This is a genomic window from Rhizobium sp. CCGE531 (genome assembly GCF_003627795.1).
Classification (GTDB): Bacteria; Pseudomonadota; Alphaproteobacteria; order Rhizobiales; family Rhizobiaceae; genus Rhizobium.
Window position 1 is genome coordinate 2,193,356 of the sequence record NZ_CP032684.1, and the last position, 115,343, is coordinate 2,308,698.

The window sequence follows — 115,343 nt, forward strand, 5'->3', positions numbered from 1 at the left end:
CTGCCGATGTTCTACACGCATCTCCGCCGCTTGCGATAGGATATCGCTGCGGCGCGCTGCAGGCACCAGAACCTCCACCCTTACAAGGTCGGATGCTCCACCACTTTCCCGATATCGCTGGATCCTGTCACGCGCGGCCATGAATTCATCTCCTGCAGAGACAAAATATAAGCGTATCCCGGATACGGATCAAGAGCGCCGCATAAGCAGCTATTCCGCCGCCGCCTGCTCGCCGCTATTCAGATCGGGCGCATTGGCGTCACCCGGCGCGGTCTGCGACCCCATATCCGGAAAGGCGACAATACGCTTGCCCGAAAAATCCGTGTGAACGACGACGCTGCCCTGCTCCTCGAAATAGCTGAGGAGACGGCGCGCGCGGCGCGCCGAATGGGTGCCGTAGGCACGGGCGATGCGGGCATCGGATGGGCACGGCTCGCCACCGATGGCGGCTTTCGCCAGCATCAGGAAGACGCCCTGCAGGTCGTCGGTGACGCTGGAGGAAAGCGAGAGTGCCGTTGCCCACTGGTCGGTCGCCATGACCTCCTCATCCGCGCCGGAGCGCGCGATCGCCACGCGGCGGCGGAATTCCGACAGGCTCATGGGCGCACCGGGCACGCGGCGCATGCGCAAGCGAACGAGAAACTCCTGATAGAGCACTGAATCCGTTCGGAATCCCGAGGCCGGGTCGTCGAGGATTTCCGACAGCACGGCGCTTACCCTCGCCTCGCGGTCTTCGCTCGATATTTCAGGCTGGCTGACCTTCGGCTCAGCCGGAGCTGGGCCTGCCGCCGGCACGGAACGGGAAAGCTCGGCCAAAATGTCGGTCGTCGGCCGCGGCGCCGGCGTCGCGCGGCGGACAACGGGCCGCGTGAACTCTTCCGGATCCGGCGTGAAGATCAGGTCTTCCACATCCTGCGGCGCATCCGGCAGCGGCATCAGCTTCGGGCTGGAAGAACGCGCCGATGTTTCCACCGTGCCGATGGCGATCGGTAACGGCCGGCGTGACAGAGCCGGACCGAGGGCCACGAAATTGCCGCGCTTCAGATCGCGGAACATTTCCGCCTGCCTGCGATCCATGCCGAGAAGGTCGGCGGCGCGGGCCATGTCGATATCGAGGAAGGTACGGCCCATCAGGAAATTCGAGGCTTCCGCCGCAACGTTCTTGGCGAGCTTCGCCAGGCGCTGCGTCGCGATGACGCCGGCAAGGCCGCGCTTTCGTCCGCGGCACATCAAATTGGTCATGGCCCCGAGCGACATCTTACGCGCATCTTCCGAGACATCGCCGCCGACCGAGGGCGCAAACATCTGCGCCTCGTCGACCACGACAAGCACCGGATACCAGAATTCGCGATCGGCATCGAACATGCCGTTCAGGAAAGCGGCGGCGGCGCGCATCTGCTGCTCGATATCGAGCCCTTCGAGCGTCAGCACGCAGGAGACGCGATGCTGGCGGATGCGATTGGCGATACCGGCGAGTTCGGCTTCCGTGCGCTCGCCATCCACGACCACATGCCCGAACTTATCGGCCAGCGTGACGAAATCGCCTTCGGGATCGATGATGACCTGCTGCACCCATTGCGCCGATTGCTCCAGCAGTCGTCGCAGCAGATGCGATTTTCCGGAACCGGAGTTGCCCTGTACCAGAAGACGCGTCGCCAGCAGCTCCTCGATATCGAGCTGGGCGCTGGTCCCGCCGGACGCCGTTCCCATGTCGATGCCGACCTGCAATGCACTTCCCCTATGAGCAAGAATCAAACGCGGATGCGTCCCATCTTTCTGAAAGGACGCGCCCTCGTCTAGCAAAGATTTCCAAGCTTCGCGCCCGTGGATTGAAAAAACCCACAGGCGATTGCGAGACCTATCTGAACCGCAGATTGGCCCGTGATAGCTGGCTGACCGAGGTGCAGCCCATCAGCTTCATGTCGCGCTCGACCTCGATGCGCAGATGCCTGAGCGCGCGCTCGACGCCAGCCTGCCCGGCAGCGGCCAGCGGATAGAGATAGAAGCGCCCGAGACCCACGGCCTTGGCGCCGAGCGACAGGGCCTTCAGCACATGCGTACCGCGCTGGACGCCGCCATCCATCATGACATCGATGCGGTGACCGACGGCATCGACGATCTCCGCCAGCTGATCGAATGCGGAGCGCGAGCCGTCCAGCTGCCGGCCGCCATGGTTCGACAGCACGATGCCGGTACATCCGATATCGACCGCCCGCTTGGCATCCTCGACCGACATGATGCCCTTCAGGCAGAACTGTCCGTTCCAGTGCTTCACCATTTCGGCGACATCGTTCCAGTTCATCGACGGATCGAGCATCTCGGTAAAATACTTGCCGATCGACATGGCGCCGCCGCTCATATCCACATGTTCATCGAGCTGCGGCAGGCGGAATTTCTCGTGGGTGACATAGTTCAGCGCCCAGGCCGGCTTGATGGCAAACTGGGTCAGACCCGCCAGATTGAGCTTGAACGGAATGGAGAACCCGGTGCGAAGGTCGCGCTCGCGGTTGCCGCCGGTGATACTGTCGACCGTCAGCATCATCACGTTGACGCCGGCTTCCTTCGCCCGCTCCATCATCGTCCGGTTCAGCCCGCGATCCTTATGGAAATAGAACTGGTAGACCTGCGGCCCCGGGTACTTCCTGCGGATTTCCTCGAGGCTGACGGTGCCGAGTGAGGAGACGCCGAACATGGTGCCAAGCGAGGAAGCTGCGGCAGCGACCGCGTTCTCGCCCTGGTGGTGAAACAGCCGCTGCAGGGCCGTCGGCGAGCAATAGAAGGGCGTAGCGAGCCTTTGTCCCATGACGGTGACAGACATGTCGATCTCGCTGACCCCACGCAGGACATTGGGAACGAGATCGCAGCTTTCGAAGCTCGACGTGTTTCGCCGCAGCGTCACCTCGTCGTCGGCCGCGCCGTCGATATAGTTGAAGATCGGGCCGGGAAGACGCTTTTTCGCGAGGAGGCGAAAATCATGGAAATTGTGGCACTCACGCAGACGCATGGCTTGCCTCGACAACACTGCAATCATTCTCAAAAGACATCAAATATCGACCTCCCAATATCCCGCCGCTCAGTCCGATCTTGAACTACAGCCGGTGCAAGCGCGCTTCCCACTTGTAAAGCACATCCGGCTCCTTTTCCTCATTGCCTGCTCCATCAGACTCGTCAACCACGAAGAAGCCGTGTTTCTCGTAAAAGCGGCGCGCAGGCTCATTTCTCTGGAATGTCCAGAGCGAGAGCACCGGATAGGCCGACTTGGCGATATCGAGCAGGCGGCTGCCGATGCCGTGCCCTTGCGCCTCGGGCAAAACATAGAGCTGGTCGATCCAATCCTCGAGAAAGGCGATGACGCCGACCAGGCGACCGCCCTCTTCCGCGCCCCAGATCTGGCAGTCTTTGAAAACAACGGCGCTCCAGAAGCCAACATCCTCTTCCGGCATATGAAGGCCGGCAAGCGTCGGCAGGCGCTCGTTGAAGGAAGCGCGATGGACGGCCGCAGCAGCCGGCATGTCCGTGAGATCGAGTTTACGCAACGAAACCTTGTCAGTCATCATCAAACCTTGAGCCCAAAACCTTGCATCAGCCGTCGTGTTGGAAAATCCGGCGTCCCCGAAGTGAAGACAGCAAAGTCGAAATTGTCGGGATGGACGGCATCGGCTACCTGCGGTATCAGGCTGCGGGCACGCCTTGCGATCGCCTCGGCCGGATCGAGCCAGTCGACCGGCCATGGCGCGAGCCTGCGGAAGATATTGGCCATGAAAGGATAATGCGTGCAGGCCAGCACGACGATATCGGTCTTGCGGCCATCAATCTCGACAAAGCACTGCTCGATCTCCGTCATGATGGCTTCGTCGGCAATCACATCGCCGCGAATATAGGCTTCCGCCAGGCGAGCCAGGTTCTGCGACCCGACAAGCCGGACATGGCATTGGGTGGCGAAGGACTGGATGAGGTCGCGCGTATAGGCGCGCTTGACCGTGCCCGGCGTCGCCAGCACCGAGACGAGACCGGAGCGGGTCCGCTCGGCCGCCGGCTTGATCGCCGGTACGGTGCCGACAAACGTCATCCGTGGGAAGGTCGCGCGCAGGTCGGCGCCGGCAAGCGTGAAAGCCGTGTTGCACGCGATGACGCAGACTTCCGGATCATATTGGGCAAGCAGCTTCGCAAAGAGATCGACGATGCGCTCCTTCAGTGCCTGTTCCTCCCAGCTGCCATAGGGAAAACCGGCATCGTCGGCGATATAGATGAAACCGCGCTCCGGCATCAGCACGCGCGCTTCGCGCAGCACGGTCAAACCACCGATCCCTGAATCGAACACCAGGACCGGCTTCAGCTCATTCGCCGCTGCTGTCATCGTTTGTGGCTTTCTTCGATGGACTGGACGATCTGGGATGCGAGCCGCTGCCGCGAGGAGATTTCCGCGTGAAGCGGTCGAGAGACGAGATGACGCCGCGCAAAACGCTGATTTCCTGTTCGGTAAACGCCCGGCGCGACAGGACGGCGCGGAGATTGTCGACCATTGTTCGCTTTTTTGCGGCAGGATGGAAATAATTGCGGGCATCCAACGCCTCTTCGAGCTGGTCGAAGAGCCCAAAGAGCTGATCCTTCGTCGAAGGCCGCTGCTCGATCGCCTGGAAAGGCACGGCGCCGAGATCTTCCATGCCCGACTTCATCCATTCATAGGACATCAGCAGCACGGCCTGGGCGATGTTCAGGGAAGCGAAAGCGGGATTGACGGGGAAGGTCACGATCTCGTCGGCGAGTGCCACCTCCTCATTCGTCAGGCCCCAACGCTCGCGCCCAAAGAGGATGCCGGTACCCTCGCCGGCCTTGAACCGCGCACGAAGCGTCTCTGCCGCAACGACAGGCGAACGCACCGGCTTGTAGCCGTCCCGTTCCCGAGCTGTCGTCGCATAGATGAAATTGAGATCAGCAATTGCCTGCTCCAGCGTCTCGTAGACCTTGGTCGCCTCGATGATGTGATCCGCCTTCGAGGCGGTGGCCTGCGCCCTCTCGTTCGGCCAGCCATCGCGCGGATTGACGAGACGCAGCTCGACAAGCCCGAAATTCGCCATCGCGCGCGCCACCATGCCGATATTCTCGCCCATCTGCGGCTCGACCAGAATGATGGCCGGCCCTTCGGCCAGAAGTGTACGCTCGCTGTTCGTGCCTGCCATGATGTCTTGCTCTCCGCGCGCGAACCTTCTCGCGCAAATCATGGGTCGCAATAACGAGACACCAGCCGATCGGCAAGGTTTTTGCGCATCACTGGCTCAGCGAACCGCACCCGGCTATTGCGGATTGGCCGGCTTCTGCTGGTCCGTGGACTGTTGTTGCGGATCGGACGGCTGTTGCTGCTGTTGCTTGACGAGATCCTGCATCACGCTCTTGAGCGAGCTCGGATTGCCATTGTCGTCGTTGGTGACAATATCGTCCACGACGGGCCTGCCGCCCTCCTCGACGACCTCGAAGCGCACGGTCGTCACCTTCTGGTAGTCGGCATCGGACCCCATGCAGGTGGATTTCTTGAAGGTCGCCAGCACTTCGGTCGCATTGTTCTTGGGCGGCTGGGCGGCGATCTTCATGTCCTCCAACGGACAGGCATCCTGCGCATTGACGATGACGTCATAGTCGAAAGGCGAAATGCCATCCTCGTCGGCGGCGGGAAACTGCGCGGCCGCCTTATATTTCACTGCAAAATCCTTGCTGTAGAGATCCTTGAGCTTGTCGTCGTCGAAGATATCCTGCCAGTCGCTGTCGCCGCCCGCCCAGTTCGAAACGGTCGCGTCCATGATGGCCTTGACCGGCGTCGTGGCATCGGCGGCGAGCGCCATATGCGCGCCCAGGGAGAACTGAAAGAGGGTGAAGGCAAGCGCGGATGCGGCAAATTTCTGCATGACATGATTCCGTAATAACAGGCAAAACATGCGCGACATTAGTCCCATCGACCGCTTTGGCAATGGCCGGATCGCAAAAAGCCGGTGGTGTCACGAATGATCAAAAACGCCATGCCTGAGGCTCTATCGGCTTTGCGTTCCGCACTTGCGGTGCTATAGCCCTCGGGACTTCACATTACCCACAGGACCATCCGGTCCCATCAGCTTAAACGAGGCAGAAGCATGAAGAAGATCAAGGTCGCTAACCCCGTTGCCGATCTCGATGGCGACGAAATGACTCGCATCATCTGGCAGCTCATCAAAGAAAAACTGATCTTCCCCTACCTCGACATCGATATCGATTACTACGACCTCTCGGTCGAAAACCGCGACGCCACCAACGACCAGGTGACCGTCGATGCCGCCAATGCCATCAAGAAGTACGGCGTCGGCATCAAGTGCGCGACGATCACGCCGGATGAAGCCCGCGTGAAGGAATTCAACCTCAAGGAAATGTGGAAGAGCCCGAACGGCACGATCCGCAACATCCTCGGCGGCGTCATCTTCCGCGAGCCGATCATCTGCAAGAACGTTCCGCGCCTGGTTCCGGGCTGGACCCAGCCGATCGTCGTCGGCCGCCACGCTTTCGGCGACCAGTACCGCGCCACTGACTTCAAGTTCCCCGGCAAGGGCAAGCTGACCATCAAGTTCGTCGGCGAAGACGGCACGGTCATCGAGAAGGAAGTCTTCAACGCTCCTGGCGCCGGCGTTGCCATGGCCATGTACAACCTCGACGAGTCGATCCGCGAATTCGCCCGCGCCTCGATGATGTACGGCCTGATGCGCAAGTGGCCGGTCTACCTCTCGACCAAGAACACCATCCTCAAGGCCTATGACGGCCGCTTCAAGGACATCTTCGAAGAAGTCTACCAGGCCGAATTCAAGGCTCAGTTCGACGAAGCCGGCATCACCTACGAACACCGCCTGATCGACGACATGGTCGCCTCCGCCCTGAAGTGGTCCGGCGGCTATGTCTGGGCCTGCAAGAACTACGACGGCGACGTCCAGTCCGACACGGTCGCCCAGGGCTTCGGCTCGCTCGGCCTGATGACCTCGGTTCTCTTGACGCCGGATGGCAAGACGGTCGAAGCCGAAGCCGCGCACGGCACGGTGACCCGTCACTACCGCCAGCACCAGAAGGGCCAGGAAACGTCCACGAACTCGATCGCCTCGATCTTCGCCTGGACCCGTGGTCTCGCCCACCGCGCCAAGCTCGACGATAATGCCGAACTTGCGAAGTTCGCCGTAACGCTTGAGAAGGTCTGCGTCGATACCGTCGAAGCCGGCTTCATGACCAAGGATCTGGCACTGCTCATCGGCCCGGATCAGCCGTGGCTGTCGACCACCGCCTTCCTCGACAAGATCGACGAGAACCTCCAGAAGGCGATGGCTGCCTAAGCCTCGCCGACATCGGAACCAGAGAGAACCCGGCCTCAACGCCGGGTTTTCTTTTGCCCGGAATCTTGCCGCCGCGGCCAACCGATGGCAAGAATGCGCGCAACAAAAGGGAGAGAGAGATGGCTGAAGAACTCGTTTTCTATACCAACCCGATGTCGCGCGGACGCATTGCCCGCTGGATGCTCGAGGAGACCGGCCAGCCCTACCGCACCGAATATCTCGACTACGGCACGACGATGAAGGCGCCGGAATATCTTGCGGTCAACCCCATGGGCAAGGTGCCGGCCATCAAGCATGGCGATACCGTCGTTACCGAAGGTGCCGCCATCTGCGCCTATCTGGCGGAAACATTCCCGCAAGCCGGCCTTGCGCCGACCGCATCCGAACGCGGCAACTACTTCCGCTGGATGTTCTTCGCGGCCGGCCCGATGGAGATGGCGGTGACCAACCGCGCCCTCGGCTTCGAAATTCCCGCCGAACGCCTGCGCATGGCGGGCTGCGGCAGCCTCGACCACGTTTTCGACGCGCTGGAACTGGCCGTTACCGCCTCACCCTTCATCGCCGGCGACCGCTTCACGGCCGCCGACGTCTATGTCGGTTCTCATGTCGGCTGGGGCCTCAACTTCGGCACCATCGAAAAGCGCCAGGCTTTCATCGACTATTGGGGCCGGGTCAGCGACCGCGACGCCTATCGCCGTGGCAACGAGATTGACAATGCCGCCATGCCAAAGCCGGCTAATCTCTGAAAATACAAGGTATTAAGAGGAAACTTTCAATCGAGGTCATATGCCGCTATTGCAGCGGCATATAAATATCGGTCAATAGCTCCGTCGGCGGGACGTCGCGCGGGTTGTTGATATATTCCTCGAACATGACGGCATCGCGGAGCTGCCGTCCCGAGGCCGGCAGCCATTGCGCGTACAGCCATTGATAGGCCTTGTGCATGTCGGCATAGGGACCCTTGTGGCGCAACACGGCGTACTCGCCGCCATCGAGAGAGCGACGCTCCAACGGCATATCTAGGGTCATTCCTTGGCCAGCGGTGACGCAGGCAAAGGAACGCAGCTTGTCCGTCTCCACGACATCGGGATCGTCGAGATAGACGCCGATCATGCGCATATCCGGCCCAGCGAGGCGGCGAGCAAAGATGGTGCCGAACAAGGTTTCGAAAGCCTGGCCGATCTGCATATAGGAGCCGCGATGAGCGACACCGACGAGTGACATCGGGGAGATGGTGCGAAGCGTAACGTCGAACATGACCGTAATCCTTCCTTAGGTACTGGGTTCGAAGATCGTATGGCTTCCCTCATTCCGATATCGCGCCGGCGGCATGCCGTAGACGGATCTGAAGATGCGGTTGAATGACTGGAGGTTGGGATAGCCCGACCGCTTTGCAATGTCGCTGACGGATAGACGGGTGTTGACGAGATCGCCGGCGGCACGGTGCAGCCGCAGCCGCTTGACGGTTGCCGCCGCCGTCTCGCCATAGATCGCCCGATAGATCCTGTGCCAGTGATAGCTGGACATGCAGGCGATCTCCGCCAGCTTTTCCATGTCGAGCTCGTCATCCAGATGCTCGTGGATATAGGCAGAAACCCGCCGCAGCCGGGTCTCGTAAAGCGTCCACGCCGTTCCGCCTGTCATGTCAAACCCCTTGCAAATCGATCGGCCCGACAAGAGCATAACCCGATTTGACAAATCCTGCGGAGTTGGATGCACAAAGAAAAATGGCGAATGCCGCAGCATCCGCCATTTTCGCTATCGTAAGAAAATAGAGCCGTTAGCCGGCGAGTGCAGCGGCAATCGCCTCGATCGCCTCATCAGCCTTGGCGCCATCCGGGCCGCCGGCCTGCGCCATGTCGGGACGGCCGCCGCCGCCCTTGCCGCCGAGGGCGGCTGACGCGACGCGGACGAGATCGACGGCGCTGATGCGGCCGATCAGGTCTTCGGTGACGGCGACAACGGCGCTAGCCTTGCCATCTTCGGAAACGCCGATCAGCGCGACCACGCCCGAGCCAAGGCCTGCCTTGGCCTCATCCGCCAGACCCTTTAGGTCCTTGGGATCGACGCCGGAAATGGCCTTGCCGAGGAACTTGACGCCGTTGACTTCGCGAACGGCGTCAGCGGAACTACCCTGGCCGCCGCCCATGGCAAGCTTGCGCTTGGCATCGGCCAATTCGCGCTCCAGCTTGCGGCGCTCGTCCATCAGAGTTTCGACGCGCGAAACGACCTCACCAGGCTGAACCTTCAGCGTCGAGGCGAGGTTTTTCACGCGCTCGTCCTGCTCCGCGAGATAGGCAAGCGCGGATTCGCCAGTGACAGCTTCGATACGGCGCACACCGGCCCCGACGGCGCTATCGCCGAGGATGCGCACGAGACCGATCTGGCCCGTGGCCGACACATGCGTACCGCCGCAAAGCTCGATGGAATAGGGCTTGCCGGTCTTGGCGCCACGCACGCCCTGCCCCATCGATACGACGCGGACTTCATCGCCGTACTTCTCGCCGAACAGCGCCATCGCGCCTTCCGCGATCGCATCGTCGACGCTCATCAGGCGGGTCGTCACCGGCGAATTCTGCAGGATGATCTCGTTCGCCATCTCCTCGACGACCTTCAGCTCCTCAGCCGACATCGGCTTCGGATGCGACACGTCGAAGCGCAGGCGCTCGGGCGCAACCAGCGAGCCCTTCTGGGCGACATGCGTGCCCAGCACTTCGCGCAGTGCCTCATGCAGCAGGTGGGTGGCGGAATGGTTGGCGCGCAGGCGCGAGCGTCTGGCGTGATCGACCGTCAGCACGACGGCATCGCCCACCTTGATCGTTCCTTCCGAAACCTCGGCTAGGTGAACGAAAAGGCCTTCGCCCTTTTTCTGAGTGTCGCCCACCGTCAGCTTGCCGTTGTCGCCGGAGATGGCGCCCGTATCGCCCATCTGGCCGCCGGATTCGCCATAGAACGGCGTCTGGTTGACGATGATCTGTACCTTTTCGCCGGCAGAGGCGCTGTCGACGGCAACGCCATCCCTGACGATTGCCTGGATCACGCCTTCGGCAGATTCCGTGTCATAGCCGAGGAATTCAGTCGCACCATTCTTTTCCTTGAGCTCGAACCAGATGGTTTCGGTTGCCTTGTCGCCGGATCCGGTCCAATGCGAACGCGCCTCGGCCTTCTGCCGCTCCATGGCATCGGCGAAGCTGGAAATATCGACGCCGATGCCGCGGGCGCGCAGTGCGTCCTGCGTCAGATCCAGCGGGAAGCCATAGGTGTCGTAGAGCTTGAAAGCCGTTTCGCCGTCCAGGCTGTCGCCCTTGTGCAGGTCCGAGGTGGCATCGTTCAGCAACGACAGGCCGCGTTCCAGCGTCTTGCGGAAACGGGTTTCCTCGAGCTTCAGTGTCTCGGAGGTCAGCGCCTCGGCGCGCACCAGCTCGGGATAGGCGCGACCCATCTGCTGGATCAACGCCGGCAGCAGCCGCCACATCAAGGGTTCCTTGGCACCGAGCAGCTGCGCATGGCGCATGGCGCGGCGCATGATGCGGCGAAGCACATAGCCTCGGCCTTCATTCGACGGCAGCACGCCATCGGCAATCAGGAAAGCGGAGGAACGCAGGTGGTCGGCGATGACGCGATGACTGGCGCGATGCTCGCCCTCGGCCTTCACGCCGGTTGCCTCTTCGGAAGCTTCGATCAGCGCGCGAAAGAGATCGATATCGTAATTGTCATGTTTGCCTTGCAGCAAGGCGGCAACGCGCTCGAGACCCATGCCGGTGTCGATTGACGGACGCGGCAGGTCGACGCGCTCCTGCTTGCTAATCTGCTCGAACTGCATGAACACGAGATTCCAGATCTCGATGAACCGGTCGCCGTCCTCTTCCGGAGAACCCGGAGGGCCGCCCCAGATATGATCGCCATGATCGTAGAAGATTTCTGAACAGGGACCACAGGGGCCGGTATCGCCCATCGCCCAGAAATTGTCGCTGGTGGGGATGCGGATAATCTTGTCGTCCGAAAGCCCAGCGATCTTCTTCCAGAGATTAAAGGCGTCGTCATCGGTGTGATAGACCGTCACCAGCAGACGCTTGGCGTCGATCCCGAATTCCTTGGTGATCAGGTTCCAGGCAAGCTCGATGGCCTGCTCCTTGAAATAGTCGCCAAAGGAGAAATTGCCGAGCATCTCGAAGAAGGTGTGGTGGCGCGCGGTGTAGCCGACATTGTCGAGGTCGTTGTGCTTGCCGCCGGCACGCACGCATTTCTGCGCCGTCGAAGCCGTCTTGTACGAGCGCTGCTCCAGACCGGTGAAAACGTTCTTGAACTGCACCATGCCGGCATTGGTGAACATCAATGTCGGATCGTTGCGCGGTACGAGTGGGCTCGACGGCACGATCTCGTGGCCGTTTTTCTTAAAATAGTCGAGGAAGGTCGACCGGATTTCATTCACACCGCTCATATTGGGCCCTTCAGTACTGCGCTCAGCAACTTGCGTCAAAGTCAGTGGCTTTTATCGTTCGCTCCGGGCGCTGTCCAGCCGCACGAACAAAACCGGCCGCACATCCCTTGGACAATGCGGCCGGTCTCAAATTTTAGTGTCATATCAAGCCAGGAATTGCTCCCGGAAATCATTATTCCCCGGAAGCGTCGCCATCATCGGCATCCGGACCGCCATTTTGCAAGAAGCGATCGGCGATCAAGCCGGCATTCTGGCGCAGCGACAATTCGATTTCGCGCGAGAGATCCGGATTGTCGCGCAGGAAGATTTTCGCATTCTCGCGGCCCTGGCCAAGGCGCTGGCTGTTATAGGAGAACCAGGCACCCGACTTCTCGACGATGCCGGCCTTGACCCCGAGATCGACCAGCTCGCCAGTCTTGGAAACGCCCTCGCCATACATGATGTCGAACTCGACCTGCTTGAAGGGAGGCGCCATCTTGTTCTTGACGACCTTCACGCGGGTCTGGTTGCCGATCACCTCTTCACGCTCCTTGACGGCGCCGATGCGGCGGATATCGAGGCGAACCGAGGCATAGAACTTCAGCGCGTTACCGCCCGTCGTCGTTTCCGGCGAGCCGAACATGACGCCGATCTTCATGCGGATCTGGTTGATGAAGATCACCATGGTCTTGGACTTCGAGATCGAAGCCGTGAGCTTGCGCAGCGCCTGGCTCATCAAACGAGCCTGCAGACCGGGAAGACTGTCGCCCATCTCGCCCTCGATTTCGGCGCGCGGCGTCAATGCCGCAACGGAGTCGACGACGAGGACGTCGATCGCGCCGGAGCGAACCAGCGTATCGGTGATTTCAAGCGCCTGTTCGCCGGTATCGGGCTGCGAGATCAGAAGGTTCTGCAGGTCGACGCCGAGCTTGCGGGCATAGACCGGATCGAGCGCATGTTCCGCGTCCACGAAAGCGCAGATGCCGCCCTTCTTCTGGGCCTCTGCAATGGTCTGCAGAGCCAGCGTCGTCTTACCCGAGCTTTCCGGCCCATAGATTTCGACAATGCGGCCCTTCGGCAAACCGCCGATTCCGAGGGCAATATCGAGGCTCAGCGAGCCGGTGGAAACCGTTTCGATTTCGACCACGTTCTCGTTAGAGCCGAGCTTCATGATCGAGCCCTTGCCGAACGACCGCTCAATTTGAGAGAGCGCCGCTTCAAGTGCCTTGCTTTTATCCACCGATTTGTCCTCTACAAGCCGCAAAGAATTCTGAGACATCCGATCCACCTTTAGGTTATTGAAGCCGCTCTAGCAATGTCGCCGCCGATGAGAATTCTGTACTCTATTTGTTCTCTTATCGCAAGAGCACAACAAGCAATTGAAAGAAAAAGGTAAAATGAATTCCGTTCTATTTTTGTTTTCTTCTTTCTTCCCAGGCACTTGCATGGCCGGGACGGTGAATTGCGAGATGTTATCGACCCGTCCGATTCGTCTTTTCGATTGCTGAGGAAAACCATATGGCGAAGAAGATTCTCGTTCTCGGCGGCGCCCATATCGACCGGCGCGGCCGCATATTCGGCGAGACCGCACCCGGCGCCAGCAATCCCGGCGCATGGTTCGAAGAGCCCGGCGGCGGCGGCTTCAATGCGGCCAGAAATCTAGCCCGCCTGGGCTTCGACGTGCGGTTGATCTCGCCCCGCGGCGGCGATCCCTCCGGCGAGATCGTGGCGGAAGCGGCCAGCCACGCCGGCATCGACGACCGGCCCTTCGTTTTCCTCGATCGCAAGACGCCGAGCTATACGGCGATCCTCGAACGCGACGGCAATCTGGTCATCGCGCTTGCCGACATGGAACTCTACAAGCTGTTCGTCCCGAGACGTCTGGCGATTCGCGCCGTTCGCGATGCCTTTGAAGAGACCGATCTCGTTCTCTGCGACGCCAATCTGCCGGCCGAAACATTAGCCGCGATCGCGGCAAGAGCGGCCGCATGCGGCAAGCCCGTCGCGGCAATCGCGATCTCGCCGGCGAAAGTCGTGCGGCTCAAGCCAAGCCTTGCCGGCATCGACCACCTGTTCCTCAACGAAGCCGAGGCCGCCGCGCTGACCGAAAATCGCCCGGAAGACCCGCTCGAATGGGTGAACGGATTGCGCGCCCTCGGCCTGCGCAATGGCGTCATCACCCGCGGCGGGCGCCCGCTGATCGCATTTTCCCGCGATCTCGTCGTCAGCCTGCAGCCGCCCGTCGTCGACGATGTCGCCGATGTCACCGGGGCGGGAGATTCTCTTGCCGCAGGCGTTCTCTCAGCCTTGCTTGCCGGCCACGACCTCGCGGAAGCTGTCCGCCACGGTGCGGCAGCCGCAGCGATCACCGTGCAATCATCCTTGGCCACCGCCGAAAATCTGTCTCCGGAGCTTTTGAAGACGATGTTGGCCCTTGTTCCCAAGGCCGAAATTCTGTCATGAAGCCTGCTCAAAACGCATATATTGTTTCAGCGAATTGGAAACGACAATGACCCAGCCCATCTCGCCACTGCTTCCGATCTCCTATTCGAAGGAAGTCGCCGCCGCCAAGCTGCGCGGCGCACCGCTCGTGGCACTGGAATCGACCATCATCACCCACGGCATGCCCTATCCCGGCAATATCGAGATGGCCCGCAGCGTCGAGGCGATCATCCGGCAGGAAGGCGCGGTCCCGGCGACCATCGCCGTCATCCATGGCACACTGCATATCGGTCTTGAGCCGGAAGAGCTGGAAACCCTCGCCAAGACGGAAGGCGCGATGAAGGTCTCGCGCGCCGACATCGCTTTTGCGATCGCCGAGCGCCGCACCGGCGCGACCACCGTCGCCGCCACGATGATTGCCGCCGCCCGCGCCGGCATCAAGGTTTTCGCCACTGGCGGCATCGGCGGCGTGCATCGCGGCGCGGAGGAAAGCTTCGACATCTCGGCCGATCTTGAAGAGCTTTCCCGCACCGGCGTCATCGTCGTCTGCGCCGGCGCCAAGGCGATCCTCGATATTCCGAAGACGCTCGAAGTGCTGGAAACGCGCGGCGTCCCGGTCGTCACCTACGACAGCGCCGAATTCCCGGCCTTCTGGTCGCGCTCTTCCGGCTTGGCGAGTCCGCTGACGCTGAACAGCCCAGCGGCCATCGCCAACTTCCAGTCCACGCGCGAACAGCTCGGCATCGATGGCGGCATGCTGATCGCCAACCCGGTCCCGGAAGCGGACGAAATTCCGCGCGAGGAAATGGAAATCTATATCGAGCGCGCCCTCGACAGCGCCGACCGCGACGAGATCACCGGCAAGGCCGTCACGCCTTATCTGCTCAGCACCATCTTCGACATCACCGAAGGCCGCAGCCTCAAGACCAATATCGCGCTTGTCGAAAACAATGCGCGCCTGGCCGCTGAAATCGCGGTCGCTCTGGCGGAATAGTTAGAGCTGTAATGAATAAAGGAACGGTCGGGCGCTTCAAAAGATCGTCCGGCCTTTCTTGTTTCAGGTCAATGAGAACAGGCCTAGCGCGGCCCGCAATTCGGCAAGCGTCGCCTCCGTCCGCTCCCTTGCCTTTCTCGTCCCCTCCCGCACTATCTCAAGGACATGGTCCGGCTCTGCGGCAAAGCGTGCACGGCGCTCGCGGATCGGTGCAAGCAGCGCCTGAAGAATGTCCTCGAGATGTCCCTTCAGGGTGACATCACCGAGACCGCCACGGCGATAATGCGCCTTCATGTCGTCGACCAAGTGCCGATCCTCGCAGAACGCATCCAGATAGGTGAAGACGACGTTTCCCTCGACCCTGCCGGGATCGCCGATGCGCAGATGATCCGGATCGGTATACATCCGCCGGACCGCATCACTGATAGCATCCGGTGATGCCGAGAGCGGGATGGCGTTGCCCTGGGATTTGCTCATCTTCGCCTTGCCGTCGACACCTGGCAGACGCCCCACGCTCGGCACCATCGCCGTGGCTTCCACGAGAACGTCATACCCGATCTGCCGGTTGAGGCGGCGAACGATCTCATTGGTTTGTTCGATCAAAGGCGCCTGATCCTCGCCGACGGGAACGACCGTCGCCTTGAAGGCGGTGATGTCGGCGGCCTGCGCCACCGGGTAGCAGAGAAAGCCGGCCGGCACGTCGCGTTCGAAGCCGCGCAGCTGGATCTCGGTCTTGATCGTCGGATTACGCTCCAGACGGCGGACCGTGACGAAATTCAGATAGAGCAGCGTCAGCTCCGCCAGCGCCGGCAGGGCTGATTGAACGCAGATCGTCGTCAGCGCCGGATCGATGCCGACGGCGAGGTAATCGATGGCAACTTCGAGAACGTTGCGACGGACCTTGCCGGGATCATGGGCATTGTCGGTCAGCGCCTGCGTATCCGCCAGCAGCAGGAATTGCCGATGGCTGTGCTGACGCGTGACGCGGCTCTTCAACGATCCGGCATAATGGCCGAGATGGAGTGGACCCGTGGTCCGGTCGCCTGTCAGGATGACGGGGCGGGTGTCGGTAGGGGAATGCATTCGTTGCTCCGCAAAAGGAGCCGCCGCAATCGGGAAGGGAAAACGGAAATTGACCATGCCTGCCGGATCACGGCGGCAGGGTCGATTTCAAGACATGACGACTGCCGCTCCTAGAAGGAGCGCCACCACAAACGGTAGATGGGCTTGGCAAGATCGATCATGCGCGGGGTGATAGCATCTTTATGCCGCTATCGGCAACATGGCGAGGCGAAAATCGCCTCTGACCTAGGGCTTATCGAGCGTCTCGCGCACGACGACGGCAAGCTGCTTCAGCGAGAAAGGCTTCGGCAGGAAGCCGAACTGCGCATCGGCCGGCAGATTGCGGGCAAAGGCATCCTCGGCGTAACCGGAGACGAAGATGAACTTCATGTCCGGATATTTCTTGCGCAGTTCCCGCAGCAGCGACGGTCCGTCCATCTCGGGCATGACGACGTCCGACACAACAACATCGACCTGGCCGTCGAGCTCGTCCATGATGTCGAGCGCCTCGACGCCGGAGCCGGCCTCGTAGACGGTATAGCCGCGCGTCTCGAGCATGCGCTTGCCGCCGCGCCGCACAGCCTCCTCGTCCTCGACCAGCAGCACGACTGCGGATTTTCCGGTAAGATCCGCCGGCTCTTCCGGTGGAGACACGATGCCGACGCTCTGATCCATGGCCGCGACATCGCGGCTCTCCGGCGCCTTGGCGTCCGTTACCGCCGGCATTTCGACGACATGGCGCGGCAGGAAGATGCGGAAGGTCGTTCCCTTGCCCACTTCCGATTCCGGCTGGATGTAGCCGCCGGACTGCTTGATGATGCCGTAGACCATCGCAAGACCAAGGCCGGTGCCCTTGCCCACTTCCTTCGTCGTGAAGAAGGGCTCGAAAATCTTGTCCATGATCTCGGGCGCGATACCCGTTCCGGTATCGCTGACCTCGATGAGCACCATGTCCTCATGCGGCAGATAAGGATAATTGAAAGCGCTGACATCGGCCGCAAGCAGATTTCGGGTGCGCAGCGTCAGCGCGCCGCCGCCGGGCATGGCATCGCGGGCGTTGACGCAAAGATTGATAACCACCTGTTCGAACTGCGAGAGATCGGTTTTGACAGGCCAGAGATCGCGGCCGTAATCGACATCAAGCTTGACGTTCGTGCCGGACAGAAGCCGATCCACCAGCATGCGCAAGTCGCCGATCACGTCGGTCAGGTTCAGCACCGTCGGCCGCATGGTCTGCTTGCGCGAGAAGGCAAGCAATTGCCGCACCAGCACGGCGGCGCGATTGGCGTTGCGCTTGATTTCCATCAGATCCGCAAAGCTCGCATCCGAAGGCCGTGCCTGCAGCAGCAGATGGTCGGAGGACAGGAGGATCGCGGTCAGCACGTTGTTGAAATCGTGGGCGATGCCGCCCGCGAGCGTGCCGACGGCATTGAGCTTCTGCGTCTGCGCCATCTGCGTCTCGAGCGCCCTCTGCTCGGTCACCTCAACGGCATAGACGATGGCGGCCTCTTCCGGCGCCTCGTCGGTCTGGTCGATCACCGCATTGATATAGAAGCGGAAATGCCGTGTCTCATCCTTCGGATTGCGGGAGTCGATCGGCGGAATATCGCCCTGCCGATCCTTGGCGGCTGCCAGCGCCTGCTGCAGCTGCTGCCGGTCGCTTTCATTGACGACGCTCTCCAATGCGGCGCCGCGCTCGATATCGTCGCGCGAGACGAGATCCGAGAAGAGCTTCAGGAACGGCGCATTCGTCCGCAGAATACGCCCGTTGCCATCGACGGAAACGATCGCCATCGGTGTGTTGTTGAAGAAGCGGCTGAAACGCATCGCGGCTGCGGAAGCAGACTGCTCGGTGTCCGCGCCGTTCTGCCGGGTGAGGACGATGGTGCGGCTCTCGCCGGGAGCACCGTCGCGCATCGAGGTGACGCTGTGGACGATCTGCACCGGCAGGCTCTGGCCATTGGCGCGACGCAGATCGAGATCGAGCGTCACCGTCTTCTTCAAGCCCGGCTCCGCCTGAACGGACTGGATCAGCGCCAGCCCCTCGCCGGCCACCAGATCGCCGATCGTCATCGAACCCGGCACGAACTTCGTCAGGTCGAAGCCCAGCCATTCGGCCAGCGTCGCGTTGAGATAGAAGATCTCGCCCTTGCGGCCGGCGGAAAAGAAGCCGGCCGGCGCATGGTCGAGATAGTCGATCGCGTTCTGCAATTCCTTGAAGAAGCGCTCCTGGTCGTCGCGTTCGGAGGTGATGTCGGTGATCTGCCAAATATGCAGCGCTTTGTTGCTATCCTGTTCCGGCGGCAGCACCCGTGCTTTCAGGCGATACCAATGGGCTCCCTGGCCGATCCCGTTGAAGGGACCGAGCGGCTTCAGCAGGCGGAACTCCTCCGATCCCTCCTTGCCGTCACGCAGACCATTGGCGAGACGGTACAAAGCCTCGTTGGATTCGCGGTTTCGCGACAGCAGCATCTCCAGCGACTGTACCTCCGTCGCCTTGCTGGCGCCGGTCAGCCGGCCATAGGCGGCATTGGCATAGACGATGCGCCCCTTCTCGTCGGTAATCAGCGTCCCGTCCGGATGGCTGTTGAGAAACGAACGCGCCAGGCTGTCGGACTGCGGCTGCGGCATCACCTCGACGAAGCCGATGATCGAGGAAACGAGGAAGAAGATGCCGACCATGGCAAGAATGCCGAGACCGCCGAGAACCGCTTCATTGTCGAGCTGGCTCTTGAAGACGACGAAGGCCGCGGCGGCGGCCACGAGGACGAGCGCCAGCAGGATGATGCGTAGCACGGTTCCAGAACGAACCCCGCGATCCACCAGCGGCACGCTATACTCGTCGGACGGACGCTGCTTCGTCATAAACCCCTCGTCTCCGCCGTTCTCCCCGCGACATGTCATACACGTTAAGGATCGCCGGAGTCGGACCTTTCGAATCTTCTTTACCAATTTGCGTCATCGGCAAAAAGCTTTGCCGAGCCAGAAAGGCTTGAATTCACAGGCAATAGAGCACAAGACGTATCAATCGCATCTTGTCTCGGCCGCGATCCTGCTCATATGATCGCCGCATAGGAAGGCCAAGTTCAAGGCATCTACCCTGCCGTAGCTGCATAATAGGCCGCGACGTCGGGGAAAATACGGGAGTATCTCGACATGTTGGACGACATCGCCGGAGCCTATGGCAGCCGTTTCTTCCTCGCAGCCGGCGGGGTTGGCGTTGCCCTGATCGTACTGATCGGCATTCTGTGGATCTTGCGCAATCGAGCGCCTTCTCCCTTCGTGCGTGGCGGCAAGAACCGCCAGCCGCGCCTGCAGGTGCTGGATGCCGCTGCCGTCGATGCCCGCCGCCGTCTGGTGCTCGTCAGGCGCGACGGCATCGAACATCTGATCATGATCGGCGGTCCGACTGATATCGTCATCGAGTCGGGCATTTCCGATCCCGCGCGCGCCGGCGTGGCAGCGACACCGGTCGAAATCCCCCCGGCATATGAAAGCCGGCAGCAACAGCCGGAAAAGGCTGCCGAGCTCGATACCCCTCCCGCGGCGCTTCCTCAGCGTCTGCAATCCACCGGGGACAGGATCGAAGCCTATCTGCGCTCCGAAACGCCCGCTGCCCCGGCTCTGGAACTGGCGCCGACGCCGCACGTGGCTGCCGAACGTCCCCAACCGGCTCCTGTCAGGCCGCCGCAACCGGCTCCTCAAACCGCTTCGGCCATCAGCGAAGCCGAGGCCGCCGACATACTGGACGCCGCCCGCCATGTCGTCCTGCCGCAGCAACAGTCAGCTCCCATTCGCCCAGCGCCCGTGGAGCCCGTCGTCGCGCCTCCGCGCGCCACCGAGCCCGGCAACGATTTCCAGCGCATACTCGAAGCCGAAATGTCGAAGAATCTGACTGACGAACGGATCATTCCCCATGCACCGACGCCGCGCCAGGTGCAACAGCAGCCCACTCCATCGCCAGCACCAAGCCCGGCACAGAGGATCGAACCCGAGCTCGTGCCGCTGACCGGGGCCGACAATGCTCTCCAGCAGGAAGTGGCGCGCATCTTCGGTGAAATGAGCGTCAGCCGCGACAAATAATACGCGGCCTGAAATGTCGGAAACGAAAAAGCACGAGGAACGTATCCCTCGTGCTTCCATTTGATAGCCAGTCGAGCCGATAGCTCGATTATTCGTCGCGATAAACCTTTTCGCGGCGCTCGTGGCGTTCCTGCGCCTCGATCGACAGGGTCGCGATCGGACGAGCGTCCAGGCGCTTCAGGCCGATCGGCTCGCCGGTCTCCTCGCAATAGCCGTAAGTACCGTCTTCAATACGCTGCAATGCGGCATCGATCTTGGAGATGAGTTTACGCTGACGGTCGCGGGCCCGAAGCTCGATGGCTCTATCCGTTTCCGAGGAAGCCCGATCGGCCAGGTCAGGATGATTTGCGCTTTCTTCCGCCAGATGATCCAGGGTCTCGCGCGCTTCTCTAAGGATATCGTTTTTCCATGCTACCAGCTTCGCTCGAAAATAGGCTCGCTGATTCAGATTCATGAACTCCTCGTCTTCCGAGGGCACATAATTCCTAAGATCGATCTTCTCACTCAACGCGATTCTCCTGAAGAACATCTCATATGGCTGGGCTGTATATCCCAACCAATAGTGCCGGTTCAAGCCAAATAGATGCTGTCAACTGATTTTTAAATTTGTCATAAAATTCAGCTAAGGGTCTATTTTTTCATCGTTTCTTCTCAGTAACCCGGATTCACGTCGCTCGTAACCTTCGCGTGAAGGTAGGACATTTCGGCTTCCGGCGGATCGCGCCGCAGTTGACGGCGGATGCAAACAGACGTTACCTCATCAAAGAAATCGAGCTCCGGAATTTCGTAATGACCAGCATTTCGCCGCCGCCCTCCAGGATCTATCTCCTGCGTCACGCCCAGGCCCAGCAGGCGGCCCCCGGCCAGAAGGATTTCGACCGTCCTTTGAGCGACAACGGCTATGCCGCGGCCGAGATCGTCGCGGACGAAGCCGCCGACAAGGGCTATAGGCCGGATCTCATCATTTCATCCACGGCCCTGCGCTGCCGCCAGACCGCCGAGGCGATGCGCCGCGTCGTCACGCCCTCGACGGAGTTCCGCTTCGTCGAGGCGATCTATAACGGCACGCTGGAAATCTACCTGTCGCTCATCGCGGCGCAAACCGATCAGGATTCGGTCATGCTGGTCGCGCACAATCCGATCATCGAGCAGACGCTCGCCTCGCTGATCGGGCGCGAAGCCGTGGCCGGCGCGCTCCCACGCGGCTTTCCGACGGCGGGTCTTGCCGTCGTCGATTCGACGGCGTCAGGCTGGAGCCTGACCGACTTCGTCACCGAATAGGGATATTCGCCGAGACGCCTGTCTCGAACAATGGTCCGAAAACGTCCCCTGCCCCTGATTGCAGACCTTTACGCATTCATCTTTTCGGGGCAAGTTTCGATCCCTATATTCACGGTCACGCTGTCATCAGGGATCCCGCCTTGCCCCCAAGCCTGACCTCTTTTACCGACGACGCCCTCATTGCCTTTGACAATCTTGCCGATCGCGCGGCCGGCCTCGTCAATCCCACAATTCGTCTGGGGGTCACGGGCCTCTCCCGTTCGGGCAAGACCGTCTTCATCTCCTCCCTGGTGCACAACCTCCTGAATGGCGGCCGCCTGCCGCTGTTCGAGCCGGTGCAGTCCGGCCGCGTTTCCGCCGTTCGCCTCGAGCCGCAGCCGGATGATGCAGTGCCGCGCTTTCAATATGAGGATCATATTCGCGCGCTCGTCAAAGACCGCATCTGGCCGGATTCAACGCGCGCCATCTCCGAGCTGCGCATCACGCTGGATTATCAAAGCGCCAGCGGCTGGAACCGCCTGTTCTCGCCAGGCCGTCTCTCCATCGATATCGTCGATTATCCGGGCGAATGGCTGCTGGACCTGCCGCTGCTCGCCAAGGATTTCCGTACCTTTAGCGAGGAAACCCTGGCTCTGGCGAAAACCGGCATTCGCGCCGAACTGTCACGTCATTGGCTGGAGACGACCGAGAAGGCCGATATCGCTGAAACCGCGGACGAAATGAAGGCGCGCGACCTTGCAACCGCTTTCGCCGATTATCTGAAGGCCTGCAAATCCGACGAACGCTCGCTCTCCACGCTGCCGCCCGGCCGTTTCCTTCTGCCTGGCGATCTCGACGGCTCGCCCGCGCTCACCTTCGCGCCACTGAAGCTGCCCACCGAAGGGACTGCTCCGAAGGGGTCGCTATGGGCGATGATGGAGCGCCGCTACGAGGCCTACAAGGCCGTTGTCGTCAAACCCTTCTTTCGCGAGCATTTCGCCCGTCTCGATCGGCAGATCGTCCTTGTCGATGCCCTGCAGGCCATCAATCGCGGCCCGGAAGCGGTGCAGGATCTGGAGCGCGCGCTGACCGACGTGCTGGCATGCTTCCGTCCCGGCACGAACTCCCTTCTTTCCTCGCTGCTCGGCCGCCGCATCGATCGCGTGCTGGTCGCCGCCACCAAGGCCGACCACCTCCATCATGAAAGCCATGACCGGCTGGAGGCCTTGACGCGCCGTCTCGTCGAACGAGCAGTAGAGCGCATCGGCATGGCGGGTGCCGGCATCGAGGTCATGGCCATCGCCTCGATACGTGCGACGCGAGAGGCGACCGTGACCCGCGACGGACAGGCGCTCCCGGTCATCGTCGGCACGCCGATGGACAAGGAAACCATCGCCGGCGAACTGTTCGACGGCAATCGCAAGACCGCGATCTTTCCCGGCGACCTGCCGGAAAATCCGCGCTGGCTGTTCGAAGCTCTTGAATCGGATGGAGCAAAGGTCCATCTGCCCGAGGTGAACGTGGTGCGGTTCCGCCCGCCTGAGCTGGACGAAACCGGCGGCGGCATCAAGCTTTCGGTGCCGCACATCCGCCTCGACCGCGCCATGCAGTTCCTGTTCGGAGACCGTCTCGCATGACGAAGCCGACCGAAAACGAGCCCAACGGCAACCGCCGCCCCGCCGCCTTTACGCTGGAACCGGACATCTCCAGAAAAGATGCGGATATCAGGTCCATCCCGCCGGCGGTACGCATGCCGCAAAGCTTCGATACCGATGTCATCCTAACTCCGGACGACGAAGATCCCTTCATCAATCCGGCCCTCAATGCCGGTTCGGGCGGAACCGCCATTGCCACGCCGCGCCGCGAGCGGTTTTCCTTCGGCAAGGTAGCGCTGGGCGCGCTCGGAATTCTGGCGTCGCTCGCCTTCGGCCTGTGGACCGACCAACTGATTCGCGACCTGTTCAGCCGCGCCGACTGGTTGGGCTATACCGCGCTAGCGGTCGTCGCCATCGGCATTCTGGCCGTGCTCGCCATCATTATCCGCGAAACGGCCGGCATGATGCGGCTGGCCGCTGTGCAGACCATCAAGGCCGAAGCGGAAGCCGCGATTGTCGAGACCCGGCCGGCCCGCGCCAAAGCGCTAGTGAACCGTCTCTGCACGCTGCTGGAAGCCAACCCGGATACGGCCAGAGGCCGCGCGACGCTAAAGGCGGCGGAGGATGACATCATCGATGCGCCGCAGCTGATCGACCTCGCGGAGCGCGAGCTCCTCGGCCCGCTCGACCGCCGGGCGCGAGCGCTGATCCTTGGCGCTTCGAAACGGGTATCTGTCGTAACAGCCGTCAGTCCGCGCGCCCTCGTCGATATCCTCTACGTTCTTTACGAGGCAGCGAAACTGGTCCGCGCCATGGCCGAACTCTATGGCGGCAGGCCGGGCACGCTTGGCATGATCAGGCTGATGCGCGATGTGCTCGCCCATCTCGCCGTCACGGGCTCCATCGCGGTCGGCGACAGCATCGTCCAGCAACTGATCGGCCACGGGCTGGCGTCGAAGCTTTCCGCACGACTTGGCGAAGGCGTCGTCAATGGCATGATGACGGCGAGGATTGGAATAGCGGCGATGGATCTTTGCCGCCCGCTTGCCTTCAAGGCACTCAAGCGACCCGGCATCGCCGATTTCGTCGGCGACCTCACGCCGAACATTACCGGCCGAAGCACGACCTGATGACCTGAAAATCAGGCGTTTTAGCATCACGGAAACCAAGCATTAACCATTCTGCGGCAAAAGTGAGAACCAGTTTTACGGTTCCGCCTCGCTAGGAAATATCCATGTTTTCGCGTCGATTTCTTCTTGTAAGCAGCTTTGCCGCCGCAGCCCTCTCCACCGGCGCTGGGGTGCAATCAGCCAACGCGGCGCCCCGCGACAAGGCCTTCTTCCAGTCGATCTCCGGCACCTGGAGCGGCCCTGGCGAAATCGTTGCCGGCAAGTACAAGGGCACGAAATTCACCTGCAACCTCACGGGCAAGCCGTCCGATGGCGGCAATGCCGGCGTCAAGCTCGACGGCACCTGCCGCGTCGGGGTCTTCCAGCAGCCGATGTCGGCCGAGATCACGCAAAGCGGCGGCTCCTACAGCGGAAAATTTCTCGATGGCGCCGCCGGCAAAGGCCTCGACGTCACCTCGGGTACGGTCAATGACAATACCGTCGTCCTCGGACTGATACGTCAGAAACTGAACGGTGCCATGATCGCTCGCGTTTCGGACAGCAAGTCGATGAATGTCACCATCTCGGTGAAGGTCGGCGAACAGATGGTGCCCGTCATCGGTGTCACCCTGAAGCGGGCCGACGTCGACCAGATGGCGGTCGGATCGATCCAGTAAGTTTCGGATATCAATGCCCAAACAGCAAAAGGCCGGCAAACTCGCCGGCCTTTTGCTGTTTTCATATTGCGATTCAGGCTGTTCGCCACCAGTCGCGGTTTTCATCCGCGACTTCGATGCCCTCGACGTCGACCTCCCGCAACCAGTCGCCGATCTTGCGGCCGTTGACGACAAGATCGGCTGCAAAATCGGCAAGCGGCATCAGCACGAAACCACGCTCGACCATCCGCGGATGGGGAATGGTCAGCAGCGGCTCCGCCTGCCGCAGATCGCCATAAGTCAGCACATCGATATCGATCGTCCGCGGCCCCCAACGTTCGATCCTCACCCGCTTCATCTGTCGCTCTATATCGAGGCACACGTCGAGCAAGGCTTCCGGCGCCAGGGTAGTATCGATGGCGGCGCAGGAATTGTAGAAGAAGGACTGGTCCGTCTTGCCCCACGGCGGCGTGCGGTAAAGCCGCGACACCGAAACCACCTGGCAATCGGCGCGCTGATCCAGTGTGCGAAGGGCGAGCGCCATGGCACGGACGGGATTGTCCAGATTGCCGCCCAAACCGAGCGTCGTCCGAATCGCCAGGTTTTCAGGCAAAATGCTCAATGCTCACCTGCACGTAATCGAGGACGCCCGGAACCGGGGCATTGGGCTTGCGCACCGTGATCTTGGCCCGGCGAATGCTGGGAAAGCGCCGGCACAGCTCCTTCGCCACATCGAGTGCCAGCGCTTCGATCAGATAGCGACGGCGTCCGGTCACGATCTCCTCGATGACGGTGAATGCGACGCCATAGTTGACGGTATCGTCAATCGAATCGCGCTCCAGCGCATCGCCCGCTTCGACATCGAGCTCGGCATCGACGAAGAAGCGCTGGCCAAGGAATTCCTCCTCGTCATGCACGCCGTGGCGGGCAAAGAAAGCGCAATTCTGCAGAGTAATGGTATATGTCACGGCGCTCATGGCGTCCCTCCGTTTCGAACAGGCACGACGGCGTCCGAAAAACGCTCCCTACCTTCAAGGATCATGTTTAAGTCTCGCGCGCGTTCTGAGAATAGCATCCGCAACCGCCAGCGCGTCCCTGTTGATTGCGACATTGTGTACGCGAAATAGCGCAGCGCCCTGCAAGCGCAGGATCGCGCTGGTCGCGGCCGTTCCGACATCGCGATCGGGCGCATCGCGGCCCGTGATGGTACCCACAAACCGCTTGCGCGAGGTACCGACCAACAGCGGCAGCTCGAAGCGAAGCAGCGCATTGAACCGCGCCATCAGTTCCAGATTCTCGTCCGCGCTCCCCTTGGCAAAACCAAAACCGGGATCGAGCACGATATTCCGCCTGTCGACGCCTGCCGCCGCAGCAATATCGAGCGCTCGGCTGAGGAACAGCATCTGGTCATCGATCACGTCAGGCAGCTTCTGCCTGTCACGACCGGTATGCATGATGCAAAGCCCGGCGCCCGTTTGCGCCGCCACGACGGCGATATCCGGTTCGCGCTGCAGGCCGAAGACGTCGTTGACGATATGCGCGCCGGCCCCGACCGCCAGCCGCGCCGTATCGGCACGATAGGTATCGACCGAGATCAAGGCGTCGGTCTTACCGCGCAGGGCTTCGATGACGGGCAGCACCCGCCCCTGCTCCTCGCTGGCGCTGACGGCGGCGGCACCAGGCTTCGTCGATTCGCCGCCGATGTCGATGATACCGGCCCCCTCCTGGACGCAAGCCAATGCGTGCGCAACAGCGGCATCGACGGCCTCGTAATGCCCACCGTCGGAAAAGGAATCCGGCGTCACATTGACGATCGCCATGATGGCACTCTCTTTGCCAAGCTCGAGGCTGCGGCCATGCGCGACATGCCAGGTTTGGCTGCGAAGCTCCGTCACGAACCGTCCCATCCCATTGAAAATGAAAAAACCTTGCGCTTGATATTGCGCTCACAGTGCCTATGCCGCAAGGTTCGTCGAAGTTCAACATGGTAGCGACACGAATGCCGCTTGCGTTCCATAAGATAAGTATTTCGTGTGCTCTGTTGCTCGCGTTCTGCATGCCCGATGTGGCCGATGCCGAAGTCATCGCCCGCAAATCCATTTCCTATTTCGATATCAAGGGCAGCACTGCCGACGAGCTCGATGCGGCTCTCAATCAGCGCGGGCCGCTTGCGATGGGTTCCAGCAGCCATCATCCCGGCGCGACGAGAATCCGCTTCGGCGGCAGCGCGACCTACAGCGAGGCGAATGGGCGCTGCCATATCTCCAGCGTCAAGGTCACGGTCGATACCGAAATCATCCTGCCGCGCTGGCGCGACCGGCGGCACGCCAGCAAGCAGCTTTCGACGATATGGGACACATTGGCCGCCGACATCCGGCGCCACGAGGACCGGCACGTCGATATCGCCCGCCAGCATGCACGACAGATGGAGAGGCAAATCCTGTCCCTGCCATCGGCGAGCAATTGCGATGCGCTCCAGGAAAAGGCAAACGACGTCACGACGCGGGAAACCGAGCGGCACGACGCCGACCAGGGACGCTTCGACCGGATCGAGGCGATCAATTTCCAGAACCGGATACAGCGGTTATTGTATTACCGCAGCCGTCACGGCGACCGGAAATAGATCGTGTCCCCCATCATTTCAGGGAAATAGCCCAGGGACGAACGCCATTTGTGGGAAAATCGCCACTATATCTGTGAATCGTCCGGCTGCGTCGTTCTTTTGAACTTTACGAGAATCTGAAATGGGTTTTCCCTATCGATTACAGAGATAACCGCCCCAGATGATTCGAAGAATACTGGGTGGGATCTCGAAAAAGATCGATTGAGAGTGCCTGCGTCGGCGGGTCTGTTCGCTCTTCGGCGCAGTCGGGGTTTGTTTTTCAAAGCATGCGCTAAGTGTTCTCCTGGCGCGTCCTGAAGCCGCAGGTGTTTCCTCCCTTGCCTGTCGGTGATGCGCCCGCCTCGCCTCGCTCGCTGATTAGCTGAGCGGGGCTTTTTTTGGGCTCGGAACAGATTGTCTGGCTGATATCAAGCCTTCTGCGGAGGAAACGCCCGGGAGACGCCGTCAGGCCTGGCGTTCCGGCACATGCACGACGAGCCCATCGAGGGCGCTCTTCATCTTGATCTGGCAGGAAAGACGAGAGGTCGGCCGGACGTCGAAAGCGAAATCCAGCATATCCTCTTCCATGGCCTCGGGACCGCCGACCTTCGCGGTCCAATCCTCATCGACATAGACATGACAGGTGGCGCAGGCACATGCGCCCCCGCATTCTGCTTCGATGCCGGGAACGGAGTTTCGCACGGCATTTTCCATCACGGTGGATCCCTCGTCGACATTGAGGTCAAAGCGCGTGCCGTCGAAGGCGACGATGGTCAATTTGGTCATGTGGGTGAATTCCGATATTCGTGAATGAAGGACGATCGGAATTTTACTTCCAACAAAACGCTGGGGCAGTCAACATTTGCGCCGCCGAAACGGTTTTACCTATCTGGCGGCGCAGGCGTCGTATTCAATCGATCTTCAGGCGGATCGGTTCAGCGCGACAGCTTCAGAATGAAATTCTCGGCCTCGACGACACAGGTCGCGACCGCCGCCATGCGTGCGGCATCGCCGACATCGCTCTCGAGCGCTCCGGCTGCGTCGGCGACACGGAAAGCGCCGACGGCGCCGGCCGCACCTTTCAGCTTGTGCGATGCCGCCTCGATGCGCTTGGGGTCGCCGCTGCCGATCTCCTGCAGGCAGGAACGAGCCTGACTGGCGAACATCTGCAACACCTCGACCTCAAGCGCCTTGTCGCCCATCGTCTGCCTGCCGAGATGGACGAGATCGATCGCCCGCTCCCGCGATGGGGCCGCGCCCCGCGAATTATCCGGAGATTCAAATGCGATATTCAAAGCTGCCATGTGCCAATGCTCCCGTCATTTATCTATGACTGTTTTACGGACATGCCGCATAGTTGCGGCTCGGACATGGCCATCCAGTTAAATTTTGGCACATTCAGGGCCGAAAACTCCAGACATGGTTAACGTCCGTTAAACATGCTCAAAATCTTGAGTTTTCATGGTGTTGAACAGGCAAACAGGGTTAATGGCACCTTAACGATCCACTGCCTTTAAGGTGGAATTAATTGTCATGACTGGGGGAATGTGTCACTACGATACTGGTAAATTGGGCTCATGGCACATGTCTTTGCCCAGGAAGTGGATGATGGTAATGTTTTCATAACATCCGTTTGAAAAACCAGTTATCCACTCTGAAATGTAACGGGAAATCCAACCTCGATATAGATCGAAAGCGGAGGACCCAACGGGAGGCAGGGTTCGTCTTTTCCGGACGCGGCGGAATTACCGGAAAAGACACGGCAAGCCCGAGTGAGTTGTAACGAGGCGTAACCGCATGGCGAACAAAAAGTACATCGAGTCGGTCGAGGACAAGGCCTTCCAGGCATTGGACGAAGCTCTGCAGATCGATTTCAGTGACGAGAGCTTGGAGTCTCGCAGTGCCCCTACGCCCGATATCCCGGAGCGAAAAGTGTCTGAGCCGCCGAAACAGCCGATAAAGCAGAGCAGGGATGATGCAGCCCGCAATACCAGCGGCACGCGCAGCACTGCGGCCCCTGCCGCCACGCCTCGCTCCGCCGAGGCACCGAGAAACCCGAACCTTGCGGCGGCCAATGATGGCAACAGGGCAAGCTCCGCCAGCATCCTGAAGGCGCTGGGCAGCGGCTCTCAGAGCCATGCGGTACGCAATGCCACGATCTTCTCGCTGTTCTGGATCATCGGCGGCGCCGGCCTCGCCTTCCTTCTTTACGGCACCCAGATCCGAAACATCCATTCTTTCGCCGATCTGGCCGCCCTGCCCGGCGTTATCGCCTGCATCGTCGGCATCATCGTTCCGGTCCTTCTTTTCTATGCTTTCGGCATGATGATCTCGCGTGCGCATGATATGCGCAACGCGGCCCGCTCCATGGCGGAAGTCGCCTTGCGTCTCGTCGAGCCGGAAACGGTCGCTTCCGAACGCATCATGACGGTCGGCCAGGCGGTACGGCGTGAAGTCTCGGCAATGAACGAGGGCATCGAGCGCACCATTGCGCGCGCCACCGAGCTGGAAACCCTCGTCCATTCCGAAGTCAACGCCCTGGAGCGCAGCTACGCCGACAACGAACTGCGCGTGCGCGGCCTCGTCCATGAGCTGGGCGCCGAACGCGACGCGATCATCAATCACGCCGAGCGGATCCGCTCGTCGATCGTCGGTGTGCACGATCAGATCAAGGAAGACCTGTCGCTCGCGACCGAAGAGATCACCGTGCGCCTCTCCACGTCGGGCGAAGCCTTCGCCTCGATGATCGATATGCGCGCGGCCGTGTTGATGGAAAAGTCGGATTCCGCGGTCGAGGCGCTCGGCACGCTGCTTGCCGCCAAGACCGACAGTCTGCTGCAAAATCTGAACGCCTCCGGCCTGGCGCTGAGCCACGAATTCGACACCCGCCTGGAATCGCTGTCGTCGACCCTTTCCGAACGGGGCAAGGAACTGCTCGGCCACTTCGAAACGCGCGCATCGACGCTTGACGCGAATACCGAAAAGCTGAACTCCGCGCTCAATGAACGTGCCCGCCAGCTCAACGAAACGCTGGTTGCTCGCACGAAGGAAATCAGCGAAAGCCTTACCGGCGGCGAGCGGTCCATTACGGGTACGCTCGACAATGTGCTGTCCCGCCTCAACACCGCCCTCGACGAAAAGGGCGCGAGCTTCCGCCAAAGCCTGCAGTCGACGGCGGATGACGCCATCATGGACATCGACCTGCGCTCCGGCTTTTTCGACGAGCGCTTCCAGTCGACGATCGCGCAGCTTTCGACCACCTTCGACGACCGCGTATCGGAATTCACCTCCGCCTTCGACAAGCGCGCCGGGACGCTGGACAGCAAGCTGTCGGAAAGCCTTGCCCGCATCAATCAGAGCCTGGGCAGCAACTCGGACGCGCTGGAAGGCATTCTGACCTCCAGCATCGAACGTCTGGGCTTGCACCTCACCGATCAGTCTTTCGCGCTGGCAACCACTCTTGCGACCGGTCAGGAAGTGCTGGAAAGCGCTATCGGCTCAAGGGCCGGCGAGATCACCTCGGCGCTTCAGAACGCCACCAGCGGAATTTCCTCCGCCCTGGCATCGGGCACGAACGAACTGAACACCACGCTCGCCTCGCATGCCGGCGCCTTCACCTCGGCTGTGCAGGGCGTCACGCGGGATGTCTCGACCGCGCTGCAGAGCGGCACGGAAGAACTCACGACGGCCTTTGCCGGCGGCGCCAACGAGATCAACAACACGCTCTCTTCCCGGACGAGCGAGATCACCCAGGCGCTTGGCTCCGCGCATGAACGCATCGATGCCGTCATGGCCGCGCGCAGCGGCGCGCTTTTCGGCGCGCTGACCGACAACCAGTCGCGGTTTGAACAGACGCTTGCCGAGCGTTCGCAGGCAATCACCGATGCCGTCAGCGGCTCTCACGAGCACCTGACCGCCGCCCTCGACGAACGCACCTCGATGCTGGCGATTTCGCTGGCGGAAAATCAGCTCCGCCTCGAAAACACGCTGGCAAGCCGCGCCGACGCCATCACCAGCGCCGTTGCCGATACGCATGGCAAGCTTGCCGACACGCTCGACGACAAGACGATGGCGCTTGCCATCGCGCTTTCCGAGAGCCAGTCCCGGCTGGAAGACACTGTGTCCGGCCACGCCGATTATGTCGCCGGCACCCTGGACGCAAAGACCAAGGAACTCGCCCGCGCGCTTGCCGAAGGTCAGGCGCGTCTGGAAAACACCGTTTCCGGTCACGCCGAAAGCGTCACGAACGCCCTCGACGACAGGACGCTGGCACTTGCCATTGCTCTTTCCGAAAGCCAGGCAAGGTTGGAAGAAACCGTCTCCGGCCATGCCGAACGTGTCGCCGACACGCTGGATGGCAAGACCGGCGCACTTGCCGCCGCGTTGACCAGCGGGCAAAGCCGCCTGGAGGCAACGCTTGCCAATCGCGCCGAGGAAATCATCAAGGCGTTTGCCGGCAATCATGCTTCTCTGGTCGATGCTCTCGACGACAGGACGATGGCGCTTGCCATTGCGCTTTCGGAAAACCAGGCTCGCCTCGAGGGCGCAATCTCGGGTCATGCCGACCAGGTCACCACCACGCTCGACGACAAGACGATGGCTCTGGCCATCGCCCTTTCGGAAGGTCAGGCACGGTTGGAGGATACCGTCGCCGGCCACGCCGAGCGGGTCGCCAATACGATGGACGGCAGGACGAAGGCACTTTCCGACGCGCTGACGTCGGGCCAGTCCCGCCTGGAGGCGACGCTTGCCAACCGCGCCGAAGCGATCACCAACGCCTTCACCGGCAATCACGCCGCTCTTGCCGATGCTTTGGATGAAAAGGCGATGGCTCTGGCCATTTCGCTCTCCGATACGCAGTCTCGGCTCGAGGATGCCGTATCGAGCCGGCTGGACGCCCTTTCCGAAACCGTCGCCGGAACGCACGACCGGATCGTCAACAGCCTTGACGACAGGACGATGTCCCTGGCAATCGCCCTTTCGGAAAACCACGCGAAGCTCGAGGAAACCCTGGAGAACAGCGCCAAGGCCATTGCCCACACCGTCACCAGCGGCCACGAAGCATTGACCAATACGCTCGATGACAAGAGCATGGCCTTCGCAATCTCGCTCGCCGAAAACCAGAACCGTTTCGAAAGCACGCTGGAAGAACGCGCCAATGCCCTGCTCGATAGCGTCTCCGGCGCTGAAGCGCGGGTTGCCGGCGCCTTCGGCGACAAGGCGGACGCGATCCGTGCCGCCTACAGCGAGAATCAGGATCGCCTCGATCGCTCGCTTGCGGTCCATACAGAAGCTCTGTCCGGCTTGCTCGGCAGCAGCAGCGATCGTGTCGAAACCGTTCTCGGCTCGACGACGCGCCAGCTCGAAAACACGCTCGGCGCCGGTCTGTCGCAGATGGACGAGAGCTTGGCTTCCGCCTACGAGCGCATGCGCTCGACGCTGGAGGATCGCAGCAGCGCGATCAATCTTGCTCTGCGCGACGCCCATGAGCAGATCGACAACACGCTGATGGAGCAGACGACAGCCATCGGCACCTCCATCGCCACCAGCGCCAGCATGCTCGAAATGTCGCTCGAGGATCGCGAGGCATCGCTGCGTCAGACCATCGATGCCAGCGCAAGGACATTGGAAGAGCGCCTGAACAGCGGCGCGGGCGACGTTGCCGGCCGCATCCAGCAGGCCGCGGGCGATATCGCCCGTTCGGCCGAAACCTTCTCGTCCAACCTCAATCAGACGATCGAAGGCATGACCGGCCGCTTCGCCGAGACCGGCTCCCGCGTCGAGGCCAGCCTGTCGGCTCTTGAAAACCGCATCCACGAAGGCGTCACCGGCGTCACCGCCCAGGTCGACGCGGCCGGCAACCGTCTCTCCGATACGCTGGCGAGCGGCGCCGCCCAGATCGACAACAGCGGCAGCCAGGCCTCGGCCCGCATCGAAGAACGCCTGTCGACCATGGATCGCGCGCTCAATATCGGCCTCGAAGCCGTCAACCGCACGATCGAGGGCAAGGCCGCCAATCTCGCGACGACGCTACGCACGGCCGTTGCCGATGCCGCACAGGGCATGGACACGGAGGCGACACGCACGGCCGATCTGCTTGCCAATACCGGCCAGCAGTTCGCGGAGAACCTCGGCAATCACAGCGATGCGTTCGCAAGCGCCATGACCGAGCGCTCCAACGATCTCGTCAATCGCGTCTCGGAAACACAGAACCGGTTGGCAAGCCAGGCTGCGGCCGTCGCCCAGACCTTCTCGGAAGCGGGCAACGCGATCGTCAACAAGGTTTCCGAAGCCGAAGGCCTCGTCAGCAACCAGGTCAACACGATCTCGCAGGCTCTGTCTTCGGCGGAACAGTCGCTGGAAGCCCGGGGTGCCGCCATTCGCAATACGCTGACCGGCGGCAGCGAGCAGATCGCCTCCACCATGGCGCAGGTCGAGCGTGCGCTCGACGAGCGCGGCACGGCCATCCGCACCTCCCTGGAACAGCGCGCCCGCGAAATCGACGCAACGCTTACCGGTGTCGACAACGCGCTGGAAGCGCGCGGCGCATCCATCCGCACGTCGCTCGACGAGCGCACCCGCGAGCTCAATTCGATGCTGGCCGGACGCTCCACCGAGCTCTCCCGCCTCATCGACGAAAAGGCCCGCCCGATCGTCGATCGCTATGCGGCAACGGGTCAGGAAGCGGCAGCCCTCATCTCCGCCGCGGCCCATGAAAGCACGGAACGTCTGCGCGCCGAAAACGCCACCCTGATCAACGCCATCGCGTCGCGCACGGAGCATGCGGTCAATACGGTCAGCGCGCTCGAGAACAACCTGCTGGCAAGCGTCAACGGCATCATCGCCCGCCTCGCCGAGAACAACTCCGCGATCACTGGCCTGCTGACCAATGCCGCCACGGAGTTCGCAACCGTCGACGATCGTCTCAGCGCAACCTCGACGCGCTTCGCCGAATCCGCGGCGAAGGCTGGCGAGATGGTTTCAGCTTCCAGCCGCCTCTTGGAAGGCAAGGTCGACAAGCTGTCCGAAATCACCGGCCAGACCCTGTCGCAGGTCGGCAGCATCGTCGGTCGCTTCGACGATCACTCCAAGGTTCTCACGCAGGCTTCCCAGCTTCTCGGCGCGGCACAGTCGAACCTCGTGTCGACGCTGGAAGAACGCGAGACCGCACTGCAGAACCTCGCCGTCGGCCTCGTCCAGCGTTCGGAAGAGATCGAGAACACCATGCGTTCCCTCGGTACGATGGTGGAAACCGCCTTCGACCGTGCCGAGCAGCGCTCCAACCAGGTCACTGGCAATCTGCGCCAGAGCGTCCAGTCGTCATTCGCGGACATCGGTCGCGTCCTCTCCGAAACGGAGAAGCGCGCCGAGGATGCTGCGGAAAACATGCGCGGCGCACTGCACAAGGCTGGCGAGGAAGCGAGCCAGGCTGTCGAAAACACCTTCGCCAGCGCCGAGCGCCGCTCCAACGACTTGACAAACCGCCTGCGCGGCGGCCTCACAGCTTCGCTGTCCGAGGTCGAGCAGATGCTTGCCGACGCCGGTAAAACCTCCGATACGGCCGCGCAGCAGCTGCGCGAGACGCTGCGTGTCGCCGTCGATGACGCCATCGGCCGCTTCGCCGGGGCAACGGACGAGATCCGCCGCTCGGCCGGCGATATCCGCCGCGAACTCGACCTCACCCGCAGCGAACTGAAGCGCGGTGCCTTCGACCTTCCGGAAGAGGCAAAGGAAAGCGCCGCGGCCATGCGCCGCGCCGTTGCCGAGCAGATCAAGGCGCTGCAAGACATCTCGCAGATCGTCGGCCGCTCGACGCAGCAGCTGGAGATTTCCGAACCTGCGGCACGCGCGCTGGCGGATGCACAGCCGGCCCAGCGCCCACGGCCTACGGCTCCAGCGCCGACCCCGGCACCTGTTGCCGCCGCTCCGCGGCCGCAGCAGCCCGCTCCGCAGCAGCCTGCACCCCAGCAGACCATGCAGCAGCCTGCACCCCAGCAGACCATGCAGCAGCCGGCGCCGCAGCCGCAGCAGCCATCGATCGAGTCCCTGGGCCTGCGCGGCTCCATCCCCGCGGAACGTCCGGTGGCTCAGCCGCAGCGTCCGGTCGAAACGTCGGCCCCTGCCCGCCAGGAAGCGGCAGGCGGCGGCTGGATCAGCGATCTGCTTCGCGGCGCCTCGCGTGACGAAAACGCCGGCCTGCAGCCGGCCCGCCAGCCGGCATCGAAAGCGCCGGCGGAACCGGCAGCTGCACCCGCCGCACGCAACCCGCGCCATGTCGTGGAATCGCTGAACTCGCTCTCGGTCGATATCGCCCGCGCGATCGATCACGACGCGTCCGTCGACCTATGGCGCCGTTACCAGCGCGGCGAACGCGATGTGTTCACCCGTCGCCTCTACACGCTGAAGGGCCAGCAGACCTTTGACGAAATCAAGCGCAAGTACGACCGCGAACCGGAATTCCGCACCGCCGTCGACCGCTACATCGCCGATTTCGAAAAGCTACTCGCCGATGTCCAGCGTACGGACCACGATCGCACCGTCACGCAATCCTACCTCACCTCCGACACCGGCAAGGTCTACACGATGCTGGCCCACGCAGCCGGCCGCCTGAGCTGAGATAGATAAGAGACGAATGCCCAATCCCCGGCCCAAGTGCCGGGGATTTTGATTCAAGATACGCCTTATATTGACGGCATGGAAAAGGGCGACCCAGAGGGCCGCCCTTACGTCACTTGGCGAAGATTGTGCCCGATCTATCGGGCGTCATGCACCTTCGAGATCAGGCCGCTCGTAATGCCGACGAGCAGGAAATTGCTTTTGATGCGAACCCAGTGATAGCCGCGCGGCGGCGCGGACAACTGATAGGCGCGATAATCGATGTCCGTCGCACGGTGCCGATCCGATGCGGACAGGCGGCGCCCCTTGACCCAGCCGCCCTTGCGGACGACGACCTTCTTCTTCACCACCTCTTTCTGCATGACGGCCTGCTTGCCGGCCGGAGCCGGCTTGACCTGCGCTGTCGCAGCCAGCGGCATCGCCAGAACGGACGCCGCAAGAAGGACGGTGAAGATTTTTCTCATTGGTTGTTTCCTCATTTCAGAATCTGCGCGCGAACTTATCGTGACAGACATGAAACGAATCTGACAGTCGAATTACAATTCGGTAATGGGCGGGATCGGCTGATGCAGCCTCGCGTCACATCACAGCAAGCCATCGCCGAACTTACAATTCATCATAGTTGAACCAGTCGAAATCCGCCGTTTTCGCCCGACCCGACGTGTCGAAGGCAAACACGCCCGCAAAAGCGCCGGTGAAGGAGCCATGCTCGCCGCGCCCGCCCTCATCCGAGATGACGCCGGCGTCGAGCATCGGCCCGATGGCCTGCCATGCTCCCATACCCTCCGCCTGCCAGAAGAACTGCAGGTCGTTGTCGCGCACTTCCATGGCAAGCTGGATCCTCCCATCGGGCACGGCGACCCCGCCCTCGATCGGAAAACTCAGGCGACCGTTCGGATAGTCGCCCGGACAGGTCATGATGGTGACGCAGCGGCCGAGCTTCTCGTGCAAGGTCACAGCAATGGCGTGCAGCTTGAAGCGATTGTAGTAATGCGTCAGGCCGGCAACCTGCTGGTAAGTGTCGGGCTCGAAGTCGACGACCGTTTCGGCGCGGAAGCTGTGGTGCTCCTGGCGGCGGGCGACAAGCGATTGCTCGAACCAGGAGCCGATGCTCTCGCGAGCGATAAGCCGCAAATGGCCAGGACGTTCCGTCAGGTTGAAGATGCGTTCCGGCTGCGGCGTGCGCAGCCATTGAAAATCCATCGGCAATTCGCGCTCATCGAAATTATAGCCGCTGCGCCGTGGCTTTTCGATGCGCTGGGCACCGTTCAAGCCAGCCACCTCGACATCGGGAACGCTGGTGCCGTTTTCGAGATAGAGCCAGCCATCCTCTTTCCACACGCATTTCTGCAGAGCGGTCTCGCGGCCGAGCGTGCAGCGACGATGAGGCGGCAAAGGCCGCCCACAAAGATGCGTATGATAGAACTGACCGTCATGGGTCTCGACATATTGGCCGTGGCCGGCACGTTGCAACGCCGCCTCCGGATGATCCCTGGAGGTGATCAGATACTTTTCCGGATGCAATTCGTAGGGTCCGGCAATGTCACGGGATCTGGCCATGGTCACGGCATGATCATAGCCGGTGCCGCCTTCCGCCGTGGTCAGATAGTACCAGCCGTTGCGCTTGAAGAGATGCGGCCCCTCGACCAGCCCCAGTTCCGTGCCGGCAAAGATGTTTCTGATCGGCCCCTTCAAGGATTTCTCCACCGGGTCCCATTCCTGCAGCAGGATGCCGTCAAAGGCCGGCGTCTTCGGCGAGCCGCCATAGCTTTCGGTACGATGGTTCCATTGCATGTTGACGAACCACTTGCGCCCGTCATCGTCATGGAACAGCGAGGGGTCGAAACCGGATGAATTGACATAAGCGGGCTCGGACCATTCGCCCTCGATGGTCGGTGACGTCACGATGTAATTATGGGCATCCTTGAAGTTGCCGTCATAGCGCTTGACGTCGGTATAGACGAGCCAGAACAGGCCATCCGCGTAGGAGAGGCAAGGCGCCCAGATGCCGCAGCTGTCGGCCTCGCCGCGCATGTCGAGCTGCGAGGCACGCTCCAGCGGCCGCCTGACGAGCGTCCAGTTCACGAGATCACGCGAATGATGGATCTGCACGCCCGGATACCATTCGAATGTCGAGGTGGCGATATAATAGTCCTCGCCGACACGGCAGATGGATGGGTCGGGGTTGAAGCCCGGCAGGATCGGATTGCGGATCATGAAACTCTCTCCTCCAGAGACTACGACAAGCGGCGATGTAAAATAGAACGCCCGGAACCAGGTTCCGGGCGTTTTATGATAGTCAGTCCCGTTCGGCCGACCTGGCCCAGAGATTGATATCCGCCTCCTTGGCATAGACATCGATCTGTTTCAGCTCTTCCGCCGTGAAGTCGAGATTGTCGAGCGCCTTGACGCAGTCGACGATCTGCGACGAGCGGCTGGCGCCGATCAGGGCCGATGTGATGCGACCGCCGCGCAGAACCCAGGCGATCGCCATCTGCGCCAGCGTCTGGCCGCGCTTCTCGGCGATTTCATTGAGCTTTCTTATATTGTCGATGATCGACGGACGAATGAAGTCGCGCTTCAGGAAGTGGTTCTGTGCCGCGCGGCTGTCGTCCGGAATGCCGCCCAGATACTTGGTCGACAGCATGCCCTGCGCGAGCGGCGAGAAGACGATGGAACCGATGCCGAGATCTTCCAGTGTGTCCACCAGGCCGTCATCTTCGACCCAGCGATTGAGCATGGAATAGCTCGGCTGATGGATCAGGCATGGCGTGCCGAGTTCCTTCAGGATTGCGGCCGCCTCGCGCGTGCGCTGCGAATTGTAGGAGGAAATCCCGACATAAAGCGCCCTGCCCGAACGGACGATATGATCGAGCGCGCCGCAGGTTTCTTCGAGCGGCGTGTCCGGATCGAAGCGATGGGAATAGAAGATATCGACATAGTCGAGGCCCATGCGCTTCAGGCTCTGGTCGCAGGAGGCGATCAGATATTTGCGGCTGCCCCATTCGCCATAGGGACCCGGCCACATATCGTAGCCTGCCTTGGAGGAGACGATCAGCTCGTCGCGCAGGCCGGCGAATTCGGTGCGCAGGATCTCGCCGAAAGCGGTCTCGGCGCTGCCGGAAGGCGGGCCGTAATTATTGGCGAGATCGAAATGGGTGATGCCGAGATCGAAGGCGGTGCGGCACATGTCGATCTTGCGGTCATGCGGCGTGTCGCCGCCGAAATTGTGCCAGAGCCCCAGCGAGACCGCCGGCAGCTTCAGACCGGAACGGCCTGTCCTGTTGTATTTCATTTTTGAATAACGATCGGATGCCGGTTGCCAGGCCATGATGGATTCCTTCGAGATGAAAAAGCGCGCGGATTGCCCACCCGCGCGCAAAACTAGCTCTTCCAGCGCTTACTTCAAGAGCGCCTGCGCCTCTTCGATGCCGAGTGCCGCCGGCTGCGTGCAGGTCGTGCTCAGGTCGATGAAACGCCCTTCCTCGCCGGACTTCAGGATCGAAGTCATGACGTCGACGCCATGCAGCGTCCGGTCCAGCGAGCAACGCGCATCCCGTCCGTCGATCAGCGACGCGGCAAGGTCGGCAAGGCCGGCCGTGCGATAATTGGCGCGGGAACCGCTCGGGCTTTCCTGGTTAGGGATGCCGAAAGGATGCGCCCAGTTTTCCAGCGGCTTGATGTCCTTGTCGCGACCGCTCGCCTCGACGGTGCCGCCGAAGAAGTTCGGATCGGGCACGTAGAGCGAGCCCTCGGTGCCGTAGAGCTCCATATTGGCATGGCGGTGCGACCAGACATCCCAGCTCGCCGTCAGCGTGATCCTTGCGCCGCTGACGAATTCCAGCAGAGCCTGGATCGTCGTCGGCGTCTTCACGGGGATGCTCTCACCATTGCGCGGCTGGCTGGTGATGGTGCGGGTCGGCGACGCCATCGAGGTCATCGCGCCGACGCGCTTCACCGGACCGATCAGGTTGATCAGGTTAGCCACGTAATAGGGACCGAGATCGAGGATCGGGCCGCCACCGGGAAGGAAGAAGAAGTCCGGGTTCGGATGCCACATTTCCATGCCCGGGCTCATGACGTAGCATGCGCCCGAGGTAACACGGCCGATGCCGCCGTCATCGATGAATTTGCGCGCGAGCTGATGCGCGCCACCAAGAAAGGTATCCGGAGCGCAGCCGACGGCGAGCCCCTTTTCCTTGGCGATACGGCGCAGCTCTTCACCCTGCTCCAGCGTCAGCACCAGCGGCTTTTCGGAGTAGACGTGCTTGCCCGCTTCGAGGATGCGCTTGGAAACCGGGAAATGCGCATCCGGAATGGTCAGGTTGACGATAACGTCGAGCTCGTCATTGGCGAGCAGCTCGTCGATGGTCTGGGCCTTGACCTTGTATTCCTCGGCGCGCAGGCGCGCCGCATCCATGTTGATATCCGCGCATGCCAGCACCTTCAGGCCCCTGAAGAGCGGCGAGAGCGAGAAATAGGTCGTTGAGATATTGCCGCATCCGATGATGCCGACGCCAAGTTCCTTAGCCATGTGGAAGTGCCTCAAAAGCTCTTGAAAGATGCGATGGAGCGGGTGATCAGGCGATCGACGTCGCTCGGATTGTCATGTTCGACGATAAAGTGCTTGGCCTTGGTGCCGGCCAGCGCCTTGAGCAGCTTCGCCCACGGGACAGTACCGTGACCGACATCTGCCCAACCGTCCTCGTTCTTGTTCTCACCAGCCGGCGCGATGTCCTTGACGTGAACGGAGGTAATGCGCGGACCCAGCTTTTCGATCCAGGCAAAGGGATCGCCGCCGCCACGGATCACCCAGGCAATGTCGGCTTCCCAGGAAATATCCGGAGCGGCCTCGAAGATCTGCTCGATCGGCATCGAACCGTCGGCCTGCTTGACGAATTCGAAGTCGTGATTGTGCCAGCCGAACTCGAAGCCGGCATCCTTGTAAGGCTTGCTCATTTCATGCAGGCGCTTGCCGAATGCGCGCCAGCCGGCGGCATCGCTCGGACGCTGGTCAGCGCCGATATGCGGCGCATAGATCGAATCCATGCCCAGCGTCTTGGCGATTGTAAGCGACTTCTGCACTTCGCCATCGAGGAAATCCGGGCTGAAATGGCCGCTCGCCATCGTCAGGCCATTCGCGTCGAGTTCGGCGCGCAGGTTCTTCAGGCCCGTCTCGTCCAGATCGGCATAGATGCCGCCAAAGCCCTCGACCTCGGCGTAGCCGGCCTTGCCGAGCTTTACGAAAATCTCCGAATAGGGCTGGAAATTGCGGGCGCTATAAAGCTGAAATCCAAGTTTCGTCATCGATAGTCCTCCATTGGCCTTCCGGCCGTCTGTCTTGGGCTTGTGGCCCCGAAAGCGCCGCCTTAACGGCGCGATAGATCAATCCCACCTACTGGCCGTCCACCGACTGGCTGGATTGCAGATCGTAGATACGGAAGTCCGGCACGCCGCCCGCCAGCGGCTTTGTCGGCGTGAAGATGATGCGGCGGCTTTCGCCGGCGGCAAGATCGAAGGCATTGTCGGAATAACGCCCCTCCACCTCGCTCTCGATCATCACGAATAGCGCAAGTCCCTTGGCGGTGACGGTGAGTTCCACCGTGCCGTTTTCCGCCTTCTCTTCCCTCAGCACCGTCAGGCCAGCGGGCTGAAGCTCCAGGGCCTTGTAGGTGCCGTGGACATAATGCCCCTCGCCGCCCATGCCGTTCGAGGCGCTGAAACGCCACGCCAGCAGGCAATCGGCCGGCACCTGATCGGCATCGATCGACAGTGCCGTCACCGCCGCATCCGGCGTGCAGACGGCATGCGCCGTGGTCAGCGGCACGCGCTCACCATCAAGCCTGAGCAGCGATACCGAAATATCGGCCGTGACGTCGGCATTGGTGTCATTGACCAGGGAGAAGCGGATCGTCTTGTTGTCTTCGGAGGGAATTGCCGCAACCGATACCGGCTGGAAGAAGCGTCGCACCAGATAATGCATCACCTTCCACCGACCGCCGTAGTCGAGACTGGACCACGAGGCCACAGGCCAGGTGTCGTTGAGCTGCCAGTAGATGGTGCCCATGCAATGCGGCTTCAGAGAGCGCCAATATTCCACCGCCGTCTTGATGGCGAGACCCTGCTGGACCTGGCTCAAATAGACGAAATTCAGGAAATCCTTCGGGAAGCGGAAATAGCGGAACATCGTGCCGGCAATGCGCTCGTTGCCGCCGGCATTCTTCTGGTGCAGCTCCATGACCGGAGAGGCGATGTTCATATCCTTCGCCTCGGCATAGGTCTTGATGACGGGCAGCGAGGTATAGGACTGGAAGCCGAATTCCGAGCAGAAGCGCGGGCGCACGGAACGATAATTGTCGAAGGACTTGTTCTCGTGCCAGACCGACCAGTAATGCATGTCGCCGGAGCCATCGGCATGCCAGGCGTCGCCGAAGTCCAGATAGCCCGACGCCGGGCTCGACGGCCACCAGATCGCGTCCGGCAGCGCCTTCTTCATCGCCCGCTCGATCGTCCTGTTCAGGCGGTCGTAGGAGACGAGGTAGCGATCACGATCCTTACGGGATTCCTCGAACCAGGTGAGCGCGCCCACCAGCTCATTGTCGCCACACCAGAGAACGATCGAGGGATGCGTTGCCAACCGGCGAACCTGATAGTCCACCTCTGCTTCGACATTCTCCAGGAAATCGCCCGTCGAGGGATAGAGATTGCAGGCGAACATGAAGTCCTGCCACACCATCAACCCAAGGCGGTCGCAGGTGTCGTAGAACCAGTCGTGCTCGTAGAAGCCGCCACCCCAGACACGGATGACATTCATATTGGCCGCCGCCGCCGATTGCAGGAGGTCCTCGGTCGCGGCCGGATTGGAGCGCGAAAACAGCGCGTCGGCCGGAATCCAGTTCGCCCCGCGCGCAAAAATCTCGCGGCCATTCACCTTCAGCGCAAAGCGGCTTCCGGCCTCATCCTCGTCGGTGATCAGCTCGACGGTGCGCAGGCCGATCTGCCGCGTGACGGTTTCGAAATTGGTTTCCACGGAGAGCGCATAGAGCGCCTGCTCGCCATTGCCAGCCGGCCACCAGAGCTTGGGCTTGTCGACATGGAAGACATGGGTGATCGAGGTTTCGCCAGCATTGACGCCGACATCGAGGCGCACCCGCTCGTCGTCGAGCGAGAAATAGAGCTGCGCGATCCCAGTTCCCTTGGCAAACAGCGCCACCGTCACCTTGAGATCGACGGAGCCGTCGTCGTTGTGAAGCTGCTGGGTGACGATCGTCTCGATGCGCGCGATCTCGAGCCTCTTCAGCGCGATCGTGCCGTAGAGGCCGAGCGGTGCGATCGCAATGTTCCAGTCCCAGCCGAAATGGCATTGCGGCTTGCGCAGCATGTTGCCGTTCGGGATCGGCGAATTGCCCGTGCTGTAGGGAATGTAGAAAGGTTGCTTCGCCTGCAGGGCGGCGCCTGCCGCGATGCTCGAATGCAGGACGATGCGAATGGTGTTCTCACCGGTCTTCAGCGCCTTGGACACATCGGGACGATAGCGCTGGAAGCAATTGTTGGCCGCCAGCACGAGCGTATCGTTGACATAGACGCTTGCGACGGTGTCGAGATAATCGATATCGAGATACCAGTCGCCGCTGATATCATCGAGCGTGAAGCTGCGCGTCAGCTCCCAATCCTGCTTGGCGACCCACTGCACCACCTCTTCATTGCGGCCGAAATAGGGATCGGGAATAAGCCCTTCCGCATGCAGCGCCGAGTGGACATCGCCGGGCAGCGACATGGCAACCGAATCGTCGCTGTCGGGAGAGGTCAGCCTCCACGACCCGGCCAGATCGACGGTGAAATTATCATTGATCGAAGACGACATCGGACCTCCTCGGACCGCTGCAAAGAAGGAGGCGGTCAGACCGCCTCCGGGCATGTGATCATATTCTGAGTTCTGTCTGCGCATCAAAGAGCGATGCGAGAGACATGTCAAAGCCAAGCTTTACGGCCGAACCGGGGCCAAAGCGCCTCGCGCCGTTGACGCGAACCGACATCGTATGGCCGGCATGATTCAGCCACAGCAGATTATCGGCGCCCATCGGCTCCTCAATATCGACGGTGGCATTGTGGACCTCGGCGCCGGACGCAGCCGCCTCATTGACCTTGATGTGCTCGGGACGGACGCCCAGCACGACCTTACGGCCTGCCTGCAGCGCCTCGCCGGCCTTGTAGCCATCGAGAGAAAACAGCACGTCGCTGGTCGCGAATACGACCTTGCCTTCGCGGTTCACCAACTCGCCCTTGAGGAAGTTCATGGACGGAGAGCCGATGAAGCCTGCGACGAAGAGATTGCGCGGCTCGTTATAGATCGTCGTGGGATCGTCGAGCTGCATGATGACGCCGTTCTTCATGATCGCGATGCGGTCGGCAAGCGTGAGCGCCTCGATCTGGTCATGGGTGACGTAGATCATCGTGTTCTTCAGCGACTGGTGCAGCCGCTTGATTTCCACGCGCAGCTCCGAGCGCAGCTTGGCGTCGAGGTTCGACAGCGGCTCGTCGAAGAGGAAGACGTCGACATCGCGCACCAGGGCACGGCCGATCGCGACGCGCTGGCGCTGGCCGCCCGAAAGCTCGGCCGGCTTGCGCTTCAGGAGCGGCTGGATCTGCAGAATCTCGGCCGCCCGCGCGATGCGCTTGTCGATCTCCGCTTGCGGCACCTTGGCGACGCGCAGGCCGAAGGACAGGTTCTTCTCGACCGTCATCTGCGGATAAAGGGCGTAGGACTGGAACACCATGCCGATGCCGCGATCCTTGGGCTCTTCCCAGGTGACGTTCTTGCTCTTGATGAAGATCTGCCCCTCGGTGATATCGAGCAGGCCGGCGATGCAGTTGAGCAAGGTCGACTTGCCGCAGCCCGACGAACCGAGCAGCACCAGGAATTCGCCGTCATTGATCTCAAGATTGAGGTTCTTCAGAACGGTGACCGCGCCGAAATCGAGCGACAGGTCTTTGATGGAAACGCTGCTGTTCATGGATCACCCCTTCACTGCGCCGGCGGCGATGCCCCGAACGAAAAGCCGTCCGGAGACGAAATAGACGATAAGTGGAACAAGGCCGGTAAGGATCGTTGCCGCCATGTTGACGTTGTATTCCTTCACGCCCTGGACAGAATTGACGATGTTATTGAGCTGGACGGTCATCGGATAGTACTCAGGCCTGGTGAAGACGACGCCGAACAGGAAGTCGTTCCAGATACCCGTGATCTGCAGGATCATGGCGACGACGAAGATCGGCAGCGACATGGGCAGCATGATGCGCAGGAAAATCTGCCAGAAGCCGGCGCCGTCGATGCGCGCGGCCTTGAAAAGCTCCGCAGGCAGCGACGCGAAATAATTGCGGAACAGCAAGGTCAGGATCGGCATGCCGAAGATGCTGTGCACCAGGATAAGCCCGCTGAGCGTACCGTAGATACCGATTTCGCGCAGGACGATGACGATCGGATAGATCATCACCTGATAGGGGATGAACGCGCCGACGATGAGGATCGAGAAGAAGAAATCCGCGCCCTTGAACCGCCAGTTGGCGAGCGCATAGCCGTTGACCGAAGCAATCGCGATCGAGAGGATCGTGGACGGCACGGTAATGCGGACGGAATTCCAGAAGCCGCGGGAAAGACCGTCGCAATTGAGGCCGGTGCAAGCCGTTGCCCAGGCTTTCACCCATGGTTCGAATGTGATCTCGAGCGGCGGCGAGAAGATGTTGCCGAGCCGGATTTCCGGCATTCCCTTCAGCGAGGTGACGATCATCACATAAAGCGGCAACAGATAGTAGATCGCGGCAACGAAGAGCGTGCCGTAGAGCATGATGTTGCGGCCGGAAATCACCCGGCGCGGCTTGCGGCCACTCGGTCCCGAGAGCGTCTTGTCCTTCGAGGCAACATCGCCGTTCGCATTCTTGAGAGTAATAGTATCAGCCACGTTTGCGCCCTCCGCCGAATTCCAGGTAAGCCCAGGGGATGACGACGATCGCGACGGTCAACAGCATCATGGTGGAAGCTGCAAATCCCTGGCCGAGATTCTGTGCCTGGAACATGTAGTCGTAGACGTATTTCGCCGGGACTTCCGAAGCGATGCCGGGTCCGCCGCTCGTTTGCGCGACGACGAGGTCGTAGACCTTGACGATACCGCTGGCGATGATGACCAGGGTCGTGATGAAGACCGGGCGCATCATCGGAATGATAACGAACAGATAGGTCTTCCACATGGGTATCCCATCCACGCGCGCCGCTTTCCAGATATCTTCGTCGATGCCGCGCAGGCCGGCGAGCATCAGGCACATCACGAGGCCTGTTCCCTGCCAGAGTGCTGCGATCAGCACGCCATAGATGACGATGCTCGGCGTGTAGAGCGGATCGAAAGCGAAGGTCGTCCAACCGAGCGAACGCACCACCGACTGGATGCCGAATTCGGGATTGAGCAGCCATTGCCAGACGAGGCCGGTGACGATGAAAGAGAGGGCGAAAGGATAGAGGAAAATCGTGCGGAACGTGTTTTCGAACCGGATCTTCTGGTCCATCAGCGCAGCTAGCATAAAGCCAATGACGAGACTGAAGATCATGGAAAGAATGCCGTAAACAGCGAGATTCTCGATGGACATGACCCAACGCGGCGCTGCCCACAAACGGTAGTATTGGTCCAGTCCGACAAAGCTGAGACGTGGCAGCAGCTTTGAATTGGTGAAGGAATAAACCACCGTCCAGATTGTGCCGCCAAGGAAGATGACGACGGCCGTCAGGATCATTGGAATGGATGCAATCTTCGAGTTCAGATTGCGCAGAAATTGATTTGGCCGGCCGGCTTTCGCGTGACCCGTCATTGTAGCTCCTTCTGAAGCGCGACTGCTTCGATGATCAGGAACTGGGCTACACCGCGGTTCCTGTCGCTCCCTCCTCATCCACGGCCGAACGTCACATCCCTGTGGGTCCGCCGCCCAAGAGGCGCTGTAGCCAGCCGGATCACAGGGCATGTCCCGGCCGTGATACCGACCCGCAACGCGAGGCCGGTATCACTACAGCGAGAAGATAGAGATCAGTCGGCAGCAGCGATGATCTCGGCGAAGCGCTTCTGAGCCGCTTCCGGCGTCATCGAAGGATTGGCGAAGAACTCGGAGAACAGGTCTTCCTTCTGCTTCTGCGTGTCGGCAGAAAGAAGCTGGTCCGTACCCTTGATCACGTTACCCTTCTTCAGAATCTCCAGGCCCTTCTTCATGCAATCATTGGCGGCCGTGAGATCCACGTCGCCACGCACGGGCAGCGAGCCCTTCTTCAGGTTGAAGGCAACCTGCGTCTTCGGATCGAGAAGCGTCTTGGCGAGAGCATCCTGAGCCTTCGACTTGGCCTCGTCCTTCAGCAGCGGGAAGTAGAACGCATCACCGCCCGTCGAGATGATTTCGTTGACGCCGAGACCCGGAAGGCAGGTATAGTCCGTGCCGGCCTTCTGACCCGCGAGGGCAAATTCGCCCTGCGCCCAATCGCCCATGATCTGGCCGCCGGCCTTGCCGGTGATGACCATGTTCGTGGCCTGGTTCCAATCCTGAACGTTGGAGCCCTTGGACATCTTGCGGGCATCGTCGGCGGCCTTGAAGACCTTGGCGATTTCCGGCCCAGCCGCTACTTTCGCATCCCTGTCGCCAAATACTTTCTGGAAGGTGTCCTTGCCGGCGATGGCGACCATCAGCACGTCGAAGGCGCCGGTCGCCTGCCAGGGCTGACCGCCTATGGCAAGCGGAACGATCCCGGCCTTCTCCAGCGCGGGAGCTGCGGCGACAAACTCATCCCAGTTCTTTGGAACCTCGACGCCGGCCTTCTTGAAGGCTGCGTTCGAAAGCCAGAGCCACTGCCAGGAATGGATATTGACCGGCGCACAATAGATCTTGCCGTTGATCGTGCAGGAATCGAGCAGGCTGGATGGGCGAATGATGTCCTTCCAGTGCTCTTTCGTAGCGACATCGGTCAGGTCGCGCATGAGGCCCGCCTGCACCAGTTCCTCGGCCTGGCGGCCGTGGTTGAATTGGGTGGCGCCCATCGGATCGCCGCCGGTAATGCGGCTGATCATGATCGGACGCGCAGTCCCACCCGAGCCGGCGATCGCGCCATCGACCCAGTGATTGCCGGTGGCGTCGAAAGCCTTTGCCAACTCGGCCACAGCGGCTGCTTCGCCGCCCGAGGTCCACCAATGCGTAACCTCAAGATCGGCCGCATTTGCCGAAAAAGCCGGAGCCGCGACAGATGCGAGCAAAGCGGCAGCCATTAAACGAATATTCATGAGTTCTCCTCCCTCACTGAAACGTTGCCGGAAAAACGTAGTCGAATCATTTTCGCCGCGCAACCGCCAACTCTGGATTTTTTTCGACAATGGGTGATTATACAACCTATGAGTAAATTATCGCCTGCAAAATCAAGTCGACGACACCCGCTTTTCAACAGGTTGGCATCATGGCATGATTTTGTATATCGTTGATTATAAATAATATAATTATGAAAATGCATCGACGGCATCTTTGATGCCATACCATGGATGGAAAGCGATTTGCCGGCAGGCGTGGATACAACTCTTAGAAATACCGCCGAAATACCCGTCTAAAATAGTACTCGACATTCGTACTGTATCGTTACAGTTTCTATCTTGAGCGGAGGAGACGTGGCGTTTCGCCTGTGCTTGCGATGCAGGCGTGGGCAATATAAGCGGATTGGCCGCGGGAGGCGGCCGGGAGGCAAGCTTGAACGGAATGGACAATAAGAAAACTTCAGGCGGCGGCACGCAGTCTGGGCCCGAGCGGCCAACACTGAAGACGATCGCCTTCATGACGGGGCTTGGAATCACCACCGTTTCGCGCGCGCTGAAAGATGCGCCCGACATCGGCGCCGAAACCAAGGAGCGCGTGCGCATGGTCGCCCGCCAACTGGGTTATCAGCCGAACCGCGCCGGCGTGCGCCTCAGAACCGGCAAGACCAACGTCATCGCCCTGGTGCTGAGCATCGACGAAGAAATCATGGGCTTTACCAGCCACATCGTCTTCGGCATCTCCGAGGTCCTGGCCGGCACGCAATATCACCTGGTCATCACGCCGCATTCGCACAGCAAGGATCCGCTGGTGCCGGTGCGCTATATTCTCGACACCGGGTCCGCCGACGGCGTCATCATATCGCGTACGGAGCCGGACGATCCGCGCGTCGAGCTCATGCATGATCGCAACATGCCTTTCGCCACGCATGGACGCACGGATATGGGCATCACCCACCCCTTCCATGATTTCGACAACGAAGCCTTCGCGCACGACGCCGTCCGTGCGCTGGTTGCGAGAGGGCGGCGTCGCCTGGCGCTGCTGCAGCCCTCCAGCAAGCTTACCTACTATTCCCATACCCGCATCGGCTTCCAGACCGGCCTACATCAATATGGTGCGGAGGAGGTCCCGCTCAGGATAACCACCGACAACGCGCTTGCCGATATCAAGGACACGACCGAAGCGCTGATGCGCTCTCCGCATGCGCCTGACGGGATCATCTGCTCCAGCAGCGGCGGCGCCATCGCCGTCAATGCCGGCATCGAGGCGGCGGGCTTCCGCCTCGGCCGCGACATCGACATGGTCGCCAAGCAATCGGCCGATGTCTTGAGCTGGATCAGGCCCGAGATCATCACGGTGTCGGAAGATTTCCGCCATGCCGGCCGGGAACTCGCCAAGGCAGTCATCGCCCGTATCGACGGGGTGGAGCCGAAACTGCTGCAAAGCATCAGCCCGCCCGTCTGGCCGAACAGCTGACAACGAAAGGCCCGCCGGATTTCTCCGGCGAGCCTTTTCATTTCAGATTCTGCAGTTTCTTTTAACCGTTCGCGCCGCTGCCCCATGGGCCGTGATGGATATCCTTGCCGTCGACACGGTCGAAACCGTGCGCACCAAAGAAGTCGCGCTGCGCCTGGATCAGGTTGGCGGTGCCGCGAGCCTGGCGATAGGCGTCGAAATAGGTCAGCGCCGAAGCAAGAGCGGGAACCGGCAGGCCGGCAGCGGTCGCAGCCGAAACGATGCGACGCAGCGACGGGATCGATTCCTTGACCATATCGGCAAAGGCCGGCGTGACGATCAGGTTCGCCGCATCCGGGGTCTTGGTGAAGGCGCTGGTGATTTCGTCGAGGAACTGCGACCGGATGATGCAGCCGGCACGCCAGATCTTGGCGATAACAGGCATCGGCAGCGACCAGTTGAACTCCTTCGAGGCCTCCGCCATGACTGCAAAGCCCTGCGCATAGGCGCCGATCTTGGCGGCGAATAGCGCAAGCTCGAGATCCTTCAGCAAGTCGGGACCGAAGCCGATCGGGAACTTGTAGTCCGGCGTGCCGAAGATCTTCTCGGCTGCTTCGCGCTGGCTCTTGATGGCCGACAGGCTGCGGGCGGCAACGGCCGCCTCGATCGCGGTTGCCGGAATGCCCATGTTCTGCGCTTCGATGGCAGACCACTTACCGGTGCCCTTCTGGCCGGCCTTGTCGAGAATGACATCAGGCATGGCGCTACCGGTCGCCGGGTCCTTGGCGGCCAGAACCTTCTCGGTGATCTCAATCAGGTAGGAATTCAGGCGGCCCTTGTTCCAGTCGCCGAAGATCGAGCTGATTTCAGCCGCGTTCTTGCCGAGACCGTCGCGCAGAATGCCGTAGATCTCGGCGATCATCTGCATGTCGGCATATTCGATGCCGTTGTGGATGGTCTTGACGAAATGACCGGCGCCGTCATTGCCGAGCCAGGCAACGCAAGGGTCATCCTTGTATTTGGCGGCAATCGAGGTCAGGACCTTCTCGACGCGCTTGTAGGAGTCTTCCGTGCCGCCGACCATGATGGACGGGCCGTGACGGGCTCCTTCCTCGCCGCCGGATACACCCATGCCGATGAAGGTCAGGCCGGTATCCTTCAGACGATCGAAACGGGCGATCGTGTCGCGGAAATTGGCATTGCCGGCGTCGATCATGATGTCGCCCTTGTCGAGATGCGGCTGCAGCGCCGCCATCTGCTGGTCGACCGGCTCGCCGGCCTTGATCATGATGATGATCGGCCGCGGCGGACGGATCGCATCGACGAACTCCTCGATCGTCTTGCAGGGAATAATCTTGTCCTTGAGCGCGCCAGCATTCGCGTAGAATTCATCCGTTACTTGCGGCGTACGGTTGAAGACCGCGATCTTGTTGCCTTTTTCGGCAATGTTGAGCGCCAGATTCGATCCCATTACCGCGAGACCGATCAGCCCGATTTCTGCCTTTTCCACGACAATCCTCCAATGAGTCTTTGACTGCGCCCGGCCCTACCCTGAAGACCCGGAAGACGCATCAACATCCGATATGACGCAATGCCCTCGACGCGACCTGCGACGGCCCTACGTTCGGCGTTGTTGTTGCACTCCGGACGGAAAACGGCAAGCCTTCGCGAGCCGTGAATCGTCCCCTTTGCAGGACTGTGCAAGAATGTTGCTGGATTCGTGATTTATCCATTTCCCGAAGCCGCATTGCCTGACCGATCGTCAGCCCATGAGGGATATAGAGGAGGAAAACACCATGTCGACCATGAATACGAAGATCGTGCATATCTCCGTCGATCGTAACTGGAAGGAAGTCTATGGCTACGCCAGCCGTCCGGAAAACATGCCTTTCTGGGCTTCGGGCCTGGCATCGGGACTGACGCAGGACGGAGACGAATGGGTCGCGGAAGGTCCCCTCGGCACCGCTCGCGTGCGCTTCTCGCCCCGCAACGACTTCGGCGTCATCGATCATCGGGTGACGCTCGAATCCGGCCTGCAGGTTCACAATGCGTTGCGCGTCGTACCGAATGGCGATGGTTGCGAGGTCATGTTCACCCTGCTCCAGCTACCCGGCATGACCGAAGAACAGTTTGCCGCCGATGCCGCGCACATAATGAAGGATCTGAAGACACTGAAAGAGCTTATGGAGCGCTGAAGCAATTCCAATGAGATAGAGCAGCACCGAGATCCCGCGAAGAACTGAACAGCTCCAGGCGCCCTTACAGCGAGCGCAACGTCCAATCGATGAGCTCGCCGGCCACGCCCGCAAACGCCGCGTCGAGCGCGCGGACGAAATCCGGGTTGCCGCCGCCGGTCACCGGCACGACCTTGCGGAAGACATTCTGTGCCTTCACCGTACCGGTGCGGTCGTTCAGGATCTTTTCCGAGATTTCGACCGTCGCCGTCTTCTGGCCGCCGGAGGTATTGATCTCGAAGGAGCGGATGTCGGTAACGATCTGATAGTCGATCGCAAGGCCCTGCCCCGGCACGCCGACGCCGCCGAGTTTACCGGTATTCTCGAAGGCTTCCACCAGCTTCGACTGCACCATCCTGCTCAGCTTGTCGCTCCATTGCGACTTGCCGAGATACTGGATTTCCGAAGGCGAGACGCGGATGACGATCTGGTTGCTGTCCAGTGCCTGCAGTGCCGTCGGTGGCGGGATGAGGATCTGGCGGTTCTTGATCGAGGGCCCGTTCGCCTTCACCGAAGCGGAAAGATCGTAGGTGTCATTGTTGGAGGCGGTTCCACAGCCTCCGAGCAAGGCTGCGAGCACCGGCAATGCGATCACAGCTTTCCACACCTGATGACGCTCACTCGACACGCAACCGACCATGTTCCGCTTATCCCCTGGAAATCAGATATCGCTATTCATCAATGCCGCGCGCGGCCATCATATGTCTTGACCGTATCGCCGCCGAAAATCAGGCGCTGCGGATTGCGGTCGAAATTTGTGATTGTACTATTCAGATTGTCAACCGTGCCCCGCATGTCATTGATCAGGGTCTGCGCATCGCGCAGGCCACCGCTTGAGAACTTCTGCAGATTGTCGGCGATCGGGCCGATGCGCGAATTGAGATTGTCAGCCGTCTTCTTGAAGGATTCGAGCGTTTCCTTGGCCTGGGCAAACAGCGACTGCGTGCTGTCACTACCGAGCAGGGAATCGACCTTCGTCAGTATGCCGTCGACCTTGCCGGACGCCGCATTGAGCTTGGTGGAGATATCGCGGGCATTGGCGATCGTCTGATCGATATCCCGCTGATGGGAGGCGACGGAGTTGGCGACATCGCGGATCGACGCGACGGCTGCGCGCGCCTGCTTCGTCGCCTCGGCAACGTCATCGACCGATCCCCTGACCTTGGCCGGATCAATCGATGCGATGATCTGGTCGACCTGCTCGAGCGTCTTTTGCGCCTTCTGGCCGAAAGCATTGTAAGTATCGGCCGTCTGCTTGAAGCTCGCAACGGTCGCCTTCAGGTCGGTCGTGGCGTCCGCCACGTTCGCCGTAATCTTGTCGGCATTGGCAATGACGTCGTTGACCTTCTGGGCATCGACCGCGCGCACCAGCTTCTCGATCGCATCCAGCGTCGAGTCGACGCGGACCGAGACCGTCTTGAAGGTATCGGACAGCTGTCCGACGCTTGCCAGGAACCTGTCGATATTGTCGGAGTTGTCGGCGACGGCCTTGGAGAATTTCTGCGCGTTGCGCACCGTGTCGGTCAAAGGCCCGCGCGAATCCGAAACAAATCCCTGGATGTCGCCGATCGTGTCGTTGGCGCGGTTGAGAATCTTGTCGGCCGTCGCCAGCAGGTTGGTCACGCTCGATTGATCGGCAAGCAGCACCGCGCGCTTGCCGGTATCGACCGAACGCTTCAGGATGTTCTCGTCGGCGTTGCGGCCGCCGGAAAGCTCGATGTAGGCGGCACCCGTCAGGCCCTGAATTTCCAGGATGGCCTTGGTCGAGGTATAGACCGGCGCGTCAGCGCGCACCTGGGTGAAAGCCAGAGAATAATTGGGATCGTCGGCATCGATCGACAGACCCTGCACCGAGCCGACCTGGATGCCGTTGAAGCGAACAGGCGAACCGACGCTCAAGCCGTTTGCCGAACCGGGAATGCGCACCACGAGCTCGACCATCGGACCGCCGCGGCCGTACTCGGCCATCCAGTAGACGAAACCGAAGGCCGCCGCGATAACCAGCAGCGTGAAGAACCCGACGATCGTATAATTCGCTTTGGTTTCCATTGTCTCCAGTCACTTCTCGCGGCCGTTGGCGCTTGCGCCTTTGTCGTCGTTGTGCCCCCTGATGTCTTCCCGCGGCACGATCGAACGTGCGCGCTTTCCCCTGAAGTAGGATTGCACCCAGGGGTCATCGCAGGCGAGCATGTCCTCGACCGTACCTTCCACCAATACCCGCTTCTGTCCGAGGACAGCAATACGGTCGCAGACGGAAAACAGGCTGTCGAGGTCGTGAGTCACCATATAAACGGTCAGGCCGAGCGTGTCGCGCAGCCTGGCGATCAGCTCGTCAAATTCGCTGGCACCGATCGGATCGAGGCCGGACGTCGGCTCGTCGAGGAAAACGAGGTCCGGATCGAGCGCCAGGGCTCTCGCCAGCGCTGCGCGCTTGATCATGCCGCCGGAAAGCTCGGAAGGATATTTGTCGGCGGCATCCGCGGCGAGACCTACCATGCGGATCTTCATCAGCGCCAGTTCGTCCATCATCTCCTGCGGCAGATCGAGATATTCCCGCATCGGTACCTGGATGTTTTCCTTCACCGTCAGGGACGAAAACAGCGCGCCCTGCTGGAAGAGGACGCCTAGCCGCATGTCGAGCTGGTTTCGCTCCGGCTCGGAGAGCGTGTCATAGTCCTCACCGAGGATCTCGATCTTGCCCGAGCGCCGTGGCAGCAGCCGCAGCACCGTGCGCAGCAGCACCGATTTGCCCGCGCCGGAAGCCCCGACGAAACCCAGGATTTCGCCGCGATAAATATTCAGGTTCAATTTATCCAGAACGACTTTCGATCCGAAAGCGACGGTGACATCCTGTGCCGACAGCACGATATCGCGGCCATGCTCATCTTTCTGCAGCGGAATTTCCGAGTGAAGCGCGCTCATCCCTGCCATTCCTCAGAAGTCGATTGCTGCGTAGAACATGGCAAAGAGCCCGTCCATCAGAATGACGACGAAGATCGACTTCACCACCGCCGAGGTCACGTGCTGGCCAAGGGATTCGGCACTGCCTCCGACCTTCAGTCCCTCCACCGCCGCGACGATGCCGATAACCAGCGCCATGAACGGCGCCTTGATCATGCCCGAAATGACCGTCGACAGGCTGATCGCCTCATGCAGGCGGGAGATGAAGGTCGCAAAAGTGATGCCGGAATAGCCCCAGGCGACCATCGCGGCGCCGAAAAGCGAAGCGAAGTTGGCAAGGACCGTCAGCAAGGGCAAAGCCACCGTCAATGCCACCAGCCGCGGGAAAATCAACACACCGATAGGGTTCAGGCCCATAACCTTCAGCGCGTCGACTTCCTCGCGCATCTTCATCGAGCCGATTTCCGCGGTGATTGCGCTGCCGGAGCGGCCGGCGATCATGATCGCGGTCAAAAGCACGCCGATTTCGCGCAATTGCAGGATGCCGACCAGATCGACGACGAAGACTTCAGCGCCGAAATAGCGCAGCTGGAAAGCGCCCTGCTGCGCGATGATGGCGCCGATCAGCGATGACATCAGCAGGATGATCGGAACCGCGCGCACCGCCATGTGGTCGATCTGGTTGACGATCGACGCCGGCGAAACGCCGCTGCCGCGCCCGAATTTGAGCTGCGCACCGCGCACGGCCGAACCCAATATATACATGGCGGCGACAAGATTGCCCCAGATCTCGTAGACGCTCTTGCCGATCGGCGCGAGAATCCGCTCCGCCAACGATGTCTTCGGTTTTGGCTCTCCGGCCTCAGCATCGGGATCTTCATCGAATGCCGTTAGCAATTCGTCGATATGCGGATTGGAGCCTTCGATCGCGACGTGGGCCTTATGTGCTTCCTGGCTTTCCTTGAGCCGGCGGATCAGCAGCGCACCCGCCGTGTCGACATCCGAAAGCCCGGAAAGATCGATCACGACTTCGCCGCCGGAGCTGCGCTTCGACAGCTGCTCGATCTGCCGCAGCACGCCGTGCACATTGGCGCTACGCCAATTGCCCTCCAGCCGATAGCGATGACCCGCGCCCTCGGGCGCATCGTCGATCCTCGGTGCATCGGACTTTTGTTCGGCCGCTTTCAAATTCACGCGTCTTTCAAATCTGGCACAACATGCGCCGACTCGGAGAGCCCGCATGGTCAATGCTTCATACACCGACTAGGCAGGGAATCTCCATCTCGCGCCGGCGCCAACATATGTCACGGCTTTTTGATATCCAAATGAATTTGTTGCACCGCGTTACGACACGCCGTGAGCGCCCCCGCCCATCGCCGGCTTCCCCGCCCGCAGCCCATAGGCAAAAATGACCATGCCCAGGCCTAAAGCGGCAATGCCGGCCATGACGTAATAGCTTTCGAGATCCAGCCAGGCATAGAGATAGCCGGATGCCAGCGTCATCAGGCCGAGGAACATGCCATTATAGAAGTAATAGGCGCCCTGAGCCGACGATTCCTGCGTTTCATGGACCGAGGCGACGATGCGGCGCTGGATGCCGGTATGGACGCAGGCATAGGTGCAGGAATGAAAACACTGCAAGGCGAAATAGCCCATGAAACCGAAATTGATCGGAAACAGAACCCAGCGCAGGATGCACATGGTCGAACCGAAAAAGATCAGCGTCCACGCGCTGAACCGTCGGCTCAGCTTTTTCGAGAGGAAGAAGACCATCACCTCGGCCGCAACGCCGATGCTCCAGAGGATGGCGATCTCGGCGCCGGAAAAGCCCAGCTTGCGCCAATAGATCGACGCGAACGTATAGAGCATCGCATGGCTCGACTGCTGTATCGATACCCCGATCATGGTGACGAGCAGCTGCGGGGACCGCAAGTTTCCGGTCGGCGGCTGCAAATTGATCGGCTGGTTGCGGCGGCGCGTCGGCCCGATGCGCGGAGCAAACAGGCCCATCAGCGTCGTCAGAATGAAACCGGCCACCATGACAGGCAGTACCGTCGCGCCGCCCCACATGCCGATCAATTGACCGCCAAGAAGGGTCGACAGGATGAATGTGATCGATCCCCACACCCGCATCGAGCCGTAGTCGAAGCCCCAGCGGCGCACACCCGACATGGCGATGGACTCCACCACCGGCACATATGGCGCATAGGTTGCACCCTGAATGCCGTAGACCAGAAGCACCGGCCAGAAGTCGCTGGCCCAGTAGAGCGCGATCGCCGTCAGAAGCGACAAAGCGCCGGACCACAGCAACACATCGGCACGCTCCGTCATATGATCCGCAAGCACGGCGATGACGGGCGTCACCAGGACGCGTACGACCATGGGGATCGCGATCACGAGACCGATCTCGTGGTCGTTGAAATTCAGCCCGGCCAGCCAGACGGGAAAGAACGGCAGGGCAATTCCGTTCACGAATAACGGTGCGCAATAGGACAAGGCGGTGCGCAAGCGGAAATAGGGAGGCGCACCCTCGCCCTGGAAGGACTTGATCGCGGGAATCATGACAGACCTGAAGGGGAACTGATTTGTCCCTATCATGCTATCGAGAATACGACTATGGCGAGAAATGGCCAAAACCGTAACGTTTCGGAAAATCCGAAGCTACAGACGCTCCGCGACGATCAATAATTATGACAGGCCAGTATCAAGCCCGTGAAAAGAGGCGGCTCAGGCCGCCTGAGCACCGAGCGGCCGCGGCATTTCCTCGGCAGGCGAGCCGGCCGGCTGCGTCTCGAGAATGCTCCGCCAAGTGATCAGTTCGAACGTGCCGTCTTCATGTTCGGCGATCGCAGTGCAGCTTTCCACCCAGTCGCCGGTATTGATATAGCGCACGCCGCCGAGATCCTCGATGACGGCATGGTGGATATGACCGCAGATAACGCCATCGGCATCGTTGCGTCTGGCCTCATCGGCAACGACACGCTGAAATTCGCCGATGAAGTTAACGGCATGCTTGACCTGCAGCTTTGCCCAGGCCGAGAACGACCAGTAGGGCATGTTCAAGCGACGACGCACCGCGGCAAGGCCGATGTTGATCAGGATGGCCATGTCATAGGCCCAGTCGCCGAGATAGGCGAGCAGGCGCGCGTTGCGGACGACGACGTCGAATTCGTCACCATGCAGGACGAGATACTTCTTCCCGTCGGCAGTCTCGTGCATGGCGCGCTGCGCCACCTCGATGCCGCCAAAATGCGTGCCGGGGAAATCGCGCAGGAATTCGTCATGATTGCCGGGGATATAGATGATGCGCGTGCCTTTGCGCGCCTTGCGCAGAAGCTTCTGCACCACGTCATTGCAATCCTGCGGCCAATACCAGTTTCGCTTCAGGCGCCACCCATCGATGATATCGCCGACAAGGAAGATGGTGTCGGCTTCGTGATGGCGCAGAAAGTCGAGCAGAAAGTCCACCTTGGCGGCCTTCGAGCCGAGGTGCACGTCAGAGATGAACAGTGTTCGGAATCGCCGGGTGTCCATGTTTTCATTCACGAACTTTTTGTCCGTGCCCTATCCTACCTTGACTAATCCAAGACCAGACTCGTGTTTCAGGAAGATGACAAACCCTGTGTTTGGCGGCATATCGGGCCAGATCAGCCACGTTTTGCTGCTATGGCGAGATCCGGTCGGTCGGTCGTAAAACTGGCAATACTAAGGCGAAACATCGAATGCGCCGCTTCGCTCGTATGTGCCGCCCAGCCATGCACCGTCACATCGCGGCTCCGAAAAAACTCCACGAGCCCTGCGTCCAAAGCATCGGCACGCACAGCTATCTCACGCACGCCGCCGATGCGCAGAGCGGCGATGATCCCCTGCCATCCAAGCTGCGCCGCCGTCTGAGGCGAGCAAAGAAAGATGAAACCGAGCAGCTCTCCGGCATTCAAGCCTCGTTCATTGAGCGCCGCAACGAACGCCTCAAGACGCGGCAGAGCGAAACTGGTCACCATCGTCCGCGTCAGCATCCCGGTTGCGATCAGCTCGTCGACGATGCGGCCCTCCATCCCCTCATAGGGCTTACCGTCCGCCTTCGTCTTGATCTCCAACCGGAGATCGACAACGGATGGTCCGAAGATATCGATTGTTTCCAAGAGGGTAGGAATGGTCTCGCCGCCACTTCCTATCACCACATAACGGGTCAATTCCTCGTAAGTGAGATCGGCGATGGCACCCTTGCCGTCCGTCATCCTGTCGATCAGCGCGTCATGATGGACGACCAGTCTGCCATCTCGTGTCTGGTGGACATCGAATTCGACAAGATCGACTTCGAGCTGGGCTGTTTTCGAAAAGGCAAGCCTGGTGTTTTCAGGCCACAGATGCGCGCCGCCGCGATGAGAAGCAATAAAAGTCATTGGAGATCCTCTGCCTGCGGTCCTCATAAGCCCGCGCGGTGACCCCCTTGTGACGTCGCGGGCGGCCAATCCTGCTTGCGACAACGCGACGCTGCGGCGGCCAATCAAAGACTTTGTCGCTGCAAAACGCTCCAGGACGTCAATTGCATACTGTGAACGCCAAACGATTGTTGTATGGAGGGACTCAAGCGCAGGCAGGAATGGAGACCGCGAGATGGATAATACGCACGACACTTCGAAGGCAGCCAAGAACATGGCAAGTGGCGATTTCGACGAACAGGCGCTTTATTTTCATCGCTATCCCCGCCCCGGCAAGCTCGAAATCCAGGCCACCAAGCCGCTTGGCAACCAGCGCGATCTGGCACTTGCCTATTCGCCGGGCGTTGCCGCACCCTGCCTCGCCATTCGCGACAATCCCGAGACGGCAGCCTATTACACGTCGCGTGCCAATCTCGTTGCCGTGATTTCCAACGGTTCGGCGGTCCTTGGCCTCGGCAATATCGGTCCGCTCGCCTCCAAGCCCGTGATGGAAGGCAAGGCCGTTCTGTTCAAGAAGTTTGCAGGCATCGATGTCTTCGACATCGAAGTCGCCGCTCCCACCGTCGACGAGATGGTCAACACGATTTCGGCACTCGAGCCGACCTTTGGCGGCATCAACCTTGAGGATATCAAGGCGCCGGAATGCTTCGATGTCGAACGTCGCTTGCGCGAAAAGATGGAAATCCCGGTTTTCCACGACGATCAGCACGGCACCGCCATCATCGTCGCCGCCGCCATCCTCAACGGGCTGGAACTGGCCGGCAAGAAGATCGAAGAGGTCAAGATCGTCGCCTCGGGCGCCGGTGCTGCCGCGCTCGCCTGCCTGAACCTGCTCGTCATACTCGGCGCCAAGCGCGAGAACATCTGGGTCCACGACATCGAGGGCCTGGTCTACAAGGATCGCAACGTTCTGATGGACGAATGGAAGTCCGTCTACGCTCAGGATAGCGACAAGCGTGAGCTTGCCGAGTCCATTCCCGGCGCCGACGTCTTCCTCGGCCTTTCGGCCGCGGGCGTGCTGAAGCCCGAACTGCTGGAACAGATGGCGGAAAAGCCGCTGATCATGGCGCTCGCCAACCCGACACCGGAAATCATGCCCGACCTCGCCCGCGCTGCTCGTCCCGACGCGATGATCTGCACCGGCCGTTCGGATTTCCCCAACCAGGTGAACAACGTACTCTGCTTCCCCTACATCTTCCGTGGCGCGCTCGATTGCGGCGCCAAGACGATCAACGAGGAAATGAAGATGGCCGCCGTTCGCGCCATCGCCTCGCTCGCTCGCGAGGAACCCTCGGACGTGGCCGCCCGCGCCTATACCGGCGAAACGCTGGTCTTCGGGCCGAACTACCTGATCCCCTCGCCCTTCGATCCACGCCTGATCCTGCGCATCGCTCCGGCTGTGGCGAAAGCCGCCGCCGAAAGCGGCGTGGCGCTGCGCCCAATCACCGATTTCGACGCCTATATGGACGAGCTCAACCGCTTCGTCTTCCGCTCCGGTTTTATCATGAAGCCGATCTTCGCCGCCGCGAAGATTTCTGAGCGCAAGCGCGTGGTCTTCTCCGAAGGCGAAGACGAGCGCGTGCTGCGCGCCGCCCAGGTTCTGCTCGAAGAAGGCACTGCGGTGCCGATCCTGATCGGCCGGCCCTCCGTCATCGAGACCCGCCTGAAGCGCTACGGCCTCAAGATCCGTCCGCATACCGACTTCGCCGTTATCAACCCGGAAGACGATCCGCGCTTCCGTGAATATGTCGAGCTTTATTTCTCGCTCGTCGGCCGCAGCGGCGTCATTCCCGAGGCTGCAAGAACGATCGTTCGTACCAACACGACGGTTATCGGCGCGCTGGCCCTGAAGCGCGGCGAAGCCGATGCGCTGATCTGTGGCCTCGAAGGCCGCTATGAGCGCCATCTGCGCATCGTCCGCCAGATTATCGGCAAGCGGCCGGATGTCCGGGACTTTTCCGCGCTCAGCCTGCTCATCTCGCAGCGCGGCGCAACCTTCTATGCCGATACCTACGTGACGTTCAATCCGAGCGCCGAGGAAATCGCCGAGTCGACGGTGCTTGCGGCGGAGGAGATCAAGCGCTTCGGCATCACGCCGCGCGCCGCCCTCGTCTCGCACTCAAACTTCGGCTCGCGGGAATCGGAAAGCGCCACCAAAATGCGCAATGCTCTTGCTCTCGTTCGCCAGGCAGCGCCGGAGCTGGAAGTCGATGGTGAAATGCATGGCGACAGCGCCATCTCCGAAAGCCTGCGCCGCCATGTCATGCCGGACAGCGCGCTCTCGGGCGAGGCGAACCTGCTCGTCTTCCCGAACCTCGATGCGGCCAACATCACGCTCGGCGTGGTCAAAACCATAACCGACGGCCTGCATGTCGGCCCCATCCTGCTCGGTACGGCGCTTCCGGCCCACATTCTCTCGCCCTCGGTCACCTCCCGCGGCGTGGTCAACATGGCGGCTCTCGCCGTGGTCGAGGCATCGCAGCTCGTCTAGCGCCGGATGCTCCAGGCAAAATTCTCGCAGCCGTCATCGGGCGGCTGCGAGCTGCAATTTGGTAAAAATCCTCTCGAAATCCATGCGTTTTCATGGATACGTTGTTAAGCTACAGCGTGTAATCTTGAGCGACGTCCAACCGCTTTCGAGAGCCGAACCGTGAACCGCGGCACCAACCTTTTTTCCATTGCCCTGTTGTCCCTGCTGACGGCCACGCCGAGCGTCGCGCAGGTGAATTTCTGCGACGAATTGCGCGGCCGCTATGTAGACATCGATGAAGTGATCGGCGCGAGCCAGGAAACACGCCAGCTCTCGCGGGCGATCGTGCAGCAGAACCTGTTGATCCGCCGGACGATGAGCGATCTGCGCAACCAGGGCTGCGCGGAGGATGATGATACGACGTTCGGCGGGCAGGACAATCAGGGCGCCTGCGACGACAAGCGAATGTCTTTGGAACAGATGCGGGATGATCTCGCCACGCTGATGGATCAACGCGAGGAAAGCGTCGGCCGCGTCGATGACGTCGCCATGCAGCGCCGGCAGCTGCTGGACGCGATGCAGCGGAACGGCTGCAGCCTGCCGGCTTCGGCAACGCCGGATATCGTTATTGATACCCGCACGAAGCTGGATGCCTATGCGCCGGATCAGCAATCCCTGGCGCGGCCGGAAAGCTCCATTACCGTCATCGAAACGCCGAGGCTCCAGAAGAACTCCAGCCTGGAGCAGAAGCAGGCGCCGGCAGCGAAAGCGCCGGCGGTGACACAAGCCGCACCGCAGCAGTTTCCGCCGGACCGGCCCTACGATCCGTCCGCAAACAAGGTCCGCCAGGTCGGGCCGCAATTTCTCGCGACCGATCAGGGCAGCATGGACCTAAAGCATCCGAAGGCAGCCGGCCCGCAGCCGACCGAATAGGCCGGGCGTCTCGCTTGGCCGCTCTACCTTATCGCCTTCAGGCCATTCCGGGCTGGCGCAGCAGAGAGACGATGGCCTCGTCTCCCTCTTCCTCTGCGAGATCACGATAGGACCGTCCGGAGGCATCTCTGACCGAGCGATCCGCGCCATGCTCCAATAGGAGGCGCACCGTGTCGACACGCCCGTTGGCGATGGCAAAGCCGAGGGGCGTCATCCAATCGCGATCAGAGACCTGCCCGCGCGGACGGAAATCGCCAAAGCGGATATTCAGCTGTTCCGGGTGCTCGTCAAGAAATTCGGCCAACTGGTCGAGTTGACCGTAGGCAGCAGCGGCGAACATATCGAGCGGATATGCCTTCAGAAACTCGACCATCGCGGGCTCGCCATTATATTCGGCCCAGCCGATCGCGCCGGAATAAAAATAGGGATCGCGAATGGTGGTATCGGCCCCATGTTCGATCAGCAGCCTGGCCATGTCGATATGACCGTGAAGCGCTGCCTCATGCAGCGGCGTGCGGCTGGTCATCGCATCGACGTCGAGACCCAAAGCCAGCATGAGGCGAACGGCCCGCAGGTTATTTTCACCGGCCGCCTCATGCAACATGGCGGGATGAGATCGGCGCATCGCTTCGGGAATGTCGAGATCATGCGCCATTCTCTTTATGTGCTCGACAATTGTCGCCGGATCGGCCGTTGCATCGCGCGCTTCCTGCCGAATTTGAATATAGACCCAGTCCTCGCGTTTCAGGCGAACCGCCACCGCCCCCTTCCGCACGAGATGCAGCATCAACTCCTTATCACCGCCCAGGCGAGCCCATTCGAACGGCGTTCGGCCGTTGACGGCCTTCAGGACATCGGCGCCATGGTCCACCAGCAGGCGCACCCGCGCGCCCATGCGATGTTCCAGCGCCCATGCGAGCTGATAATCGAAAACGGTCTGCGAGTTGGCGACAAACCTGCCGTCCTCGCGCACCAGCCAATTGTTGGTATCCTTCGCCGACAAGCCGTATTCCAGCAGCAATTCCAGGCAGGTATTGTCCGGCTCGAACATCCGGTTATAGAGCGCCTGGCTGTCATTGGCTTCGGCACCCGCTTCCAGCAGCAGCCGCGCGAACGCCTCGCACTCCGGATGCTGTGGCTGGCGGAGTTTCCCCGCCTCGCCCTCGCCGAAGACGCCGGTCAACACGGTGAACCGGTACTGTCCTCCATCGAGGAAAAACGCGTTGACGTCGGCCCCGCGCCTGACAAGCTCGCGGGCGGCCGGCAGGCTGGAACGACCCGGCACGCGAGCGTAGGCGGCGTACATCAGCGGCGTCAGATCATGCGGCCCGCCCTTGCGGTCAAGAAGTTGCGGCTGGCGATCAAGCCAGCGACCGATGCCGTCCGCATCGCCGAGCGCGGCGGCGACATGGATGCTTTCTCCGGCGATCTCCGGGTTTGCCTCCAGCAGTTGTAGCGCCTCATCGAACCGCGCGGGATCGGCCGGAATATTGGCAAAGTAGGAAACCGTCGCAAGCGACAGGAAGCGGTTGGCGAGCTGATCTGGCGAAACCTGCTTGCGATCGCCGCTCTCCAGATGCGCCTTGAGTTTGGTCCAGCTCGAAAAGCCGAATTCGCGGGCAAGAACGAGCTGAATGTCCTGGAGCCCGACGCTGGCGATGTCGGCAAAATACGGCGCAACGCGGCTGCGTGCCGAAGCATCTCCGGCCTGTACGGCCTTGAGGAAAGACTTGGCCTGCTTTTTCAGGGAATCGAGAGTGGCGTCAACGGCCAAAGAGCGCGTAGTCACGGTAGACCTCCTTCCATTTACGTCCGGTATCCGCGCCCACAGACTGAAAAGAGGTGTGGCAGTCTCATTCTACATGCATCAGGTGGGCCTTGCCCTTCCCGCGGATCGGATGCGCCCTGTGAACGCATCCAGATCTATAGCGCCGGTTGCAATCTGTCCAGAGATCAGCCCGGCTCATACCGTACATAGGCAAAGGCATCACCATCCGGTGACCAGTTCGGCACATTGATCGATCCCTGCCCGCCGAAGAGCTCGAACAGCGTCGTGAGGTTGCCGCCATCCATGTCCATCAATCGCATCCGCACATTCAGATCGCGCGGGTGATCGAAGACATCGGGGTCATAGGAGATCAGCACGACCTTGTTGTTGTCAGGCGACGGATGCGCAAACCAGTTGCCGTAATTGTCATGGGTCACCTGCTGCAGCCCGGTGCCGTCGGGATGGATGCGCCAGATCTGCATCAGGCCGGTGCGGCTCGAATTGAAATAGATCCATTGCCCATCAGCGGAGAAATCCGGCCCATCATTGCGGCCCTCGCCATGCGTCAGGCGCGTCTCCTCGCCGCCGTCGATCGAGATCGTATAGATATCGAAAACATCATCGCGAATGCCGCAGTAAGAGAAGCGCCGCCCGTCGGGCGACCAGCCATGCCAATAGGACGGCAGATTGGTCGTAACTTGCCGAGGCGTGCCACCCTCGGCCGGGAGCACATAGATGCAGGCCTTGCCATGCTCGGTCTTGTCGGAAATGGCAATCAGCGAGCCATCGGGCGAAATCCCGTGGTCGTTGTTGCATCGCGTCGCAAAGCCGGTGTCGACGCGCGCAACATCGCCGCTGCCGTCCAGAGGCAGCCGATACAGCAATCCTTCTCCATTCAGCAGCAGATAGCGTCCGTCAGGCGAATAGTTCGGCGCCTCGACCAGCTCGTCCGTTTGCCAGACCACCCGGTTCTCACCGGTGCGGATATTGTAGATCTCGACCGAGCTGCGCATTCGTCCTCTTCCTGCGTCGGAGGCGCGATCAGCGATCGCGGAACCGGTTGGTGATCGGATAGCGGCGGTCGCGGCCGAAATTCTTCTTGGTGATCTTCACGCCCGGCGCCGACTGGCGGCGCTTATACTCCGCGAGATAGAGCAGGTGTTCGACACGATGCACGGTCGCGACATCATGGCCGCGCGCCACGATCTCCTCGACCGACATTTCCTTTTCCACCAGGCATTCGAGGATATCGTCAAGCGCCGGATAGGGCGGAAGCGAATCTTGGTCCGTCTGGTTCGGCCTCAGCTCGGCGGAAGGCGCCTTGTCGATGATGTTGTAAGGGATCACCTCGCCTGACGGACCGAGCGCGCCGGGCGGCACATGCAGGTTGCGCCAGCGCGACAGCGCATAGACCTGCATCTTGTAGAGATCCTTGATCGGGTTGAAGCCGCCATTCATGTCGCCATAGAGCGTGGCGTATCCAACCGACATTTCGGACTTGTTGCCCGTCGTCACCACCATCGAGCCGAACTTGTTGGAGATCGCCATCAGGATGGTACCGCGCGCACGGCTCTGCAGGTTTTCCTCGGTGATGCCGCTTTCTGTGCCCTCGAACAGATCGGACAAAGCCGTGGCAAAGCCGGTGACAGGATCCTCGATCGGCACGATATCGTAGCGGCAGCCGAGCGCCTTGGCGCAATCGGCCGCATCCTTCAACGAATCCTGCGACGTATAGCGATAGGGCAGCATGACGGTGCGGACACGCTCCTCACCGAGCGCATCGACGGCGATCGCGGCGCAGATCGCCGAGTCGATGCCACCGGAGAGGCCGAGCACGACCGACTTGAAGCCGTTCTTGTTCACATAGTCGCGGAAGCCCAGCAGGCAGGCGCGATAATCGGCTTCCTCGCCTTCCGGAATATGCGCCTTCGGACCCTCGGCGCAATGCCAGCCGCCGCCATTCTTCTTCCAAGTCGTCACCGTCAGCGCGGTTTCGAACTGGCTCATCTGGAAGGCCAGAGTCCTGTCGGCATTGAAGCCGAAGCTCGCGCCATCGAAAACCAGTTCGTCCTGGCCGCCAAGCTGCGCGGCATAGATCATCGGCAGGCCGGTCTCGATGACCTGCTTCAGCACCACCTGATGGCGCACATCGACCTTGCCGCGATAATAGGGCGAGCCGTTCGGCGACAGCAGGATTTCCGCGCCGCTTTCGGCCAGCGTCTCGCAGACGCCGAGCTCGCCCCAGATGTCCTCGCAAATCGGGATACCCAGCCGCACGCCACGGAAATTGACCGGACCCGGCATAGAGCCTTGATCGAAGACGCGTTTTTCGTCGAATTCGCCGTAATTCGGCAGGTCCACTTTGTCGCGGACCGCAATCACCTTGCCGCCATCGAGCACGGCAATCGAATTATAGCGGCCGGTCTCGTCCTGCCGAGGAAAACCGATGATGACGCCGGGGCCGCCATCGGCGGTATCGGCCGCCAGGCTTTCCACCGCTTTCCAGCAACCGCGAATGAAGGCCGGCTTCAACACGAGATCTTCCGGCGGATAGCCGGAAATGAACAACTCCGTCAGCAAGACGATCTGCGCGCCTTCACGCGCCGCCTCGGCGCGCGCTTCACGCGCCTTGCTGAGATTGCCTGAGATGTCACCGACCGTCGGATTGAGCTGCGCGACGGCGATACGGATGGTGTTGGTGATCGGGCTTTGCTCTGTCATGCCATACATTTAGCGATGGCATCTTCCTTCCGCAACCGACTTCCGCCGCCCGCAGGCATCAAAGATCGCGCAACGCGCATAGGCCGTATTTCTACACGGAAAAATACTAAGCCTGCCTTGCGGTCCATTCGCTGTTCACGACAGAAGCATGACAATTATATGAATACTTTATAGCATTTGGAGAAAGCTTTGATCGCACTGGTCATCGAGTCCGCCCTATCGGGTAGGCTTGCCCTCTTCCAGAAGATCGGCGCAGCGAGACAGAAGTCCGCTGCTCTAGGGTCAGAACCCATAAACTGAGCGAAAGACCCGGATGACGGCTTGGAGCCGGATCTGGACCTATCAAAACCTGAAAACGGCCTCGATATTATTGCCGTCCGGATCGAACACAAAGGCGGCGTAGTAGCCCGGTGGTTTTGTGCCTACGGGTGCCTCGCGTAGGCCCGGGACTCCGTTATCCGCGCCTCCAGCCCTTAATGCGGCGGCATGGAATGCGTCCACTTGTTCGCGGCTCCGCGCGACGAAGGCCGTATGTTGCTTGATACTGTGTGGGTGAAAGCGGTCGATCCAGAAGATCGGAAAGTCGTTGCCGTAGCCCACCGCGTCCGCGCCCGTTTCGGGTGGGAGCTGCATGAACCGGCGGATTCCGAGTGCCTTGAATACGGCATCATAGAACACGGCCGAGCGAGCGACATCCGCGACGCCAATGCCGGTGTGGTCGATCATGGCAGGCAGCCCTTCACTTCGGTCCGGCGACACCGACCAGATTGCCTTCTGGATCCGTGAAGCGCCCGATGACAAGCTGCCCGCCCGGTGTTGGCGCAGGCCCGAGAAGGCGTGATCCTCCCAGCTCTTCAACCCGGTTCAGGGCGACGCCCACATCCGGGACCGCAACATAGAACAGAATATTCGGAGCGAAGTTCGGCCCGCCGCCAATGCCACCGGCGGGGCCTGGCGCATCGGGAACCGGAAGGGGATCGATGAAGGTGTATTGGCCAACATCGGATACCAGATCGGAGGTTGGTGAAATTTCGCCATCCCAGCCAAAAAGCGCGTTGTAGAAACGGCGCAGTCGAACAGGATCCTTGCCGATTATCTCGAAGTGAACAACAGGCGCGGGCATGACCCAACTGTCTCCATGAAGTGGATCGGACGGACCAGAAAATTCAACATATACTAACCATGAACCACGGACACCGAAAATCGGCTTTGCCCGCGGACCAAACCGAAGGCAATTCGCGTCGCCGGCCGGTTCTCATCGCTCCGTGATACGACGATGTCACAGGCTAGCTAGCCGTGGAAACTCATCCGTTATTGCATTTTTGCGTTTTGGTCGAATAGTTGCGCCCAATGCCACCAGGACCTCGGAGCCCGCCATGTATAACCTTCCCAACTTCGTTCATCTGCATTTCGACAAGACGGCGGATGAACTGGGTGACATCGAGAAGCGCGTTCTCAAGAAGGCGCATGAACGAAAAATCATATCCACCGACATCAACGCGGCCCTCTCGGCGGAAGCTTCCACGGGGCAGCGTCTGGCGGACGGTATCGCCCGCGTCGGCGGCTCCTGGTCCTTTATCATCACCTTTCTGGTGTTCCTGGTGTTCTGGTGCATCGTCAACACCATTCTTCTCGCCACGCGCGCCTTCGACCCCTACCCCTTTATCTTCCTGAACCTTGTCCTCTCGATGCTCGCCGCCATCCAGGCACCGATCATCATGATGTCGCAGAACCGTCAGGCCGAACGCGACCGATTCGAGGCCGCCAAGGATTATGAGGTCAATCTCAAGGCGGAACTGGAAGTGCTGTCCCTGCACCAGAAGATCGACATGCAGGTGCTGACGGAGCTTGCGGTCGTGCGCGAAGACATCGCCAAGCTGAGCAAGCTTGTTGCCGAGAAAAGCGGCATCTGAGTGTCAGTCGGAGGGGCCGGCCGTCAGCAATCCGGGTCGCCCCTGCCGATACTGCGGCAGTCCATCGCTGATCTCATAGTAGTCACCCTTGTCGGCGCAATAGATATGATAGGCGATCTCAAGATCGCTCGGCTGATCGAACAGCCCTGCCATGATCGATATTTCGTCCACACCGTCGGCTGCCCAAAATAGGGCCGAGCCGCAGATCCTGCAGAAGCCACGGCGGGCGAACGCGCTGGCGCGATACCATGTGATCGCGTCTTCCCCTTCGATCGCAAGGCTGGCGATCGGCACGTTGGTCGCGGCGTAATAGAGCCCGGTCTGCTTGCGGCACTGCGAGCAATGGCAGGCCACCACCTCGCGCAATTTGCCGCGTGTCCGGAAACGCACGCCGCCGCAAAGGCAGGCTCCGCCGTGTTCGTCTGTCATGATCGCTCCCCTTTTTCCGAGGAGCCTTCCCGAGAATGATCTCCGGGTCAATCTCAAAGAAATGAAACGTCTTTCAGCCGGATTGATCCGCCACAAACGCAGACGGGCCGGCGGTAGGCCAGCCCGTCTGATGAATGTCGGCTCCGCGTTCGCTCAGCCGTGAGCTCGCATACGCTTTTCGTCGCGGCCGCCCTTCATCCGCTCGGCAAGCAGGAAGGCCAGCTCAAGCGCCTGGTCGGCGTTTAGGCGCGGGTCGCAATGCGTGTGGTAGCGATCCTGCAGATCCTCGGCGCCGACGGCGCGGGCGCCGCCCGTACATTCGGTTACGTCCTTGCCGGTCATCTCGATATGGATGCCGCCCGGATGCGTGCCCTCGGCGCGGTGGATCTGGAAGAAGCTTTCCACTTCCGACAGGATACGCTCGAACGGACGCGTCTTGTAGTTGTTGAGCGTGATCGTGTTGCCGTGCATCGGATCGCAGGACCAGACGACCTTGCGGCCTTCCTTCTCGACCGCGCGGATGAGACGCGGCAAGTTGTCGGCAACCTTGTCATGGCCGAAACGGCAGATCAGCGTCAGGCGGCCGGCTTCGTTCTCAGGGTTCAGAATATCGATCAGGTTGATGAGATCGTCCGCCTGTAGCGAGGGACCGCACTTCAATCCGATCGGGTTCTTGATGCCCCGGAAATATTCGACATGGGCGTGATCGGCCTGGCGCGTGCGGTCGCCGATCCAGAGCATGTGGCCCGAAGTCGCATACCAGTCGCCGGTCGTGGAATCGACGCGGGTGAACGCTTCTTCATAGCCAAGCAGCAGCGCCTCATGGCTGGTGAAAAAATCGGTCTCGCGCAGGCTCGCATTGCTCTCGGCGGTGATGCCGATCGCCCTCATGAAATCCATGGTCTCGCCGATACGATCGGCAAGCTTGCGGTAGCGCTCGCCCTGCGGGCTGTCCTTGACGAAGCCGAGCATCCACTTCTGCACGTTTTCGAGATTGGCGTAGCCGCCCATGGCGAAAGCGCGCAGCAGGTTCAACGTCGCGGCAGACTGGCGGTAAGCCATCAACTGACGTTCCGGATTGGGAATGCGCGCTTCTTCGGTGAAGTCGATGCCGTTGATGATGTCGCCGCGATAGCTCGGCAGAGACACACCGTTCTGCGTTTCGATGTTCGAGGACCGTGGCTTGGCGAACTGACCGGCAATACGGCCGACCTTGACGACCGGCAACTGCGCGCCAAAGGTCAACACGACGGCCATCTGCAGGAAGGCGCGGAAGAAGTCGCGGATGTTGTCCGCGCCGTGCTCGGCGAAGCTTTCAGCGCAATCGCCGCCCTGCAGCAGGAAACCGTTGCCTTCTGCGACGTTGGCAAGATGTGCCTTCAGGCGGCGAGCTTCACCGGCAAAAACGAGCGGCGGATAGCTTGCAAGCTGCGCTTCGGTTTCCGCAAGCGCTGCCTTATCCGGAAAATCCGGCACCTGCTGGACCGGTTTCTGCCGCCAACTGTTCGGTGTCCAATTCTGTGCCATCTCACTCACCTGCTTGTGCGCCCGGTCACGGCCGGGCGTCCCGTCATCGTAAATAACGCGCGCTTATAAACCTTTGCCGCCCGCTTGCAAAGGCGCACGAACTACTGTGCTGATCTTTTGTGACGCAGCCGATAACCTGCGGAAAGCCGGGCGCTTTACACGCGCTCGCCGTTGCGAATGCGATAGCTCGGCGAATACATCGTCACCAATTCTTCGGAGGCCGTCGGGTGCACGGCCATGGTGCGATCGAAATCGTCCTTGGTGCAGCCGGCCTTCACGGGAATGCCGAGAAGCTGCGCCATCTCGCCGGCATCGTGGCCCAGAATATGCGCGCCGATCACCTTGCGGTCGGCGGCATTGACGATGAGCTTCATGATCATCTTATCGCCGCGGCCCGAAAGCGTCGCCTTCATCGGCCGGAACTGGGCGCGATAGACTTCCAGTTCCGGATAGCGCTTGGCCGCCTCTTCTTCCGTCAACCCGACCGTGCCGATCTCCGGCTGCGAAAAGACGGCCGTCGGGATCAGCTCATGATCCGGCCGGGTCGGATTGTTCTTGTAGACGGTCTCGATGAAGCACATGGCCTCGTGGATTGCGACCGGCGTCAGCTGTACCCGGTCGGTGACATCACCAAGCGCATAGATGTTCGCAACGGAAGTGCGCGAATATTCGTCGACGACGACGGCACCCTGTTCGTTGATTGCAATGCCGGCTGCCTCAAGCCCGAGATTTTCGGTATTCGGCGTGCGGCCAAGCGCCAGCATGACGGTATCGACCGTCAGGGACTTGTCGTTCTTGGTGCGGACGCTGAGCCCATTGTCCACCTTCTCCACGCTCGTAATGATGTCGTGGCAAAGAATGCGGATGCCCTTCTCCTCCATCGCCTCATGCAGGCCCTTACGCAGGTCCTGGTCGAAGCGCGACAGGATCTCGGCACCGCGATAGATCAATGTCGTCTCGACGCCGAGGCCATGGAAGATATTGGCGAACTCGACGGCGATATAGCCGCCGCCGGCGATCAGGATCGACTTCGGCAGTTCCTTCAAGTGGAAGGCTTCATTCGAGGAGATGCAAAGCTCATGTCCCGGCAGCGCCGTATGCAGGTTCGGCCGGCCGCCGGTGGCGATCACGATGGTTTCCGCCGTGACGGTCTGGCCGGTCTTCAAAAGCTTGATCGTGTGGGCGTCCACCAGCTCGGCGCGGGTGTCGAAGATCTCGGCCTTGGCATTGTCGAGCCCCTTGCGATAAAGGCCCTCCAGCCGGGCAATCTCCTTGTCCTTCGCCTCGATCAGCTTCTTCCAGTCGAAACTGCTTTCGCCGACTGTCCAGCCGAAACCGGCCGCATCCTCGAAATGCTCGCTGTACTGCGACGCATAGACGAACAGCTTCTTCGGCACGCAGCCGCGAATGACGCAGGTGCCGCCGTAGCGGTATTCCTCGGCGATACCAACCTTCTTGCCCAGTGAAGCCGCGACGCGCGCGCCACGCACGCCCCCGGAGCCGCCGCCAATCACGAAAAGGTCGAAATCAAACGAAGGCATCGGTGGCTCCTGTCGAAATGAACATGCGCAAAAGCATCATTGGGGGTTCGCACTCATATAGGGAGCCGCGATACAAAAAGAAAAGCCCGGATCTCTGTCCGGGCTTCGAATTTGCTACGATAAAACCGCTGCTTACTGCTTCGGTGCGGGCTTCTGTGCGGGCTGCGCTGCGGCGGCACCAGCGTCCGGCGCTGCGACGGGCTGCTTGACGACCTTCTGCAGAGCGTCGTTGCTCTGCTTCGCGAGATCGCGCGAAATACCCTGGCTCCAGATGTCGGCCGCCTTGTAAAGCTCGCGGGTGGCGAGCGGGCCATCCTTGAGGAGCTTCTTGCCAGCCGGCGAATTGTAGAAATCGGCAATCGCCTTGAGTTCGTCGGCCGAGAAGGCCTTGGCGTAAGTGATCGCAGCTTCGCGCTCGAGATCGGCACGACGCGGAGCAAGCGCCAGAGCGGTGGCATCGACGGTCGAGTTGATCGCATCACCGAAATTCGGGTTTGCCTGGATCATCGTGCTCTTCAGCTGCTCGGCGAGATTCGGCAGGATATTGTCGAACTGGTTGGTGATGCCCAGAGAATTGATCGCAGCGCGCGCAGCCTTGATCTGATCCTCGGAAACTTCCTGAGCGTTCACGGAACCGAAGGCAATGCCCGAAAGAAGGATGGTTGCAGCGGCAAGACGGCCAAGACCCGCAAATTTGATCATGAGATGAGTGCTCCTATGTATTGTTCGCCTGCAACGTACGCGCACCGGCGGGGCCGGCAATGATCGCTAATGTCGCCATATGGATAAAGAGCCCGTGTTCGACAACGCCGGGAATCGAATAGAGCTCGCTCGACAGCGCCTCTGCATCAGGAATACGGCCGAAAGATGCGTCGACGATGTAATGACCGCCATCGGTAACGAAGGCCTTGTCGTGAGAGAGGCGCAGATTGAGCGCGCCGGAAAGGCCAAGACGCAAGGCCGCTTTCTCGATCTGGATCCGCGTGGAAACGAGGCCGAAGGGATTGACCTCGATCGACAGCGGAAACGCTCCGAGCGTCTCTACGACCTTGCTTTCGTCGGCAATCACGATCATCCGCGCTGAGGAGGATGCGACGATCTTTTCGCGCAGCAGCGCACCGCCGGCGCCCTTGATGAGCCGCAGGGCGCCGTCCACTTCGTCGGCGCCATCGATGACAAGGTCAAGCTCGGGGAGTTCATCGAGCGTTTTCAGCGGCACGCCGAGCTCCACGCAAAGCTTGGCCGTCCGTTCGGAGGTCGGAACGCCCTCTATCACGAGGCCCGCAGCAACCTTCTCGGCGAGCAGTCGAACGAACTCCTCCGCCGTGCTACCGGTGCCGATCCCAAGCCGCATGCCGCTTTCGACATAGGTCAGAGCCGCCCTCGCAGCCTCAATCTTCATCTGGCGGGCGTCCATGCGCCACCTGCTCCCGTTGTTACGTTGGTCTGCTGTTTACACGGCTCTCCAGCCAAACGAAAGCCAAAATAACGGCATGATATAGAAATCCCCGCCCCCTCTTCACCGGGACTTCCGGGGTGCTTCGGTTGCAATTGCCCGCGCGATCTTTTAACTCCGGAAGACGTACTCTTTTCTCTGCAAAGGCCGATTCCTCGTGAAATCTCCCCTTGTCGTATTCGATCTCGACGGCACGCTGCTGGACACGCATGCGGACCTCATCGTCAGCCTCAACCATACGATTGCCGCGCTCGAGCTTCCGCCGGTCAGCTACGACGACGTGACGCATCTCGTCGGCAACGGTGCGCAGGTGATGATCGAACGGGCCTGCAAGCTGCACGGCTATGCGCTGACGTCGGAAGAATTGCCGGCTCTCCTGCAGCGCTTCATAACCCATTATTCCGAGACGATGCCGGGCGTCACACAGCCTTATCCCGGGCTCCTGGCCGCCCTCACGACGCTAAGGAACAAAGGCTACAAACTGGCCGTCTGCACCAACAAGATGGAATCGCTTGCGCGCACGCTTCTCGACCGGCTCGAGCTGACCCAATATTTCGAGGCCATCACCGGCGGTGACACCTTCACCGTGCGCAAGCCGCATGCCGAACATCTGATCGGCACCGTCGAGCGCGCCGGCGGCGATATCGCCCGCACCGTCATGATCGGCGACAGCATCAACGACATCCTCGTCGCCCGCAACGCCGGCGTGCCTTCGGTCGCCGTCCCATTCGGCTATTCCGACGTCGGCGTGGAAACGCTCGGCCCGAACCGCATCATCTATCACTACGACGAGCTCACGCCGGAGCTGGTCGAGGGGCTGCTTGCCGCCTGAGATATTCGATCTCTCCAACAAAAAAGAGCGGCGTTTCGGCCGCTCTTTTTGTTTTCCGCCGCATGAAGCTCAGATCTGAGCCGTGCGCGCCTTTGTCGTGGCGTCGAGCGCCTTCAGCGTTGCCGCGTCACGATCGTAGACGTCGTTGAAATACTGGACGACGCCGTCCTTGTTCGGCCAGGCCGTGAAGTAGGCGATGTAGATCGGGAACTTCTGCGGCACCGGAACGCCCTTGTTCTCACCGGTTGCGATCTGCTTGGCAACGTCATCGACGGTGGTGTTCAGCACGGCCGCCGCCATCGCGCGCGGATCGGCAAGGCGGACGCAACCATGGCTGAGTGCGCGCATGTCCTTCTTGAAGAAGCTCTTCTGCGGCGTGTCGTGCATGTAGATCGCATGCGAATTCGGGAAGAGGATCTTCAGCTCGCCCAGCGCGTTGTCGCTGCTCGGCGGCTGGCGAACCGAGATGCTCTTCGTCGAGCCGTACCAGTCGACGCTCGACGATGCGACCGCGCGACCGCCGACTTCCACCTGATAGCCCATGCGATCGAGATAGTTCGGATCGGCGCGCAGCTTCGGCAGCATCTCGTTGATGATGATCGACTGCGGAACGCCCCAGAAAGGATTGAACTCGACCGTCTGCACCTGATTTTCGAAGAAGAAGGTCTGGTGCAGCTTGCCGCCGACGACGACACGCATCGACAGCTGTTCCTGGTTATTGTTGTGGTAATAGACCATGAACGCCGGCTGGTTGATGAAGACGTAGCGCGGTCCGAGCTCCGCCGGGAGCCAGCGCAGCTGCTCCATGGCAACGACCAGCTTCTGGATCTTCATATCGTTGTTTTCGCCGACCATGGCCCGAACGGAGGACGGGCCGATCACGCCATCGGCGGTCAGCCCCTTCTCCCTCTGGAAGTCTTCGACCAGCGACACGAGCTCGGGCGTGTAGTCAGGCGTGCCCAGATAGGCGCCGAAAAGATCGGCATGGGCAGTCTTCAGCGCATCCGATCCGCGATGCTCGATCGCCTTGACGATACTGGTCATTTCCGGCGAGCTGCCGCCTGGCTTCAGAATACCGGTGAGGGAAATGGAGATGTGGCTGCCATCCGCTCCGGATTCGGCGCGCAGCTTCGCCAGCTCCGCCTTCAACACCACGAATTGCTGATTGGATGGGCTGCGGCTGTTGAGATAGGCGGCGACATCCGGGCTGGAGCGCAACACGTCGAGCATTGCCGTCAGGTTGACGTCCTTGCGCTTGAAGTCGTGATAGCCGGAGATCCTGTTCGGGTCGAGACGACCGCGGATCGTATCCTGGACAAACATCAGCACCTTGCTGGAGAGTGCCAGCTCGAACTGCATGAAAGCCCGATCACGCATCACCGGGTCGGCATTTGCAACATCGGCGCTTGGCGGCGTTATAGCATAGTCGGACGGATCGAGGCCGACGGAACCGGCATCGGCAAGAAGCGCCATGGCGGCCTTCGCCTTGTCGCTGACGGCGTGATCGGCAACCCAGAGAAGCGGTTTGCTCTGATCGGCGTAGTAGGATTCGATCGCCTTGGCGATATCATTGGTTGCCATGACGCGCGCATCGGAAAGATAGCGACGCTGCGAAACCTCGGTATCGACCGCCACCGGCGTCGAAGAGGCGTCGGCGACCGCGCCGGTCACCATCGGGTCGGCAAAATGCGCAGTCGAAACCAGACGCATCGCGTCGGCCTTGTAAGTATAGTATTTCGGCGCATCGACCGTCGGCAGCGGCTGTTTTACCCGCGGAGGCTCATCGGAATTCAGCGTCTGAGCCGGATTGACGGGAACCGGGGCCGAAACCTGCGTGCTCTCCTGACGCCCCTGACCGCCGCGGATGAAATCCATGAGGGTCATCGCGTTTGCCGAGGTTGCACCGACGGAAGAAAGGCAACAGGAAAGAGCCAGGACGGATGCTGTGGCTTTGATGGCAAGTTTCATTCTCTAATCGGTCCCTGTATCTTGCGGTAACTTCGAGCCTGGCGGGGCTGTTTTCAACTCGGTCGCGATGTCTTGAGACATCGTATACCCACTAGAATGAAAACGGCGAAACCCGCCTTTCGTTCAATGCCTCAACTTCACGCTACGAAGCAGCGGCGTTTTCCGCGGCTCAGTTCACACAAAATTATGAAATTATTGGTTAATCTTTTATTGAAATTTCCCGGGCTTTTTAAGCATGGGGAAATGCGCTCCAGCGAATATATGGAGAGCGTGTCAAAAAGGGCACGCCGGAGTACGAAAAACATGACTATTTTCATCATGAAATAATGCTTTGATGTTTTCATAGGCGCCGTTCGGGCCTATATGGCTGCTATCCGTCTCAATGGAAAGCAGGACCAGCAACATGACGTCCACCCGCATCGAAACCGATACCTTTGGCCCGATCGAAGTTGCCAGCGACCGTTATTGGGGCGCGCAGGCGCAGCGCTCGCTCGGCAATTTCAAGATCGGCTGGGAAAAGCAGCCACTGTCGGTCGTTCGCGCCCTCGGCATCGTCAAGCAGGCAGCCGCCCGCGCCAACATGGAACTCGGCCAGCTCGACCAGACGCTCGGCAAGACCATCGTCGCCGCGGCGCAGGAAGTCATCGACGGCAAGCTCAACGAGCATTTCCCGCTCGCCGTCTGGCAGACCGGCTCCGGCACGCAGTCGAACATGAATGCCAATGAGGTGATCTCCAACCGCGCGATCGAAATGCTCGGCGGCGTCATGGGCTCGAAGAAGCCGGTGCATCCGAACGACCACGTCAACATGAGCCAGTCGTCGAACGACACCTATCCGACAGCCATGCACATCGCCTGCGCCGAGCAGATCGTCCATCACCTGCTGCCGGCCTTGCGGCATCTGCATGCGGCACTGGAAAAGAAGGTCGCCGACTTCGCCCATATCATCAAGATCGGCCGCACCCATACGCAGGATGCAACGCCGCTGACGCTCGGCCAGGAGTTTTCCGGCTATGCCGCCCAGGTCGCGTCCTCGATCAAGCGGATCGAGCTGACGCTGCCGGGCCTTTGCGAACTCGCCCAGGGCGGCACCGCGGTCGGAACCGGCCTCAATGCGCCGATCGGCTTTGCCGAGAAGGTCGCCGACGAGATCGCCGGAATTACCGGCCTGCCCTTCGTAACCGCTCCGAACAAATTCGAAGCGCTTGCCGCCCATGACTCGATGGTCTTCAGCCACGGCGCCATCAACACGGCAGCGGCAGCGCTCTTCAAGATTGCCAACGATATCCGCCTGCTCGGCTCCGGCCCGCGCTCCGGTCTCGGCGAACTCTCCCTGCCGGAAAACGAACCGGGCTCGTCGATCATGCCGGGCAAGGTCAATCCGACCCAATGCGAAGCGCTGACGCAGGTCTGCATTCACATTTTCGGCAACAATGCCGCCCTCACCTTCGCCGGCAGCCAGGGTCATTTCGAGCTCAACGTCTACAATCCGATGATGGCCTACAACTTTCTGCAGTCGGTGCAGTTGCTCGGCGACGCCGCCGTCTCCTTCACGGACAATTGCGTCGTCGGCATCGAGGCCCGCGAGGACAACATCAAGGCCGGCCTTGAGCGCTCGCTGATGCTGGTGACGGCGCTTGCCCCGAAGATCGGCTACGACAATGCCGCCAAGATCGCCAAAACGGCCCACAAGAATGGCACGACCCTCAAGGAAGAAGCACTGGCGAGCGGACTGGTTTCCTCGGAAGAGTATGATGCCATCGTCCGGCCGGAAACGATGATCGGGCCGAAGTAAGTTCCTCGTTCGATGATCGTCAGGCACGTCCGCCGGTAACGCGACGATCTGCCTGGCCCCTTACCCCAACCCTCTCCCCCGCTTATGTGGGGCGAGGGAGCTTATCTCTTTAAACGATGAACTTCCCCAGATGGAACGGCCATTGCCTCACCCTAGCCCTCTCCCCGCATGCGGGGAGAGGGCTAGGGTGAGGGGCCGGGTACAAAATTCCAGCATCGGAAGACCCGCCCGACCCGCGCATACCCTGTCAACAAACTTCCATTTTGAGATTTCGAGATAGCAGCCAAACAATTGCATTTGGTTTCAGCCGGATCTAGATCGTTTCCAAACATCTTCCTCCGCCACCCGGCTTGAAAGGTTTCCCAAATGGCTGACGATCTCTTTCCTCTCGGCGATGACGCCACTCCCTATCGCAAGCTTTCCGGTGATTACGTCTCCGTCGACACCTTCAAGGGCCAGGAAATCCTGACCGTCGATCCCGAGGGTATCCGCCTGCTCGCCGAGACGGCTTTCACCGATATCAACCACCTGCTGCGCCCCGGCCACCTGAAGCAGCTCGCCTCGATCCTCGAAGATCCCGAAGCCACCGACAACGACCGCTTCGTCGCCTATGATCTGCTGAAGAATGCCAATATTGCCGCCGGCGGCGTACTTCCGATGTGCCAGGACACCGGCACCGCCATCATCATGGGCAAGAAGGGCCGCCGCGTCTGGACCGAAGGCGGCGACAGCGCAGCGCTCGCCAAGGGCGTGCTCGATGCCTACGAGAAGAAGAACCTGCGCTATTCGCAGCTAGCCCCTATCAAGATGTTCGAGGAAAAGAACACCAAGAACAACCTTCCGGCGCAGATCGACATCTACGAGGAAGGCACCGACGCCTACGAATTCCTCTTCGTCGCAAAGGGTGGCGGCTCTGCCAACAAGACCTTCCTTTATCAGGGCACGCCGTCGCTTCTGACCCACGACCGCATGCTGGATTTCCTGAAAGAGAAGATCCTGACGCTCGGCACGGCCGCCTGTCCTCCCTATCATCTCGCTATCGTCATCGGCGGCACCTCGGCCGAGATGAACCTCAAGACGGTCAAACTCGCCTCGACGCGGTATCTGGACTGTCTTCCCACGGAGGGCTCCGAAAGCGGGCACGCCTTCCGGGATATTGAAATGGAAAAGGAAATCCACAAGCTGACGCAGAGCCTCGGCGTCGGCGCCCAGTTCGGCGGCAAGTATTTCTGTCACGACGTGCGCGTCATCCGCCTGCCCCGCCACGGCGCCTCGCTGCCGATCGGCCTCGGCGTTTCCTGTTCCGCCGACCGCCAGGCCAAGGGCAAAATCACGCGCGACGGCATCTTCATCGAACAGCTCGAAACCGATCCGTCCAAGTACATGCCTGAGATCGACGAGGCAAAGCTCTCCGAATCGATGGTGCGCATCGATCTCAACCGGCCGATGGCCGACATTCTGGCCGAATTGTCACAGCATCCGGTCAAGACACGCCTGTCGCTCACCGGCACGATCATCGTGGCGCGCGACCTGGCGCATGCAAAAATCCGCGAGCGTCTGGAAAAGGGCGAAGGCATGCCCGAATATCTGAAGAACCATCCGGTCTACTACGCCGGGCCTGCGAAGACGCCCGCCGGCTATGCCTCCGGTTCCTTCGGTCCGACGACGGCCGGCCGCATGGACAGCTATGTCGACCAGTTCCAGTCCTTCGGCGGCTCCATGGTGATGCTCGCCAAGGGCAACCGCTCGCGAGCCGTGCGCGAGGCCTGCAAGGCGCATGGCGGTTTCTATCTCGGCTCGATCGGCGGTCCGGCCGCCCGCCTCGCTCAGGATTGCATCAAAAAAGTCGATGTTTTGGAATATCCCGAACTTGGCATGGAAGCGGTCTGGAAGATCGAGGTGAAGGATTTCCCAGCCTTCATCGTCATCGACGACAAGGGCAACGACTTCTTCCAAGAACTCAACCTGGGGTAATATTCCGGCCTATTCTTGCCTGGCTCGAACGAAGGCGCCGGCAGCGCCTTCGCATGTAAAAACATGCTTTAATTGTAATACTTTTGAATAAAACTTTACGGATCAACAATTTCTCACTATCAAGTGCTTAATATTTTTTCAAAGATTCTTCGTATAAATAAAAAAGGGATTTAACCAATACATGTTACGGAGCTCACGATGAGTACGGCGATTGCGCCAAGGGCGCAAAATCCCGACGTGGTAGGGCAAATTACCTATGCCATGCGATCCATGGGGATCGCATCTATTCCGCGCAATTACGAGCTTTTCTATGAAGCCTATATCGGCTCCAATCCCGCTCTCACGCGTGAATTGGCGGCACTCGGCGGCAGCGCTACCCAGGAGGAACTGGATGCGATCGGAGCCAAGTATTTTTCGCATCACGCCGGCCGTGTTTTCGATGACGCACACGCCCGCCTGACCACCGAGCTCGATGCCGTCCTGCGCGCATTGCGGCAGGAGCAGGCCACGCTCCAGACCTATAACCGGCTGCTCGACGAGACCTGTGAACGCATAAGCTCCAGAAGCCACAACAGCGCCGAGTTGCTGCGTGGGGCCATCGACATATTGACCGCGGCAACCGGCGATACCATGGCGCAGGGCGAAAAAACGGTGGAGAACGTCGTCCAGCGCAGCCAGGAGATGGATCAGGTCCGCAAGGAGCTGGATGAATACAAGCGCATTGCCAATACCGATGCCCTGACGCGGCTTGCCAATCGGCGCGCTTTCGAAGATCGCCTGGCTTCCATCTTCGACAATCAGCTGACCCGGCCGACAACGGCACTGGTGCTGGCCGACATCGATCATTTCAAGCGGATCAACGATACGTTCGGCCATCCGGTCGGCGACAAGATTCTGGCAACCGTCGCCTCCATCATCCGCGCCAACGTCCGACGCGACGTTTTCGTGGCCCGCGTCGGCGGGGAGGAATTCGCTCTGATTCTGGAAGCCACCAATGTCGAGGAAGTCATGATGGTCTGCGAGCGGATCCGTCGTACGCTCGAAATGACGCCGTTCAAAAACTCCCGAACACGCGTCGACTACGGTCCGATCACGCTGTCGCTCGGCGCCTGCATGGCCTCGGAAGCCGTCAATTCCGGCGAGCTATACAACAAGGCGGATCTGGCACTCTATTGCGCCAAGAATGCCGGCCGCAACTGCTATAGCGTCTACCAGAAGGGCATGCAGAAGGACTTCACCAAAAGTTGGCTGATCTACAAGAACTAGAAGCCCAGCCAACCAACCGCCGGCCCTGCCTTCCCACGCAGGCCGGCGGCTTTGCTTAACAGAGCGTCTTGGGCTTACCAGAGCGTCTTGGCAGCCCTCATCGGCGCTTCGCGATCATAGGTTTCCTGATCGAAATCGTCTTTCGCCGCCTTGAGCATCATGCCAGGGCTTGGCAGGCTGGACGGATCGGCGAACCGCTCCGCATTCCACAGCTCGGCCCTGATCACCGCTCGCGCGCACTGGAAATACACCTCCTCGATCGTGATCACAACGATACTGCGCGGATGCTTGCCATCCATCTCGAAACTGTCCAGCAAGGCAGGCTCGATGGAGACCGCCGCCCGGCCGTTGAGCCGCATCGTCGTATTCGATCCTGGAACCAGAAGCATCAGCGCGATGCGCGATGCGCGGGTCGCGCACGATATTCGCAAGCGAATCGACGCGGTTGTTGCCGCGCCAATCAGGGAGATGCAGCGTCTTTTCGTCCGCGACGCGGACGACACCGCCCAAGTCACCGCGGGGCGAGCAATCGAGCCCTTCCGGCCCCACCGTTGCCAGCGCCATGAAGGGAGAGGCTTCGATCATGCGGCGATAAAGCGGCGTCAGTACCTTCGTCACCTTAGTGATCGACGCCTCGCCCGCATCACCATAGAGCTCTTTTAGTTCCTCGACTGACGTGACGATACGCATGCTGCCTCGCGGTTTTCCAGCGACTTACCCAAAGTCCGCGCGGCGCAAGTTCTGCTAGGAGGAGCGACGCTGCGGGGTTCGGTAGAACGATAGCACCGCACCGTCTTCGTTTTCGAGTGGATTTTCCGTGTTCGCGATCTGCGACAGAAAAGCGTCGATCGCCTCGAACACCGGAGCGGCGGCGACGATACGGCGATGCCCAAAGCCGTTGGCCCATAACAGGCGCACATGCGATCCCTGGGCGGCATAGGCGTGTGCATGTTCGGCACTCACCTCCTTGTCGTCCTCGGCATGGATGACAAGGACCGGCCGGTTAGAATCAAGCATGCCGCGTTTCTGGTCATAGGACGCAAGCGTCCTGCCCGTCACCCGGCGAACCTCGTCCTCTAAAGCGGCCTGCGTTGCGGGCCTAAGCCTCATCAAGCGCCCGAAATCCTTGAACAGCCATCCCATGGCACTCGGTGCGCCGATCAATACCAATTTGCCCGGATGAACCGCGTCGACATTTGGCAGAAAGCCCGCGCAGGACAGCGCCAGAGATGCGCCGCCGAAGGAGTGCCCGATGGCGGCGTCAAAGCCGCCGAAGCGAGCAAACGCGGCTGCAATGGCGGAAACGGCCAAACGCACGTTCAGGAACCGTCCGCCCGAGCGGCCGTGGCCTGGAAGATCGAGCGAGATCACTTCCGCTCCGCTGCCGGCAAGGAACACCGTCAGCTCCGACATGTATTCGCTGCTGGAGCCCCAACCATGCACCACGAGATAGCGCTTTCGCGGCCCCTTCGCTCCGCCATTGAAGCGATAGGCCATTGCCCGGCCGCCTGGGAACGGCAGCATGACCTGCTCCGCCGTCAGAAGGCGTTCCCGGCCCTCCATATGGGCCGCCCTGGCCTTGGCGCCGCGGGGACGGCGCGAGGGCGTCAGGCAGAAAAGCCGGAACGCGGCCTTGCCGGCAAGCTGCGGAGACAACCTTCCAAGGCCGGACAGACCCGACCGGGTGACCTTGAGCGCAAAGGATGGCATAGTGGGAATCCGATAATGTTCAACTATGAACAATAAAGTACAACGATGAACAAAAATCAACCCCTTCCCTGGGACCATCCGCGTTTTCGAAGCTGGATCGCCGTGGCGCGCGCCTGCCAGCTGATGCAGCAATCGCTGGCGCGGGCATTGGCGCATCTCGACATCAAGCCGCCGCATCTCGACATTCTCGTCAACCTGTTTCGTTTCGAAGGGATTTCGCAGCAGGAACTTGCCCGCAAGCTGCTGGTCGGTCGCTCCAATATGAGCATGCTGCTGCCGCAGATGGAAAATCGCGGACTGATCGAACGGCGCGGTGACAAGCACGACAAGCGCGTGTTGCGCCTCTATCTGACCGAAGAGGGCCGGCGCGTCACGGAAGAAGCCATGACCATTCAAACCGCCCTCATCGACCGGATGCTCTCAGACGCGCCGATCGAAGAATGCGAGGCCATTGCCGTGCATATGGAGCGGATCGTCGGTCTCCTGATACAGGAAGAGCGGCAACCGCTGGAGCCCGCAGGCGATCAGTGATCGCCGGCCGATCGCGCCGAGGGGACAACCCGGTTCAGAGACGCGAACTCCCAGATCGCCACGACGATAAGCACGGCCGTGGCGAGAATGCCAAGCTGGTAGACCACCACCATCGGCAGGGTGAAGAGCAGCAGCGCCAATCCGACGAGACCCGCTATATGCGACAGCGGCGGCCGGCCGGTGGTCGCACCCTTGAACCATAGATTTCCGATCAGAAACACCGCCGGACCGCCGAGAATGGCGGCAGCCGCGTGCAGATCGGCCGGCTCGTGCGGATGCGCGAACAGGAATTCGTCGCCGACGACGCTCAGGATGATGCCGGCGAGGATCGGAATATGCGCATAGGTAAACGCCTGACGGGCCAGGCTTCCCGGCGTATCGTCATGCTCGATGCGATGCGCCGCCCGTTCGTGGCCGAACTGAAAATAGATCCACCAAAGGGCGACCGTGCCGACGAACGCGGTAATGAACACCGTGACGATCAAGGGCGTGACCGGCTGCTCGGCAAAGATCTTGCCCGCCTGCAGGACCGCCTCACCGAGGCAGATGATGATGAACAGCGCGCAGCGCTCGGCAATATGCGCCCCCGATACGTCCCAGTCCGCGGGAGTGGATTTGCCGAGGCCGGGCACCCGGAAGCCTAGCGCGGGTGCGGAATACTCGATGACGAGAGCGATCAGCCAGACTACGAGCCGTGCCTCGCCCTCCATCAGCGCGCCTGCGATCCAGAAGACGCCGGAAAGGACAAGCCAGCTGGTGATGCGCAGGAAATTGCGATGATTGGCGGCACTCGCATTTTTGAGCGCGTAGACCGTGAACAGCGAGCGCCCGACCTGCATGAAGACATAGGCCCCAGCAAAATAGATCGCCTTCTCGCCGAAAGCCTCGGGGATCGCGGCGGAGAGGATAAGCCCGGCAAACATCAGCGTGAACAGCATGATGCGCACCGGCAACCGATCCGGATCGAGCCAGTTTGTGACCCAAGCCGTGAAAACCCATACCCACCAGACTGCGAAGATCAGCATGATGGCTTCGAGCGCGCCGAGCGGCGTGAAATGCTCGGCCAGCGAATGCGCAAGTTGCGAAATCGAGAAAACGAACACCAGATCGAAAAACAGCTCGACGAAAGACACCTTGCTTGCGTTCTTGCTGCCCTTGGCGCGAAGCCAGTTTTCCCTACCCCCAAGGATCATGCCTGCGCCCTTCTCAAGTTTATAATCCCAATATCAATGCGGCCTTCCCGCCGCATCGCGGCTAAGACCCTTTTCCTTCAATTCGGCCTCATAAGCCGCGAAAAGCTCACTACCCTTCTCGCCGAGTTCGCGCAGATAGGTCCAGGTGAAGATGCCGGTGTCGTGCATGTCGTCGAATCCGATACGCACGGCATAATTGCCGGTCGGCGTCATGGACATGATGCCGACATTGCGCTTGCCGGGTACGGTGACTTTCTGCCCCGGTCCATGCCCCTGCACCTCGGCGGAAGGCGACAGCACCCGCAGCATTTCCGCCGGCAGCTCGAAGCTCGCGCCATCGTCGAATGTCACTTTGAGGTGATGACGGTCCTTCGAGACCCGCAATTCGGTCGGCCAAACGTCGCTCATCGATTTTTCCATGCCTTTCAGTGTCTTTTGGAGAATTAGGCCGCCGCTCGTTCACACGCAAGTGTAATCGAGAAGCATTTTCCTTGACGCAACAATCGCCTATGCCCACATTAGAAGTCTAACGGAGGCATGAGTGAACAGCATCGTCGGCAGCATAGGCAACGCATCACCGCTTCAGGCGGATGCAGCCCCCATGATCGACCCTTTCGGGCGCGCAGTCACCTATCTGCGCGTTTCGGTCACGGATCGCTGCGATTTCCGCTGCACCTACTGCATGGCCGAGAACATGACCTTCCTGCCCAAGAAGGATCTGCTGACGCTCGAGGAACTCGACCGGCTCTGTTCCGCCTTCATTTCCAAGGGCGTGCGCAAGATCAGGCTCACTGGCGGCGAGCCTCTGGTGCGCAAGAACATCATGTTTCTCGTTCGCGAACTCGGCAAGCACGTCCAAAACGGCGAACTTGACGAGCTGACCCTGACGACCAACGGATCGCAGCTCGCGCGCCATGCCGACGAACTTTACGACTGCGGCGTCAGGCGCATCAATGTTTCTCTCGATACGCTCGATCCCGATAAATTCCGAACCATCACGCGCTGGGGAGACTTCTCCAAGGTGATGGAGGGGATCGACGCGGCGCAAAGAGCCGGCCTGAAGATCAAACTGAACGCCGTCGCGCTCAAGGGCTTCAACGAAACGGAAATTCCGGACCTGCTGCGGTTCGCCCACGGTCGCGGCATGGACCTAACCGTCATCGAAACGATGCCCATGGGCGAGATCGATGAGGATCGCACCGACCGGTATCTGCCGCTTTCACAGTTGCGCGCCGATCTGGAGCGTCAGTTCACCCTGACCGACATTCCCTATAAGACAGGCGGCCCGGCCCGCTATGTCGAAGTCACGGAGACCGGCGGCCGCCTCGGCTTCATCACGCCGATGACCCATAATTTCTGCGAGAGCTGCAATCGTGTGCGGCTCACCTGCACGGGCACGCTCTATATGTGCCTTGGGCAGAACGATGCGGCCGACCTGCGCACGGCGCTGCGCGCCAGCGAGAGCGACGCGCTCCTCCATGCCGCAATCGACGAGGCGATTACCCGCAAGCCGAAGGGCCACGATTTCATCATCGACCGCACGCACAACCGACCAGCGGTCGCGCGCCACATGAGCGTCACTGGCGGCTAAATCCCACCGAGAACATCAACCATGCAGCTTGAGCTTATTCGCAACGCGACGCTGAAGGTCACCTATGGCGGCCATATTCTGCTGATCGACCCCTATTTCGCGCCACGCCACAGTCTCCCGTCCTTTACCGGCCGTTCTCCCAACCCGATGACCGAATTGCCGCGCGCAATCGACGACATCCTTGAGGGCGTCGAGCTGGTGATCGTTTCGCATCTGCATACCGATCATTTCGATGCCGTGGCGAAAGAGCGCCTGCCGAAATCTCTGCCGATCCTCTGCCAGCCGGGCGACGAGCAGAAAATCCGCGAGGCCGGTTTCGCGGATGTCACGCCCCTTTCCCAATCGACCGTATGGCAGGGAGTGACGATCACGCCGCGACAAGGCAGCCATGGCGTCGGGCCGGTCGTGGAGAAAATGGGGTCGGTCATCGGCTTCACCCTGGAGGCTGATGGCGAACCCACCGTCTACTGGGCGGGCGACACGGTGCTCTATCCTCCGGTCGTGGAAACGATCCAGCAGGTCTCGCCTGACATCATCGTCACGCATTCCTGCGGTGCGCGCTGGGACGGGGATCTGATCGTCATGGATGACAACCAGACGCTCGAAGTCAGCCGCCTCGCACCGCAGGCGACCGTCATCGCAACCCACATGGAAGCGCTTGATCACGCAACCGTCACACGCCTCGATCTGCGCCGGAGTGCAAATGTGGCTGGTCTCGATCCGTCGCGGCTGCTGATACCCGCCGACGGTGAAATGTTTGCCTTGGGTCGATGATTTGATCGAATCTCGACAGACAGCCCGATTGGCGGTCCGAACTCGTGCCAACAGCAGGACAACGCGACGATCCGCTCCGACAACCTAGCGCGACCCGAAGCGCCTTTTCGCCTCGTCGGTCGCCGGCATATATAGCGAAACTGCCGTTCCCTCAGGATCGCGGAACTGGAAGGTCTTGTTACCCCAGGGCATTATCTTCAGCTCGTGAACGAGAGGAACCTTGTCCTTCAGGCGCTCATATTCCACATCGATGTCCTCGACCTGGAATTCGAGGTAGGCGGTGCGATTGGCGCCGGGCTCGGCGCTACCTTCTTTCCAAAGCGCGACAGTCTCGACAGAACCGATAGCCAAGGTTGCCGCCGGGGTCTCGATCTCGGCAAAGACCGGGGCGAGCCATTGGGCCTGGAGCCCGGTTACCATCTCATAGAAGGCAACCATGGCGTTGACATCGCCTGCGATGAGACGGGTGGAAGCTAACTTCATAACTAGTCCTTTCGATTGACCGCAAAGCCTTCGCGGCCTCGCAGGACCCCTTGTCGCACGACCCTGCTGCCAGCATACTGTCAGCAGGAGTAAGTATGCGATGCGCCGTGCCGACCGACTGTTTCAGATTATCCAGATTCTGCGCCGATCGACCCGGCCGGTGACAGCGAGCGCGCTGGCGGCGGAACTCGAGGTCTCGAAGCGCACCGTTTATCGCGACGTGGCGGACCTGATTGGCCAGCGAGTTCCGATCGAGGGTGAGGCTGGGCTGGGCTACCTGCTCGCCGCCGGCTACGACATGCCGCCACTGATGCTGGCACCTGACGAGTTGGAGGCGGTAGTGTTGGGCGCACAATGGGTCTCCGCCCATTCGGACAAGGTGCTCGCCAATGCTGCGCGCGATGTCGTGGCAAAGATCGCCGCCGTCGTTCCCGAGCGCCTTCGCCTTTTCGTCATCGAGCCGAGCGTGGGCGCAAAACCGACAAGTGGCAAACCTGAGGAACGTGTCGATGCATCGCTGCTCCGATCGGCAATCCGCAACGGCATCAAACTGCGGCTACGCTACAACTCGGAGGCAAGCGAGGAGACCGAACGAATAGTCTGGCCGGTGATCCTCGGTTATGCCGAAACGAGCAGCCTGCTGGTCGCCTGGTGCGAGCTACGACAGGGCTTCCGCCATTTCCGCACCGACCGCATCGTCGCAGCAGAAATACTCGATGAGCCTATCGGTTTGCGGTCGGGCGAATTGCGCCGCCGCTGGCAGCGCTGGCGCGAAGAGCAGGTTCGTCTATCTCCGGACTTGTCGTGATCAATAGAAAACGCCGGCTCGTTGGCCGGCGCTTTCAATGGATTATAGATTTTCTCTAATATACAGATTTAAGCAGCACGATGGCGCGTATCTGCATTGCTGTAAGGCGCGTATTCCACCTCGCCCTCTCCCGTCCGGAAACGATCGATTTTCTCAGACAGCATGTCGACGCGTTGGCGCAGGCCATGGATTTCGGCATTGTTCTCCTCGACCATGGCCGCGTTCCGCTGCGTGATAAGCTCCACCTCGGACACCGCGCGGGTGACTTCCTCGATACCGGTCGATTGCTCGGTGGTAGCAGACGAAATATCGGCAACCAGCTTCTGGACGCCGGTGACGTGGTCGATGATGTCAGCCAGCGCAGCACCTGTCTGCTCGACCAGATGAACGCCGTTGCGCACCTGGGCGGAGCTTGCCGAAATCAGGCCCTTGATCTCCTTCGCCGCATTGGCGCAACGCTGCGCCAGCTCGCGCACTTCTTGCGCCACCACGGCAAAGCCGCGGCCCGCTTCACCGGCACGGGCAGCTTCGACGCCGGCATTCAGCGCCAGGAGATTGGTCTGGAAGGCGATTTCGTCGATGACGCCAATGATCGTGGCGATCTTCTCCGACGACCGATTGATCTCGCTCATGGCGCCCACTGCCTTGGCGACGACTTCGCCGGATTGGGTCGCATAGGCCTGCGTCTCGTTGACCGATGTCGCCGTCTGCCGCGCACGGTCGGCCGTCGAGCGCACCAGGTCGCTAAGGCGGCGCAGAGCCCGCGAGCTTTCCTCGAGAGCGGCCGCCTGCTGCTCGGTGCGCCGCGCCAGATCGTCGGCCGACATGGCGAGGTTGCCGGTGCCGCCCTTGATTTCTTCGGCCGTGTAGCGAACGTCCGTCAGGGTCTCGCGAAGCGCCTCGACCGCATGATTGTAGGTGAAAGCCATTTCCACGAAGTCCGCGGAGAGGTCTTCGCGCATGCCCTCTTCCAGATTGCCGTCGGCAAGCTTGGCGAGAACGTCCGCCAGCGCATTGAGCGCCTGCTTCTGCTCGGCCTCGATGCGGGCGCGCTCAGCGGCGCGACGGGATGCCTCTTCAGCAGACAGCGCGCGGGCGCTCTCCGCTTCTCGCTCCAGCCGGACATTTTCCAGCGCGGCATCGCGGAAGACGCTGACGGAGCGCACCATGTCGCCGATCTCGTCGCCGCGATTGCGCCCGTCGATCGCCACTTCCAGATCGCCGCTTGCAAGGCGCGTCATGATTTCGGCAACGCGCTTCAGCGGGCCGCGCAGGGTTTCCACCAGCATCAGGCCGCCGATGATGGCGAGCAGCGTGCCGACGATCATGGCAATGACCGAGACATTGGCCGAGCGTTCGCTGTCTTCCTTGCCGAGTTCCTGTGCCTGGGCGACGAAGACGCGCAACGAGGTCATCGCATCGGCGAGCAGGCTGTTCGACTGAACGCGCGTCGTCTTCCAGTCAGCCGAGGTCTGCAGAAGATCGGCCGATCCGTTGGTCAGGCCGTCGATCAGTGGCTTCATGTGGGCGGCGAAATCGCGCATCGTGGCGTTGGTCTGGCCGAGCTCCGAAATTCTGGCCGCGACGGCCTGCAGGTCCTTGAGGTCGGCAAGCACCGGATCGCGCGAGGCGGCGTCGCGGACATTTTCCATGCGCGATGCATGCAGCGTCAGGCGATCGACCATGCCGAGCGCCTGGTCGACGTGGTCCAGAAGCTCCTTCTGACCATCGATGATCTTGTCGAGGCTGACAAAGCGATCGGCCGCGGTGTCGCTGTTCTTAGCCGACTGCAGGGTCATCTCGCCTTCGATTTTCACGAAGCTCTGCAGGATCGGCCCCATCGCCTCTACCTTCTGATCGGGCGTGGCCGACCCCTTCAGCACCGCATCAAGCTTGTCGGCGGCATCGGAAGCGCTCGCGACGAGAGCGGCCCCGCGCTTGGATACGAGAGCTTTTGAAACCTTTACCTGCTTCAGAATGGCATCGGCATAGGTACGCGCGTCTGAAATTTCTTCGGTGGAATCGGCCGCCATCTGCACCTGGATGCGCAGATTGCTCATCTTCTCCGACAGCCCCTTATAGGCGGCGGCATCGTAAAGCAGTTCCTTGGCGAAGGTTTCCTTGTCGCTGAAATCCTTGCGGATGATATCGATCTGCTTGCCGGCCGCCTTGGCCGTCGCCTCGATGCTCTGCACCGCCTTCTGGATGGCGCCGACATCGCCGTCCTGCTTCTGCCTGATAGCCCAGAGCGTTGCCTGCTGCGTGCGCATCTTGGCGGCAAGCTCGCCGACTGGAACGATCTTGGCGCGCTGGTCGTCGCTCAGCAATCCGCTCAGCCGATGCACGCCCTGCTCCTGGGCATCGATCTTTGCCGTCAGCGCCTGGCGCGTCTCTTCCGAAGGCGAAGCGGTGAACTCCTGCAGGGCGGCCTGCAGGTTCTCGAAGTCGCTGATATTTTCAATCGTCGCACGCGTCACGGTCATGTGACCGTTCAGAATATTGGCCGTGTGATAGCCCGCCAGACCGACGCCGGCGATGAGGACCACCAGAGGCACTACGAAAATGAGGACCTTGGTGACGATCCGACGGCCTTGCAGAAGACGATCAATGAAAAACATGCGGCGCCTCAACTGGATTATAAAAATCTTGAGCGAAGGCGGGATCGTCATTCCTGCTGCGCTGCGGTAGGTGCTTCTGCCTCATGCAAAACCGCAGCGAGCGTCGGAAAATAAGATTGAATAAGAATTAATTGCCCACCTAAAAGCCGTTGTATCGGCAAAAAATCTGCAACCGCCGTATCATTCCGCGACCATGGGCCGAAAAAGCTGCATTCCATGCGCAACAATTCTACCGCAATGCACAATCGAATTCACCCATCGCAAACGGACAATCGATTCCAATTTGCGGAAAACGGCGCTAATCCAGAGATAGATATCGGGGACTCATCTTTCTCATGCGACTGACCAAGAATACGCAGGGCGCGCTCTTCATGGCGGCATCCATGGCTGCTTTCTGCTGCGGCGATGCGCTGTCCAAAACGGTTATCGCCACGATGAATGCCGGCGAGATCATCTTCATCCGCGGCCTCTTCACCAGCTTTTTGGTCTATCTGCTGGCCCGCAGGATGGGCGCCCTGCGCTCCTGGAAGGTCATATTGCAGCCGATGATCGCGTTGCGCATCGCCTGTGAGGCAATCGCCGCCGCAACCTACATCACCGCTCTCGGGATGATGCCCATCGCCAACGCCGCCGCCATCCAGCAGGCCGTACCGCTGGCGGTCACGCTCGGTGCGATGATCTTTCTCAAGGAGCCCGTGGGATGGAGGCGCTGGACGGCGATAGGCGTCGGCTTCATGGGCGTGCTGATTATCATCCGGCCTGGTCCGCAGGGTTTCACCACGGCTGCGTTGCTCGTCATCGCCTGCATGTTTGCGACCGCCGCCCGCGATCTGGCGACGCGCTGCATCGACAAGGAGGTGCCGTCGCTGATGATCACCCTCTGCACCGCAATTTCCATATCCATCTTCGGCGCCTTGTGCATCGTTCCTTTCGGGGGATGGCAGCCGGTGAGCACGACGTCGCTGATGCAGATCCTGTTGGCCTCCGTTCTTGTGCTGATCGGTTATCAAGCGGTGATCCTGGCGATGCGCACCGGTGAAATCTCCTTCGTCGCACCGTTCCGCTATCTGAGCCTCATCTGGTCTGTCTTGCTCGGTTTGATTATCTTCGACGAGGTGCCGGACAGCTGGTCCATCTTCGGCGCGGCAGTTGTCATCGCTTCCGGCATCTATACTTTCTATCGGGAAAGCAAACGACGCGGTGTCGATCCCGTCGCGCAGGAATCAGAACCGCGCGTCCCGGCCTGAGGTCTCGGTCATGCCCAGTTTCATCGCGAGTGCAGAGGATATTCCAGTCGTCCTTCTTGCCGGAGGCCGATCGAGCCGCATGGGTGCAAACAAAGCCTTTGCTCTGCTCGGTGGCGAAAGCTTGATTGCCCGCATCTCCTCGCGAATCGCACGGCGGCAAAGCAAGCCAATCGCCTTGAATGCGGACGCTGATTGGCCTGATACCATGGGGATGCGGCTGGTTCCGGACGAAATCTTAGGCAAACTTGGCCCTCTCGCAGGCGTGCTTGCCGCCATGCAGGATACGGCACGCAACTATCCGCAGGCCTCGCACGTCGCCACGATCCCGATAGACAGCCCCTTCTTCCCGCTCGACCTCATCGCGCGGTTCGCCCATGCCGTCGAATGTCCCGATGAGATTATAATTGCCGCATCTCTCGGACAAGACCATCCGGTTTTCGGCCTCTGGCCGGTTTCTGCTGCTGCAGATCTGGAAACATGGATCGTTTCGGACGAGAAACGGCGCGTCAGGGATTTTCTCGCGCGGCAAAGGGTCCGGCGAGTAGAATTTCCTGTCGTCGAAACGCGGATCGGTCCGCTCGACCCTTTCTTCAACATCAATACGCCCGCGGAGCTGCTTGAGGCTGAGACATGGCTTGCGGCATTGGAAAGCGCATCATGACCAAATCCCGACCGAAGATTTTCGGCATTGCCGGCTGGAAGAACTCCGGCAAGACCGGCCTTGCCGTGCGGCTGGTGACGGAATTCACCCGACGAGGCTATCGGATTTCGACAATCAAGCACGCGCATCATGATTTCGATATCGACAAGGTCGGCGCCGACAGCTTCCGGCATCGTGAGGCAGGCGCACACGAAGTCACCATCGTTTCCGGCACCCGCTATGCCATCATGCATGAATTGCGCGGCGCCCCGGAGCCGAGCTTCGAAGAAATACTGGCCCGCCTTGCCCCTTGCGATCTCGTATTGATCGAGGGCTACAAGCGAGAGCCTATCCCGAAGATCGAAGCCCGCCGTCTTGAAGCCGTCCAGCGCGAGCCGCTTGCCCCGCAGGATCCCCATATCGTCGCCATCGCCGCCGACCATTCGGTGGAAGACGCTGGCTCGCTCTCTGTTTTCGATCTCGACGACACGCTTGCGATCGCGGATTTCATCGCCGCCATAGTCGGCCTCGGCAAACCGGCAAAATAAAGGGCCGCCGGTTTCCCGGCGGCCCCTTAATAGATATGTAGGCTAAGGCTTACCGATTGGAGGCAACCGGGCGCACCAGCGGCGTGATGCGGCGGATGGTGACGCGGCGGTTTTCCTGCGCCGGTCCAAGCGTATTCACCTTGAGATATTGCTCGCCATAGCCCTGGGTGACCAGGTTCGCGGCCGGAATGCCGTAGACGTCAGTAAGCACGTTGGCGACCGATTCCGCGCGACGGTCAGAGAGGATCAGGTTGCTCTCCGCCGTGCCCACGGCATCCGTATGGCCTTCGATCAGGAAGGTCTCGGTCGGATCGCGCTTGACGATTTTCGACATGCCGTCGGCCACGCCGCGCAGCGTGCTGGCCTGGGTCATCGGAATATCGGCGCTGCCCGTTTCGAAGGTGATCGTATCGAGGTCGATACGGCGGATCTTGTCGCGGATGCGGGCCGAATAACGGACTTCATTGACCGAATAGATGCGCTCGACCGGCTCGACCGGCGGTTCGCGCAGGAAGTCGTAATAGTCCTCATCACGGTTCGATGCCGTGTCGATGATGTACTTGCTCAACGGAATGAGCAGGCGCATCGGCGGCAGATCGTCGCCCGGGTCGCGGAAATAATCGTCATTGTCGGGACGATCTTCCAGTTCCGGCGAGTAGAACAGCACATATTCGCGGCCGCTGGCATCGATACGCGAGCGCTGGACAATATCGCCATAGCGGTTGCGGATCGTCACGACGCGATCGCCGTCGGGCTGATCGATCGTCTCGCGATAGCGGTCCCGCTGCAGCTGTTCGTAGACCGGCCGCTCGCCGCCGCGGATGAAGCGCTCGGTATCGTCATGACGAACGACATAGGTGTTGTCGACATTCACGACCGTGCGATTATCCTGATTGATGATGGTCTGGACCGTCGTTCCCTGCGGCGGGGCAAAATCCGGTCGGCGATCGATCCGGCGGCCCTGTTCGCTGGTCACGGCCTCCATCTTGACCGGCGGCTGCGGCTGACCGCCTGCCGCCGCGCGCTGCGCCTCGGCGTCGGAGGTCGGCGGCTTGGTGTAAGTCGGTGGCGGCTGCTGGGCCGGAGCATTCTGCGCCTGCCCCTTCTGCTGGCCCTGGCCGGCCTGTCCACCGCCGCCCTGGGTGCCCGGCGCGGCGGGATTCTGACCGTTGTTCAGATGCTCGCCCCGACGAACCGCATCCTTCTGGCTGTCCAGAACCGCACTGCCGTTTTCAACGGGCAGGATGACGGGGCCATTGGCGGAAGCCGGGTTTTCCGCGATCTTCTTGCGGCGTTCCAGCTCCTGCGGCGAGACCTGCTCGGCCGGTGGCAGCTTGATTTCGCCGGCCTGCTGGCCGTTGCCATTGGCGGGTGCGGGCGCTGCATTGCCCTGGGCCGGCGCCTCGGCGCCGTTCGTCGGCTGCTGCTTGCCGGGCTGCGGCGCCGCTTGATTGCCGGTCTGTGCCGGCTGTCCCTGCGGCTCGCCCTTCTGGGCCGGCTGCTGCGGATTGACGCCGGGCTGCTCGCCCTGCTGCTGGTTTTGCGGCTGCTTGCCGTGAGTCTTGTCGCCGCCCTGCTTCTGCCCCTGCTGGGCGCCTGGCGTTACCGGCGTTCCAGGTTGAGCTTCGGGCTGGGCCTGTGTCCCGGGCTGCGCCTCTGTTCCCGGCTGAGCTTTGTGACCCTGTGAGGGTTCGCCCGCAGGCGCCGGCTGCTGTTCGGCCGGCTGCTTCGCCGGGTTTCCGGCTTGGCCCTGCTGCTTGGGATGAGCGTTTTGCTCCGGTTGCGCCTGCTTTCCAGGCTGGGCTTCCTGGTTCTGCGGCTGCTGGGCGGCGGGAGCCTCCTTCTGGGCCGGCACGGGCTGCTCCTTCGGGGTAGGTTTGGCCTTCGGCTGCACTTCCTCGGCGGGCTGCTGCTCCACCTTCGGCTGCGGAGCCTCGGCGGGCTGCTTTGCCTCGGGCTGTTTGGCTTTCTGCTTCGGCTGCGGAGCTCCGGGCTCCGCCTCGGGAGCGGCGGCCTTGGGTTGCGGCTTGGCTTCGGGCTGAGCCTGAGGCTCCTCCGCCGGCTGCTGGCGGTGCTTCTTCGGCTCCGGCTGGGCTTCCGCGGCCGGCTGGCGCTGAGGCTTCGGCTGCTCCTGCTCCGCGGGCTGCTGATGCTCCGCCTTCGGCGGCTGGGCTTCCTGCTGCTGCTTCTGTGGCTTCTGCTGCGGAGCGGCTTCGGGCTCGGCCTGCTTCATCTGATGCTGCTGCTGCGCGCCGCCTTCCTGTGCGGGCTCGCCGTGATGCTTCTGGCCCTGCGGCTCGCCCTCTCCACCTTGGGCGGGCTTCTTGTGCTTGAGCTGCTCTTCGTCGGGTTGAGCGGCCGGTGCTTCTTGCTGCGCCACCTCGTAACCCGCAGCGCCGGCAGGCGCGACCGCTTCGGCAATACCGTTGTTTAGCGGCGCGATGGGCTGTTCACGAAGCGCAGCTGCTGCCGCCGGCTCGAATGCGAGCGATAGCGAAAGCAGCGGAAACGCGGCGCTGGCAAATAGTCTGGATCGCTTTCCCATATGGGGTCTCCTCTTATGATCTTTGTCCGCCGAATTACGAATCTCAGCGCGCATGCCGATGCCTCAAGATCTCGGCCGATTTTCGGTTCTGATGAGGCTGAATCGCGGCAGGCCGCTATATGTTCCCGAACTATTAGGTGGCCGTAATTAACCTTGGCTGAATGCGCCGGATAGCTCCCGTTCAGATTTCCCTGAGGCGCGTCTGCGTTGCGGAAGGGTTACGCAATGGCGATTGCCTTCGTAATTCCAGTTGCATTTTTCGAAAAAAAAGTACGAATATCGACGCAAGGCAGGCCATGGGCCTGCTCCACTCGAGCCGTCCGCCAATCAACAATAAAAGCTGCCGGCCACCACCAGAGAGGACCAATATGCGCATCTCCACCCGCCTTTTTGCCGCTGCATCCTTCGCCGCGATGTCGCTCTTCGCCGGCGCCGCGGTTGCCGACGGCGACTCGATCGTGTTCGGCACCGACGCGACCTACCCGCCTTTCGAATCGCTCGACGCCGGTGGCAAGTTCGTCGGCTTCGACATCGATATAACCAATGCGCTTTGCGATCACATGAAGGTCAAGTGCACTTTCGTGAACCAGGATTTCGACGGCATCATTCCGGCCCTGCAGGCCAAGAAGTTCGACGCTATCATCTCGTCCATGTCGATCACGCCGGAACGCCAGAAGATCGTCGACTTCACCAACAAGATTTACAACACGCCGCCGGCGATCGCCGTTCCGAAGGATTCCACCATCAAGGAAGCCACCAACGAAGCCCTGAAGGGCAAGTCGATCGGCGCGCAGTCCTCCACGACGCACGCCAACTATGCCTCCGCCCACCTGAAGGATGCGGAGCTGAAGCTCTATCCGTCGGCTGACGAATACAAGCTCGACCTCGGCAATGGCCGTATCGACGCCGCCATCGACGATGTCGTCGTGCTGTCGGAATGGGTAAAGTCGGACGCGGGCAACTGCTGCAAGATGCTCGGCACGCTGAAAAACGACCCGGTCATCAACGGCGCCGGTGCAGGCATCGCTGTCCGCAAGGGCGATGCAGCCCTCAAGGACAAGCTCAATGCGGCCATTGAGGCGATCCGCGCTGACGGCACCTACAAGAAGATCCAGGACAAGTATTTCGATTTCGACGTTTACGGCGGCTGATCGCCCGTCGATTCCCCTGGGAAAAGACGACGGCGGAAGCTTGCTCTTCCGCCGTTTTTGTTTGACAACGAGATGAATATAAGCAGAAACGCGGCAAAAGCCGCTAGGGGAAATACAGCATGAGCGGATTGTTTTCCGCCCTCGGTTCCTTGTGGACCTGGTTGAGTACGATTTTTGACCCGTTGTGTGGTCCGGCCGGACTATTCACTCTGTTCGGCCAAAATACGATGCTCGCCTGTGGCGACGCGGGATGGGGCGATGAGCTTGCCGGTGGCTTGAAGATCACCATTGCCGTCTCGGTTCTGACGCTGCCGCTCGGCATCGTCATCGGGTTCTTCGTCGCGCTTGCGCAGCAATCGGAAGAAAAGTCTCTGCGTCTTGCCGCGGGCGTCTTCACAACGATTTTCCGCGGCTTGCCCGAGCTGCTCACGCTATTCATCATCTACTATGGCATGCAGATCCTGCTGCAATCGCTGCTGGCGAAATTCGGCTATAACGGGCCTGTCGAAATCAATGCCTTCGCCGCGGGCATGGTCGCGTTGGCGATCGTCTTCTCCGCCTATTGCTCGGAAGTGCTTCTGTCGGCGTTCAAAGCGATCCCGAAAGGCCAATACGAAGCGGGTGATGCACTTGGCTTCCATCGCGTGCGCACCATGCGGCTGATCATCGTGCCGCAGCTCGTCCGCATTTCCCTGCCGAACCTTGGAAATCTCTGGATGAACCTGTTGAAGGACACATCCTACGTGTCGATCATCGGGCTTGCCGACATCATCAGGCAGACGGGGATCGCCGTACGCGCCACCAAGGCGCCCTTCACCTTCTATTCTATCGCCTGCCTCTTCTATCTGACACTGGCCGTTATCTCTTCGATCGGCCTCTTCTATCTCGATCGATGGGCCAAACGTGCGGAGGTTCGTCGATGAGCCATGCCGAAATCCTGATTGCAGCGCAACCGGCGCCGCCCAAGACAGCCAGGAAACTCTCCAAGTCCCGTTTTGCCGGCTATTTCTTCCTGATCCTGTGGTCCATTCTCGGCATAGCGTTGCTGGCGATGATCGTGACCGGTTGGGATGTCGAGAAGCTTCAGACCTATGGGCCACGACTTCGCAACGGCCTCTGGATCACCGTCAAGCTAGTGGCGCTGTCCTTTGTCCTTGGTGCGATCCTGTCGATCCCGCTGGCCTATGCCCGCATGTCGAGCAACAAGATCCTGAGTACCCTGACTTACTGCTATGTCTATCTTTTCCGCGGCACGCCGCTGTTGGCGCAGATATTCATGGTTTACTACGGCTTCCCGAGCTTCCGCTGGTTCTTCGAAGATATCGGCGTGTGGTGGTTCTTCAAAGACCCGTTCTATTGCGGCGTCTTCGCCATGACGCTGAACACGGCTGCCTATCAGGCTGAAATCGTCCGCGGTGCCATCCAGAGCGTGCCGAGAGGTCAAAGCGAGGCCGCCAGCTCTCTCGGTATCCATACGTGGATCACCTTGCGCAAGATCATTATCCCTCAGGCGCTCATCGTGGCCCTGCGCCCCTACGGCAACGAGATCATCCTGTTGATCAAGAGCTCGGCGACGGTGTCGATCATCACGGTCTATGATCTCATGGGCGAGACGCGCTACGCCTTTTCACGGACCTATGACTATCAGATCTATCTCTGGGCGGCGATCTTATATCTGGTGATCGTCGAGCTCATGCGAAACGGCTGGGCGCGGATGGAAGGCCGGCTGACCCGGCACCTCAAGCGCTGATTCCGAAAAGGCGGCGCGCTGGGCGTCGCTTTGGCAGCACTCAGATGATGTCGCTGCTAAACAACTGATTTATAGCAATAATTTTCTTTCATGACAGTTTTGTAAAGCTTGAGTTTACCGTGAGCTGTTTCCATATCTCTGTGACCATGAGTCACGAAAAAACGGGAACAGAAAGAGAAGCTCATGCACGAAGACATGCAAAAGCAGTTGCAGGGTTATGGGTTGACGACGGCGCAGATCTTCTACCGCCTGCCCGATCACCCGCAGTTTCTCCAGACCTATATCTGGCAGGACTATGACCTTGCCCCGAACTTCCCGGAAATGCACGGCTTCCTGAAATTCTGGCAGGAGAAGCTGGATGGACCGTTGCACTCCGTGCGCTATGTCCATCGCAAGCTGATTTCGGCGACCGAATGGCGGGCTGTTAAGGGGGAATTCATCCTCCACTAAGCCGGCCAGATCACGTCGGCCACTCCTCACGACCGGCGGTGCCGCCGTCAGACATGCGCCTCGCCATGGATGAAATCTCCGTCATCCGACCCCCGATGGAGCGTGCCGTAGAGGACGAAGGCATAGAAGGCTGCGACGAGGATGAGGACCATCCAGCCGGGGATCGGTCCGAGCGCCGCATTGTCGATGATGTAGCTCCATGAATGCGCCTGTTCCTGCGCCAGCGCGTCCGTCTGGAGCCTTGGCGTCGAAATCTTCAGTATCCATGCCAAGAGCAGGATCGCATACATCCAGCAATAGTTGCGCCGCAACCGGCGCTGCGTCGCCTCGATATAGCTGAGGAGCAGCCGTGGCGAACGCAGACTGGTGGCGACCGACAGCGCCCAGTCGGGATTGAGTTCCGTTTGCGGTGCCAGGATCTGCGCGAAGTAGTGCCGCTCCAATTGCCGCACCCGAGAACGGTAGACATCGAAGAAGCGATATCGCCGCGCTTCGATCATCAACAGTAGCGTGATCAGCATCATCCCGAACAGCAATACGCCGTGATGCGACGCCGGCGTCGAAAGCGATACGGAAAGCAAGGCCGCAACCACCGTGATCGCCCAATTCGACGTCCTGTCGATACGGTCGCGCCAGCTCGTCATCCTGGCCAATTCGCCTCGATAGTAATGGGTCAGTGTATTGGTGACTTCAGCGGACGTCGACGGCAAGGAGGGACGACCGCGCTCCGCCGGACTGCTCGTCGGGTTCGGTGTGGTGAGTTCATTGTCCATTGTTCTTCCTCCCTTATTTTTCTGTTTGGATGGCTCCCCCAATTCGCCGTCGCCGAAAGTCATATTCTGCGCCTGCGCGGCAAGCATTGCAAAAGCCGATCAAGCGCCTTAATGCCTGCGTGACAAAAGGAAGGGCCTGTAACCATGGCAAAGAAGAAGATCGACGAAGACGCGCTGGCGGAAGCCTATAACCGGGCATTGGCGCTGGAGAAGGCGGGCGATATCGACGCTGCGGTTCAGGCCTATGAGCAAGTTCTGGCCCTCGACCCGGAAGATCATGGCGGCGCGGCCGTGCGCATTGCTTCGATGGGGCGCGGCGAAACGCCGGTGAAGGCGCCGGACGCTTATGTCGAGACCCTGTTCGACCAGCACGCCGAGGTTTTCGAAGACGTGCTCGTGGAGCAGCTCGGCTACCATGTTCCGGTCCTCGTTCGCCAGCGCCTGCAGGCGCTCGGCCTCGGCCCCTTCAAGCGCATGCTCGACCTTGGTTGCGGCACCGGACTGACGGGCGGCACCCTGCGCGATATCGCCGAGGATATTACCGGCATCGACATCTCGCAGAACATGGTCGAGGTCGCTCATGAAAAGGATATCTACGAAACACTCTTCGTCGCCGAGGTCGAGGATTTCCTCGACGACAACGATGAAGACGCCTTCAACTTGATCACCGCGACGGACGTGTTGCCCTATCTCGGTGCGCTGGAACCCCTTTTCTTCGGCGCGGCGGAAAATATGACGCCGGGCGGCCTTTTCATCTTCTCCTCCGAGACCTTGCCGGAAGCGACCTTGGCCGGACGCTCTTATATGGTCGGCCCGCATCAGCGTTTCGCCCATTCCGAAACCTATGTGCGCGAACGACTGACCGCGACCGGCTTCGAACTCGTCGAAATCACCGACATCAATGTCCGAACGGAAGACGGCGAGCCGACGCCGGGCCATCTGATCATCGCCCGTCGCCTCGCTGACTGAGGCTGCAAGCGAAAATACTTATCCAAACGGATAAGTATATTCTTGCGCGACAATCCGAGAGCTGATACTTAGCCATTCAGTTAAGTATCAGCTCGAACCTTGATCTCGGAAAGGTCGTCGCATGTCCCTTATCCTCTACCAGCATCCCCTCGCCTCGTTCTGCCATAAGGTGCTGATGGCGCTCTATGAAAACGGGACGCCGTTCGAAAGCCGGATCATCGATCTCGGCAATGAGGGATCGCGCGCCTCTCTGGTACGCCTCTGGCCTCTCGCCAAGTTTCCGGTGCTGCGCGACGAAGCGCTCGACAGCACCGTTCCCGAAACCAGCATCATCATCGAATATCTGGATCGGCACTATCCCGGGGCAACGCCACTATTGCCGGCGAATCCGTCGGATGCCCTGTGCGTGCGCCTTTGGGATCGCTTCTTCGATCAATATGTTCAGGACCCGATGCAGAGGATCGTTGCGGACGTGCGCCGGGCAGAGAAGGACAGGAGCCCGCAGGGTGTGTCCGAAGCCCAGGCCCTGCTGCGCACCGCCTATGGAATGATCGAGAAGCAGCTGGATGGGAAGATCTGGATCACCGGCGACAGCCTGACCATGGCCGATTGCGCCGCCGCCCCGGCCTTGTTCTACGCCGAAACCGTCGTTCCCTTCGCCGAAGAGCATAGCCGGCTGAAGGCATATTATCGACGTCTCCTCGAGCGACCGTCCTTCGCCCGCGTCCTGAAGGAAGCCATGCCCTACTTCCATTTTTATCCCTATAGCGAGAAACTGCCGGCACAATTCCGGCCGGAAAAGCCGAATGCTTGAGGAACCGCAGGCACTCGACCGCATGTTCCAGGCCCTTTCCGATCCGAGCCGGCGCGGCATGATCGACCGGCTCGGACACGGATCTGCATCTGTCACGGAACTGGCGCAGCCTCTGGACATGGCGCTGCCGACCGTGATGAAACATCTGCAGGTGCTGGAAGCAAGCGGCCTGGTGCTATCGGAAAAGGCCGGTCGGGTGCGCACCTATCATCTTCGCAAGGAGGCGCTTGCCTCCGTCGAGCGATGGATTGCCGAGCGCAAGGCATCCTGGAACGAGGCCTTCGACCGGCTCGACATATTTCTGGCAGACACATCGACGGAGACGACGGACGAATGAGCGAACGATCGACAGAGCATACGACCATCACCATAGAGCGCCACTTCAAGGCGCCGCTGTCGCGTGTCTTCAACGCCTGGGCAATCCCCGAGCAAAAGCAGCAGTGGTTTGCCTGCAGCGGCGACTGGACGCAGCTGGATTTCCAGCTCGATTTCCGCACCGGCGGCAGCGAAAGCAATCGGACCGCCTCGACGGAGGGCGTCGTGCATGCCTATCAGGCGCGCTACATCGACGTCGTCCCCAACGAGCGCTTCATCTATGCCTTCGACATGATGCTCGACGACCTCAGAATTTCGGTATCGCTCGCGACGGTCAATTTTGCCCCAGAGCCCGGCGGCACGAAGATGACCTTCATCGAACAGGTCGTGTTCCTCGACGATTACAACGACAACGGCTCGCGGCTGATGGGCACGGAAATCGGCTTCGACAATCTTAGGCTCTATGTCGAGGCAGACGACGCCAGGCCGAACTAGCTCCGTGCGTCGCCAAGGATCGCCGCCAAAAGCTGGCCTTCGAGCTCGGCCAGCGCCGGATTGCCGTGGCGGCGCGGATGCGGATGGGGAACGGCGAGATCAAGCACGATCCTGCCTTCGTCCAGGACGACGACGCGATCGGCCAGGTGCACGGCTTCGCTGACGTCATGCGTCACCAGCACAGCCGTGAAGCCAAGCTCACGCCAGACGCGGTTCAGCAATTCCTGCATGCTGATGCGCGTCAGGGCATCCAGCGCACCGAGCGGCTCATCGAGCGCGAGGATACCGGGCTTGCTGACGAGGGCGCGCGCAAGCGCCACGCGCTGCTTCTGTCCTCCGGAAAGGCTGGAAGGCCATTCTCCGGCCTTTTCGGCAAGCTGCACCTCGGAGAGAACCGCAGCGGTCGCCTTCCGCAACACATCCTGCGGCACGCCCTCACCCAGACCAATGGCGACATTGCCGGCAACCGAAAGCCAGGGCAACAGGCGCGGTTCCTGAAAGACGATGCGCGTATTGGCTTGCGCTTCGTCGCGACCGGCGGCCTCGAAGCGCAGATGACCGGCGCTCGGCTCTTCCAACCCCATCAGGATGCGCAGCAGCGTACTCTTGCCGCAGCCGCTCTTGCCGATGACGGCGACAAACTGGCCGGCGGGAATATCGAGATCGATACCGCGCAGGACGCGGTTGTTTCCGAAGCTCTTCTCCAGACCCTTGATATGGATGGCGGCAGCGCCCGCAACTTGCGGAGCCGTATTTGCCGTGCTGGATTGAGGGCGATCGAGTTCAATAATGCTCATGGCAGGCTCCTCAATTCCGATAGGCCGGATTCCAGCGCAGGGCTCTGCGCTCGATCGTCCGCGCGATGACATCGGCAAGCTTGCCGAGAATGGCGTAAATCACCAGCGTCAGGACGACAACATCGGTCATGCCGAACTCGCGGGCATTGTTGGCCATGTAGCCGATGCCCGACGACGCCGCGATCGATTCGGCGACGATCAGCGTCAGCCACATGATACCGAGGGCAAAGCGCAGCCCGACGAGAATGGATGGAAGCGCGCCGGGAAAGATGACCTTCCGGAACAGCGTCCAGTTGCTCATCCCGTAGACCCTCCCCATTTCGATCAATCCACGATCGACATTGCGCACGCCGTGATAGGTGTTGAGATAGATCGGGAAGAGCACGCCGAGCGCCGTCAGGAACAGCTTCGATTCCTCGCCGATCCCGAACCAGAGGATGACGAGAGGCACCATGGCGAGGTGCGGAATGGTGCGCAGCATCTGCAGCGTCGTATCGGTCAATTGCTCCGAGAGCCGCGACACGCCATTGGCGATGCCGAGCAGGAAGCCGATCGAGCCGCCGACCAATAGGCCGGCGAAAGCGCGGCCGGCGCTGACGAGGATGTTGTTCGGCAGCTGGCCGGAAATCGTAGTCTGCCAGAAGGCGACGACGACTTCCGCTGGCGACGGCATGATGCGGGTGGAGATCCATCCAAACGACGAGGCGAGCTGCCATGCCGCGATGACGGCGACCGGCAGCAGGAAAGGCAGAAATCTCTGAAACGAGATGGTTTGCCGCGCGACCTTGGCCGGGCGCGTGCGGCGTTCAGAGCCCACGCGTACGAAGGATGTGTCGAAAGCCGACATGGGGATCTCCCTTCAAAGGTGACGTTACGAGCCGGAAACAACCTTCAGATTTCCGCCGTGGCTGCCGCCCGCGAAGATCTGCTTCGCACCGAATTCGTTGCGGAAACCGGCGCGCTGCTGCTCCTGGCCAAGGCCGAGCTCCGGGAACAGAAGCTCCGCCACGCGATAGGCCTCTTCCAGATGCGGATAGCCGGAGCCGATCACCGTTTCGATACCGAGCTCCTGATATTCCCGCAGTCTCGCAGCCACGGTCGTCGGCGACCCCACAAGCGCCGTGCCGGCACCGGCGCGCACCAGCCCGACGCCGGCCCAGAGGTTCGGCGACACCTCGAGCTTGTCGCGCCGGCCGCCATGAAGCGCCGCCATGCGCTTCTGCCCGACGGAGTCGGACTGCGTGACGAATTGCTCCTGCGCCTCGCGGATCGTCTCGTCGTCGAGCTTGGAAATAAGCTTATCGGCCGCGGCCCAGGCCTCCTCATCCGTCTCGCGGACGATGAAATGCAGGCGAATGCCGAAGCTGACCTCGCGGCCGCGCTTGGCGGCTGCTGCCCGCACCTTTTCGATCTTTTCGGCCACCAGCGCCGGCGGCTCGCCCCAGGTCAGATATTTGTCGACGCGGCCGACGGAAAATTCAATGCCGGCGTCCGAGGAGCCGCCGAAATAGAGCGGCGGGCGCGGCGATTGTACCGGAGGCAGGCCGAGCTTTGCATTGGTGGCGGTAATATACTTGCCCTTGAAGGTGGAAGAGCCGGTTTCCAGCAGTTCCTCCCAGACATGGAAGAATTCATCCGCATGGGCGTAGCGTTCGTCATGCTCCAGATGAATGCCGTCGCCGGCCAGCTCGGCGGGGCTGCCGCCAACGACGATGTTGAGCAGCACGCGGCCGTTCGAGACGCGATCGAGCGTCGAGGCAAGGCGCGCATAATAGGCCGGAGACGCCGTACCCGGGCGGATCGCGACCAGGAATTTCAGCTTCTGCGTATGCGCCGAAAGCGCCGCGGCCGTTACGAAAGACTCTTCGCAGGAGACGCCCGTCGGAAGCAACACGCCGGTGAAACCGAGCCGGTCGACAGCCTGCGCGATCTGCTGGAGATATCCGATCTCCGGCCCGCGATTGAGATCGGCCGTGCCGAGATAGGTGCCGTCGCCGGAGGTCGGAATGAACCAGAGGAAATCGATGGGTTTTGCGGTCGCGGTCATGAGATTTTCCTGCCTTCTGGGTGCGCGCTGTCGGGAGCCGTTTCCTGATGCTCGATCCGGATATTGACATACACTATCGATTATATCGACAATATGGATTTTCTAATCGCCGGTGTCTGGCGAAATATTTTTGCCGGTAGAGCCCGCACCCGTAGTGTTTCGGGGCGCAGGCCGTATCCGCGGGCGATTGCAGCCTCAGCTCGCTTTCGGTCGCCAGACGATATCGGTAACGGTCAGCTTCTTTGGAACGATGCCGAGATTATGGAATTCGTCGGCCAACCCCTGCTGATAGGCGATCGCGGCATCGGTGATGGTCGAGACGCCGCCAAGATTAGCACCCGGACGCGTCAGTGTGATCCGAGTCACACTTGTTGGAACGCCGGTGATTTCGGACAACGCGGCAATCGTATCGTCCAAATTCGATTGCGCTGCCGCCCCCACCTTGGCCAGTTCAGCGATGACGTCGACGATGACCTGTGAATTGTCCTTGGTGAAATCGCCATTCGCCAGGAAATAGCTGAAGGAATCGACGATGCCGCGCGCCGTCGTCAGGATGCGCGTATCCGGATCCGCCTCGGCGATAGCGAGATAGGGATCCCAGATAGACCAGGCATCGATGGCACCCGTCTTGAAGGCGGCGGATGCATCCGGCGGCGTCAGATCGAGCCCCTGGATATCGTTGATCGTCAAACCACCCTTGCGTAACGCCTTGACGGTGACATTGTGCGCGCTGGAGCCGCGCTTGAAGGCGACCTTCTTTCCCTTGAGATCGGCAAGTGTCTGGATCGGCGAATCCTTGCGCACGAGAATGGCGGAGCTTTCGGGACTGCCGGTATAAAGACCGACATAAAGCAGATTGCCATTTGCGGCCTGCGCAAAGAGCGGCGGTACGTCGCCCGTCGCGCCGAAATCAAGGGCACCCGCGCCGAGTGCCTCGAGCAGCGGCGGACCAGAGGTGAACTCCGACCATTCGACCGCTATCCCACGGTCAGACAGCCGTTTCTCCAGCGCGCCCTTGCGTTTCGCTAGCGCCAATACGCCGTTCTTCTGCCAGCCGATGCGAAGCGTTTTCGCCGCAGCTGCCCGCGCCGGGCGGAGAGAAGGCAACGCGAAGGCGGCGGCCGTGGCGCCGAGGAGGCCGAGTGTCTGTCTGCGCGAAATCATCGAAGATCCCTTTCGTGAGGCCTTGGCGCTTCCGCCGCATCGGCTCGTTGTCGATGCTTAAGGATCGCAAATCCATAGATTATATCGACAAAGGATATTATGAAGTTTCGCACCAAAATCGAAATAGAATTCCAAATAGATAGAAAACAAGAAATTGAATTTCAAACTTCATGCCACGGTGACAAGTTGCCCGACAAATCAGTCTTCCGTCCCCCTGGCCTTTCCGCTAAGCCTTCGGAACAAATTCGGTCAGGGAGTTATGAAATGGCAAAGGTCTCGTTCATCGGCATGGGCGTCATGGGCTATCCCATGGCCGGGCATCTGAAGGTCAAGGGCGGGCATGACGTCACCGTCTACAACCGGACCATTGCCAAGGCCGAGGCATGGGCCAAACAATTTGACGGCAAGTTTGCCCCTACCCCGGCGCAAGCGGCTGAGGGCGCCGACTTCGTCTTCACCTGCGTCGGCAATGACGACGACCTGCGCGCGGTGACCACGGGCGAAAACGGCGTCATCTCCGCCATGAAGGCGGGTTCCGTTCTCGTCGACAATACGACTGCCAGCGCCGAAGTCGCCCGCGAGCTTTACAAGGCTGCCAAGGAAAAGGGCGTCGACTTCATCGATGCGCCTGTCTCGGGCGGACAGGCCGGCGCCGAGAATGGTGTTTTGACAGTCATGTGCGGCGGTGACGAGGCCGTCTTCGAGAAGGCTCGCCCCGTCATCGACGCCTATGCCCGCATGGTCGGCCTCATGGGGCCGGTCGGCGCGGGCCAGCTGACCAAGATGATCAACCAGATCTGCATTGCGGGCATCGTTCAAGGCCTGGCCGAGGGCATCCATTTCGGCAAGCAGGCCGGGCTCGATATCGAGAAGGTGGTGGAGGTCATTTCCAAAGGCGCCGCCGGCTCCTGGCAGATGGAGAACCGCCACAAGACCATGAATGTCGGCAAATACGATTTCGGCTTCGCCGTCGACTGGATGCGCAAGGATCTCGGCATCGTGCTGGAGGAAGCTCGCCGCAATCAGGCCAAGCTGCCGCTCACGGCCCTCGTCGACCAATTCTATGGCGATGTACAGGCTATGGGTGGCAATCGCTGGGATACGTCCTCGCTGCTCGCGCGCCTGGATCGGAAATAATCCGGCGTCGAGCAATTCCAGGAAAAGTGCGCAGCGGTTTTCCGTCCGGAATTGCGAGAAAACAAAAAGATGGGGCGGTTCAGAGATTCCGTGAAAAACTGAACCGCTCTGGTCGGCTCTATGAGAGGCGCCGCCAATTGATCCAAGGGACCTGGTGGCGCATGCTTCCCGCAAGCGATGAGCGAAGGTAGTTTCGCAAGTTGACGACCTTCGCTACGCTAGGCAGTGTTTGCTGCCTGCTGACAGATGCAGTCGATAAGGAGTTGCGGAGGCCTGGTGTTACAAATTTCGGATAATTTCTCCGCCTTTCAACAGCGCGATATCGTCCGACGCGATGGAGCCGGAACGGCGGCGTGTATCATCCAAAGCGCGCGCCTGCTCTGCAAGCGCCTTGCCTCGCCGGCTCCGGGCGTGGTGTTCGTTCAAAAGGGCCAAAAGATCATTCTCGATCAGGGCGTCGACATGAAGGCTTGCGCCGGCGATCTCGTACTGATCCCCGAAGGCGCCACCTCGGATATCATCAACGAGCCCGACGGCGCCGGAGGTTATCAGGCACTCGCCCTGCAGTTCGCGCCAGACCTGATCGCCAATCTTGCCGTCGCCGAAGCCAAACCAGTGCAGGAAATCAAGGTTCTCAACGGCATGCCGCCGGCTTTCGAAGAAGCATATGGCAAGGCGATCGAGGCGATCCGAAGCGGCCCTCTCCTGCCGGACAGCATCGCCGCATCCCGCGTCAACGAAATCCTGTTGTGGCTCGGCGCGCTCGGCCACCGATTTGCGCCGATCGCCAACCCCGGTCCGATCGAACGTCTGCGCCGGATCATCAATTCCGATCCGGCCTATTCCTGGCGCGCTCCGGAGCTGGCGAAGACGATCGGCATGAGCGAGGCCAGTCTACGGCGCAAGCTGGCGGCGGCAGGAACGAGTTTTTCCGAGCTTCTGGCCGATATCCGGATGACAACGGCGCTCACCCTGCTGCAGACGACCGAAAAGTCCGTAACGCAAATCGCTCTCGATGTCGGCTATGACTCGGCCTCCCGCTTCACCGCGCGCTTCCGGGCGCGTTTTGATTTCGCGCCGAGCGAAATCCGCGGCCATCAGCGTGAAGTTGATCGAAACGGCGCAAAGACTGATCGAAACAGCGCAGCACTCGTGCCCGCGGAATGACAATCTCCCGCCATCGACGCTACGGACAGCGTCGCTCTAACGGAGATTGTCATGAAATATTCTATCGCCGCGGCCCTGACTGCCACGTTGTTGTCGTCAGCCCAAGCCTCGGCCTTTGAGCTCGCCAGCCCCGAGATGAAGGATGGCGGTACGCTCAAGATCGAACAGGTGGCCAATATATTCGGCTGCAAGGGTGGAAACGTCTCTCCCGCGCTGAGCTGGAAAGATGCGCCGGTGGGAACCAAGAGCTTCGTGGTAACGCTCTATGATCCGGATGCGCCCACAGGCTCCGGCTGGTGGCATTGGACCGTGTTCGATATCCCCGCATCCGCCACCTCGCTGCCGTCAGGCGCGGGATCGGCTGGAGGAAAAGGCCTGCCCTCCGGAGCAATCCAGGGAAGAACCGATTTCGGCAGCTCGGCCTTCGGCGGCGCCTGCCCGCCTCCGGGCCCCGCGCATCGCTACAGGCTGACCATAACAGCCTTGAAAGTCGACAGGCTCGGCCTCGACGGCAACGCCAGTGGGGCGCTCGTCGGCTACATGACGCAGGCAAACGCCCTCGCCTCGGCTTCTATCACCACAACCTACGGCCAATGATGCCGCGCTGACAAAGAAGCAACGCCCCTGCGGCGAAGTTCAGGCACCTGTTCCTGATCGCGGCGGGCGTTGCTCATAGATATCGGCTGCACTCAGTCTTCGTTGGACCTCGCATTCTCCAGCATCATGTAATCCAACGGCAGCTCCGTCGAATACTTGATCCGCTCCATCGCAAAGACCGAGGAGACGTCGCGAATTTCGATCTTGGCGATCATGCGCTTGTAAAAGGCGTCATAGGCGGCGATATCGGGAACGACGACCCGCAGCAGGTAGTCGACATCACCACTCATCCGATAGAATTCCACCACTTCCGGAAAATCGGCGATCACCTCGGAAAAACGCTTCAGCCATTCGATGGAGTGGCTGTTGGTGCGGATGGACACGAAAACCGTGACCTTCGTGTTGACCTTTTCGGGATCGAGCAGCGCCACGCGGCGGCGAATGACGCCATCCTCTTCCATCTTCTGGATACGACGCCAGCACGGCGTCGTCGACAGGCCGACCTTCTTGGCGAGGTCGGCCACGGCCAGAGTGGAATCTTCCTGCAGAAGGCGCAGGATCTTGCGGTCTAGGCGGTCCATTTTAAGCATCCCTTCGAATTATATTCTCTCTATAGCCTATTTTAAGCGACAGAAAAGAAACTTTTTCTCAAGGAAGGAGGCTTTTCACACGTTGTTGTAATGCTGGAAGCAGTTCGGCCTCGAACCAGGGATGACGTTTCAGCCATCCGCTGTTGCGCCAGCTCGGATGCGGTAACGGCAGCACGGCCGGCAAGTGGTTGGTCAGAAGATATCGCCGCCATTCGGCAACCGTCTCCGTCATCGAACCCATGCGCGCCGCGCCAAGATGCCACGCCTGCGCATATTGGCCGATCGTCAGGATCAATTCGATCTGCGGCATCGCGTCCATGGCCCTTTGACGCCACAAAGGCGCGCATTCCTTGCGCGGCGGCAGATCGCTCCCGGCCGCATCATAACCCGGAAAGCAAAAACCCATGCCCATTATCGCGAAGTGATCCGGATCGTAGAAGCATTCGCGATCCACCGCGAGCCACTGCCGCAACCGGTCGCCGGAGGCATCGTTGAACGGCAAGCCGCTCTCGTGGACGCGCAATCCCGGTGCCTGCCCTGCAATGAGTATCCGCGCGGTCGACGACAGCGTGGCGACCGGCCGCGGCTCGTGCGGCAGGCGATCCGCCTCGCCTTTTGCCGGCGCATCCCGACAAAGACGACAGGCGGCGATCGCCGAATGCAGGAGCTGTAATTCGCAATCTCGCTTCAAGGCACAGTCCATCCGACGAGTTGCCGCAGATACCCGAACAATCCCGCTAACGGATCGCCTCCATTGGCGCGGGCCAATTGCTCCTCATGCCGATAGTCGCGCGGCCTTTCGAAATCACCGGCCCAAAGTCCCGCTTTCGCCTGTCGTGCCGCTCGTTCCTCGCCGGCGTAGCCGCCATACGAAACGGCCATGCCGCTGCTGACCATCGCGGCGTTGATATCGAGAGTGCCGATCATGCAGGTCACCAGCATGCGGCCGTAGCGATCCCTCTCCCGCCCACGGCATTCGGGCATCCCGGTCTTAATAAGTGTGGCAAGCGCCTTGCGCGCCTCTTCGCCGCATGCCCAATCGACGCCGGCGCGCCGACAGCGTTGCCGATATTCGGGAGCATCGATGCCTTTCAGCCTCAGGCGTTCGCCACCGGCGGAAAGCGTGTCGCCGTCGATGACATAAAAGCTACCAGTTTGAATGAATTCCGGTCTACTGTTCATTTTCAACGCGAGCAACGCAACAATGGCGAGCAGAGCGAAAGTGGCCACGCCGTCACGAAACAGGCGGCCTGACCGCATCACGTTGTTGCCTCCTTTAAGAATAAATCCTTGGCGAAGATGGCAAACAAATCATTTCAGCGCAGCATCTTCTTAAGGTTTGGACGCTAGCCTGTAGTCTCAGGCAAGCCAAGTTTCAATGTAACCATGAGCACCGGCGTCAGCACATCGACAGATAAAAACATCGTCGACCGATCGCGCAGTCACCGCAACCGGGCTGTGTCGAAGGCCGTGCGGCAGACGCGCGAGCGCTTGCAGAACGGCCATAGCCGCAATTTCGACCGCGAAATGATGCTCATGCACATCGATACGCTGCTGCAGGGCGCTGCGGTCGTTCCGATCTTTGTCATCATCGTCGCCGTGCTCGGCGTCTACCTGACGCGGGACGCGCAGATCTTCTTCTGGACTGTGCCGATCCTGACGGCGCACGCCATCAACATGCTGCTGGGCCGGCAGGCACGGAAGCAGGAAATATCAGCCGAAAGCGCCAGGAAATGGCGGCAGATCCTGCTGCTCGGGCAATTGCTGATGGGCCTTTGCTGGGCAATCTTCGCCATGCAGGGCTGTTCGACCTGCGGCGGCGACAGTTTCGCGCTCTACAAGGGCACGACCCTGCTCGTGGCGATCGGTATCACGGCGATGTCCAGTTTCATGCTGCCGCGCGCCGTACCCTTCTCCTTTGCGCCGGTCACCGTCGCGTTGGTCGTGGCCGCCATTCTCACGCGAAAGCCATCGGACATTGCGCTGACCGCCGCCATCTCCGTCGCCGTCGTATTCTTCACCTTCATCACCACCCGCATGTATCAGTCCAACCTCAAGATTCTCTCCTTCCAGTCGGAGAAGGACGACCTGATCGTCGAGCTGGAAGTCGCAAAATCCATGTCGGACGAGGCACGCCGGCGCGCCGAGGAAGCCAATCTCGCCAAATCGCGCTTCCTCGCCTCCATGTCGCACGAGCTCAGAACGCCCCTGAATGCCATCCTCGGCTTTTCCGAAGTCATGTCGGCGGAAGTCATGGGGCCATTGAACAATCCCACCTATCGCGAATACACCACCGATATCCATCGATCGGGACAGCATCTACTCAATCTCATCAACGAAATCCTCGACCTCTCGCGCATCGAGGCCGGCAAATACGAATTGAACGAGGAAGCAATTTCCCTCCTCGATATTGCCGAGGATTGCATCGGCATGGTGCAGCTGCGTGCCCGCGGCAAGAACATTTCGATCTCCTCGCAATTCGAAGCGCAGCTGCCCTCGGTCTGGGCCGATGAGAAGTCGTTGCGCCAGGTGATCCTCAATCTCCTGTCGAATGCGGTGAAATTCACGCCGCAAGGCGGCGAGGTTACCGTCAAGGTCGGCTGGACGGCAGGCGGTGGGGAATATGTGGCGATCAAGGACAACGGACCGGGGATTCCCGAAGAAGAGATACCGGTCGTGCTTTCCGCTTTCGGGCAGGGCTCGATCGCCATCAAGAGCGCCGAGCAAGGCACCGGCCTCGGCCTGCCTATCGTGCAAGCCATTCTCGCCAAGCATGACGGTCAGTTCGTGCTGAAATCCAAGCTGCGGGAAGGCACCGAAGTCATCGCCATATTGCCGGCCAAGCGCGTGCTGCAAAGCCTGCCGGCAATCGAAGACGCTCCTCTCGTCGAGCGGCGCAAGAAGAGCTTCGCCTGAGACAATAGAGATTGAGAAACCTTGGTTTCCGGCACTTGGAGCGATTCAGAAATTCCGTGAAAAGCTGAACCGCTTTAGCGGAAAAGCAGATGGCTGCCGATGACATAAAGCAGGTAGATACCGGAAGCGACCAGCATGCAGAGAACGGCAAACGAACCGAGATCCTTCGCATGCTTGCCGACATTGGAAATCTCCGGCGATATCCGGTCGATGACCTCTTCAACCGCCGTGTTCATGGCTTCGATCGCGAAAACGCCGAGAAAGAGCACCATGCCGATGACAATTTCGCCGATGGTCGCGCCGACCGCAATCAAAAGAATCAGCGCCATGGCGGCGAAGAGGAGTTCCTGCCGGAAGGCTGATTCCTGCAGAAGCCGCTGAAACCCGCCCCAGGAATAGCCGGCGGCGGCTAAAAAATGCCGAACCCCCGTTTCCTTGGTGACCGCTTGCTTTGAGAACTCAGCCATTCGCGCTCCGCCCGTAATGTCCCGGTTGCAATCTGAATGCGTTGCGAATACCGCCTCATCGTGAGGGAAGCAAGGCAACGCCGTCCTGACCGCCGAGAATTCATTACAGATTTATGACGAAAAACCGATCGTCTACAGGAAATCTAGCGGCGAAACGCTTATTTCAACATCTCGCCGCCCCGATTTTCAATGCTTGCCCGATTTTCAATGCTTGTTTGTAACGCCGGCGCTCTCGAACGTCGCCATGCCCGAATGGCAGGCAGCCGCAGCCTTGACGATACCGGCGGCCAATGCCGCCCCCGTGCCTTCGCCAAGCCGCATGCCGAGCGCCAGGAGCGGCGTCTTGCCGAGCTTCTCGATGGAGCGCAGATGCCCCGGCTCGGCCGAAACGTGACCGATCAGGCAGTGATCGAGCGCGGAAGGATTGGCCGCCTTGAGAATGGAGGCGGCAGCCGTCGCGACATAGCCATCGATGATGACGGGGATGCGCTCCATGCGCGCTGCAAGGATGGCACCGGCCATGGCGGCGATCTCGCGGCCGCCGAGGCGACGCAGGATCTCCAGCGGATCGGAGAGATGGTCGCGATGGAGCGCCACCGCCTTCTCGACGGCGGCGATCTTGCGCCTCAGCATCTCGCCTTCGGAGCCGGTGCCCGGGCCGACCCAGTCCTCCGCCTTGCCGCCATAAAGCGCATAATGGATAGCCGCCGCGATCGTGGTGTTGCCGATGCCCATCTCGCCGATGCAAAGCAGATCCGTGCCGCCGGCAATCGCCTCCATGCCGAAGGCCATGGTCGCGGCGCAATCACGCTCGCTCAACGCCGGCTCTTCGGTGATATCAGCAGTCGGAAAATCGAGCGCCAGATCGAAGACCTTGAGACCGAGGTCATAGGCGACGCAGATCTGGTTGATCGCTGCTCCGCCGGCAGCG

At 60.7% G+C, this 115,343-nt stretch carries 101 protein-coding genes and 2 pseudogenes (2 of these 103 running past the window's edge); 39 read left to right on the forward strand and 64 right to left on the reverse strand.

Annotated features, from left to right (window positions below):
• The 7 genes from CCGE531_RS10730 to CCGE531_RS10760 all read right to left on the reverse strand — a co-directional run.
• Positions 1–141 carry the 5' portion of a hypothetical protein gene (locus tag CCGE531_RS10730; protein WP_120664139.1) on the reverse strand. Its footprint begins 195 nt before the window's first position, so only the first 141 of its 336 coding nucleotides appear in the window; its start codon is at positions 139–141; the stop codon falls past the left edge of the window.
• Positions 142–210: 69 nt separating this feature from the next.
• Positions 211–1,728 (reverse strand): ATP-binding protein, encoded by a 1,518-nt coding sequence (locus CCGE531_RS10735; protein ID WP_120664140.1) that lies wholly within the window; start codon positions 1,726–1,728, stop codon positions 211–213.
• 130 nt (positions 1,729–1,858) lie between these two features.
• The gene (locus tag CCGE531_RS10740; protein ID WP_120664141.1) at positions 1,859–3,004 is read right to left on the reverse strand and encodes an alpha-hydroxy acid oxidase; all 1,146 of its coding nucleotides are present in this window, start codon (positions 3,002–3,004) and stop codon (positions 1,859–1,861) included.
• Between the two features lie 85 nt (positions 3,005–3,089).
• Positions 3,090–3,554 carry a GNAT family N-acetyltransferase gene (locus CCGE531_RS10745; protein WP_120666715.1) on the reverse strand — a complete coding sequence of 155 codons (465 nt, stop codon included), beginning with the start codon at positions 3,552–3,554 and terminating at the stop codon, positions 3,090–3,092.
• Positions 3,555–3,556: 2 nt separating this feature from the next.
• Entirely contained in the window at positions 3,557–4,357 is an 801-nt protein-coding gene (murI, locus tag CCGE531_RS10750; protein WP_120664142.1) for a glutamate racemase, read from the reverse strand.
• Positions 4,338–5,180 (reverse strand): RNA methyltransferase, encoded by an 843-nt coding sequence (locus tag CCGE531_RS10755; RefSeq protein ID WP_120664143.1) that lies wholly within the window; start codon positions 5,178–5,180, stop codon positions 4,338–4,340. Before CCGE531_RS10755 ends, murI begins: the two co-directional genes overlap by 20 nt.
• A gap of 114 nt (positions 5,181–5,294) precedes the next feature.
• Positions 5,295–5,900: a hypothetical protein gene (locus CCGE531_RS10760; protein WP_205586435.1), complete on the reverse strand. Its 606-nt coding sequence runs from the start codon at positions 5,898–5,900 to the stop codon at positions 5,295–5,297.
• A 222-nt stretch (positions 5,901–6,122) separates the two neighbouring features.
• Here CCGE531_RS10760 and CCGE531_RS10765 point away from each other — a divergent pair, with 222 nt between their 5' ends.
• Both CCGE531_RS10765 and CCGE531_RS10770 read left to right on the forward strand, forming a co-directional pair.
• Positions 6,123–7,337 carry an NADP-dependent isocitrate dehydrogenase gene (locus CCGE531_RS10765; RefSeq protein WP_120664144.1) on the forward strand — a complete coding sequence of 405 codons (1,215 nt, stop codon included), beginning with the start codon at positions 6,123–6,125 and terminating at the stop codon, positions 7,335–7,337.
• A gap of 119 nt (positions 7,338–7,456) precedes the next feature.
• Positions 7,457–8,083 (forward strand): glutathione S-transferase family protein, encoded by a 627-nt coding sequence (locus CCGE531_RS10770; RefSeq protein ID WP_120664145.1) that lies wholly within the window; start codon positions 7,457–7,459, stop codon positions 8,081–8,083.
• A 46-nt stretch (positions 8,084–8,129) separates the two neighbouring features.
• Here CCGE531_RS10770 and CCGE531_RS10775 read toward each other — a convergent pair.
• The 3 genes and pseudogenes from CCGE531_RS10775 to recA form a co-directional block, all read right to left on the reverse strand.
• Positions 8,130–8,981 (reverse strand): annotated as a pseudogene (locus CCGE531_RS10775) (AraC family transcriptional regulator).
• A 136-nt stretch (positions 8,982–9,117) separates the two neighbouring features.
• Entirely contained in the window at positions 9,118–11,778 is a 2,661-nt protein-coding gene (gene alaS, locus CCGE531_RS10780; RefSeq protein WP_120664146.1) for an alanine--tRNA ligase, read from the reverse strand.
• Positions 11,779–11,950: 172 nt separating this feature from the next.
• On the reverse strand, positions 11,951–13,036 hold the full coding sequence (gene recA, locus CCGE531_RS10785) for a recombinase RecA (RefSeq protein WP_120664147.1): 1,086 nt from the start codon (positions 13,034–13,036) through the stop codon (positions 11,951–11,953).
• A 239-nt stretch (positions 13,037–13,275) separates the two neighbouring features.
• On the opposite strand from recA, the gene CCGE531_RS10790 reads away from it, so the two are divergent.
• The gene (locus tag CCGE531_RS10790; protein WP_120664148.1) at positions 13,276–14,220 is read left to right on the forward strand and encodes a carbohydrate kinase family protein; all 945 of its coding nucleotides are present in this window, start codon (positions 13,276–13,278) and stop codon (positions 14,218–14,220) included.
• 46 nt (positions 14,221–14,266) lie between these two features.
• Positions 14,267–15,193: a pseudouridine-5'-phosphate glycosidase gene (locus CCGE531_RS10795; RefSeq protein WP_120664149.1), complete on the forward strand. Its 927-nt coding sequence runs from the start codon at positions 14,267–14,269 to the stop codon at positions 15,191–15,193.
• 63 nt (positions 15,194–15,256) lie between these two features.
• On the opposite strand, the gene trpS is transcribed toward CCGE531_RS10795, so the two are convergent.
• Positions 15,257–16,276, reverse strand: coding sequence for a tryptophan--tRNA ligase (trpS, locus tag CCGE531_RS10800; RefSeq protein WP_120666719.1), 1,020 nt, complete (start codon positions 16,274–16,276; stop codon positions 15,257–15,259).
• A gap of 225 nt (positions 16,277–16,501) precedes the next feature.
• Positions 16,502–19,120 carry a PAS domain-containing sensor histidine kinase gene (locus CCGE531_RS10805; RefSeq protein ID WP_120664150.1) on the reverse strand — a complete coding sequence of 873 codons (2,619 nt, stop codon included), beginning with the start codon at positions 19,118–19,120 and terminating at the stop codon, positions 16,502–16,504.
• Positions 19,121–19,411: 291 nt separating this feature from the next.
• Between CCGE531_RS10805 and CCGE531_RS10810 the strand changes: the two genes are divergently transcribed.
• Positions 19,412–20,338 carry a flagellar biosynthetic protein FliO gene (locus CCGE531_RS10810; RefSeq protein ID WP_120664151.1) on the forward strand — a complete coding sequence of 309 codons (927 nt, stop codon included), beginning with the start codon at positions 19,412–19,414 and terminating at the stop codon, positions 20,336–20,338.
• A gap of 88 nt (positions 20,339–20,426) precedes the next feature.
• On the opposite strand, the gene dksA is transcribed toward CCGE531_RS10810, so the two are convergent.
• Positions 20,427–20,846 (reverse strand): RNA polymerase-binding protein DksA, encoded by a 420-nt coding sequence (dksA, locus tag CCGE531_RS10815; protein ID WP_120664152.1) that lies wholly within the window; start codon positions 20,844–20,846, stop codon positions 20,427–20,429.
• 281 nt (positions 20,847–21,127) lie between these two features.
• Between dksA and CCGE531_RS10820 the strand changes: the two genes are divergently transcribed.
• From CCGE531_RS10820 to CCGE531_RS10835, 4 genes are all read left to right on the forward strand, one after another.
• Positions 21,128–21,619 carry a histidine phosphatase family protein gene (locus CCGE531_RS10820; RefSeq protein ID WP_120666721.1) on the forward strand — a complete coding sequence of 164 codons (492 nt, stop codon included), beginning with the start codon at positions 21,128–21,130 and terminating at the stop codon, positions 21,617–21,619.
• Between the two features lie 140 nt (positions 21,620–21,759).
• On the forward strand, positions 21,760–23,235 hold the full coding sequence (locus CCGE531_RS10825) for a YcjX family protein (protein WP_120664153.1): 1,476 nt from the start codon (positions 21,760–21,762) through the stop codon (positions 23,233–23,235).
• The gene (locus CCGE531_RS10830) at positions 23,232–24,323 is read left to right on the forward strand and encodes a TIGR01620 family protein (RefSeq protein WP_120664154.1); all 1,092 of its coding nucleotides are present in this window, start codon (positions 23,232–23,234) and stop codon (positions 24,321–24,323) included. Before CCGE531_RS10825 ends, CCGE531_RS10830 begins: the two co-directional genes overlap by 4 nt.
• A gap of 104 nt (positions 24,324–24,427) precedes the next feature.
• Positions 24,428–24,979 (forward strand): hypothetical protein, encoded by a 552-nt coding sequence (locus CCGE531_RS10835; RefSeq protein ID WP_120664155.1) that lies wholly within the window; start codon positions 24,428–24,430, stop codon positions 24,977–24,979.
• A gap of 73 nt (positions 24,980–25,052) precedes the next feature.
• Here the strand turns inward: CCGE531_RS10835 and folK are convergent, their stop codons facing one another.
• Genes folK through folP form a run of 3 tightly spaced genes read right to left on the reverse strand, consistent with a single transcriptional unit; the run spans position 25,053 to position 26,778 of the window.
• The gene (folK, locus tag CCGE531_RS10840) at positions 25,053–25,571 is read right to left on the reverse strand and encodes a 2-amino-4-hydroxy-6-hydroxymethyldihydropteridine diphosphokinase (protein ID WP_162943948.1); all 519 of its coding nucleotides are present in this window, start codon (positions 25,569–25,571) and stop codon (positions 25,053–25,055) included.
• Positions 25,564–25,935 (reverse strand): dihydroneopterin aldolase, encoded by a 372-nt coding sequence (gene folB, locus CCGE531_RS10845; RefSeq protein ID WP_120664156.1) that lies wholly within the window; start codon positions 25,933–25,935, stop codon positions 25,564–25,566. Before folB ends, folK begins: the two co-directional genes overlap by 8 nt.
• A 54-nt stretch (positions 25,936–25,989) precedes the next feature.
• The gene (gene folP, locus CCGE531_RS10850) at positions 25,990–26,778 is read right to left on the reverse strand and encodes a dihydropteroate synthase (protein WP_245459121.1); all 789 of its coding nucleotides are present in this window, start codon (positions 26,776–26,778) and stop codon (positions 25,990–25,992) included.
• A gap of 179 nt (positions 26,779–26,957) precedes the next feature.
• On the opposite strand from folP, the gene CCGE531_RS10855 reads away from it, so the two are divergent.
• On the forward strand, positions 26,958–27,581 hold the full coding sequence (locus tag CCGE531_RS10855) for a DUF922 domain-containing protein (RefSeq protein WP_120666725.1): 624 nt from the start codon (positions 26,958–26,960) through the stop codon (positions 27,579–27,581).
• A gap of 444 nt (positions 27,582–28,025) precedes the next feature.
• Here the strand turns inward: CCGE531_RS10855 and CCGE531_RS10860 are convergent, their stop codons facing one another.
• Both CCGE531_RS10860 and CCGE531_RS10865 read right to left on the reverse strand, forming a co-directional pair.
• On the reverse strand, positions 28,026–28,346 hold the full coding sequence (locus CCGE531_RS10860; RefSeq protein WP_120664158.1) for a 2Fe-2S iron-sulfur cluster-binding protein: 321 nt from the start codon (positions 28,344–28,346) through the stop codon (positions 28,026–28,028).
• A 149-nt stretch (positions 28,347–28,495) separates the two neighbouring features.
• On the reverse strand, positions 28,496–28,864 hold the full coding sequence (locus tag CCGE531_RS10865; protein WP_120664159.1) for an Hpt domain-containing protein: 369 nt from the start codon (positions 28,862–28,864) through the stop codon (positions 28,496–28,498).
• Between the two features lie 493 nt (positions 28,865–29,357).
• Here CCGE531_RS10865 and CCGE531_RS10870 point away from each other — a divergent pair, with 493 nt between their 5' ends.
• Complete coding sequence (locus CCGE531_RS10870) at positions 29,358–36,176, forward strand: hypothetical protein (protein ID WP_120664160.1); 6,819 nt, start codon at positions 29,358–29,360, stop codon at positions 36,174–36,176.
• A 137-nt stretch (positions 36,177–36,313) separates the two neighbouring features.
• Here CCGE531_RS10870 and CCGE531_RS10875 read toward each other — a convergent pair whose 3' ends face one another.
• From CCGE531_RS10875 to CCGE531_RS10920, 10 genes are all read right to left on the reverse strand, one after another.
• Positions 36,314–36,640, reverse strand: coding sequence for an RcnB family protein (locus tag CCGE531_RS10875; protein WP_120664161.1), 327 nt, complete (start codon positions 36,638–36,640; stop codon positions 36,314–36,316).
• Positions 36,641–36,782: 142 nt separating this feature from the next.
• Positions 36,783–38,393, reverse strand: a complete 1,611-nt coding sequence (locus CCGE531_RS10880; RefSeq protein WP_120664162.1) for a glycoside hydrolase family 43 protein — start codon at positions 38,391–38,393, stop codon at positions 36,783–36,785.
• Positions 38,394–38,475: 82 nt separating this feature from the next.
• Positions 38,476–39,507: an L-glyceraldehyde 3-phosphate reductase gene (mgrA, locus tag CCGE531_RS10885; protein ID WP_120666727.1), complete on the reverse strand. Its 1,032-nt coding sequence runs from the start codon at positions 39,505–39,507 to the stop codon at positions 38,476–38,478.
• A gap of 69 nt (positions 39,508–39,576) precedes the next feature.
• Positions 39,577–40,710: a Gfo/Idh/MocA family oxidoreductase gene (locus CCGE531_RS10890; protein ID WP_120664163.1), complete on the reverse strand. Its 1,134-nt coding sequence runs from the start codon at positions 40,708–40,710 to the stop codon at positions 39,577–39,579.
• Positions 40,711–40,721: 11 nt separating this feature from the next.
• On the reverse strand, positions 40,722–41,483 hold the full coding sequence (locus CCGE531_RS10895) for a sugar phosphate isomerase/epimerase (protein WP_120664164.1): 762 nt from the start codon (positions 41,481–41,483) through the stop codon (positions 40,722–40,724).
• Positions 41,484–41,571: 88 nt separating this feature from the next.
• Positions 41,572–44,040 carry a glycoside hydrolase family 2 protein gene (locus CCGE531_RS10900; RefSeq protein WP_120664165.1) on the reverse strand — a complete coding sequence of 823 codons (2,469 nt, stop codon included), beginning with the start codon at positions 44,038–44,040 and terminating at the stop codon, positions 41,572–41,574.
• Positions 44,041–44,098: 58 nt separating this feature from the next.
• On the reverse strand, positions 44,099–45,190 hold the full coding sequence (locus CCGE531_RS10905) for an ABC transporter ATP-binding protein (protein WP_120664166.1): 1,092 nt from the start codon (positions 45,188–45,190) through the stop codon (positions 44,099–44,101).
• A 3-nt stretch (positions 45,191–45,193) separates the two neighbouring features.
• The gene (locus tag CCGE531_RS10910; protein WP_245459123.1) at positions 45,194–46,123 is read right to left on the reverse strand and encodes a carbohydrate ABC transporter permease; all 930 of its coding nucleotides are present in this window, start codon (positions 46,121–46,123) and stop codon (positions 45,194–45,196) included.
• Positions 46,124–46,127: 4 nt separating this feature from the next.
• Entirely contained in the window at positions 46,128–47,033 is a 906-nt protein-coding gene (locus CCGE531_RS10915) for a sugar ABC transporter permease (RefSeq protein WP_120664168.1), read from the reverse strand.
• A gap of 212 nt (positions 47,034–47,245) precedes the next feature.
• A complete protein-coding gene (locus CCGE531_RS10920) occupies positions 47,246–48,481 on the reverse strand; it encodes an ABC transporter substrate-binding protein (RefSeq protein ID WP_120664169.1) in 1,236 nt (411 codons plus the stop codon).
• Positions 48,482–48,944: 463 nt separating this feature from the next.
• Between CCGE531_RS10920 and CCGE531_RS10925 the strand changes: the two genes are divergently transcribed.
• The gene (locus tag CCGE531_RS10925; protein WP_120664170.1) at positions 48,945–49,976 is read left to right on the forward strand and encodes a LacI family transcriptional regulator; all 1,032 of its coding nucleotides are present in this window, start codon (positions 48,945–48,947) and stop codon (positions 49,974–49,976) included.
• 61 nt (positions 49,977–50,037) lie between these two features.
• Here the strand turns inward: CCGE531_RS10925 and gndA are convergent, their stop codons facing one another.
• Positions 50,038–51,465: an NADP-dependent phosphogluconate dehydrogenase gene (gndA, locus tag CCGE531_RS10930; protein ID WP_120664171.1), complete on the reverse strand. Its 1,428-nt coding sequence runs from the start codon at positions 51,463–51,465 to the stop codon at positions 50,038–50,040.
• Positions 51,466–51,751: 286 nt separating this feature from the next.
• Here gndA and CCGE531_RS10935 point away from each other — a divergent pair, with 286 nt between their 5' ends.
• Entirely contained in the window at positions 51,752–52,150 is a 399-nt protein-coding gene (locus CCGE531_RS10935; RefSeq protein ID WP_120664172.1) for an SRPBCC family protein, read from the forward strand.
• A 64-nt stretch (positions 52,151–52,214) separates the two neighbouring features.
• Here CCGE531_RS10935 and CCGE531_RS10940 read toward each other — a convergent pair whose 3' ends face one another.
• The 7 genes from CCGE531_RS10940 to CCGE531_RS10970 form a co-directional block, all read right to left on the reverse strand.
• Positions 52,215–52,829 carry an ABC-type transport auxiliary lipoprotein family protein gene (locus CCGE531_RS10940; protein ID WP_120664173.1) on the reverse strand — a complete coding sequence of 205 codons (615 nt, stop codon included), beginning with the start codon at positions 52,827–52,829 and terminating at the stop codon, positions 52,215–52,217.
• 38 nt (positions 52,830–52,867) lie between these two features.
• Entirely contained in the window at positions 52,868–54,238 is a 1,371-nt protein-coding gene (locus CCGE531_RS10945) for an MlaD family protein (protein ID WP_120664174.1), read from the reverse strand.
• A 9-nt stretch (positions 54,239–54,247) separates the two neighbouring features.
• On the reverse strand, positions 54,248–55,111 hold the full coding sequence (locus CCGE531_RS10950; protein WP_120664175.1) for an ATP-binding cassette domain-containing protein: 864 nt from the start codon (positions 55,109–55,111) through the stop codon (positions 54,248–54,250).
• Between the two features lie 12 nt (positions 55,112–55,123).
• On the reverse strand, positions 55,124–56,332 hold the full coding sequence (locus tag CCGE531_RS10955; protein WP_245458834.1) for an MlaE family lipid ABC transporter permease subunit: 1,209 nt from the start codon (positions 56,330–56,332) through the stop codon (positions 55,124–55,126).
• A 102-nt stretch (positions 56,333–56,434) separates the two neighbouring features.
• Positions 56,435–57,652 carry an MFS transporter gene (locus CCGE531_RS10960; RefSeq protein WP_120664177.1) on the reverse strand — a complete coding sequence of 406 codons (1,218 nt, stop codon included), beginning with the start codon at positions 57,650–57,652 and terminating at the stop codon, positions 56,435–56,437.
• A 165-nt stretch (positions 57,653–57,817) separates the two neighbouring features.
• Positions 57,818–58,624, reverse strand: coding sequence for a UDP-2,3-diacylglucosamine diphosphatase (locus CCGE531_RS10965; RefSeq protein ID WP_120664178.1), 807 nt, complete (start codon positions 58,622–58,624; stop codon positions 57,818–57,820).
• Between the two features lie 113 nt (positions 58,625–58,737).
• Positions 58,738–59,493 (reverse strand): glycerophosphodiester phosphodiesterase family protein, encoded by a 756-nt coding sequence (locus CCGE531_RS10970; RefSeq protein ID WP_162943887.1) that lies wholly within the window; start codon positions 59,491–59,493, stop codon positions 58,738–58,740.
• 214 nt (positions 59,494–59,707) lie between these two features.
• Between CCGE531_RS10970 and CCGE531_RS10975 the strand changes: the two genes are divergently transcribed.
• On the forward strand, positions 59,708–62,023 hold the full coding sequence (locus CCGE531_RS10975; protein ID WP_120664180.1) for an NADP-dependent malic enzyme: 2,316 nt from the start codon (positions 59,708–59,710) through the stop codon (positions 62,021–62,023).
• Positions 62,024–62,182: 159 nt separating this feature from the next.
• On the forward strand, positions 62,183–62,935 hold the full coding sequence (locus tag CCGE531_RS10980; protein ID WP_120664181.1) for a hypothetical protein: 753 nt from the start codon (positions 62,183–62,185) through the stop codon (positions 62,933–62,935).
• A gap of 37 nt (positions 62,936–62,972) precedes the next feature.
• On the opposite strand, the gene CCGE531_RS10985 is transcribed toward CCGE531_RS10980, so the two are convergent.
• The 5 genes from CCGE531_RS10985 to CCGE531_RS11005 form a co-directional block, all read right to left on the reverse strand.
• Entirely contained in the window at positions 62,973–64,724 is a 1,752-nt protein-coding gene (locus tag CCGE531_RS10985; protein WP_120664182.1) for an ankyrin repeat domain-containing protein, read from the reverse strand.
• A 164-nt stretch (positions 64,725–64,888) separates the two neighbouring features.
• Positions 64,889–65,716 carry a TolB family protein gene (locus tag CCGE531_RS10990; protein ID WP_120664183.1) on the reverse strand — a complete coding sequence of 276 codons (828 nt, stop codon included), beginning with the start codon at positions 65,714–65,716 and terminating at the stop codon, positions 64,889–64,891.
• Between the two features lie 28 nt (positions 65,717–65,744).
• Entirely contained in the window at positions 65,745–67,424 is a 1,680-nt protein-coding gene (locus CCGE531_RS10995) for an NAD+ synthase (RefSeq protein WP_120666729.1), read from the reverse strand.
• A gap of 342 nt (positions 67,425–67,766) precedes the next feature.
• Positions 67,767–68,150 (reverse strand): VOC family protein, encoded by a 384-nt coding sequence (locus CCGE531_RS11000; RefSeq protein ID WP_120664184.1) that lies wholly within the window; start codon positions 68,148–68,150, stop codon positions 67,767–67,769.
• Between the two features lie 13 nt (positions 68,151–68,163).
• Positions 68,164–68,547 (reverse strand): VOC family protein, encoded by a 384-nt coding sequence (locus tag CCGE531_RS11005; protein ID WP_120664185.1) that lies wholly within the window; start codon positions 68,545–68,547, stop codon positions 68,164–68,166.
• 253 nt (positions 68,548–68,800) lie between these two features.
• On the opposite strand from CCGE531_RS11005, the gene CCGE531_RS11010 reads away from it, so the two are divergent.
• Positions 68,801–69,337 carry a DUF1003 domain-containing protein gene (locus CCGE531_RS11010; RefSeq protein WP_120664186.1) on the forward strand — a complete coding sequence of 179 codons (537 nt, stop codon included), beginning with the start codon at positions 68,801–68,803 and terminating at the stop codon, positions 69,335–69,337.
• 3 nt (positions 69,338–69,340) lie between these two features.
• On the opposite strand, the gene CCGE531_RS11015 is transcribed toward CCGE531_RS11010, so the two are convergent.
• The 5 genes from CCGE531_RS11015 to rpiA all read right to left on the reverse strand — a co-directional run bounded on the left by CCGE531_RS11015 (position 69,341) and on the right by rpiA (position 74,251).
• Entirely contained in the window at positions 69,341–69,766 is a 426-nt protein-coding gene (locus CCGE531_RS11015; RefSeq protein WP_120664187.1) for a GFA family protein, read from the reverse strand.
• A gap of 153 nt (positions 69,767–69,919) precedes the next feature.
• On the reverse strand, positions 69,920–71,293 hold the full coding sequence (locus tag CCGE531_RS11020; RefSeq protein ID WP_120664188.1) for a 3-deoxy-7-phosphoheptulonate synthase class II: 1,374 nt from the start codon (positions 71,291–71,293) through the stop codon (positions 69,920–69,922).
• Between the two features lie 155 nt (positions 71,294–71,448).
• Positions 71,449–72,834 carry a glutathione-disulfide reductase gene (gene gor, locus CCGE531_RS11025; RefSeq protein ID WP_120664189.1) on the reverse strand — a complete coding sequence of 462 codons (1,386 nt, stop codon included), beginning with the start codon at positions 72,832–72,834 and terminating at the stop codon, positions 71,449–71,451.
• A 132-nt stretch (positions 72,835–72,966) separates the two neighbouring features.
• Entirely contained in the window at positions 72,967–73,536 is a 570-nt protein-coding gene (locus CCGE531_RS11030; protein ID WP_120664190.1) for a DUF2059 domain-containing protein, read from the reverse strand.
• Between the two features lie 13 nt (positions 73,537–73,549).
• Positions 73,550–74,251 carry a ribose-5-phosphate isomerase RpiA gene (rpiA, locus tag CCGE531_RS11035; RefSeq protein WP_120664191.1) on the reverse strand — a complete coding sequence of 234 codons (702 nt, stop codon included), beginning with the start codon at positions 74,249–74,251 and terminating at the stop codon, positions 73,550–73,552.
• Between the two features lie 196 nt (positions 74,252–74,447).
• On the opposite strand from rpiA, the gene gph reads away from it, so the two are divergent.
• Entirely contained in the window at positions 74,448–75,122 is a 675-nt protein-coding gene (gph, locus tag CCGE531_RS11040; RefSeq protein ID WP_120664192.1) for a phosphoglycolate phosphatase, read from the forward strand.
• Between the two features lie 69 nt (positions 75,123–75,191).
• Here the strand turns inward: gph and CCGE531_RS11045 are convergent, their stop codons facing one another.
• Positions 75,192–77,090, reverse strand: a complete 1,899-nt coding sequence (locus CCGE531_RS11045) for a L,D-transpeptidase family protein (RefSeq protein WP_120664193.1) — start codon at positions 77,088–77,090, stop codon at positions 75,192–75,194.
• 403 nt (positions 77,091–77,493) lie between these two features.
• On the opposite strand from CCGE531_RS11045, the gene fumC reads away from it, so the two are divergent.
• From fumC to CCGE531_RS11065, 3 genes are all read left to right on the forward strand, one after another.
• Entirely contained in the window at positions 77,494–78,885 is a 1,392-nt protein-coding gene (gene fumC, locus CCGE531_RS11055; RefSeq protein WP_120664195.1) for a class II fumarate hydratase, read from the forward strand.
• Between the two features lie 366 nt (positions 78,886–79,251).
• On the forward strand, positions 79,252–80,859 hold the full coding sequence (locus tag CCGE531_RS11060) for a fumarate hydratase (protein ID WP_120664196.1): 1,608 nt from the start codon (positions 79,252–79,254) through the stop codon (positions 80,857–80,859).
• Between the two features lie 198 nt (positions 80,860–81,057).
• Entirely contained in the window at positions 81,058–82,125 is a 1,068-nt protein-coding gene (locus tag CCGE531_RS11065) for a GGDEF domain-containing protein (protein ID WP_120664197.1), read from the forward strand.
• A gap of 74 nt (positions 82,126–82,199) precedes the next feature.
• Here CCGE531_RS11065 and CCGE531_RS11070 read toward each other — a convergent pair.
• Positions 82,200–82,815, reverse strand: a pseudogene (locus CCGE531_RS11070) (pyridoxamine 5'-phosphate oxidase family protein).
• Between the two features lie 54 nt (positions 82,816–82,869).
• Positions 82,870–83,835 carry an alpha/beta fold hydrolase gene (locus CCGE531_RS11075; protein ID WP_120664198.1) on the reverse strand — a complete coding sequence of 322 codons (966 nt, stop codon included), beginning with the start codon at positions 83,833–83,835 and terminating at the stop codon, positions 82,870–82,872.
• 45 nt (positions 83,836–83,880) lie between these two features.
• On the opposite strand from CCGE531_RS11075, the gene CCGE531_RS11080 reads away from it, so the two are divergent.
• Positions 83,881–84,366, forward strand: coding sequence for a MarR family winged helix-turn-helix transcriptional regulator (locus CCGE531_RS11080; protein WP_120664199.1), 486 nt, complete (start codon positions 83,881–83,883; stop codon positions 84,364–84,366).
• On the opposite strand, the gene CCGE531_RS11085 is transcribed toward CCGE531_RS11080, so the two are convergent.
• Both CCGE531_RS11085 and CCGE531_RS11090 read right to left on the reverse strand, forming a co-directional pair.
• The gene (locus CCGE531_RS11085) at positions 84,360–85,559 is read right to left on the reverse strand and encodes a low temperature requirement protein A (protein WP_120664200.1); all 1,200 of its coding nucleotides are present in this window, start codon (positions 85,557–85,559) and stop codon (positions 84,360–84,362) included. The genes CCGE531_RS11080 and CCGE531_RS11085 overlap by 7 nt on opposite strands.
• 33 nt (positions 85,560–85,592) lie before the next feature.
• Positions 85,593–85,967 (reverse strand): DUF971 domain-containing protein, encoded by a 375-nt coding sequence (locus CCGE531_RS11090; protein ID WP_120664201.1) that lies wholly within the window; start codon positions 85,965–85,967, stop codon positions 85,593–85,595.
• Between the two features lie 133 nt (positions 85,968–86,100).
• Between CCGE531_RS11090 and moaA the strand changes: the two genes are divergently transcribed.
• Complete coding sequence (moaA, locus tag CCGE531_RS11095) at positions 86,101–87,150, forward strand: GTP 3',8-cyclase MoaA (RefSeq protein ID WP_120664202.1); 1,050 nt, start codon at positions 86,101–86,103, stop codon at positions 87,148–87,150.
• A gap of 21 nt (positions 87,151–87,171) precedes the next feature.
• Positions 87,172–87,924, forward strand: coding sequence for an MBL fold metallo-hydrolase (locus CCGE531_RS11100; RefSeq protein ID WP_120664203.1), 753 nt, complete (start codon positions 87,172–87,174; stop codon positions 87,922–87,924).
• Positions 87,925–88,008: 84 nt separating this feature from the next.
• Here the strand turns inward: CCGE531_RS11100 and CCGE531_RS11105 are convergent, their stop codons facing one another.
• A complete protein-coding gene (locus tag CCGE531_RS11105) occupies positions 88,009–88,407 on the reverse strand; it encodes a VOC family protein (protein ID WP_120664204.1) in 399 nt (132 codons plus the stop codon).
• Between the two features lie 100 nt (positions 88,408–88,507).
• On the opposite strand from CCGE531_RS11105, the gene CCGE531_RS11110 reads away from it, so the two are divergent.
• Positions 88,508–89,215 carry a YafY family protein gene (locus CCGE531_RS11110; protein ID WP_120664205.1) on the forward strand — a complete coding sequence of 236 codons (708 nt, stop codon included), beginning with the start codon at positions 88,508–88,510 and terminating at the stop codon, positions 89,213–89,215.
• A 68-nt stretch (positions 89,216–89,283) separates the two neighbouring features.
• On the opposite strand, the gene CCGE531_RS11115 is transcribed toward CCGE531_RS11110, so the two are convergent.
• Positions 89,284–91,833, reverse strand: coding sequence for a methyl-accepting chemotaxis protein (locus tag CCGE531_RS11115; protein ID WP_120666730.1), 2,550 nt, complete (start codon positions 91,831–91,833; stop codon positions 89,284–89,286).
• Between the two features lie 335 nt (positions 91,834–92,168).
• Between CCGE531_RS11115 and CCGE531_RS11120 the strand changes: the two genes are divergently transcribed.
• Genes CCGE531_RS11120 through mobB form a run of 3 tightly spaced genes read left to right on the forward strand, consistent with a single transcriptional unit; the run spans position 92,169 to position 94,268 of the window.
• Positions 92,169–93,080 carry a DMT family transporter gene (locus CCGE531_RS11120; RefSeq protein ID WP_120664206.1) on the forward strand — a complete coding sequence of 304 codons (912 nt, stop codon included), beginning with the start codon at positions 92,169–92,171 and terminating at the stop codon, positions 93,078–93,080.
• 10 nt (positions 93,081–93,090) lie between these two features.
• Positions 93,091–93,741, forward strand: coding sequence for a molybdenum cofactor guanylyltransferase MobA (gene mobA / locus CCGE531_RS11125; protein WP_120664207.1), 651 nt, complete (start codon positions 93,091–93,093; stop codon positions 93,739–93,741).
• Positions 93,738–94,268, forward strand: a complete 531-nt coding sequence (gene mobB / locus CCGE531_RS11130; RefSeq protein WP_120664208.1) for a molybdopterin-guanine dinucleotide biosynthesis protein B — start codon at positions 93,738–93,740, stop codon at positions 94,266–94,268. Before mobA ends, mobB begins: the two co-directional genes overlap by 4 nt.
• Positions 94,269–94,317: 49 nt before the next feature.
• Here the strand turns inward: mobB and CCGE531_RS11135 are convergent, their stop codons facing one another.
• Entirely contained in the window at positions 94,318–96,813 is a 2,496-nt protein-coding gene (locus CCGE531_RS11135; protein ID WP_120664209.1) for an OmpA family protein, read from the reverse strand.
• Positions 96,814–97,181: 368 nt separating this feature from the next.
• Here CCGE531_RS11135 and CCGE531_RS11140 point away from each other — a divergent pair, with 368 nt between their 5' ends.
• The 4 genes from CCGE531_RS11140 to CCGE531_RS11155 all read left to right on the forward strand — a co-directional run bounded on the left by CCGE531_RS11140 (position 97,182) and on the right by CCGE531_RS11155 (position 100,164).
• Complete coding sequence (locus tag CCGE531_RS11140) at positions 97,182–97,964, forward strand: lysine/arginine/ornithine ABC transporter substrate-binding protein (protein ID WP_120664210.1); 783 nt, start codon at positions 97,182–97,184, stop codon at positions 97,962–97,964.
• A gap of 119 nt (positions 97,965–98,083) precedes the next feature.
• A complete protein-coding gene (locus CCGE531_RS11145) occupies positions 98,084–98,887 on the forward strand; it encodes an ABC transporter permease (protein WP_120664211.1) in 804 nt (267 codons plus the stop codon).
• Positions 98,884–99,714 carry an ABC transporter permease gene (locus CCGE531_RS11150; RefSeq protein WP_120664212.1) on the forward strand — a complete coding sequence of 277 codons (831 nt, stop codon included), beginning with the start codon at positions 98,884–98,886 and terminating at the stop codon, positions 99,712–99,714. The genes CCGE531_RS11145 and CCGE531_RS11150 overlap by 4 nt, the downstream gene beginning before the upstream one ends.
• A gap of 183 nt (positions 99,715–99,897) precedes the next feature.
• Complete coding sequence (locus CCGE531_RS11155) at positions 99,898–100,164, forward strand: aspartate-semialdehyde dehydrogenase (RefSeq protein ID WP_120664213.1); 267 nt, start codon at positions 99,898–99,900, stop codon at positions 100,162–100,164.
• 47 nt (positions 100,165–100,211) lie between these two features.
• Here the strand turns inward: CCGE531_RS11155 and CCGE531_RS11160 are convergent, their stop codons facing one another.
• A complete protein-coding gene (locus tag CCGE531_RS11160; protein WP_120664214.1) occupies positions 100,212–100,937 on the reverse strand; it encodes a DUF2270 domain-containing protein in 726 nt (241 codons plus the stop codon).
• A gap of 144 nt (positions 100,938–101,081) precedes the next feature.
• On the opposite strand from CCGE531_RS11160, the gene CCGE531_RS11165 reads away from it, so the two are divergent.
• The 4 genes from CCGE531_RS11165 to CCGE531_RS11180 all read left to right on the forward strand — a co-directional run bounded on the left by CCGE531_RS11165 (position 101,082) and on the right by CCGE531_RS11180 (position 103,530).
• Positions 101,082–101,906: a methyltransferase domain-containing protein gene (locus CCGE531_RS11165; protein ID WP_120664215.1), complete on the forward strand. Its 825-nt coding sequence runs from the start codon at positions 101,082–101,084 to the stop codon at positions 101,904–101,906.
• A gap of 121 nt (positions 101,907–102,027) precedes the next feature.
• A complete protein-coding gene (locus CCGE531_RS11170; protein WP_120664216.1) occupies positions 102,028–102,720 on the forward strand; it encodes a glutathione S-transferase family protein in 693 nt (230 codons plus the stop codon).
• Positions 102,713–103,057: a metalloregulator ArsR/SmtB family transcription factor gene (locus tag CCGE531_RS11175; protein ID WP_120664217.1), complete on the forward strand. Its 345-nt coding sequence runs from the start codon at positions 102,713–102,715 to the stop codon at positions 103,055–103,057. The genes CCGE531_RS11170 and CCGE531_RS11175 overlap by 8 nt, the downstream gene beginning before the upstream one ends.
• Entirely contained in the window at positions 103,054–103,530 is a 477-nt protein-coding gene (locus tag CCGE531_RS11180; protein ID WP_120664218.1) for an SRPBCC family protein, read from the forward strand. Before CCGE531_RS11175 ends, CCGE531_RS11180 begins: the two co-directional genes overlap by 4 nt.
• Here CCGE531_RS11180 and CCGE531_RS11185 read toward each other — a convergent pair.
• The 4 genes from CCGE531_RS11185 to CCGE531_RS11200 all read right to left on the reverse strand — a co-directional run bounded on the left by CCGE531_RS11185 (position 103,527) and on the right by CCGE531_RS11200 (position 107,538).
• Positions 103,527–104,327 carry an ATP-binding cassette domain-containing protein gene (locus tag CCGE531_RS11185; RefSeq protein ID WP_120664219.1) on the reverse strand — a complete coding sequence of 267 codons (801 nt, stop codon included), beginning with the start codon at positions 104,325–104,327 and terminating at the stop codon, positions 103,527–103,529. The two genes, CCGE531_RS11180 and CCGE531_RS11185, sit on opposite strands and share 4 nt — an antisense overlap.
• A gap of 10 nt (positions 104,328–104,337) precedes the next feature.
• Complete coding sequence (gene ssuC, locus CCGE531_RS11190) at positions 104,338–105,174, reverse strand: aliphatic sulfonate ABC transporter permease SsuC (protein ID WP_120664220.1); 837 nt, start codon at positions 105,172–105,174, stop codon at positions 104,338–104,340.
• Positions 105,175–105,198: 24 nt separating this feature from the next.
• Positions 105,199–106,374: an FMNH2-dependent alkanesulfonate monooxygenase gene (gene ssuD, locus CCGE531_RS11195; protein ID WP_120664221.1), complete on the reverse strand. Its 1,176-nt coding sequence runs from the start codon at positions 106,372–106,374 to the stop codon at positions 105,199–105,201.
• A gap of 195 nt (positions 106,375–106,569) precedes the next feature.
• Entirely contained in the window at positions 106,570–107,538 is a 969-nt protein-coding gene (locus CCGE531_RS11200; RefSeq protein WP_120664222.1) for an aliphatic sulfonate ABC transporter substrate-binding protein, read from the reverse strand.
• 264 nt (positions 107,539–107,802) lie between these two features.
• On the opposite strand from CCGE531_RS11200, the gene CCGE531_RS11205 reads away from it, so the two are divergent.
• The 3 genes from CCGE531_RS11205 (at position 107,803) to CCGE531_RS11215 (ending at position 110,439) form a co-directional block, all read left to right on the forward strand.
• Positions 107,803–108,675 carry an NAD(P)-dependent oxidoreductase gene (locus CCGE531_RS11205; protein ID WP_120664223.1) on the forward strand — a complete coding sequence of 291 codons (873 nt, stop codon included), beginning with the start codon at positions 107,803–107,805 and terminating at the stop codon, positions 108,673–108,675.
• A gap of 276 nt (positions 108,676–108,951) precedes the next feature.
• Positions 108,952–109,842, forward strand: a complete 891-nt coding sequence (locus CCGE531_RS11210; protein WP_162943888.1) for an AraC family transcriptional regulator — start codon at positions 108,952–108,954, stop codon at positions 109,840–109,842.
• Positions 109,843–109,893: 51 nt separating this feature from the next.
• Positions 109,894–110,439: a YbhB/YbcL family Raf kinase inhibitor-like protein gene (locus CCGE531_RS11215; protein ID WP_120664225.1), complete on the forward strand. Its 546-nt coding sequence runs from the start codon at positions 109,894–109,896 to the stop codon at positions 110,437–110,439.
• Positions 110,440–110,531: 92 nt separating this feature from the next.
• On the opposite strand, the gene CCGE531_RS11220 is transcribed toward CCGE531_RS11215, so the two are convergent.
• The 3 genes from CCGE531_RS11220 to CCGE531_RS11230 form a co-directional block, all read right to left on the reverse strand.
• Positions 110,532–111,020 carry an Lrp/AsnC family transcriptional regulator gene (locus tag CCGE531_RS11220; RefSeq protein ID WP_120664226.1) on the reverse strand — a complete coding sequence of 163 codons (489 nt, stop codon included), beginning with the start codon at positions 111,018–111,020 and terminating at the stop codon, positions 110,532–110,534.
• A gap of 67 nt (positions 111,021–111,087) precedes the next feature.
• Positions 111,088–111,720 (reverse strand): uracil-DNA glycosylase family protein, encoded by a 633-nt coding sequence (locus CCGE531_RS11225; protein WP_162943889.1) that lies wholly within the window; start codon positions 111,718–111,720, stop codon positions 111,088–111,090.
• Positions 111,717–112,292 (reverse strand): thermonuclease family protein, encoded by a 576-nt coding sequence (locus tag CCGE531_RS11230; RefSeq protein WP_120664228.1) that lies wholly within the window; start codon positions 112,290–112,292, stop codon positions 111,717–111,719. Before CCGE531_RS11230 ends, CCGE531_RS11225 begins: the two co-directional genes overlap by 4 nt.
• A gap of 123 nt (positions 112,293–112,415) precedes the next feature.
• Between CCGE531_RS11230 and CCGE531_RS11235 the strand changes: the two genes are divergently transcribed.
• Positions 112,416–113,945, forward strand: a complete 1,530-nt coding sequence (locus CCGE531_RS11235) for a HAMP domain-containing sensor histidine kinase (RefSeq protein ID WP_120664229.1) — start codon at positions 112,416–112,418, stop codon at positions 113,943–113,945.
• Positions 113,946–114,019: 74 nt separating this feature from the next.
• On the opposite strand, the gene CCGE531_RS11240 is transcribed toward CCGE531_RS11235, so the two are convergent.
• Together CCGE531_RS11240 and cobT are read right to left on the reverse strand one after the other, a co-directional pair.
• Positions 114,020–114,412, reverse strand: coding sequence for a diacylglycerol kinase (locus tag CCGE531_RS11240; RefSeq protein ID WP_120664230.1), 393 nt, complete (start codon positions 114,410–114,412; stop codon positions 114,020–114,022).
• A 204-nt stretch (positions 114,413–114,616) separates the two neighbouring features.
• Positions 114,617–115,343, reverse strand: partial view of a nicotinate-nucleotide--dimethylbenzimidazole phosphoribosyltransferase gene (gene cobT / locus CCGE531_RS11245; RefSeq protein ID WP_120664231.1) — the 3' portion only. Its footprint extends 290 nt past the window's final position; the window shows 727 of its 1,017 coding nt (coding positions 291–1,017); the start codon falls outside the window, past its right edge; it ends in the stop codon at positions 114,617–114,619.

Coding starts and splice junctions, on each gene's coding strand:
- mobB (WP_120664208.1), top strand. CDS start 93,738: ATGACCAAATCCCGACCGAAGATTTTCGGCATTGCCGGCTGGAAGAAC.
- CCGE531_RS10895 (WP_120664164.1), bottom strand. CDS start 41,483: ATGACGAAACTTGGATTTCAGCTTTATAGCGCCCGCAATTTCCAGCCC.
- CCGE531_RS10960 (WP_120664177.1), bottom strand. CDS start 57,652: ATGATTCCCGCGATCAAGTCCTTCCAGGGCGAGGGTGCGCCTCCCTAT.
- CCGE531_RS10805 (WP_120664150.1), bottom strand. CDS start 19,120: ATGACGAAGCAGCGTCCGTCCGACGAGTATAGCGTGCCGCTGGTGGAT.
- CCGE531_RS11060 (WP_120664196.1), top strand. CDS start 79,252: ATGGCTGACGATCTCTTTCCTCTCGGCGATGACGCCACTCCCTATCGC.
- rpiA (WP_120664191.1), bottom strand. CDS start 74,251: ATGGACGCCCGCCAGATGAAGATTGAGGCTGCGAGGGCGGCTCTGACC.
- CCGE531_RS10870 (WP_120664160.1), top strand. CDS start 29,358: ATGGCGAACAAAAAGTACATCGAGTCGGTCGAGGACAAGGCCTTCCAG.
- recA (WP_120664147.1), bottom strand. CDS start 13,036: ATGTCTCAGAATTCTTTGCGGCTTGTAGAGGACAAATCGGTGGATAAA.
- CCGE531_RS10875 (WP_120664161.1), bottom strand. CDS start 36,640: ATGAGAAAAATCTTCACCGTCCTTCTTGCGGCGTCCGTTCTGGCGATG.
- CCGE531_RS11235 (WP_120664229.1), top strand. CDS start 112,416: ATGAGCACCGGCGTCAGCACATCGACAGATAAAAACATCGTCGACCGA.
- fumC (WP_120664195.1), top strand. CDS start 77,494: ATGACGTCCACCCGCATCGAAACCGATACCTTTGGCCCGATCGAAGTT.
- CCGE531_RS11045 (WP_120664193.1), bottom strand. CDS start 77,090: ATGAAACTTGCCATCAAAGCCACAGCATCCGTCCTGGCTCTTTCCTGT.
- CCGE531_RS11100 (WP_120664203.1), top strand. CDS start 87,172: ATGCAGCTTGAGCTTATTCGCAACGCGACGCTGAAGGTCACCTATGGC.
- CCGE531_RS10770 (WP_120664145.1), top strand. CDS start 7,457: ATGGCTGAAGAACTCGTTTTCTATACCAACCCGATGTCGCGCGGACGC.
- CCGE531_RS11155 (WP_120664213.1), top strand. CDS start 99,898: ATGCACGAAGACATGCAAAAGCAGTTGCAGGGTTATGGGTTGACGACG.
- CCGE531_RS10970 (WP_162943887.1), bottom strand. CDS start 59,493: ATGACTTTTATTGCTTCTCATCGCGGCGGCGCGCATCTGTGGCCTGAA.
- CCGE531_RS11145 (WP_120664211.1), top strand. CDS start 98,084: ATGAGCGGATTGTTTTCCGCCCTCGGTTCCTTGTGGACCTGGTTGAGT.
- CCGE531_RS10860 (WP_120664158.1), bottom strand. CDS start 28,346: ATGACCAAATTGACCATCGTCGCCTTCGACGGCACGCGCTTTGACCTC.
- CCGE531_RS10790 (WP_120664148.1), top strand. CDS start 13,276: ATGGCGAAGAAGATTCTCGTTCTCGGCGGCGCCCATATCGACCGGCGC.
- CCGE531_RS11200 (WP_120664222.1), bottom strand. CDS start 107,538: ATGATTTCGCGCAGACAGACACTCGGCCTCCTCGGCGCCACGGCCGCC.
- CCGE531_RS11175 (WP_120664217.1), top strand. CDS start 102,713: ATGCTTGAGGAACCGCAGGCACTCGACCGCATGTTCCAGGCCCTTTCC.
- CCGE531_RS10945 (WP_120664174.1), bottom strand. CDS start 54,238: ATGGAAACCAAAGCGAATTATACGATCGTCGGGTTCTTCACGCTGCTG.
- CCGE531_RS10830 (WP_120664154.1), top strand. CDS start 23,232: ATGACGAAGCCGACCGAAAACGAGCCCAACGGCAACCGCCGCCCCGCC.
- CCGE531_RS10810 (WP_120664151.1), top strand. CDS start 19,412: ATGTTGGACGACATCGCCGGAGCCTATGGCAGCCGTTTCTTCCTCGCA.
- CCGE531_RS11075 (WP_120664198.1), bottom strand. CDS start 83,835: ATGCCATCCTTTGCGCTCAAGGTCACCCGGTCGGGTCTGTCCGGCCTT.
- folP (WP_245459121.1), bottom strand. CDS start 26,778: ATGGCGATCGTCAATGTGACGCCGGATTCCTTTTCCGACGGTGGGCAT.
- CCGE531_RS11105 (WP_120664204.1), bottom strand. CDS start 88,407: ATGAAGTTAGCTTCCACCCGTCTCATCGCAGGCGATGTCAACGCCATG.
- CCGE531_RS11170 (WP_120664216.1), top strand. CDS start 102,028: ATGTCCCTTATCCTCTACCAGCATCCCCTCGCCTCGTTCTGCCATAAG.
- CCGE531_RS11030 (WP_120664190.1), bottom strand. CDS start 73,536: ATGATCAAATTTGCGGGTCTTGGCCGTCTTGCCGCTGCAACCATCCTT.
- CCGE531_RS10925 (WP_120664170.1), top strand. CDS start 48,945: ATGGACAATAAGAAAACTTCAGGCGGCGGCACGCAGTCTGGGCCCGAG.
- CCGE531_RS10975 (WP_120664180.1), top strand. CDS start 59,708: ATGGATAATACGCACGACACTTCGAAGGCAGCCAAGAACATGGCAAGT.
- CCGE531_RS11120 (WP_120664206.1), top strand. CDS start 92,169: ATGCGACTGACCAAGAATACGCAGGGCGCGCTCTTCATGGCGGCATCC.
- CCGE531_RS11220 (WP_120664226.1), bottom strand. CDS start 111,020: ATGGACCGCCTAGACCGCAAGATCCTGCGCCTTCTGCAGGAAGATTCC.
- gor (WP_120664189.1), bottom strand. CDS start 72,834: ATGCCTTCGTTTGATTTCGACCTTTTCGTGATTGGCGGCGGCTCCGGG.
- ssuC (WP_120664220.1), bottom strand. CDS start 105,174: ATGTCGGCTTTCGACACATCCTTCGTACGCGTGGGCTCTGAACGCCGC.
- CCGE531_RS11115 (WP_120666730.1), bottom strand. CDS start 91,833: ATGTTTTTCATTGATCGTCTTCTGCAAGGCCGTCGGATCGTCACCAAG.
- CCGE531_RS10965 (WP_120664178.1), bottom strand. CDS start 58,624: ATGGACACCCGGCGATTCCGAACACTGTTCATCTCTGACGTGCACCTC.
- CCGE531_RS10820 (WP_120666721.1), top strand. CDS start 21,128: ATGACCAGCATTTCGCCGCCGCCCTCCAGGATCTATCTCCTGCGTCAC.
- CCGE531_RS10940 (WP_120664173.1), bottom strand. CDS start 52,829: ATGGTCGGTTGCGTGTCGAGTGAGCGTCATCAGGTGTGGAAAGCTGTG.
- alaS (WP_120664146.1), bottom strand. CDS start 11,778: ATGAGCGGTGTGAATGAAATCCGGTCGACCTTCCTCGACTATTTTAAG.
- CCGE531_RS10880 (WP_120664162.1), bottom strand. CDS start 38,393: ATGATCCGCAATCCGATCCTGCCGGGCTTCAACCCCGACCCATCCATC.
- CCGE531_RS10995 (WP_120666729.1), bottom strand. CDS start 67,424: ATGACAGAGCAAAGCCCGATCACCAACACCATCCGTATCGCCGTCGCG.
- CCGE531_RS11165 (WP_120664215.1), top strand. CDS start 101,082: ATGGCAAAGAAGAAGATCGACGAAGACGCGCTGGCGGAAGCCTATAAC.
- mgrA (WP_120666727.1), bottom strand. CDS start 39,507: ATGGCCTGGCAACCGGCATCCGATCGTTATTCAAAAATGAAATACAAC.
- CCGE531_RS10760 (WP_205586435.1), bottom strand. CDS start 5,900: ATGCAGAAATTTGCCGCATCCGCGCTTGCCTTCACCCTCTTTCAGTTC.
- CCGE531_RS10905 (WP_120664166.1), bottom strand. CDS start 45,190: ATGAACAGCAGCGTTTCCATCAAAGACCTGTCGCTCGATTTCGGCGCG.
- CCGE531_RS11150 (WP_120664212.1), top strand. CDS start 98,884: ATGAGCCATGCCGAAATCCTGATTGCAGCGCAACCGGCGCCGCCCAAG.
- CCGE531_RS10795 (WP_120664149.1), top strand. CDS start 14,267: ATGACCCAGCCCATCTCGCCACTGCTTCCGATCTCCTATTCGAAGGAA.
- CCGE531_RS11020 (WP_120664188.1), bottom strand. CDS start 71,293: ATGGCACAGAATTGGACACCGAACAGTTGGCGGCAGAAACCGGTCCAG.
- CCGE531_RS10865 (WP_120664159.1), bottom strand. CDS start 28,864: ATGGCAGCTTTGAATATCGCATTTGAATCTCCGGATAATTCGCGGGGC.
- CCGE531_RS10935 (WP_120664172.1), top strand. CDS start 51,752: ATGTCGACCATGAATACGAAGATCGTGCATATCTCCGTCGATCGTAAC.
- trpS (WP_120666719.1), bottom strand. CDS start 16,276: ATGCATTCCCCTACCGACACCCGCCCCGTCATCCTGACAGGCGACCGG.
- CCGE531_RS10955 (WP_245458834.1), bottom strand. CDS start 56,332: ATGCGGGCTCTCCGAGTCGGCGCATGTTGTGCCAGATTTGAAAGACGC.
- CCGE531_RS10990 (WP_120664183.1), bottom strand. CDS start 65,716: ATGCGCAGCTCGGTCGAGATCTACAATATCCGCACCGGTGAGAACCGG.
- CCGE531_RS11215 (WP_120664225.1), top strand. CDS start 109,894: ATGAAATATTCTATCGCCGCGGCCCTGACTGCCACGTTGTTGTCGTCA.
- CCGE531_RS10950 (WP_120664175.1), bottom strand. CDS start 55,111: ATGAGCGCGCTTCACTCGGAAATTCCGCTGCAGAAAGATGAGCATGGC.
- folB (WP_120664156.1), bottom strand. CDS start 25,935: ATGAGCGCCGTGACATATACCATTACTCTGCAGAATTGCGCTTTCTTT.
- murI (WP_120664142.1), bottom strand. CDS start 4,357: ATGACAGCAGCGGCGAATGAGCTGAAGCCGGTCCTGGTGTTCGATTCA.
- CCGE531_RS11065 (WP_120664197.1), top strand. CDS start 81,058: ATGAGTACGGCGATTGCGCCAAGGGCGCAAAATCCCGACGTGGTAGGG.
- ssuD (WP_120664221.1), bottom strand. CDS start 106,374: ATGACCGCGACCGCAAAACCCATCGATTTCCTCTGGTTCATTCCGACC.
- CCGE531_RS11240 (WP_120664230.1), bottom strand. CDS start 114,412: ATGGCTGAGTTCTCAAAGCAAGCGGTCACCAAGGAAACGGGGGTTCGG.
- CCGE531_RS10835 (WP_120664155.1), top strand. CDS start 24,428: ATGTTTTCGCGTCGATTTCTTCTTGTAAGCAGCTTTGCCGCCGCAGCC.
- CCGE531_RS11015 (WP_120664187.1), bottom strand. CDS start 69,766: ATGACAGACGAACACGGCGGAGCCTGCCTTTGCGGCGGCGTGCGTTTC.
- CCGE531_RS11180 (WP_120664218.1), top strand. CDS start 103,054: ATGAGCGAACGATCGACAGAGCATACGACCATCACCATAGAGCGCCAC.
- CCGE531_RS11135 (WP_120664209.1), bottom strand. CDS start 96,813: ATGGGAAAGCGATCCAGACTATTTGCCAGCGCCGCGTTTCCGCTGCTT.
- mobA (WP_120664207.1), top strand. CDS start 93,091: ATGCCCAGTTTCATCGCGAGTGCAGAGGATATTCCAGTCGTCCTTCTT.
- CCGE531_RS11010 (WP_120664186.1), top strand. CDS start 68,801: ATGTATAACCTTCCCAACTTCGTTCATCTGCATTTCGACAAGACGGCG.
- CCGE531_RS11005 (WP_120664185.1), bottom strand. CDS start 68,547: ATGCCCGCGCCTGTTGTTCACTTCGAGATAATCGGCAAGGATCCTGTT.
- CCGE531_RS10890 (WP_120664163.1), bottom strand. CDS start 40,710: ATGGCTAAGGAACTTGGCGTCGGCATCATCGGATGCGGCAATATCTCA.
- CCGE531_RS10915 (WP_120664168.1), bottom strand. CDS start 47,033: ATGACGGGTCACGCGAAAGCCGGCCGGCCAAATCAATTTCTGCGCAAT.
- CCGE531_RS11080 (WP_120664199.1), top strand. CDS start 83,881: ATGAACAAAAATCAACCCCTTCCCTGGGACCATCCGCGTTTTCGAAGC.
- CCGE531_RS11160 (WP_120664214.1), bottom strand. CDS start 100,937: ATGGACAATGAACTCACCACACCGAACCCGACGAGCAGTCCGGCGGAG.
- CCGE531_RS10755 (WP_120664143.1), bottom strand. CDS start 5,180: ATGGCAGGCACGAACAGCGAGCGTACACTTCTGGCCGAAGGGCCGGCC.
- CCGE531_RS11110 (WP_120664205.1), top strand. CDS start 88,508: ATGCGCCGTGCCGACCGACTGTTTCAGATTATCCAGATTCTGCGCCGA.
- CCGE531_RS11090 (WP_120664201.1), bottom strand. CDS start 85,967: ATGAGCGACGTTTGGCCGACCGAATTGCGGGTCTCGAAGGACCGTCAT.
- CCGE531_RS10740 (WP_120664141.1), bottom strand. CDS start 3,004: ATGCGTCTGCGTGAGTGCCACAATTTCCATGATTTTCGCCTCCTCGCG.
- CCGE531_RS11140 (WP_120664210.1), top strand. CDS start 97,182: ATGCGCATCTCCACCCGCCTTTTTGCCGCTGCATCCTTCGCCGCGATG.
- CCGE531_RS10765 (WP_120664144.1), top strand. CDS start 6,123: ATGAAGAAGATCAAGGTCGCTAACCCCGTTGCCGATCTCGATGGCGAC.
- CCGE531_RS10920 (WP_120664169.1), bottom strand. CDS start 48,481: ATGAATATTCGTTTAATGGCTGCCGCTTTGCTCGCATCTGTCGCGGCT.
- CCGE531_RS11000 (WP_120664184.1), bottom strand. CDS start 68,150: ATGATCGACCACACCGGCATTGGCGTCGCGGATGTCGCTCGCTCGGCC.
- CCGE531_RS11085 (WP_120664200.1), bottom strand. CDS start 85,559: ATGATCCTTGGGGGTAGGGAAAACTGGCTTCGCGCCAAGGGCAGCAAG.
- CCGE531_RS10855 (WP_120666725.1), top strand. CDS start 26,958: ATGCCGCTTGCGTTCCATAAGATAAGTATTTCGTGTGCTCTGTTGCTC.
- CCGE531_RS10745 (WP_120666715.1), bottom strand. CDS start 3,554: ATGACTGACAAGGTTTCGTTGCGTAAACTCGATCTCACGGACATGCCG.
- CCGE531_RS10900 (WP_120664165.1), bottom strand. CDS start 44,040: ATGTCGTCTTCGATCAATGATAATTTCACCGTCGATCTGGCCGGGTCG.
- CCGE531_RS11185 (WP_120664219.1), bottom strand. CDS start 104,327: ATGAGCATTATTGAACTCGATCGCCCTCAATCCAGCACGGCAAATACG.
- CCGE531_RS11205 (WP_120664223.1), top strand. CDS start 107,803: ATGGCAAAGGTCTCGTTCATCGGCATGGGCGTCATGGGCTATCCCATG.